The sequence below is a fragment of the Myxococcus sp. XM-1-1-1 genome (assembly GCF_020037095.1).
In the GTDB taxonomy this organism is placed as follows: domain Bacteria; phylum Myxococcota; class Myxococcia; order Myxococcales; family Myxococcaceae; genus Myxococcus; species Myxococcus fulvus.
Window position 1 is genome coordinate 57,672 of sequence record NZ_JAIQDH010000003.1, and the last position, 113,552, is coordinate 171,223.

General features: G+C 70.2%; 96 protein-coding genes and 1 pseudogene (2 of these 97 cut by a window edge). 49 read left to right on the forward strand and 48 right to left on the reverse strand.

Annotated features, from left to right (window positions below; genetic code table 11):
• Positions 1-995: the start of a M4 family metallopeptidase gene (locus K8640_RS07895; RefSeq protein WP_223746513.1), read on the reverse strand. 1,186 nt of this gene lie to the left of the window's left edge; 995 of the gene's 2,181 nt are visible here — the first part of the coding sequence; the start codon lies at positions 993-995; its stop codon lies off the left edge, out of view.
• Positions 996-1,381: 386 nt separating this feature from the next.
• Here K8640_RS07895 and K8640_RS07900 point away from each other — a divergent pair, with 386 nt between their 5' ends.
• A complete protein-coding gene (locus K8640_RS07900; RefSeq protein ID WP_141327096.1) occupies positions 1,382-1,972 on the forward strand; it encodes a DUF4291 domain-containing protein in 591 nt (196 codons plus the stop codon).
• 79 nt (positions 1,973-2,051) lie between these two features.
• Entirely contained in the window at positions 2,052-2,807 is a 756-nt protein-coding gene (locus tag K8640_RS07905) for a bifunctional 2-polyprenyl-6-hydroxyphenol methylase/3-demethylubiquinol 3-O-methyltransferase UbiG (protein ID WP_223746514.1), read from the forward strand.
• A gap of 1 nt (position 2,808) precedes the next feature.
• On the opposite strand, the gene K8640_RS07910 is transcribed toward K8640_RS07905, so the two are convergent.
• From K8640_RS07910 to K8640_RS07935, 6 genes are all read right to left on the reverse strand, one after another.
• Positions 2,809-3,405 (reverse strand): tRNA-uridine aminocarboxypropyltransferase, encoded by a 597-nt coding sequence (locus K8640_RS07910; RefSeq protein ID WP_141327100.1) that lies wholly within the window; start codon positions 3,403-3,405, stop codon positions 2,809-2,811.
• A 108-nt stretch (positions 3,406-3,513) separates the two neighbouring features.
• Positions 3,514-3,672, reverse strand: coding sequence for a XapX domain-containing protein (locus K8640_RS07915; protein ID WP_046712630.1), 159 nt, complete (start codon positions 3,670-3,672; stop codon positions 3,514-3,516).
• Complete coding sequence (locus K8640_RS07920) at positions 3,669-3,896, reverse strand: DUF1427 family protein (protein WP_046712631.1); 228 nt, start codon at positions 3,894-3,896, stop codon at positions 3,669-3,671. Before K8640_RS07920 ends, K8640_RS07915 begins: the two co-directional genes overlap by 4 nt.
• On the reverse strand, positions 3,893-5,548 hold the full coding sequence (locus tag K8640_RS07925) for an MFS transporter (RefSeq protein ID WP_223746515.1): 1,656 nt from the start codon (positions 5,546-5,548) through the stop codon (positions 3,893-3,895). Before K8640_RS07925 ends, K8640_RS07920 begins: the two co-directional genes overlap by 4 nt.
• A complete protein-coding gene (locus K8640_RS07930; RefSeq protein WP_223746516.1) occupies positions 5,538-7,394 on the reverse strand; it encodes an amidohydrolase in 1,857 nt (618 codons plus the stop codon). Before K8640_RS07930 ends, K8640_RS07925 begins: the two co-directional genes overlap by 11 nt.
• A 103-nt stretch (positions 7,395-7,497) precedes the next feature.
• The gene (locus K8640_RS07935; RefSeq protein ID WP_223746517.1) at positions 7,498-8,157 is read right to left on the reverse strand and encodes a hydrolase; all 660 of its coding nucleotides are present in this window, start codon (positions 8,155-8,157) and stop codon (positions 7,498-7,500) included.
• Positions 8,158-8,327: 170 nt separating this feature from the next.
• On the opposite strand from K8640_RS07935, the gene K8640_RS07940 reads away from it, so the two are divergent.
• The gene (locus tag K8640_RS07940; protein ID WP_223746518.1) at positions 8,328-8,960 is read left to right on the forward strand and encodes a response regulator transcription factor; all 633 of its coding nucleotides are present in this window, start codon (positions 8,328-8,330) and stop codon (positions 8,958-8,960) included.
• Positions 8,961-8,972: 12 nt separating this feature from the next.
• Here the strand turns inward: K8640_RS07940 and K8640_RS07945 are convergent, their stop codons facing one another.
• Positions 8,973-9,455: a GNAT family N-acetyltransferase gene (locus tag K8640_RS07945; protein ID WP_223746519.1), complete on the reverse strand. Its 483-nt coding sequence runs from the start codon at positions 9,453-9,455 to the stop codon at positions 8,973-8,975.
• 328 nt (positions 9,456-9,783) lie between these two features.
• On the opposite strand from K8640_RS07945, the gene K8640_RS07950 reads away from it, so the two are divergent.
• From K8640_RS07950 to K8640_RS07970, 5 genes are all read left to right on the forward strand, one after another.
• Positions 9,784-10,347 (forward strand): hypothetical protein, encoded by a 564-nt coding sequence (locus tag K8640_RS07950; RefSeq protein ID WP_223746520.1) that lies wholly within the window; start codon positions 9,784-9,786, stop codon positions 10,345-10,347.
• Positions 10,348-10,564: 217 nt separating this feature from the next.
• On the forward strand, positions 10,565-11,131 hold the full coding sequence (locus K8640_RS07955) for a hypothetical protein (RefSeq protein WP_223746521.1): 567 nt from the start codon (positions 10,565-10,567) through the stop codon (positions 11,129-11,131).
• Between the two features lie 427 nt (positions 11,132-11,558).
• The gene (locus tag K8640_RS07960; RefSeq protein ID WP_223746522.1) at positions 11,559-12,104 is read left to right on the forward strand and encodes a hypothetical protein; all 546 of its coding nucleotides are present in this window, start codon (positions 11,559-11,561) and stop codon (positions 12,102-12,104) included.
• 45 nt (positions 12,105-12,149) lie between these two features.
• A complete protein-coding gene (locus tag K8640_RS07965) occupies positions 12,150-12,713 on the forward strand; it encodes a hypothetical protein (RefSeq protein WP_223746523.1) in 564 nt (187 codons plus the stop codon).
• Positions 12,714-12,929: 216 nt separating this feature from the next.
• Positions 12,930-13,496: a hypothetical protein gene (locus tag K8640_RS07970; RefSeq protein WP_223746524.1), complete on the forward strand. Its 567-nt coding sequence runs from the start codon at positions 12,930-12,932 to the stop codon at positions 13,494-13,496.
• Positions 13,497-13,559: 63 nt separating this feature from the next.
• On the opposite strand, the gene K8640_RS07975 is transcribed toward K8640_RS07970, so the two are convergent.
• The gene (locus tag K8640_RS07975; protein WP_223746525.1) at positions 13,560-14,057 is read right to left on the reverse strand and encodes a DUF3592 domain-containing protein; all 498 of its coding nucleotides are present in this window, start codon (positions 14,055-14,057) and stop codon (positions 13,560-13,562) included.
• Positions 14,058-14,256: 199 nt separating this feature from the next.
• Between K8640_RS07975 and K8640_RS07980 the strand changes: the two genes are divergently transcribed.
• Positions 14,257-15,090, forward strand: coding sequence for a 3'(2'),5'-bisphosphate nucleotidase CysQ (locus K8640_RS07980; RefSeq protein ID WP_223746526.1), 834 nt, complete (start codon positions 14,257-14,259; stop codon positions 15,088-15,090).
• Between the two features lie 44 nt (positions 15,091-15,134).
• Here K8640_RS07980 and K8640_RS07985 read toward each other — a convergent pair whose 3' ends face one another.
• The 3 genes and pseudogenes from K8640_RS07985 to mug form a co-directional block, all read right to left on the reverse strand.
• Complete coding sequence (locus tag K8640_RS07985) at positions 15,135-15,857, reverse strand: double-CXXCG motif protein (RefSeq protein ID WP_223746527.1); 723 nt, start codon at positions 15,855-15,857, stop codon at positions 15,135-15,137.
• 6 nt (positions 15,858-15,863) lie between these two features.
• Positions 15,864-16,549, reverse strand: a pseudogene (locus K8640_RS07990) (TIGR02269 family lipoprotein).
• A gap of 81 nt (positions 16,550-16,630) precedes the next feature.
• Positions 16,631-17,188: a G/U mismatch-specific DNA glycosylase gene (gene mug, locus K8640_RS07995; RefSeq protein ID WP_305070643.1), complete on the reverse strand. Its 558-nt coding sequence runs from the start codon at positions 17,186-17,188 to the stop codon at positions 16,631-16,633.
• Between the two features lie 127 nt (positions 17,189-17,315).
• Between mug and K8640_RS08000 the strand changes: the two genes are divergently transcribed.
• Together K8640_RS08000 and K8640_RS08005 are read left to right on the forward strand one after the other, a co-directional pair.
• Positions 17,316-18,263: a 1-phosphofructokinase family hexose kinase gene (locus K8640_RS08000; RefSeq protein ID WP_223746528.1), complete on the forward strand. Its 948-nt coding sequence runs from the start codon at positions 17,316-17,318 to the stop codon at positions 18,261-18,263.
• Between the two features lie 91 nt (positions 18,264-18,354).
• The gene (locus K8640_RS08005) at positions 18,355-19,671 is read left to right on the forward strand and encodes a glycosyltransferase 87 family protein (protein ID WP_223746529.1); all 1,317 of its coding nucleotides are present in this window, start codon (positions 18,355-18,357) and stop codon (positions 19,669-19,671) included.
• On the opposite strand, the gene K8640_RS08010 is transcribed toward K8640_RS08005, so the two are convergent.
• Entirely contained in the window at positions 19,659-20,936 is a 1,278-nt protein-coding gene (locus K8640_RS08010; protein ID WP_223746530.1) for an amidohydrolase family protein, read from the reverse strand. The genes K8640_RS08005 and K8640_RS08010 overlap by 13 nt on opposite strands.
• A 165-nt stretch (positions 20,937-21,101) precedes the next feature.
• Between K8640_RS08010 and K8640_RS08015 the strand changes: the two genes are divergently transcribed.
• Positions 21,102-21,410 (forward strand): hypothetical protein, encoded by a 309-nt coding sequence (locus K8640_RS08015; protein ID WP_141326453.1) that lies wholly within the window; start codon positions 21,102-21,104, stop codon positions 21,408-21,410.
• A gap of 10 nt (positions 21,411-21,420) precedes the next feature.
• Here K8640_RS08015 and K8640_RS08020 read toward each other — a convergent pair whose 3' ends face one another.
• Positions 21,421-21,795, reverse strand: coding sequence for a DUF423 domain-containing protein (locus K8640_RS08020; RefSeq protein WP_141326455.1), 375 nt, complete (start codon positions 21,793-21,795; stop codon positions 21,421-21,423).
• 96 nt (positions 21,796-21,891) lie between these two features.
• Between K8640_RS08020 and K8640_RS08025 the strand changes: the two genes are divergently transcribed.
• A complete protein-coding gene (locus K8640_RS08025) occupies positions 21,892-22,539 on the forward strand; it encodes an SET domain-containing protein (protein ID WP_223746531.1) in 648 nt (215 codons plus the stop codon).
• An 88-nt stretch (positions 22,540-22,627) separates the two neighbouring features.
• Here K8640_RS08025 and K8640_RS08030 read toward each other — a convergent pair whose 3' ends face one another.
• Positions 22,628-24,106 (reverse strand): S1C family serine protease, encoded by a 1,479-nt coding sequence (locus tag K8640_RS08030; RefSeq protein WP_223746532.1) that lies wholly within the window; start codon positions 24,104-24,106, stop codon positions 22,628-22,630.
• A gap of 326 nt (positions 24,107-24,432) precedes the next feature.
• Between K8640_RS08030 and K8640_RS08035 the strand changes: the two genes are divergently transcribed.
• The gene (locus K8640_RS08035; protein ID WP_223746533.1) at positions 24,433-25,374 is read left to right on the forward strand and encodes an acyl-CoA dehydrogenase family protein; all 942 of its coding nucleotides are present in this window, start codon (positions 24,433-24,435) and stop codon (positions 25,372-25,374) included.
• Positions 25,375-25,487: 113 nt separating this feature from the next.
• On the opposite strand, the gene K8640_RS08040 is transcribed toward K8640_RS08035, so the two are convergent.
• Together K8640_RS08040 and K8640_RS08045 are read right to left on the reverse strand one after the other, a co-directional pair.
• A complete protein-coding gene (locus K8640_RS08040; protein WP_223746534.1) occupies positions 25,488-27,236 on the reverse strand; it encodes a hypothetical protein in 1,749 nt (582 codons plus the stop codon).
• Between the two features lie 298 nt (positions 27,237-27,534).
• The gene (locus K8640_RS08045) at positions 27,535-28,260 is read right to left on the reverse strand and encodes a hypothetical protein (protein WP_223746535.1); all 726 of its coding nucleotides are present in this window, start codon (positions 28,258-28,260) and stop codon (positions 27,535-27,537) included.
• A 197-nt stretch (positions 28,261-28,457) separates the two neighbouring features.
• Between K8640_RS08045 and K8640_RS08050 the strand changes: the two genes are divergently transcribed.
• The 4 genes from K8640_RS08050 to K8640_RS08065 all read left to right on the forward strand — a co-directional run bounded on the left by K8640_RS08050 (position 28,458) and on the right by K8640_RS08065 (position 32,309).
• Complete coding sequence (locus tag K8640_RS08050) at positions 28,458-29,264, forward strand: hypothetical protein (RefSeq protein WP_141326464.1); 807 nt, start codon at positions 28,458-28,460, stop codon at positions 29,262-29,264.
• Between the two features lie 45 nt (positions 29,265-29,309).
• Positions 29,310-30,620: a M18 family aminopeptidase gene (locus K8640_RS08055; RefSeq protein ID WP_223746536.1), complete on the forward strand. Its 1,311-nt coding sequence runs from the start codon at positions 29,310-29,312 to the stop codon at positions 30,618-30,620.
• A gap of 48 nt (positions 30,621-30,668) precedes the next feature.
• Complete coding sequence (locus K8640_RS08060) at positions 30,669-31,646, forward strand: spermidine synthase (RefSeq protein WP_223746537.1); 978 nt, start codon at positions 30,669-30,671, stop codon at positions 31,644-31,646.
• A gap of 378 nt (positions 31,647-32,024) precedes the next feature.
• Entirely contained in the window at positions 32,025-32,309 is a 285-nt protein-coding gene (locus K8640_RS08065; RefSeq protein WP_223746538.1) for a hypothetical protein, read from the forward strand.
• A gap of 52 nt (positions 32,310-32,361) precedes the next feature.
• Here the strand turns inward: K8640_RS08065 and mdoH are convergent, their stop codons facing one another.
• From mdoH to K8640_RS08085, 4 genes are all read right to left on the reverse strand, one after another.
• Positions 32,362-34,386 carry a glucans biosynthesis glucosyltransferase MdoH gene (mdoH, locus tag K8640_RS08070; protein WP_223746539.1) on the reverse strand — a complete coding sequence of 675 codons (2,025 nt, stop codon included), beginning with the start codon at positions 34,384-34,386 and terminating at the stop codon, positions 32,362-32,364.
• 22 nt (positions 34,387-34,408) lie between these two features.
• The gene (locus tag K8640_RS08075; protein ID WP_223746540.1) at positions 34,409-34,903 is read right to left on the reverse strand and encodes a hypothetical protein; all 495 of its coding nucleotides are present in this window, start codon (positions 34,901-34,903) and stop codon (positions 34,409-34,411) included.
• On the reverse strand, positions 34,900-36,456 hold the full coding sequence (locus K8640_RS08080) for a glucan biosynthesis protein (protein ID WP_223746906.1): 1,557 nt from the start codon (positions 36,454-36,456) through the stop codon (positions 34,900-34,902). Before K8640_RS08080 ends, K8640_RS08075 begins: the two co-directional genes overlap by 4 nt.
• A gap of 360 nt (positions 36,457-36,816) precedes the next feature.
• Positions 36,817-39,033 (reverse strand): PAS domain S-box protein, encoded by a 2,217-nt coding sequence (locus tag K8640_RS08085; protein WP_223746541.1) that lies wholly within the window; start codon positions 39,031-39,033, stop codon positions 36,817-36,819.
• Between the two features lie 227 nt (positions 39,034-39,260).
• Between K8640_RS08085 and K8640_RS08090 the strand changes: the two genes are divergently transcribed.
• Positions 39,261-39,857: a DUF2378 family protein gene (locus K8640_RS08090; protein WP_223746542.1), complete on the forward strand. Its 597-nt coding sequence runs from the start codon at positions 39,261-39,263 to the stop codon at positions 39,855-39,857.
• Here the strand turns inward: K8640_RS08090 and K8640_RS08095 are convergent.
• Positions 39,850-40,887 (reverse strand): serine protease, encoded by a 1,038-nt coding sequence (locus K8640_RS08095; protein ID WP_223746543.1) that lies wholly within the window; start codon positions 40,885-40,887, stop codon positions 39,850-39,852. The genes K8640_RS08090 and K8640_RS08095 overlap by 8 nt on opposite strands.
• 182 nt (positions 40,888-41,069) lie before the next feature.
• Here K8640_RS08095 and uvrA point away from each other — a divergent pair, with 182 nt between their 5' ends.
• The 3 genes from uvrA (at position 41,070) to K8640_RS08110 (ending at position 48,237) form a co-directional block, all read left to right on the forward strand.
• Positions 41,070-46,379, forward strand: coding sequence for an excinuclease ABC subunit UvrA (gene uvrA, locus K8640_RS08100; RefSeq protein ID WP_223746544.1), 5,310 nt, complete (start codon positions 41,070-41,072; stop codon positions 46,377-46,379).
• A gap of 62 nt (positions 46,380-46,441) precedes the next feature.
• On the forward strand, positions 46,442-47,038 hold the full coding sequence (locus K8640_RS08105; protein WP_223746545.1) for a glutathione peroxidase: 597 nt from the start codon (positions 46,442-46,444) through the stop codon (positions 47,036-47,038).
• A gap of 197 nt (positions 47,039-47,235) precedes the next feature.
• Complete coding sequence (locus tag K8640_RS08110; protein WP_223746546.1) at positions 47,236-48,237, forward strand: DUF5996 family protein; 1,002 nt, start codon at positions 47,236-47,238, stop codon at positions 48,235-48,237.
• A 149-nt stretch (positions 48,238-48,386) separates the two neighbouring features.
• On the opposite strand, the gene K8640_RS08115 is transcribed toward K8640_RS08110, so the two are convergent.
• The 5 genes from K8640_RS08115 to K8640_RS08135 all read right to left on the reverse strand — a co-directional run bounded on the left by K8640_RS08115 (position 48,387) and on the right by K8640_RS08135 (position 52,014).
• A complete protein-coding gene (locus tag K8640_RS08115) occupies positions 48,387-49,529 on the reverse strand; it encodes a chemotaxis protein (protein WP_223746547.1) in 1,143 nt (380 codons plus the stop codon).
• A gap of 105 nt (positions 49,530-49,634) precedes the next feature.
• Positions 49,635-50,216, reverse strand: coding sequence for a DUF4136 domain-containing protein (locus K8640_RS08120; RefSeq protein ID WP_223746548.1), 582 nt, complete (start codon positions 50,214-50,216; stop codon positions 49,635-49,637).
• A 117-nt stretch (positions 50,217-50,333) separates the two neighbouring features.
• Positions 50,334-50,843, reverse strand: coding sequence for a hypothetical protein (locus K8640_RS08125; RefSeq protein WP_255652834.1), 510 nt, complete (start codon positions 50,841-50,843; stop codon positions 50,334-50,336).
• A 5-nt stretch (positions 50,844-50,848) separates the two neighbouring features.
• Positions 50,849-51,379 (reverse strand): zf-HC2 domain-containing protein, encoded by a 531-nt coding sequence (locus K8640_RS08130; protein WP_223746549.1) that lies wholly within the window; start codon positions 51,377-51,379, stop codon positions 50,849-50,851.
• Positions 51,379-52,014 (reverse strand): RNA polymerase sigma factor, encoded by a 636-nt coding sequence (locus tag K8640_RS08135; protein WP_223746550.1) that lies wholly within the window; start codon positions 52,012-52,014, stop codon positions 51,379-51,381. Before K8640_RS08135 ends, K8640_RS08130 begins: the two co-directional genes overlap by 1 nt.
• 175 nt (positions 52,015-52,189) lie before the next feature.
• Between K8640_RS08135 and K8640_RS08140 the strand changes: the two genes are divergently transcribed.
• Positions 52,190-52,768, forward strand: a complete 579-nt coding sequence (locus K8640_RS08140) for a TIGR02265 family protein (protein ID WP_223746551.1) — start codon at positions 52,190-52,192, stop codon at positions 52,766-52,768.
• Between the two features lies 1 nt (position 52,769).
• Here K8640_RS08140 and K8640_RS08145 read toward each other — a convergent pair whose 3' ends face one another.
• Positions 52,770-53,246: a peroxiredoxin gene (locus tag K8640_RS08145; protein ID WP_141333400.1), complete on the reverse strand. Its 477-nt coding sequence runs from the start codon at positions 53,244-53,246 to the stop codon at positions 52,770-52,772.
• A gap of 255 nt (positions 53,247-53,501) precedes the next feature.
• Between K8640_RS08145 and K8640_RS08150 the strand changes: the two genes are divergently transcribed.
• From K8640_RS08150 to K8640_RS08170, 5 genes are all read left to right on the forward strand, one after another.
• Positions 53,502-54,611: a YcaO-like family protein gene (locus K8640_RS08150; protein WP_223746907.1), complete on the forward strand. Its 1,110-nt coding sequence runs from the start codon at positions 53,502-53,504 to the stop codon at positions 54,609-54,611.
• Positions 54,608-55,765, forward strand: coding sequence for a TfuA-like protein (locus K8640_RS08155; RefSeq protein ID WP_223746552.1), 1,158 nt, complete (start codon positions 54,608-54,610; stop codon positions 55,763-55,765). Before K8640_RS08150 ends, K8640_RS08155 begins: the two co-directional genes overlap by 4 nt.
• 513 nt (positions 55,766-56,278) lie before the next feature.
• Positions 56,279-58,276, forward strand: coding sequence for a serine/threonine-protein kinase (locus tag K8640_RS08160; protein ID WP_223746553.1), 1,998 nt, complete (start codon positions 56,279-56,281; stop codon positions 58,274-58,276).
• A gap of 10 nt (positions 58,277-58,286) precedes the next feature.
• Complete coding sequence (locus K8640_RS08165; protein WP_223746908.1) at positions 58,287-59,192, forward strand: DUF2381 family protein; 906 nt, start codon at positions 58,287-58,289, stop codon at positions 59,190-59,192.
• Between the two features lie 55 nt (positions 59,193-59,247).
• On the forward strand, positions 59,248-60,030 hold the full coding sequence (locus tag K8640_RS08170; RefSeq protein ID WP_223746554.1) for a DNA methyltransferase: 783 nt from the start codon (positions 59,248-59,250) through the stop codon (positions 60,028-60,030).
• A 191-nt stretch (positions 60,031-60,221) separates the two neighbouring features.
• On the opposite strand, the gene K8640_RS08175 is transcribed toward K8640_RS08170, so the two are convergent.
• Positions 60,222-60,860 carry a hypothetical protein gene (locus tag K8640_RS08175; RefSeq protein ID WP_223746555.1) on the reverse strand — a complete coding sequence of 213 codons (639 nt, stop codon included), beginning with the start codon at positions 60,858-60,860 and terminating at the stop codon, positions 60,222-60,224.
• Between the two features lie 105 nt (positions 60,861-60,965).
• Here K8640_RS08175 and K8640_RS08180 point away from each other — a divergent pair, with 105 nt between their 5' ends.
• The 3 genes from K8640_RS08180 (at position 60,966) to K8640_RS08190 (ending at position 64,824) form a co-directional block, all read left to right on the forward strand.
• Positions 60,966-62,243: a dicarboxylate/amino acid:cation symporter gene (locus tag K8640_RS08180; protein ID WP_223746556.1), complete on the forward strand. Its 1,278-nt coding sequence runs from the start codon at positions 60,966-60,968 to the stop codon at positions 62,241-62,243.
• A 67-nt stretch (positions 62,244-62,310) separates the two neighbouring features.
• Entirely contained in the window at positions 62,311-62,796 is a 486-nt protein-coding gene (locus K8640_RS08185) for a peptidylprolyl isomerase (RefSeq protein WP_223746557.1), read from the forward strand.
• A gap of 126 nt (positions 62,797-62,922) precedes the next feature.
• Entirely contained in the window at positions 62,923-64,824 is a 1,902-nt protein-coding gene (locus tag K8640_RS08190; protein ID WP_223746558.1) for an OPT family oligopeptide transporter, read from the forward strand.
• A gap of 3 nt (positions 64,825-64,827) precedes the next feature.
• Here K8640_RS08190 and K8640_RS08195 read toward each other — a convergent pair whose 3' ends face one another.
• The gene (locus K8640_RS08195) at positions 64,828-65,739 is read right to left on the reverse strand and encodes a flagellar motor protein MotB (protein WP_223746559.1); all 912 of its coding nucleotides are present in this window, start codon (positions 65,737-65,739) and stop codon (positions 64,828-64,830) included.
• Positions 65,740-66,036: 297 nt separating this feature from the next.
• Here K8640_RS08195 and K8640_RS08200 point away from each other — a divergent pair, with 297 nt between their 5' ends.
• On the forward strand, positions 66,037-68,493 hold the full coding sequence (locus K8640_RS08200; protein ID WP_223746560.1) for an ABC transporter permease: 2,457 nt from the start codon (positions 66,037-66,039) through the stop codon (positions 68,491-68,493).
• Positions 68,494-68,681: 188 nt separating this feature from the next.
• On the opposite strand, the gene K8640_RS08205 is transcribed toward K8640_RS08200, so the two are convergent.
• A complete protein-coding gene (locus K8640_RS08205) occupies positions 68,682-70,613 on the reverse strand; it encodes an ABC-F family ATP-binding cassette domain-containing protein (protein WP_223746561.1) in 1,932 nt (643 codons plus the stop codon).
• 83 nt (positions 70,614-70,696) lie between these two features.
• Positions 70,697-72,811, reverse strand: coding sequence for an elongation factor G (fusA, locus tag K8640_RS08210; RefSeq protein ID WP_223746562.1), 2,115 nt, complete (start codon positions 72,809-72,811; stop codon positions 70,697-70,699).
• A 213-nt stretch (positions 72,812-73,024) separates the two neighbouring features.
• Between fusA and K8640_RS08215 the strand changes: the two genes are divergently transcribed.
• Together K8640_RS08215 and K8640_RS08220 are read left to right on the forward strand one after the other, a co-directional pair.
• On the forward strand, positions 73,025-73,387 hold the full coding sequence (locus K8640_RS08215) for a nuclear transport factor 2 family protein (RefSeq protein ID WP_223746563.1): 363 nt from the start codon (positions 73,025-73,027) through the stop codon (positions 73,385-73,387).
• A 21-nt stretch (positions 73,388-73,408) separates the two neighbouring features.
• On the forward strand, positions 73,409-73,747 hold the full coding sequence (locus K8640_RS08220) for a hypothetical protein (RefSeq protein ID WP_223746564.1): 339 nt from the start codon (positions 73,409-73,411) through the stop codon (positions 73,745-73,747).
• Positions 73,748-73,753: 6 nt separating this feature from the next.
• On the opposite strand, the gene sthA is transcribed toward K8640_RS08220, so the two are convergent.
• From sthA to K8640_RS08240, 4 genes are all read right to left on the reverse strand, one after another.
• Positions 73,754-75,160, reverse strand: coding sequence for a Si-specific NAD(P)(+) transhydrogenase (gene sthA, locus K8640_RS08225; protein ID WP_223746565.1), 1,407 nt, complete (start codon positions 75,158-75,160; stop codon positions 73,754-73,756).
• A gap of 43 nt (positions 75,161-75,203) precedes the next feature.
• On the reverse strand, positions 75,204-77,000 hold the full coding sequence (locus K8640_RS08230; RefSeq protein WP_223746566.1) for a dienelactone hydrolase family protein: 1,797 nt from the start codon (positions 76,998-77,000) through the stop codon (positions 75,204-75,206).
• Positions 77,001-77,080: 80 nt separating this feature from the next.
• Positions 77,081-78,910 carry a right-handed parallel beta-helix repeat-containing protein gene (locus K8640_RS08235; protein ID WP_223746567.1) on the reverse strand — a complete coding sequence of 610 codons (1,830 nt, stop codon included), beginning with the start codon at positions 78,908-78,910 and terminating at the stop codon, positions 77,081-77,083.
• A 48-nt stretch (positions 78,911-78,958) separates the two neighbouring features.
• Positions 78,959-79,759, reverse strand: a complete 801-nt coding sequence (locus tag K8640_RS08240; RefSeq protein ID WP_223746568.1) for a pseudouridine synthase — start codon at positions 79,757-79,759, stop codon at positions 78,959-78,961.
• 98 nt (positions 79,760-79,857) lie between these two features.
• On the opposite strand from K8640_RS08240, the gene K8640_RS08245 reads away from it, so the two are divergent.
• Complete coding sequence (locus K8640_RS08245) at positions 79,858-80,862, forward strand: alpha/beta fold hydrolase (RefSeq protein WP_223746569.1); 1,005 nt, start codon at positions 79,858-79,860, stop codon at positions 80,860-80,862.
• 322 nt (positions 80,863-81,184) lie between these two features.
• Complete coding sequence (locus K8640_RS08250; protein WP_223746570.1) at positions 81,185-81,514, forward strand: YnfA family protein; 330 nt, start codon at positions 81,185-81,187, stop codon at positions 81,512-81,514.
• Positions 81,515-81,541: 27 nt separating this feature from the next.
• Here K8640_RS08250 and K8640_RS08255 read toward each other — a convergent pair whose 3' ends face one another.
• Positions 81,542-81,757, reverse strand: a complete 216-nt coding sequence (locus K8640_RS08255) for a hypothetical protein (RefSeq protein WP_223746571.1) — start codon at positions 81,755-81,757, stop codon at positions 81,542-81,544.
• Positions 81,758-81,888: 131 nt separating this feature from the next.
• Between K8640_RS08255 and K8640_RS08260 the strand changes: the two genes are divergently transcribed.
• Complete coding sequence (locus K8640_RS08260) at positions 81,889-82,872, forward strand: DUF1028 domain-containing protein (RefSeq protein WP_223746572.1); 984 nt, start codon at positions 81,889-81,891, stop codon at positions 82,870-82,872.
• 116 nt (positions 82,873-82,988) lie between these two features.
• Complete coding sequence (locus K8640_RS08265; protein ID WP_223746573.1) at positions 82,989-83,231, forward strand: hypothetical protein; 243 nt, start codon at positions 82,989-82,991, stop codon at positions 83,229-83,231.
• Here the strand turns inward: K8640_RS08265 and K8640_RS08270 are convergent.
• Complete coding sequence (locus K8640_RS08270; RefSeq protein ID WP_223746574.1) at positions 83,228-83,941, reverse strand: RNA methyltransferase; 714 nt, start codon at positions 83,939-83,941, stop codon at positions 83,228-83,230. The genes K8640_RS08265 and K8640_RS08270 overlap by 4 nt on opposite strands.
• 251 nt (positions 83,942-84,192) lie before the next feature.
• Between K8640_RS08270 and K8640_RS08275 the strand changes: the two genes are divergently transcribed.
• Together K8640_RS08275 and pbpC are read left to right on the forward strand one after the other, a co-directional pair.
• The gene (locus K8640_RS08275; RefSeq protein WP_223746575.1) at positions 84,193-89,946 is read left to right on the forward strand and encodes an alpha-2-macroglobulin; all 5,754 of its coding nucleotides are present in this window, start codon (positions 84,193-84,195) and stop codon (positions 89,944-89,946) included.
• 1 nt (position 89,947) lies between these two features.
• Complete coding sequence (gene pbpC, locus K8640_RS08280; RefSeq protein WP_223746576.1) at positions 89,948-92,320, forward strand: penicillin-binding protein 1C; 2,373 nt, start codon at positions 89,948-89,950, stop codon at positions 92,318-92,320.
• A gap of 24 nt (positions 92,321-92,344) precedes the next feature.
• On the opposite strand, the gene K8640_RS08285 is transcribed toward pbpC, so the two are convergent.
• On the reverse strand, positions 92,345-94,135 hold the full coding sequence (locus K8640_RS08285) for a CotH kinase family protein (RefSeq protein ID WP_223746577.1): 1,791 nt from the start codon (positions 94,133-94,135) through the stop codon (positions 92,345-92,347).
• Between the two features lie 341 nt (positions 94,136-94,476).
• Here K8640_RS08285 and K8640_RS08290 point away from each other — a divergent pair, with 341 nt between their 5' ends.
• On the forward strand, positions 94,477-94,944 hold the full coding sequence (locus tag K8640_RS08290; protein WP_223746578.1) for a DUF2892 domain-containing protein: 468 nt from the start codon (positions 94,477-94,479) through the stop codon (positions 94,942-94,944).
• 49 nt (positions 94,945-94,993) lie between these two features.
• Here K8640_RS08290 and K8640_RS08295 read toward each other — a convergent pair whose 3' ends face one another.
• Positions 94,994-98,545 carry a tolB protein precursor protein gene (locus K8640_RS08295; protein ID WP_223746579.1) on the reverse strand — a complete coding sequence of 1,184 codons (3,552 nt, stop codon included), beginning with the start codon at positions 98,543-98,545 and terminating at the stop codon, positions 94,994-94,996.
• A 188-nt stretch (positions 98,546-98,733) separates the two neighbouring features.
• On the opposite strand from K8640_RS08295, the gene K8640_RS08300 reads away from it, so the two are divergent.
• The gene (locus K8640_RS08300; RefSeq protein ID WP_223746580.1) at positions 98,734-100,185 is read left to right on the forward strand and encodes an LVIVD repeat-containing protein; all 1,452 of its coding nucleotides are present in this window, start codon (positions 98,734-98,736) and stop codon (positions 100,183-100,185) included.
• Positions 100,186-100,256: 71 nt separating this feature from the next.
• Here K8640_RS08300 and K8640_RS08305 read toward each other — a convergent pair whose 3' ends face one another.
• The 8 genes from K8640_RS08305 to K8640_RS08340 form a co-directional block, all read right to left on the reverse strand.
• Positions 100,257-101,675, reverse strand: a complete 1,419-nt coding sequence (locus K8640_RS08305; protein WP_223746581.1) for a hypothetical protein — start codon at positions 101,673-101,675, stop codon at positions 100,257-100,259.
• Positions 101,676-101,840: 165 nt separating this feature from the next.
• Positions 101,841-103,484 carry a hypothetical protein gene (locus K8640_RS08310; protein WP_223746582.1) on the reverse strand — a complete coding sequence of 548 codons (1,644 nt, stop codon included), beginning with the start codon at positions 103,482-103,484 and terminating at the stop codon, positions 101,841-101,843.
• A complete protein-coding gene (locus tag K8640_RS08315) occupies positions 103,481-104,263 on the reverse strand; it encodes an outer membrane lipoprotein-sorting protein (protein ID WP_141330679.1) in 783 nt (260 codons plus the stop codon). Before K8640_RS08315 ends, K8640_RS08310 begins: the two co-directional genes overlap by 4 nt.
• Positions 104,264-104,268: 5 nt before the next feature.
• Complete coding sequence (locus tag K8640_RS08320) at positions 104,269-105,570, reverse strand: FtsX-like permease family protein (RefSeq protein WP_223746583.1); 1,302 nt, start codon at positions 105,568-105,570, stop codon at positions 104,269-104,271.
• 3 nt (positions 105,571-105,573) lie between these two features.
• Positions 105,574-107,682, reverse strand: a complete 2,109-nt coding sequence (locus K8640_RS08325) for an ABC transporter permease (RefSeq protein ID WP_223746584.1) — start codon at positions 107,680-107,682, stop codon at positions 105,574-105,576.
• 1 nt (position 107,683) lies between these two features.
• Positions 107,684-108,433, reverse strand: coding sequence for an ABC transporter ATP-binding protein (locus K8640_RS08330; RefSeq protein ID WP_141330673.1), 750 nt, complete (start codon positions 108,431-108,433; stop codon positions 107,684-107,686).
• Positions 108,430-108,930 (reverse strand): GbsR/MarR family transcriptional regulator, encoded by a 501-nt coding sequence (locus tag K8640_RS08335; protein ID WP_223746585.1) that lies wholly within the window; start codon positions 108,928-108,930, stop codon positions 108,430-108,432. Before K8640_RS08335 ends, K8640_RS08330 begins: the two co-directional genes overlap by 4 nt.
• Before the next feature lie 234 nt (positions 108,931-109,164).
• On the reverse strand, positions 109,165-109,797 hold the full coding sequence (locus tag K8640_RS08340; RefSeq protein WP_223746586.1) for a hypothetical protein: 633 nt from the start codon (positions 109,795-109,797) through the stop codon (positions 109,165-109,167).
• A 274-nt stretch (positions 109,798-110,071) separates the two neighbouring features.
• On the opposite strand from K8640_RS08340, the gene K8640_RS08345 reads away from it, so the two are divergent.
• The 7 genes from K8640_RS08345 to K8640_RS08375 all read left to right on the forward strand — a co-directional run.
• Complete coding sequence (locus tag K8640_RS08345) at positions 110,072-110,353, forward strand: hypothetical protein (protein ID WP_046712697.1); 282 nt, start codon at positions 110,072-110,074, stop codon at positions 110,351-110,353.
• Positions 110,354-110,488: 135 nt separating this feature from the next.
• Positions 110,489-111,058, forward strand: coding sequence for a hypothetical protein (locus K8640_RS08350; protein WP_223746587.1), 570 nt, complete (start codon positions 110,489-110,491; stop codon positions 111,056-111,058).
• Between the two features lie 92 nt (positions 111,059-111,150).
• Positions 111,151-111,585, forward strand: coding sequence for a tetratricopeptide repeat protein (locus K8640_RS08355; protein WP_046712699.1), 435 nt, complete (start codon positions 111,151-111,153; stop codon positions 111,583-111,585).
• Positions 111,586-111,604: 19 nt separating this feature from the next.
• On the forward strand, positions 111,605-111,997 hold the full coding sequence (locus tag K8640_RS08360) for a hypothetical protein (protein ID WP_223746588.1): 393 nt from the start codon (positions 111,605-111,607) through the stop codon (positions 111,995-111,997).
• A 7-nt stretch (positions 111,998-112,004) separates the two neighbouring features.
• Positions 112,005-112,841, forward strand: a complete 837-nt coding sequence (locus K8640_RS08365) for a sigma-70 family RNA polymerase sigma factor (RefSeq protein WP_223746589.1) — start codon at positions 112,005-112,007, stop codon at positions 112,839-112,841.
• Entirely contained in the window at positions 112,723-113,274 is a 552-nt protein-coding gene (locus K8640_RS08370; RefSeq protein ID WP_223746590.1) for an ATP-dependent helicase HrpB, read from the forward strand. The genes K8640_RS08365 and K8640_RS08370 overlap by 119 nt, the downstream gene beginning before the upstream one ends.
• A gap of 103 nt (positions 113,275-113,377) precedes the next feature.
• On the forward strand, positions 113,378-113,552 hold the beginning of the coding sequence (locus K8640_RS08375; RefSeq protein WP_141333049.1) for a type III secretion protein. The gene runs 641 nt beyond the window's last position; the window shows 175 of its 816 coding nt (coding positions 1-175); its start codon is at positions 113,378-113,380; the stop codon falls past the right edge of the window.

Genomic DNA, 113,552 nt, shown 5'->3' on the forward strand with positions numbered 1-113,552 from the left:
GCGTGCGTCAGCTCGTGGGCGATGACGTCCAGGCCGTAGGCCAGGTTGATGGCGGTGGTGCCGTCACCGTCGCCGAAGACCATCTGCTCGCCGTCCCAGTACGCGTTCACGTAGTTGACGCGGTGGTGGACGGTGGAGTGGAGCGTCGCGCCGAGGTCGTCGTAGGAGTCCCGGTCGAACAGCTCCTTGTAGCAGCGCCAGACGGCGCCCGTGTTGTCGTACGCCGCGTTGACGACGGGGTCCGCGTGCGGCGCTTCTCCCTCCCGGCGCGCCACCGTCCCCGGCAGGTCGTTGGTGTTCTGGCCGTCGTAGACGATGCGGTCGAGCGCGGAGTGGATGTGGTTGAAGCGCTCGAACACCTCGCCGGAGCGGGCGTTGACGAGCACCGACTCCTTCACGGGCGTGCCGTCCTGCTTCGCGCCCGTCACCAGCACCCGCCAGGAGAGGATGAGCTGGTCCTGGTCCCTCCAGTAGACGAGCGCGGGCGCCTTGCGGACGACGAGGCCCGGCACCGAACCCTTGTCCGCCAGGGCGTTGGCCTTCGCCAGGTCCACGCCGATGGGGTCGCTCTGGAGGGCGGCAAGGCCTCCTCGCGCGTTGCCGTTGATGGCGAAGACCTGGCCGTCGCGCGCGTGCAGCCGCAGCTCCGCGCCCAGCACCTCCACGCCGTGGTAGCGCACGCCGAAGCGGTAGTGCGTGTCCCCGTCGGAGCCGACGTAGGCCTTCTTCAAGAAGAGCTGCTCGGTGTCGAGCTTGAAGAGCGGCGCCACCCGGGCGAGCACCGGCGCGAGGGAGTGGGTCTGAAGTCCCTTGAGGGCGAGCTTGCCGGTGGGGACCTCACCGAACCTGCCTCGGAGGAAGGTGGGGACCTGGTCCGGGTCCGCGGAGAGGACTTCATGGCCCTGGGCGAGGGCCGCTGCTGCCTGGGTGGCGGCGTCGTCGTGTAGGTCCTTCGGTGTGTCGGCATCGGTGCAGGCGCTCAGTGTCAGGCTCAACAGCGTGGCACCCAGGACACCGCGTCCCCGTTTCACAAACATGCACTACCCCCCAGCGAGAGATGAAGTCGCCAGCCTGTGCAATCACAACCCGAAGGAGAATTCGGTACTGGCAACCCCATCGCAATCTATCGCGAGGCCCCGGCAGTGCCCTCTCCCTCCCCGTCGGAGTTTGCTTGTCCTGAACACCTCCCTCCGCGACAGCGTCCGTTGCCTGATGTTGGTCGCTCGCGGTGTCCGGAGGACCTGGGGACGCGTGTTCCATCACCCGCTCGTCTGGGACTCCAGGACAGGGTCCGCCATGTCTGGGATTCTCAGGGAATGAAAGGACGCGAAGCTGCTACGGTGCGCGTCATGCGACGAGGATGTGGGTGGAGGCTGGTGTCATGAGCGCGCGGCGGGAGGTTCGCGCGGACTTCGACCGGGGCTCCATCGTGATGTATCAGGCCTATCCGGACGCCATCGCGGACGTGGCGGTGGCGACGCAGCGCTTCGGGCCGCCGTTCTCCGTGGGGCGGATGACCTGGGTGAAGCCCAGCTTCCTGTGGCTGATGCACCGCTCCAACTGGGGGCGCAAGAGCGGGCAGGAGCGGACCCTGGCGGTGCGCATCCACCGCGCGGGGTGGGAGGCGGCGCTGGCGGTGGGCGTGCTCACCGCGTACGAGCCCGGCGCCCACGGCTCACCGGAGGCCTGGAGGAAGGCCTTCGAGGTGGCGCCCGTCCACGTCCAGTGGGACCCGGAGCGCTCGTTGCGTGGCGCGGGGCTGCCGCACGACAGCATCCAGGTGGGGCTGGGGCGCGCCATCATCCAGCGCTATGTGGAGGATTGGGTGGTCTGCATCACGGACGTGACGCCGCTGGTGCACAAGCTGCGCAAGCACCTGGACGAGGGGCGCGCGGAGCAGGCCACCCGGCTGTTGCCCCGCGAGGCCGTCTATCCGGTGCCGCGGGAGCTGGTGCGCCGACTGGGGATGTGAACGGCCGGCAGCGTCCGCAGTACGCTCGGGGCACCTTCCCTGGGGGAGGGGCCGTTCAACTGGAGCTGGGGGTCTGACGATGGGAATCACGCTGTCCCCGCGGGAGTACGCCACCGCGTTCCGTCTGCTCGCATCCACCGCGCGCCATCCGGAGAACATCGCGCGGCTCGTCGAGGAGCGCTTGTCTGCGCGCATGTCCCAGGCGCCGTCGCTCCTGGACGTGGGCGCGGGCTCCGGCAAGGTGGCCCAGGCGCTGGCGCCGCGCTTCGGCTCGCTCACGTTGCTCGAACCCAACCCGGAGCAGGTGGCGGGGCTGCGGCTGGAGAAGGCGAAGGTGCTCATCGAGCCCTTCGAGCGGTTCGATTCGTCCGAGCGCTTCGACCTGGTCCTGTGCTCCCACGTCCTGTACCACGTGCCGCCCTCGGACTGGCCGGGCTTCATCGACCGGCTCCTGTCGTTCGTGCGTCCCGGAGGCCACGCCCTCATCATCATGGCGGCGGGGCGCGGGCCCACGTTCGAGCTGTGCCGCGACTTCGCCGACACGCTGAACTTCGGGCAGCTGCTCCTGGACACCCTGGGGCGCATGTCGCTCTCGCACGAGGTCCTCCCGGCGATGAGCGGCTTCACCGCGCGCACCTTCGAGGAGATGTTCACCCTCTGCCGCTTCTTCGTGCTGGAGGGGTGCTTCACGGCCGAGCAGCTCGCGGCGATGGGGCCGGAGGCGTCGCGGGAGATGGACCGGAAGCTGCGCCTGCACGCGGAGGCCTGCCTGCGTCCGGACGGCACCTACCAGCTGGAGCAGGACGAGGACATGGTGCTCATCCCGAGGCCGTGACTCAGCGGCTGGGGCCCATCGCCTCGCGGTTGAGCGAGCCGCACTCGGCGATGCGCTGGACGCGCAGCTGGGCGAGGCGCGCCAGGGGGGCCGCCGTCTGGGGCCCCTCCAGCAGCTCCACCGCGCGGGCTATCGCGTCCAGGGTGGACATGCCCGCAGGGTGGCTCGGCTCGCGCAGGTGGAGCATTCCCGGGGGCGGCGGTGGCAGCACGAGCCGGGGGAGCAGGCGCAGCGTGGGGAGCCGCTGGCTCATCCGCCGCGCCTGGGACCAGCTGCCATCCAGCACCACCACCTGCCGGGGCGGCGGGGTGTCCTCGGGGAGCTCGGGCCCGTCCGGGAAGAGCAGCCACGTGCCGGGCTCGGCGAACAGGGAGCTGTCCAGGACATCGGCGGGCGAGCCGTGGGTGAGCAGGGTGGCGTTGGTGAGGGCGAGCGCGGCCACCCGGCCGGTGTTGCTCTTCTTGCGGATCTCCAGCGCGTGCTGCACCAGGAGGAACCGCGTGCGCGTCTGCACGCGGGGAATCTCCGCGCACAGACACAGGTGCGACGGGAGATAGCAGCGGTCACATCGGGGGCGGAGGGCAACGCGCGAAGACATCCTCCGACATCCTGTTCCGTGGCCCCCCGGAAGAGAAGCGTTGTTTCGCCCCGCCGGGAGGTGGGGCCCGGCACGCTCCCCCGGTGTGATTGATACAGGCCGGAGGGCTCAGCCCAGCAGCCGCTCCCCCAGGAGGAACCCCACCGTCATGGCCACCACGAGCAGGGCGCCCTGGAGCTTCGGGGGGGCGGGCAGGGGGATGTCGAGCAGCCGGCATCCCGCGCCGATGAGCAGCGCCAGGGCGACGCCGACGAGGGCCAGGGTCATGACCTGCTCTCCTGGGTCTCCCCGGTGGGCCCACCGCAGTGGATGTGATTGCGCGACGGGCGCGAGGCGAGCAGCCGGTCCGTGAGCGTGTAGCCCGTCGTCATGGTGACGACGAGCAGCGCGCCGACGAGCGCCGGCGGCGCGGGCACGGGCACCCCCAGCCAGCGACAGCCGAAGCCGATGCCCAGGCCCAGCAGCAGTCCCACACACAGTTTCCAGTTCACGCGTCGTTCTCCAAGGGGGTGCGGCGGGGGACCATCGGCGCGGCGCCGACGTAGTGATGGACCACGGGGGGATGCGCGTCCTGGTGCAGCGCGCGCAGCTGCTCCTGCAGCGCCTTCTCCTCGCGGGTGACGCGCTCGTGCTGGCGCAGGTGCTCCATCCAGGAGCCGAGCACGAAGTACTCGAGGAACCGCCCGGGCTCCGCCGTGTCCTCCATGACGCCCCACTGCACCGCGCCGTCGCGCCGTCGCGTGTCGCCCAGCTGGTGCACCAGGGGGAGGAACGCCGCGCGACCCGTGGGGGCGACGCGGTACTCCACCGTCACGAGGACCGGGCCCTGGTCCTTCTCGACGTCCTCGGAGACCTGGGGCGTGGGCCAGTGGGCGGACGGCGCGGTGTCGCGAGCCATGGCCTGGCCCAGGCGGAAGCGCAGCGAGAAGAAGCCCGCGAGCACCGCCGCGCCCGCCGCCACCGTCAGCGACACGGGCACGCCGAAGCGCTGGGCCACCGAGCCCCACACCAGGCCGCCGCCGGCCATTCCCGCGGAGAACACCACGATGTAGAGCGACAGCGCGCGGGCGCGAACCCAGGTGGGCACCGACAGGTGCGTGGCTGTCTGGAGCGAGGACAGCACGCTGATCCACGCCAGCCCGTTGGCCACCATGGCCACGCCCAAGACCGGCAGGCTGCGCACGAAGGCCACCGTCACCATGGTGAGCGCGTAGAGCAGCGTCGCCCCCAGCACCCACCGGTCCACGCCCCACCGCGCCCGCATGCGGGGCAGCACGACGGCGCCCGCCACCGCGCCCGCGCCGATGCACGTGAGCAAGAGCCCGTACGTGCCCGCGCCCGCGCCCAGCTCCTTGCGCACGACGATGGCGAGCTGCGCGGGCAGCGCGCTGGCGAAGGCGTAGAAGCAGGCCGACTTGAGCAGCACCGAGCGCAGGTCTCCCGAGCGCGCCGCATACCGCAGCCCTCCGCGCAGCGCGGTGCCGAAGGGCTCCGACGGGAGCGTGGACTCCGCCTTCGCCCGCCGCCAGGACACGAGCGCCAGCAGCACGCCCAGATAGGAGACGGCGTCGATGGAGAAGGCCCACCCCACGCCGAAGCGCGCGACGATGAGCCCACCGAGCGCGGGGCCCACCGAGCGCGCGATGTTCATCCCGATGGAGCTCAGCGCCACGGCGGGCGCGAGCAGGGGCCTGGGGACCAGCTCCGCGGTGGTGGCCGCCTGCGCCGGCATGGCCATGGCCGCGCCCATGCCCAGGGCGAACGTCAGCCCCAGCAGCGTCCACTCCGTCATCTCCCCCACCATGGAGGCCCACGCGAGCAGCGTGGCCATGACCAGCATCCACACCTGGATGGTGATGAGGTAGCGCCGCCGGTCGACGATGTCCGCCAGCGTGCCCGCCACCAGCGCGAACACGACGACGGGCATCGTGGTGGCCGACTGCACCGCGGCCACCATCAGCGGCGAGCCGGTGCGCTCCGACATGAACCACGCCGCGGCCACGTCGTGCACCCAGGTGCCGATGTGGCTGGCCAGCACCGCGAGCCACAGCGTGCGGAACGTGGCGTGACGCAGGGGCGCCAGGGCCCCCACCTCCTGGGCCACGGGGGCGGGGCTCACCGCGACGTTCGCTTCAGAAGGCATAGCAGAGGCACCCCAGCGCTCCCCAGAAGCCCGTCGCGTCGGAGGTGGGCACCTCGTGGCGCGACGCGTGTGTCCTCCCGTGGCCGTGCACGGCGCAGGCGTCGCCGTGGGCGTGTGACGCGTTGGCGAGGGCCTCGCGGGCCTGGGCCAGCGTGCCGCCCTGGTAGCCGCCGAAGCGATTCACCGGGGACCAGTCCGGCATGGGCCGGGGCAGCTCGGGCGCCAGCGGCTCGAAGTCTCCCGTGCCGTGCACCACCCGGCCGCCCACCACCGTCAGCACGCTGGTGATGTGCTGGATGGACTCCTCGGGCACCTGGAAGTAGTCCGAGGACAGCACGGTGAAGTCCGCGAGGTAGCCCCGCTTGAGCAGTCCCTTCTTCTCCTGCTCGTGGGAGAACCACGCGCTGCCGTGCGTCCACAGGCGCAGGGCCTCCTCGCGCTCGAGCAGGTTGTCCTCGCCGTACATGGACAGGCCGCCCAGCGTGCGGCCCGTGACGAGCCAGTACAGCGCCACCCAGGGGTTGTAGCTGGCCACGCGCGTGGCGTCCGTGCCCGCGCCCACCGGCACGCCCGATTCCAGCATCTTCCGGACGGGCGGCGTGCGGCGCAGGGCGTCCTGGCCGTAGCGCTCCTGGAAGTACTCGCCCTGGTAGACCATGCGGTGCTGCACGGCGATGCCGCCGCTGAGCGCGCGCACCCGCTCGAGGTTGCGCTCGGAGATGGTCTCCGCGTGGTCGATGAACCAGTGCAGGCCGTCCAGCGGCACCTCGCGGTTCACCTTCTCGTAGACGTCCAGCACCCGGCTGATGCTCTCGTCGTAGGTGGCGTGGATGCGGAAGGGCCAGCGCTTGCTGGCGAGCAGGTGGACGACGGACTCCAGCTCACCCTCCATGCCCGCGGGCAGCTCCGGGCGGGGCACGCGGAAGTCCTCGAAGTCCGCCGCGGAGAACACCAGCATCTCGCCCGCGCCGTTGTGGCGCATCATGTCGTCGCCCTGCCGGGGCGAGAGCATGCGGGTCCAGCGCTCGAAGTCCGCCTGCTCGGAGCCCTTCTTCTGGGTGAAGAGGTTGTACGCGATGCGCACCGTCAGCTCGCCGTCGGCGTGCAGCTTCTGGATGATGTCGTAGTCCTCCGGGTAGTTCTGGAAGCCGCCGCCCGCGTCGATGACGGAGGTGACGCCCAGCCGGTTGAGCTCGCGCATGAAGTGGCGCGTGGAGTTGAGCTGGTACTCCGGCGGCAGCTTGGGGCCCAGCGCGAGCGTGGCATAGAGGATGAGGGCGTTGGGGCTGGCCAGCAGCAGGCCGGTGGGGTTGCCGCGCGCGTCGCGCTCGATGCGGCCCCCGGACGGCTCGGGCGTGTCCTTGCCGTAGCCCACCGCGCGCAGGGCGGCGCCGTTGAGCAGGGCCCGGTCATACAGGTGGAGGATGAAGACCGGTGTCTCGGGCGCCGCGGCGTTGAGCTCGGCGAGCGTGGGCAGGCGCTTCTCGACGAACTGGTGCTCGCTGAAGCCGCCCACCACGCGGACCCACTGGGGCGCGGGCGTGCGGGCCGCCTGCTCGCGCAGCATCGCCATGGCGTCCGCCAGCGAGCGCACGCCGTCCCACCGCAGCTCCAGGTTGTAGTTGAGTCCGCCGCGAATCAGGTGGATGTGGCTGTCATTGAGGCCGGGGATGAGCCTGCGCCCGCCCGCGTCGATGACCCGGGTGGAGGCTGTCGCGAGCGCCATGATGTCTCGCTCGTCTCCCACGGCCTCCACGACGCCGTCGGTGACGGCCAGGGCTTGGGCCTGGGGGAGGTCCCGGTCCAGGGTGGTGACGCGGGCGTTGCGGACAATCAGGTCGGCCATGAGGGGAGCTCGTGCTGAGGGGGAGGCGGGACGACGGCCCGGCGGAGCGCTCGAGAGGGGGCTTCGAGTCCGCCGCCGGGCTACGAAGGGGGCACGGCGGACGTCAGTGACCGCCGCCCTCGGAGGCGTTGAACATGCTCTTGGCGTACTGCACGCCCAGGCCGTAGCCGCCGCCGTGGGCGACCGCGACGCCCGTGGTCATGGCGTAGGTGGCGCCGCGCGCCCAGTCGCGCTGGAGCTCCAGCAGGTACTGGAGGCTGGTCATGGGGATGGCGCCGGCCTGCACCATGCGCTGCACGGCGCGCTCGTGGGCCTCCTGGGACACGTCACCGCTGGCGTCGGTGATGACATACACCTGGAAGCCCTGGTCGATGGCGGACAGCACCGGGCCGACGATGCACACGCCCGTCCAGAGGCCGGCGAACACGACGCGCGCCTTGTCGAAGCGGTTGACCTGTTCGGTGACGTTCGGGTCCTCCCAGCAGTTCATCGTGGTGCGGTCGATGACCTTCGCCTCGGGGAAGACCTCCTTGATTTCGGGGAAAAGGGGGCCGGAGAAGCTCTTCTCCGCGACGGTGGTGAGCAGCGTGGGGACGCGGAAGCCCGCGGCGGCCTTGCAGACGAGCGCGGTGTTGTTGCGCAGCAGCGGCAGCTCGATGCTGTGGGTGGCGAAGGCCATCTGGGACTGGTGGTCCACCAGGATGAGCGCGTGGTTGTCCGGGGTGAGCAGGCTCTTGCCGGGCGTGGGGGAGGCGTTGGGCATGGGGCGTCTCGCGGGGCTTCGGGGGTGTCAGGGAATTGATTCCAGTCATTGTCATGAAACACGGGGAGGCCCGTGTCGGCATCACCCGAATGGGGGATGCGCCGTTTCGATGGGCAGCCTCGCGGATGTGAGTCTTTTCACGGGGCGACGACGGGGGTACCTTGCGACGCATGACTTCGAAGGACGCGAACATCCGCATCCTGGTGGTCGACGACCATCCGATGTTGCGTGAAGGGCTCTGCGGGATGATTGCCGGTCAGCCGGACATGACGCTCGTGGCGGAGGCGGAGACGGGCGAGCAGGCGCTGCGGGCGTACCGGGCGCACACGCCGGACATCACGCTGATGGACGTGCAGATGCCGGGGATGAACGGCATCGATGCCATCACGGCCATCCGCGCGGAGTTCCCCGCGGCGCGCATCATCGTGCTGACGACGTACAAGGGAGATGCGCAGGCGCTGCGCGCCATCAAGGCGGGGGCGTCCGGCTACCTGCTCAAGAGCATGCTGCGCAAGGAGCTGGTGGAGACCATCCGCAGCGTGCATGCCGGCCGTCGCCGCATCGCCGCGGACATCGCGTCGGAGCTGGCGGAGCACGTGGCGGATGACGAGCTGACGGCGCGCGAGCGGGAGGTGCTGATCCGCGTGGCCGCGGGCAACGCGAACAAGGAGGTCGCCGCGCAGATGGGCATCTCCGAGGAGACCGTGAAGACGCACATGAAGAACGTGCTGACGAAGCTCTCCGCGCGGGACCGGACGCACGCCGTGGTGGTGGCGATGCGCCGGGGCATCATCGACCTGTGAGGTGAGCCGGGCTCAGGGCTTGGTGGCCTCGCGGGTCATCTCCACCATGGTGGGGCGCCAGCCCAGGCGGGCGAACATGCGCTGGGCGGCCTCGTTCTTCGCGGCCGTGTGCAGCACGACGCGCGGCACGCCCAGGGCGGTGAGCCGACGCATCAGCTCCTCGGCGAGCTGGGCGCCCACGCCCGCCTTGCGCGCCTTGGCGTCCACCCAGAGGTCATGGAAGCCTCCGGAGCGGTCCAGCAGGGCGTTCCAGTCCACGGGCTCGACGCGGCCGTAGGCGTAGCCCACGACCTCGCCATCCATCTCCGCGACGATGACGACGGCGTCCGGCTTCTTCGCTTCGCGTCCCAGCCACCAGCGGTAACCGGCCTCGACGTCGTCGGGCATCATGAAGCGCTGGTTGTCGAAGTCGTGGTGGAGCTGGGCGAGCGCCGCGCCCATGCGGCCCAGGGCGGGTTCATCCGAGGGCTGTGCGGGACGGAGGGTGATGGTCATGCGGGGCTCCTCTGCGGGCCGCGCAAGAGGCGCGGGGCGGCGAGCCTCACACAGGCCCGAGGCGCGTGCACCCCTCGCGTCATCTCTGTGGGGTGGTGGACGGGGGCGATGTCCACCGCGTCCATTGTCTGGAAGGACAATGACAGATGCTGCCCTGACGCGGTTGGTGCGTCCATTGTCGGAAGGGACAAGGCTGTTGTCTGGTTTGTGGGGTGGGGATTCGTCGGGATTCGCTTGTTCTTGGGAGTTGGTGTTAGTGATTGTTCCGGTGTGGATGCCGCGTCGGCGCTGGGGAGGTCGACGATATTCGACGCCGGAGGTGGGTGACATGCGCGGAATGGCTTCGTGTCTGCTGGGGCTCATGATGCTCCTGGGGAGTCCGTCGTGGGCCGAGCCGCGAGGCGAGGTGGACCGCGCCCAGGAGGAGCTCCTGCCCCTGGCGGTGGTGACCTGTCCCGTGGGGGCCTTTCGGACCACGTTCACGCCGCCGCTGCGGGAGACCCCTCAAGATGTACGCATCCAGGGGGAGGGAGGATTCAGCAACTGTTACACGCTCCTGGGTGAGCGGGTGACATCGTCGGTGAGTGCCACGGACTTCGTCAGGCCGAACTACGACTGTTTTGACCTGCTGGAGATCCTCCCGGTGACGATTCAGCTCACCTGGAACACGGGAGAGGTCTCGACGTTCCGTCTGACGCAGGTGACGGCGCGGGCGGATGGGCCCCTGCTGGTGCTGGTTCAGACGGGGACGGTGCTGTCGGGGAAGTTCGAGGGAGCCACGGTGGTCATGAACGTCACCTTCACCTCCACGGACCTCGATGCGTGCCGCAGTCCCGAGGGGCTCCGTGGCATGAGCGCCACCCAGACGCTCGTGATGACCCGGGTGCTCTGAGTCGCCGGGCGGAGGCAGCACGTCCATCGTTCGAAGGGACGATGCTGTCTGTCGGGATTGCCGCCGGCGATGGCCTGGTGGAGCAATGGCTGTCTGTTCGTAGCGCGGTGAGATGAGTGTGTCTTGTGTGTCCTGTTGTTAGGCGCTGTTCCTGATTGCGTCGATGCGGATGGAACCGGAGAGCCCTGGGACCTCTGTCATCGGAGGGGTGTGTGACATGCGTGAGATTGCTTCGTGCCTGATGGGTTTGCTGTTGCTCGTGAGTGGCCAGGTGTCCGCGGAGCCGAGCGTTGAGGGAGGGGCTTCGTCGCGTGAGGTCTTGACGCTGGCGGTGGTGACGTGTCCGGTGGGCGGCGTCCAGATTCGCTACAACCCGCCGTTGCGGGACACCCCGCAGGATGTCCGTATCCAGGGTGAGGGGGTGTTCAGCAACTGCGTCACGGTGCTGGGAGAGCGCGTGACGTCCGGGACGACTGGGACGGACGGCGTCCGGCAGGGCTACAGCTGCGCGGATCTGCTGGGCATCGTGCCGGTGCCGGCGGGGCAGCTCGTCTGGAACACGGGCGAGGTCTCGACGTTCCGGCTGACGCAGATTTCGGCGCGCGTGGACGGACCGTTGCTCGTGGTGGTGCAGTCGGGGACGGTGCTGTCGGGGAAGTTCGAGGGCGCGCAGGCCGTCAACACCATCGCCTTCGCCGCCACGGACCTGGATGCGTGCCGTTCCCCCGAGGGGCTTCCCAGGATGAGCGGCAACCAGACCCTGGTGCTCACGAAGCTGCTGTAAAGCACTCCGTTTCACGCACCTGGACCTGGGGTGGAGCTGGGCGAACGCCGCGCCCATGAGGCCAGGGCGGGATCGTCGGAGGGCCATGTGGGGACGGAGGGGGCCGGTCACGCGAGGCTCCTCCGCAGGCCGCGCGAGGGTGCGGGGCGGCGAGCCTCACACGGGCGCGAGGTGCGTGCACGGCGCTCGTCACCACTGCGGAGCGGCGGACTGGGACGCGGGCCTTGTCCTGGGTTCGTCGGTGCGTCGTCATGATGAGGACGGGATGTCCCGACACCGTCCATTGTCTGTCGGGACACGCGCGATGTCTGTTTTGTGCGCGCGAGCGTGGGCGGCGTCGCGCGTGCTTGATGTCTGGTGTCATGGGCGTCTGGCGCGAAAGGCCTTGACCCGAAGAGAGCGCAACTGGCGCTATGAGGTGGGGGACATGCGTGGACTTGCTTCATGGCTGTGGGTGCTGGCGATGCTTGGCAGTGGTCCGGCGTTCGGCGCGTCGGGCGAAGGAGTCCTTCCCGCGTTGACGTTGTTGACGTGTCCGTTGGGGACGACGGTCAGCGAGTACTCTCCGTCCTTGAAAAACGAACCCCAAGACGTGACGGTCCGTGGGGCGGGGGAACTCAGAGGATGCATCGGATTGCTGGGGGCCCAGGTTTCTTCGGCGAGCAACCGGACGGAGACGTTCCGTCCTGGGTACAGCTGTCTGGATTTGCTGGCCATTGTCCCGGTCCTCGCGCGCCTGACCTGGAACACAGGGGAGATCTCCGAAATCGCGCAGACCCAGGTGATAGTGCGCACCGAGGGGCTCTCGCTCGTCTTCGTGCAGATGGGGACGGTCCGGTCCGGGAAGTTCGAAGGGGCGACGGTCGTCCGGACGTTCTCCTATCTCTCGACGGACTTGGAGGCCTGTTCGTCCGCCGAAGGGTTGGCTCGACTGGAGGGAACCCAGACGCTCGTCCTGACGGGGCTGCTGTGAGCGCCGTCGGCAAGTTGGCTCACGATGCTGAGAAGGAGACGTGACATGCGCGGGATGGCCTCATGTCTGATGGGATGGATGATGCTCGCGGGCAGTCCTTCGTCGGCGGAGCCGCGAGGCGAGGTGGACCGCGACCGGGAGGAACTGCTGCCCCTGGCGGTGGTGACCTGTCCCGTGGGAGCGTTCCAGACCACGTATACCCCGCCGCTGCGGGACACTCCTCAGGACGTACGCATCCAGGGGGCGGGAGGGTTCAGCAACTGCTACACGCTGCTGGGTGAGGACGTCAGGTCGACGTCGAGCGCGGCGGACTTCGTCAAGAGGGGCGCCTCTTGTTCGGATCTGTTGGAGATCGTCCCTGTGACGAATCAGCTCACCTGGAACACGGGAGAGGTCTCGACGTTCCGACTGACGCAGGGGGCGGTGCGAGCCGATGGGCCTCTGTTCGTGTTGGTTCAGACGGGGACGGTGCTGTCGGGGAAGTTCGAGGGGGCCACGGTGGTCATGAACGTCACCTTCACCTCCACCGACCTCGATGCGTGCCGCAGTCCCGAAGGGCTCCGTGGCATGAGCGCTACCCAGACGCTCGTGCTGACCCGGGTGCTCTGAGTCGCCGGGCGGAGGCAGCACGTCCATCGTTCGAAGGGACGATGCTGTCTGTCAAGAACACCGCGGCCTGTCGCCTGGTGAAGCAATGGCTGTCTGTTCGTGGCGCGGTGAGATGAGTGTGTCTTGTGTCCTGTTGTTAGGCGCTGTTCCTGATTGCGTCGATGCGGATGGGACCGGGAAGCCCTGAGACCTCTGTCATCGGAAGGGGTGTGTGATATGCGTGAGATTGCTTCGTGCCTGATGATGTCGCTGTTGCTCGTGAGTGGCCAGGTGTCCGCGGAGCCGAGCGTTGAGGGAGGGGCCTCGCCGCGTGAGGTCCTGACGCTGGCGGTGGTGACGTGTCCGGTGGGCGGTATCCAGATCCGCTACACCCCGCCGCTGCGGGACTTCCCTCAGGATGTCCGTACCAATGGTGAGAGTGTGTTCAGCAACTGCGTCACGGTGCTGGGAGAGCGCGTGACGTCCGGGACGTCCGGGACGGACGGCATCCGGCAGGGCTATAGCTGCGCGGACCTGCTGGGCATCCTACCGGTGCCGGCGGGGCAGGTCGTCTGGAACACGGGCGAGGTCTCGACGTTCCGACTGACGCAGATTTCGGCGCGCGTGGACGGACCGTTGCTCGTGGTGGTGCAGTCGGGGACGGTGCTGTCGGGGAAGTTCGAGGGCGCGCAGGCCGTCAACACCGTCACCTTCGCCTCCACGGACCTGGATGCGTGTCGTTCCCCTGAGGGCCTTCCCAGGATGAGCGGCAACCAGACCCTGGTGCTTACGAAGGTGCTGTAGGTCTCTTGGGGGACGAAGCGCCGGTGGCCCCGCGTCCCGCCCTGTGACCAAAAGGTCCGTGAGTCAGGCGGAGAGCTGCCTGCCCTTGTTGCGCCGACGCTCGCGGGCGTCGGCGCTGATCATGTCCACCATGCTCGTCCCCGCGACGCCGGCGACGGCGAGGCCGCCGAACATCACGACGTAGCTGGACACGCCCGCGCCACCGCATTCGACGCACGCGATGGCCGGGTCGTCCGGCGCGTAGTGGACAGCCATCTTCGTGCCGGAGGCATACCGGCGCGTCAGCCGCTGCGCGTCCGGCAGCGCGCCCGTGTCGTTGCCGCCGAAGGAGACGGTGTCGGACGTGTAGTGGCTGCCGCCCACCGTGTACTCGTAGCGCACCTCGGGGTGGAAGCGGGTGTTGCGCCGGTCGTGCATCGTCTGCACGGACGAGGAGACGACGGTGCCCTCGGTGGTGGGCCACTGCTCGCTCGCATGCGCGCGGTACAGCAGGCGCCCGCCTCCGTAGGCCAGCATCACGCCGAACAGCAGCATCAACCCCGTCATCAATCCCTTCATCATCTCGGCCTGTCCTCGCGCTGGCCCGGGGAGGCCCCAGGGCTCACGGTTCGCTTCCTGCAGTGCAGAAGCCGCGCCAGCATCTCTCCTCGGGGGCCATCATCCGGCGATGGGGCAATTCGCCCCGCGTGGGGCGGTTCGCCCCATGCCCGTTCGCTTGGGGCTCCCCGGAACGCGTCAACGGGGGCAGACTGTGAGGACCATGCCCTCCCTCGACACCGAGCTGGAAACCGCCCGTCGAATCGCCCGTGAAGCAGGCGCCGTGCTGCTCCAGGTCTACGCCACACCCTTCGCGGTGGAGGACAAGGCGGGCGGGCAGGGGCCCGTCACCGAGGCGGACACCCGCGCCAACGCGCTCATCGTGGACGCGCTGCACCGGGCCTTCCCGAAGGACGGCGTGGTGGCGGAGGAGTCGGAGAACGACGCGGTGGCGACCCGCTTCGAGCGGTGCTGGTTCGTGGACCCGCTCGATGGCACCCAGGAGTTCGTCCATCGCAACGGTGAGTTCGCCATCCACATCGGTCTGGCCATCGGCGGCGAGGCGCGGCTGGGCGTCGTCTACCGGCCGGTGGGCGACAAGCTCTACTCGGGCGTGGTGGGGGAGGGCGGCTTCGTGGAGGAGGCGGGCGCGCGCCGGGCCCTGCGGGTGTCGGACGTGGCGGAGCCCTCGGCGCTGCGCCTGGTGGTGTCACGCTCGCATCGCTCGAAGCTGACGAACCAGGTGGTGGCGCGGCTGGGAATCACCCGCGAGCAGGAGTCCGGCTCGGTGGGCATCAAGTGCGGCCTGCTCGCGGAGTCCGTCGCGGACCTCTACCTGCACGTCAGCTCCAAGAGCTACCGCTGGGACAACTGCGCGCCGGAGGCGGTGCTGCGCTCCGCGGGCGGAATCCTCACGGACCTGGGCGGCACGCCGTATCGCTACAACACAGCGGAGCTCCAGAACGTGCGCGGCCTGTTGGCCTGCAACGCCGCGGCCTTTCCTCACGTGCAGCCGGTGGTCACCCGCTTCGCTCGCGAGGCGGGCCTGCTCGACTGAGCAGGCGGACCTGTTCGAGGGGACATCCTCGGGCGGACAGCCCTTCACCGTGTCGGCACCTCGCGGAACGTGAGCCCCTCGAGCCCGAGGTGACTCACGGCGTCCTTGAATCGTTCGGTGCCGATGACCATCGTCGCGAGGTTGCCGAGCCGGAACAGGTCCACCTCGGTCGGCAATGAGGCTGCGTCCAGAATCGGGTCATCGGGGCGCTTCAGTCCCATTCGACCGCAGGTCTTGCACGGCCCCGGATGGTCTGGCGGCATGCAGTCTCGATGCAGATGCCCCTGGAGTGGGATTTCAAGCTCCAGAAGCGCTGGGGCCTGCTTCTGACGGAACCGCAGCTCGGTAGGGAATCCACGAAGGCCGTTCACCGCCTGCTCCTGAAGGCGTTGAAAGGGCTCGTTCTGAATCATCAGGGCGGTTGCCGACCACGCGAAGTCCGGGACCTTCCCAGTCACCCGACCGACGAGTGGTCCGAACTCAGTCCCTGGGGGGAGCTGTGTCTCGGGCGGCACGAGCGGGCGGACGAGGTCGCGCAGCCGCATGAACTCTTCGTAGGGCTCGGGTCGAGCCTCCTCGAAGGACTCGCTCTCCGCCAGTCGCGACAAGTCGACACTGGGCAGGTGGTGCCCCGCGCTACTCCAGGTGACCGCGCAGGCGGGGCATGTCCGCAGGCCCGGCAGTCCCCACTTGTGGGACGCGTCCACCAGCCCACCTCGCTGGGCCGCCGCGACGCGGTCTTCGTCCACCCAGAAAAATCGCCGCATTCACCCTCACGTCCCTGGCCGCGAATAGTACGATTGGATGGGGCCACCCAGTAGCTGGAAGCGATAGATGAGCTCACCCGCGTGCCTGAAAATCGCCTCCGGCGACGCTTCGCCATTGTCCCGTTGGAACTGTCGCCAGGCTTCGTTCCACTCTCCGCCGCGATTGCCTCCACTGTGGATCCTCCGATGAACCTCATAGGGAATCGGCAGCGTGTAGCTGTGGATCTTGACGCCCTGGCGCCTGAACCATCTCGCGAGCCCTTCCTCCTGGGGAAGATGTGGTGCTTCTCCCATCGCCCAGGCGGGAGTCGGTGCGATGGCGGAACGACCTGCTCCGCGCCATTCCAGTTGGGGAACGTCATGATGGGTTCGCCCGGCAGCCTCTGGGCATCTCCCCAATTCCGACGAGGCCCACTTCCCGGAGCTGCTGCCGCGGCGGGTGGACGGGACGGTGGGAACCGCGCCGGCTCAATCACTCCCTCGAAGCGGTCCTCGCAGCGATAGAAGCCGCAGCGATCGCCGAGACACAACAGCGTGACGCACTGGTCCTCGTGCGGCGCTTCGCACTCGAGCTCCGCGGACTCCCATGCCTCCTGCATGGGAGGTGGCGGTGTCGCGGCACAGGCCATCCACGCCAATGCGAGAATCGATAGACACCAAGAGCGCCAGTTCCGACAGACAACTGTTTGCATGAAGACCCCCGCGCCAGCATTGGCCAATCAGGGAATATCCATCAAGAACCTGATGCGTCGAGGACCCGGCGGACCTTGCCGTCAGGCTTCCTCCGCCGCGTGGCGGAGCTGCGCGAAGAGTCTGGCCAGGTCTGGAAGCTGGTAGTGGGCGTTGAGCCCGCTGGGATTCGGCAACACCCACAGGCGCGTGGCGCCGAGCGTCTCCGGCTGGAGCCCGAGCTTCGCCTTGGGCCTCGCGAAGGCCGTGCGGTACGCCCCCACGCCCAGCACCGCGAGGACCCGCGGCCGATGGCGACGGACCTTGGCCTCCAGGGACCTCGCGCCTGCCCTCAGCTCCGAGTCGTCGAGCTGGTCCGCCGTCGCCGTGGCCCGGTCGACCACGTTGGTGATGCCCAACCCGAACCCCAACAGCGCCCCCTGCTCCGAGGGCGACAACTGCCGGGGCGTGAAGCCCGACTGGTGCATCGTCGGCCAGAAGCGATTACCCGGGCGCGCGAAGTGGTACCCCACCACCACCGAGTACAGGCTGGGATTGATGCCGCAGAACAGCACGCGCAACCCCGGGCCGATGAGGTCCGGCATGGTGTGGCCCATGGCGGCATCGAGCTCCTCGCGCGTGGGTCGCCGTGATGCGGGCATGGGGCGCTTCTCGCACCCCTCGCACGCCGTGACAACGCTTCGCTGGCGCCCGACGCGTCCGCTGGGGCACTCTGTCGCGATGCGTCCCCGTGGGGACGTCCCCTTCTGATTGCTGGAGACCCCGCACATGGCTCACATCGTGACGCTGACGCTCAACCCCGCCATCGACGTCGCGACGTCCGTGCCGGAAGTCACGCCGGAGCACAAGCTGCGCTGCGGCTCGGTGCGCAGGGACCCGGGCGGCGGCGGCATCAACGTGGCCCGCGTGGTGCGCGAGCTCGGCGGTGAGTCCATCGCCGTCTACACCCGCGGCGGCGCCACGGGGCTGCTGCTCGAGGAGCTGCTGGAGGAGAAGGGCCTCCTTCGTCGCTCCATCCCCGTGGAGGGCTCCACCCGCGAGAGCTTCACCGTCGCCGAGGGCAACAGCGCCCGCGAGTACCGCTTCATCCTCCCTGGCCCCGTTCTCACCGAGCGCGAATGGCAGCGCTGCCTGGACGCGGTGGGTGAGGTGTCCCAGGGCGCCGCCTTCATCGTCGCCAGCGGCAGCCTGCCCCAGGGCGTCCCCGAGGACTTCTACGCGCGCGTCGCGCGACTCGCCAAGAAGCTGGGCGTGCGCTGCGTGGTGGACACCAGCGGCAAGGCGCTCGCCGCCGCCCTGGAGGAGGGCGTGTTCCTCGCCAAACCCAACCGCCGCGAGCTGCGGGAGCTGACGGGCATGCAGGTGGAGGACCTGGACGCCCAGGCCTCGGCCGCCCGGGAGCTGGTCGCCCGGGGCCGCGCGGAGGTGCTCGCCGTGTCCATGGGCGCCGATGGCGCGCTGCTCACCACCCGCGACGTCCAGCTCCGCGCCTCGCCGCCTCCGGTGGAGACCCACAGCTCCGTCGGAGCCGGGGACAGCTTCGTGGCCGGGGTGACCCTGGCGCTCGCCCGGGGACAGTCCCTGGAGGAGGCCCTGCGCTGGGGCATCGCCTCCGGCACCGCGGCGCTCCTGTCCCAGGGGACCGACCTGTGCGCCCGGGCCGACGTCGAGCGTTTGTTCACGCTGGTGAAGGCGCTGCCCGTGGCGCGTTCGTAACCCGGGTGGGCCTTGCCTCCTCGCACGCCCGCCGGGCGGGGCGGCGGCATGTCTCGACAAGGATGGCCGGGATTGGACAGAGTGCGCTCGCGTGTCCGCCCCCACTCCGCCGCTCCCCGTTGATTCCCGTGTCCGCCTCGGCCCCTGGCATTGGGTCGCGCTCCTCGTCGGCGTGACGCCGCTCGTGGTGTACGCGTTCTCGCCGCGCGTCGGTGACCTGGACCTCTACTTCCGGACGGCGCGCGCGTTCCTCACCGGGGCCACGCCCAACCAGGACTTCCGCTTCGAGTATCCGCCCTACGCGCTGCTCTGGTTCGTGCCGGCCGCGTGGCTGCGCTCCACGCAGTGGGAGTTCGTCCCCGTGTTCGGCCTGCAGCTGGCCATCATGGACGGGCTCATCAAGTGGACGCTCCTGCGCGAGGGCGCGCGGCGCTGGGGCCGCGAGTGGCGCTCCGTCGTCCCGTGCCTGGCGTACTCGGTGACGTCGTGGGCGGCGGCGCTCTACTACCTCAAGCGCTACGACCTCATCCCCGCGGTGCTGACGCTGGGCGCGCTGGTGGCGCTGGCCCGGCGGCGGGACGCGCTCGCGGGCCTGGCGCTCGCGGTGGGCATCGTGACGAAGCTCTACCCCGTGGTGCTGGTGCCGCTCGCGGTGGCGGTGTGCTGGAAGCGCGGCACGCTGGGCAAGCTGGTGATGGGATTGACGCTGGGCGTGGCGCCGCTGGTGCCGCTGAGCTTCGTGTGGCCGTGGTGGGGCTTCGCGTCGTTCCACGTCGACCGGGGCCTGCAGGTGGAGTCGCTGGGTGCGTCCCTCCTGTGGGCGGCGCACCACCTGGGGCTGGTGAAGGGAGTGCTCTGGGTGCACGCGCCGGCGGCGTACGAGCTGCACGGCGCCGTGGCCGAGGGCGTGAGGGCGACGACGCGCTGGCTGTGGGTGGCCGGCTCGCTGGGCATGGCCGCGCTGGGCATGTGGTCGGTACGCCGCAAGATGCCGGAGCGGGTGGAGGACCTGGCCCGGCTGGCGCTGGGGCCGCTGGTGGCCTTCATCATCCTGAACCCGGTGCTCAGTCCCCAGTTCCTCACGTGGCTGATGGGCGCCGCGGCGCTGTCGCTCCTGTCCGGCTCGCGCTCGGTGGCGGTGCTCGTCCTGGTGGCGGCCATCCTGTCGCGAGGCGTCTTCGTGGGCCCCACGTACAAGCATGGGCTGGGCATCCCGCAGACGCTGCTCCTGCTCACGCGCAACGGGCTGTTGATGGCCGCGGCGGTGCTGCTCGTGCGTGATGCGTGGCGCCGGGCCTCGGTGAGCGCCTCCGCGCCGGACGCCTCCGTGCCGTCGGTGGACTTCATCCCCGCGGCGACGGAGCCGGTGGACCCCGCGAGCGTGGGGCTCGCCGCTCAGCGACGGTAGGGCACGCCGCCCTTCATCACCCAGCGCACGCGGCGCACGGCGGAGATGTCCCTGGTGGGCTCTCCGTCCACGGCGACCAGGTCCGCGAAGAGCCCGGGTTTTACCTGCCCGAGCGAGTCCTCGCGGTGCAGCATCCGCGCGTTGCCGGACGTGGCCGCCTGGAGCACCTGCACGGGCGTCATGCCGTACTCCACCATCAGCTCCAGCTCGCGCCCGTTCTCTCCGTGCGCGAACACGCCCGAGTCCCCGCCCACGCACATGGGGACCCCGGCCGCGAGCGCCGCGCGGAAGCTGACCTTCTTGGCCTGGATGGCGGCGGGCTCCGGGTCCACCCCCTTCTTCCAGCCGTGGTAGCGGTAGAGCGCGTCGCCTGCCGCGAGCGTGGGGCAGAAGAAGACGCCCCGCTGGGCCATGAGGCGGAAGACCTCCGTCGTGCCGCCGTCGCCGTGCTCGAGGCTCTCCGCGCCGGCGAGCACCGCGCGGCGCATGCCCTCGGGTGTGCTGGCGTGCACGGAGACGGGGCGGCCGCCGTCGCGCGCGGTGTCGACGATGCGCTTCAGCTCCTCGAGCGAGTACGTGGGGCGCGCCTCGCCACCGGGGCCCCAGCGGTAGTCGCCGTAGACCTTCACCCAGTCCGCGCCCCGGCCCATCTGTTCGCGCACCGCGCGCACCAGCGTGTCCTCGCCGTCGGCCTCCTCGGCGCCCTGGGGGACGTGCCACTCGGGGGCGAAGCCCTTGGGGCCGTAGGTGCCGCTGGCCACCAGCGCGCGCGTGGCCACGAGCAGGCGGGGGCCGGGGATGATGCCCTGCTGGATGGCCTGCTTGAGGCCGACGTCCGCGTCACCCGCGCCCTCGGTGCCCAGGTCGCGCGCGGTGGTGAAGCCCGCGAGCAGCGTCGCCTTCGCGTGCTGGGTGGCGCGGGCCACGCGCAGGGCCAGGGCCTCCTTCAGGACCTGGTCGTTCCAGTTCGCCTCGTTGTACGGGTGGAGGAAGAGGTGGGAGTGGCCCTCGATGAAGCCGGGCAGGAGCGTGGCGCCGGCGAGGTCGACCCCCTCGGCGCCCTCGGGGACCTGGACCTGGCCAGCGGGGCCGGCGGCGGTGATGCGCTCACCGGTGACGACCACCACCCAGCCCGCGTGGGGCTTCGCGGTGACGCCGTCGAAGACGCTCGTGGGGCGGAGCACGTAGCTCTTGGGCGGCGTGGGGCTCGCGGGCTGCTGGGCCGAGGCCGTGGTGACGACGAGGGCGAGGAGGAGGGCGCGCATGGCGGTGCCGGGGAGTGGGTGTGGGGGAGGGGATGATGACGCGCCACCAGGAGAGGGGCCACTTCGCCGCCCGGGGGGTGTGGGGACAAGCGGGGCTGAGAGGCCGCTTCAGCGGGGCTCATCGACGGCGCTGCCGGTGGGCGCGCGGATGGTTAGAGGGAGGGCATGGCCCGAAACGAGAACGTCAACGCGTTGTTGCCGGTCGAGGTCGAGTTCCAGAAGGAGAAGGCGTCCGCGCTCAGGCGCACCGGCGAGAAGCTGGAGAAGGCGCTCGCGGCGCTGGCCCTCGCGGAGCGGGAGCTGCTGAGTTCCCAGGGGACGGCGCGTGCGGCGCGCCATGCGCGCTACCGGGAGGTCCGCAAGGAGGCGGAGGTCCAGCGGTGGAACCTCATGGTGCAGCGCGAGGCGTGCGGCATCCGGAACAACCGGGAGCTGGACCTGATGTACCCGATGCCGCCGCTGGTTCGCGAATGACTCGGGCGGCTCAGGGCGTGGAGCGCCAGGCGGCGACGGCGAGCAGGGCCCAGCCGGCGAGGAATCCCAGGCCGCCCAGGGGGGTGATGGCGCCCAGGGCACGCACGCCGGAGAGCGCGAGCGCGTAGAGGCTTCCGGAGAACAGGAGGATGCCCACGAGCATGGCCCAGCCCGCACCATTGAGCAGGGGCGCGGGGCGCAGGGTGCCCAGCAGGCCGACGGCGACGAGGCCGAGCGCGTGGTACATGTGGTAGCGCGCGCCGGTCTCGAAGATGACGAGCAGGTCCGGGGAGAGCCGGGACTTGAGGCCATGGGCCCCGAAAGCTCCCGCCGCCACGGACAGGAACGCGTTCACAGCACCCAGGACGAGCCACCACCGCATCATCGTGCGCCTTTCATCGAGAGTCCGACTGGTGCACGCTACACCGGCAGTTGATGGAGCGTCCCGGCCGACGTGAACTCCGGGCCGCTCATACTCCGCATGACATCCCCCAATTTCGTTCCTTCCTCCAAGCCTCTCCCCTTCGAGCTGCGTCCGTCGTCCATCCAGGGCACGGGCGCCTTCGCCACGCGCCGCATCCGCAAGGATGAGCGCCTCATCGAGTACGTCGGTGAGCGCATCAACCAGGCGGAGGCCGACCGCCGATACGACGACGAGGCGATGGGCCGCCACCACACCTTCCTGTTCAACCTGGACAGCAAAACGGTGCTCGACGCCGGCACGCTCCACAACGAGTCGCGCTACATCAACCACTCGTGTGATCCGAACTGCGAGGCGCTCATCGACAAGAAGCGCATCTACATCTTCGCCCTGCGCGACATCGCCGTCGGGGAGGAGCTGGTCTACGACTACGCCTACGAGCGCACCCCGGAGATGGATGCGGAGTCCGAGGCGCTGTACGTGTGCCGCTGTGGCTCGCCCAAGTGCCGGGGGACCATCCTCGCCCCGGTGAAGCCCGCTCCCGCGAAGAAGAAGTCCGTGAAGAAGAAGTCTGGTGCGAAGAAGGGGACGAAGTCCGCGTCCAAGTCGCGCTCGGCGAAGAAGCCCGTGAAGGGCAAGACGTCGAAGCCAGCGAAGTCGACGAAGGGCAAGAAGTCCGCGGGTGGTCGCAAGCGCCTGGCGGGGTGATGCGTTGGTTTAGAGGCCCGGCGGTGGGCGCCGGGCTTCGCTTTCTAGCGTGAGACTGTCTGACTGAGGGGTGTCGGGGACCCAGCGGCTACAGCCCACAAGCAGTCTCTCCGATCAATTCCCCGATGCTTCCCGGTGTCCAGGGCAACCAGCGACTTGATGCTCCATCCGAGTCGACCAGTTTGCCGTCTTCATAGTAGGCATCGCTGAGATGATGAGTTGCCCGCTCGGTACAGTCGTATTCTTGTTGCGACTTGTAGTTGTTGTAGCGGCCTAGGTTATGGCTTTCCCAACCACGGTACTCCCACCACACCCATGCCTTGCGGTGGGTCTGTGTGACTTTGCGGAACGAGGTTTTGTCGAGGTAGATGGAGTACTTTGATTCCTTTGTTAGAAGCAGCCAGCGATTGCTGGATATACGCTTGGAAGCGTCAAGGAGGCCGAGTTCTCCCTTGAAGAGGCCAATTTTATAGCTGCCGGTTACGTCGGATGTGACTGTGGATATGAGAAGTCCGAATAGACCTGAACTTCTAAGCCGGATGACGAGTCGGGAGAGGTGCGCACCGGAGCCGTCCATGGTGCCGATGCTTTCGGGCACACCATTACTGTTCGCAATGACCACTGCAATGGATGGGCTGAATGATTCGCTAACTGCGACGACAGTGTAGACGTCTCCCTTCTTGCCTTCCGCAGAGAATATATCAGTCCGTCCTCCCGAAGGGAGCGGGGGGTCGTCGTCATTGATCTCGCCGTAGAGGGGTTGATTGGGGGAGATACGGGGATATGCGAGAAGGGCCCTATTGAAGTCAGGTTTGGGTGGGGGCTCTGGTTCACTTGATGCGAGAGCGGTGTCCTGGGGCTGGCTTTGTGGCCGGGGTACTGTAAAGGTAATGCGACCAGGTGGGCTTCCAATCAAAGCTTTCACGTCTCGGATTGGGACCGCAAAGTTCAAGTTCTGCCCATCACGGAGCACTGCGACGCTGACACCAACGACCTCTCCCGAGTGGTTGAGAACGGGGCCTCCACTAGAGCCTTGTGAGATTGGCGCCGTAATTTGAATCCAGCGTTTTCCTTCGTTTCCGCGAAGGGCGCTGACGATGCCTGTTGAAACGGTGTTGGAGAGACCCTGCGGGGCTCCTATGACGAAGATGTTCTCCCCAACAAGTGGCTCGCTTGTCGCGAGATGCAGTGTTTTCGGAGGGCTGGGCATTGCTGGAAGTACCGCCAGGTCGACGTGCGCGCTGAGGCTCTCGGCATAGTCCGTGACGCCCAAGAGCTGTTCTTCCGAGTCGTAGACTTCGGCGCGCGCAGCGTTCTCGACTACATGTGCATTGGTAACGACTCTGCCACCCTCGACAAGAAATCCGCTTCCCAAACCGAGAGGAGCGCCTTGACTGTCATAGGTCTTGATGGTGACGACGCCAGGAGCAACGAGCTTGATGGTTTGAGGAAGGCTTGTGCTCGGTGCTCCAGCAGGAGTTGTTTCTGTCGGAGGTGGTGTGGCCGCCTCCTCCGTTGGTGGAGTCGACATGCTGGTACACACGAGCAACACGAGTATGGAGACCATGTCCACCCCTCGGTACAATGGTTGCTGAATGGTTGCAGGTTTGGTGGATTTCTTCAAGATGCCGGTCCCTGTGCGCGCCAAGAGTGACAGCCTGGGACAAAGTCGACTCAGGTCCAAGTGACACGACTTCCCCACGCTCATTCAGTCTGGTTTGGACGGATGGCTGTGCTTGAGCTTGAAGATGGCGCCAATGCTCCTGCAGATATTCATAGTTTGTGGGAAGGGCGGCAGGTGTCTCACCTCTCTAGAGGCGGTGCTACTTTAGCCTACGGCCCCTGGGGCCGACTTGACTGGGGCACGAGTCGAGAGTGACGTACGATGCCCCCGTGAATGCCATCCTGAACTTCCTGCTCACTGAGTCGCCCGAGCCTGTCGTGCTCGATTCCATCGAGTCTTGGTGGCGACGGCATGTGGAACTGGTGTCCCGCTTTCCCGAGCCCGCGGACCTGGCGCTCGCGGGTGGGTTTCGCGCGGACCGGCTCGGCTATGCGTTTGCCTCCGGGTACCACGCCGCGCACCGCTTCCTGTTCCCCTCGCTCCCCGCGGACAAGCCCGTCGCGCTCTGCGCCACCGAGCCCATGGGCGGCCATCCCAACGCCATCCAGACGCGCCTCGAGTCCACCGCGTCCGGCTTCTCCCTCACGGGTGAGAAGGCTTTCGTCACGCTGGGCACGCGCGCGGAGGTGCTGCTCGTCGTCGCGACGGAAGGACAGGATGCGCAGGGGCGCAACCGGCTTCGCATGGTGACGGTCGACGCGAAGCGCGCGGGCATCGTCGTCAGCGAGCTGCCCGAGCTCCCCTTCGTGCCCGAGGTGCCACACGCCGAGCTGCGGCTCGAAGGCGTCGCGGTGGCCGACGGCGAGGTGCTCCCGGGCGATGGCTACACGCGCTATCTGAAGCCGTTCCGCACCGTGGAGGACTGTCACGTCCAACTCGCGCTCCTCGGCTGGCTCATCCAACTGGCGCGGCGCTGTGGCTGGCCGGAGGTCGTGCGCGAGGAGTTGCTCTCTCTCTCGTTGATGATGCGGGGCCTCGCTCAGGCGGATCCGACGGCGGCCTCGACGCATGTGGCGCTCGGCGGTGGACTGGCGCTGGTGAATCGGGCGCTGACCTCCATCGAGCCCTTGTGGGCCCAGGTCGATGCTCCCACCCGTGAGCGATGGGAGCGTGACCGGCGTCTGCTCGGCGTCGCGGGGAAGGTCCGCGCCAAGCGCCTGGAGGCCGCTCGCGTGAAGCTCGCCGGTGGTGCGCCGACACCCGACGCCTGACGCCCCGGCGCTTGAAATAGAAAGACCCTCGGAGCTTCCCTGCCGCCGCAAGGTTGCTCCGAGGGCCCCTCTACCGAGCAGATCCCCCGCTCGCGTCACGACTCACTTCAAGCTCACAGCATGCTGGCGATGTCCTTCACCGGCTGCGGCGCGGCCTCCGTGTTGGCCAGCGCGCCCGCCGCGCCACCCAGGATGAGCGAGGCCGGGTTGATGCGGCCCGTGGTGACGGCGCCGAGCACACCCTCGGCCGCGCCCTTCAGCGTGTTGACATAGCCCTTGGCCGCGCCCTCGAACACGCCCTTCACGCCACCCTCCGAGTTGCCGATGCCCGTCAGCACGTTGCTCACTCCCGGCAGGAACCACAGGTGCTTGCCCGCCTCACCCGCGGCCCACTGGAAGTTGTCCTTGTTGCTGCCGTCCGCCTTGACGTGCGTGTCCTTCGTCTCCGGCAGCTTCTGCTCGCCCAGGAACGAGTAGCCCTTCTCCGCGAAGTCCTTCACCATGCCGGCCTCGGTGCCGTGGCGCGCATCACCGTCCTTGGTGATGCCCTCGATGTTGCCGTCGCCCTTGCCGTTCTTCACCTTGTTGTCCCGGTCCCCACCGTTGGCCGCCTTCGCGCTGTCGATGAACTCCAGCACCTTGGCCAGGCGGAACACCGCGTCCGGGTTCTGCTTCGCGTCCTTCAGGTCCAGCTTCGGGTCGATGCCCGTCTGCTTGCAGAGCAGGTCGAACTTGATGTCCTTCTGACGGCCCAGGTTCTTCAGCGCCGGCGAGTCGTCGACGATCTGCGCCGCCGAGCGCTTGTCCCCGGCCGGACGCTTGTCATTGGCGCTCGGGATGCCCGAGGACTCCGGCTCGGCCTGCTGCGTGACGCGCGGCGTGGTCTCACGGGCCGGAATCATGTCCCGCAGCTGCGGGGGCAGCCCGCGCGGCGCGGGGTTGGCGGTCTCGTGGGGGAGCGTCGGAGAGAGGTTCTGGGCCTCCGGGGGCATCCCGCGAGGCCCGAACTCGGCCGGCCCCGGCAGCGACGGCACCCGCAGGCCCTCCAGCATGTTCGGCGTCATCATCGGCGGCGCCATCGGGAGCCCAAGCTCCGGCGGGAGCGCGTCCAGCGAGGGCATCCCCCTCTGCATCGGCGCGTTCATGGGCGCCAGGGTGTCCATCGCCGGCAGCCCCTGCTGCATCGGCGAGAAGCCGCCCATCGCGGGCAGGCCCTGCTGCGTCGGCGCCAGGGTGTCCATCGCCGGCAGGCCCTGCTGCATCGGCGAGAAGCCGCCCATCGCGGGCAGGCCCTGCTGCATCGGCGAGAAGCCGTCCATCGCGGGCAGGCCCTGCTGCATCGGCGCCAGGGTGTCCATCGCGGGCAGTCCGCCGGCCATCATCGGGGAGAGCTGCGCCGCCCCGGGCAGTCCGCCGGCCATCATGGGCGACAGTTGCGCCGCCCCGGGAATCCCGCCGGCCATCATGGGCGAGAGCGCCTGCATCGCCGGCAGGGCCGCCCCCGACACGTTCGCGAGCGTCTCCATCGCGGGCGCGGCGACCCCCGAGATGTTCGACAGCGCATCCATCGCCCGGGTGCCCCGGCCGCCCAAGGGGTTCTTGCCCTCGAACCCGTCCGTCGGCCGCTGCGACTGTCCGGGCGAGTTGGTGGGGTTGCGGAACTTCGGGTCCGACGCCCCGGGCGAGTTCGTGGGGTTGCGGAACTTCGGGTCCGACGCTCCGGGCGAGTTCGTGGGGTTGCGGAACTTCGTGTCCTGCGGCGTGGGGGCCGGGGTGGGCGTCTTCTTCGGCGGGGTGATCGAGTCGGCCGGGTTCTTGTTCAGCTTCGGGGAGGAGAACGACGGGACCTTGAGCTTGACCATGAGAGCACCTGTTTCAGGACAGCGATGGGGGACCGCTGCGGCGAGGAGTTCGTCGTCTCGCCCGTGCTCTCCCTCATTGCAGCGCGGATGCCAGCCCTTCCGGCTTCGCAACCCCGCGACTTCACTGAGCCGATGCCGCCCACTCGGCCCCCCAGCCGATGACTGCAGACATCAGGGGACTGGCTCCAGTCATCAGCACGCGGTGATCCGCGGGACACCTGGACCCCTGGAAACACGAAGGGCCGTGTTCCCTCGAGGAACACGGCCCAGGTGCCAGGATCGGCGCGTGGCCGGTGCTTCAGTACCGCCCGCCGCCCACCGCGGAGACGATGGCGGAGAGGATGCGGCCCTCGACGCCCCAGACGGCCTTGTTCAGGCCCTTGATGCCCGCGCCGCGCAGGTAGTCCGTGAAGTCGTGCAGCGCCGTGGAGCGCTGCAGGCCCGCGCCGTCCGCCGCGAACAGCAGCGGGGTGCCCGGAGCGCCCGTCAGGCCCAGGTCCGGGCAGGCCTCGGACAGCTTCTGCGGATCAATCCCCGTGGCCGCCGACAGCATCGCCACCGTGAACTTGTGCACCGGCAGCTCGCGCGCGTTCGGCACCTTCTTGAGCACCTTCTCGCGGTCCTTCGGATCCGTCGCGAGCTGCTCCAGCGTCACCTTCGACATCGCGATGATCTGCTCGTTCGTGACCTTCTTGCCGTCCAGGATGGCGCGGCCGAGCAGCGACGCGGGCGTGTCACCCTTGATGGTGACGTCCGCGCCCGGCATGGTCTGCATCCGGTCCCAGATGGCCTTCACGGCCTTGCCCACCTCGGTGTCCGGCCCGCCACGCCACGCGCCCGGCGTGGGCTGCGCGGCCTGGGCCTGCGCCGGCGCCACCAGCTTCGTCTCGAAGGAGCTCAGCTGCGTGTGCCCCACCGCGTTGGCCCGCGCGGGAGCGGCCGTCGGACGCGCCTCCGCCTGCGGCTGGAGCGACGTGGAGGGGTTCGAGGTGACGACGCGGGGACGGCTGCGGATGGGGTCCATGCCTGGGGGAGTCTCCGGAGTTCGACGATTGGGAGGTTATCGCAGGAGTCCGGTAAAGGTTTCCGCCCAGCGAAACTTCACCCGGACGCCATGTGTGACGCAGAGCGTCGAGATGTCGTGGGTCCCCGGACACACCGGGCAGGTCGGCTCGCGCATTCCGCACGACAACCGGCGCGTGAAGCCGTATTCGGGGCGGCATGAAGCGATTCCCCAGCCAGTTCGCAGACCTGCTCACCCCCAAGGGCCGCCGCATCCTGGAGGGCAAGGACAAGGCGGTGGCGGGCGCGCTGCTGGACCCCGCGCGGCGCTTCGTGGCGCTGCAGGGCGTGGTGGACGTGGCGAAGGCCACCGCGTGCCGCGACGCGCTCGACGCGGCGCTGCGCGACCTGGTGGTGCCCATGGAGGACCCCATCCCCGTGGACTCCATCTCCGGGATGACGATGAACTACATGGAGCTCTTGCCCAAGACGGTGCGGGTGCGCACCGCGCTCCTGGAGAACCGGCGCTCGCGCTCCTGGAAGGCGGCGGAGGCGGTGGGGCTGACGGGGATGCTGCGCTCCGACACGTTCGCGGGCTTCGCCGCCGCCGTCAGTGGCCGCGTGCTGCGCCGCAACTGGGGCATCCAGGTGCTGTGCTACGGCCCCGGGGACTACTCCGGGCCGCACAATGACCACCACCCCGAGGAGGCCGAGGCCCGCGACGGCTACGTGGACATGCACCTGAGCCTCACCATGCCCGGGGTGGAGCACCAGTACCTGGTCTACGAGAGGGACCATCACCTGTCGGAGATGGCGAAGGTGAGCACCGTGGGAGGGCTGACCGTGTACCGGCTGCCCTTCTGGCACTACACGACGCCGGTGGTGGCGCGGCGCGGCGCGGAAGGGGAGGCGCGGCGCTGGGTGCTGCTGGGCACGTTCCTGGACGCGGCGCCCAAGGCCCGGCCGGCCTCCGTGGTGGTTCCCCCGGGACAGCCCGGGGGCCGCTCCCCCGTCCGGGTGGCGTGATTCGGACGTGGCGCGACGCCCGCCAGGGGTTAGCTTCGGGCCGACATGAGCCCGACCGATACCGATGCCCTGGCCAATGACTTGCTCGCGTACATCGACGCCTCGCCGACGCCGTACCACGCGGTGCGCGAGACGGCCCGCCGCCTGGAGAAGGCCGGCTATCGCGCGCTGGACGAGCGCGAGTCCTGGACGCTGAAGCCGGGCGAGCGCGTCTACGTCACCCGGGGCGACACCAGCATCGCCGCCTTCCAGCTGGGCACGGCGCCGGTGGACCGCTCGGGCTTCCGGCTGGTCGGCTCGCACACGGACTCGCCCAACCTGCGGCTCAAGCCGAACGCGCAGGTGTCGAAGAACGGCTACCAGCAGCTCGGCGTCGAAATCTACGGCGGCGTCCTCCTGCACACGTGGACGGACCGCGACCTGTCGCTCGCCGGCCGCGTCGTGGTGATGGAGGGCGGCAAGCCCAGGGGCCACCTGGTGGACTTCCGCCGGCCGCTGTTGCGCGTGCCCAACCTGGCCATCCACCTCAACCGCACCGTCAACTCGGACGGCCTGAAGCTCAACGCCCAGGAGCACATGGTGCCGGTGCTGGGGCTGGAGAGCGGCGGCGCGGTGGACCTGCGCGGGCTGCTCGTGCACGAGCTGGCGAAGGGTGGGGTGAAGGCCGAGCCCGCGGACATCCTCGGCTACGACCTGTGTCTCTATGACCTGCAGCCGTCCACGCGCTCGGGCGCGCATGACGAGTTCCTCCATGCCGCGCGCCTGGACAACCTCGCCAGCTGCCACTCGAGTCTGACGGCGCTGTTGACGGGCCCGGCGTCGCGCGAGGCCACCAGCGGCGTCATCCTGTTCGACCACGAGGAGGTGGGCAGCCGCAGCGCGCAGGGCGCCGCGTCCCCCTTCCTGCGCACGCTGCTGGAGCGCCTCACCCTGGCGCACTCGGACGGCAAGCCCGACGCGTTCCACCGCGCCATCGCCCAGTCCTTCCTGGTCAGCGCGGACATGGCGCACGCGGTACACCCCAACTACGCCTCGCTGCACGAGCCCAAGCACCAGCCGCAGATGGGCCTGGGCCCGGTCATCAAGTCCAACGTGAATCAGTCGTACGCGACGGATGGCGAGTCGTGGGCGCACTTCGCCGCGCTGTGCCGCGAGGCGGGCGTGACGGCCCAGCACTTCGTGACGCGCACGGACCTGGGCTGCGGCAGCACGATTGGGCCCATCACCGCCGGGCAGCTCGGCATCCGCACGGTGGACGTGGGCAATCCCATGCTGTCCATGCACTCCATCCGGGAGATGGCGTGCGCCAGCGACGTGGCGGCGATGGTGGCCGTGCTGCGCAGGTTCTTCGCCTAGCAGGCCATGTCCGCCAGCCTTGCGCGCGGAGGTGATAGACCTGGGCCCGTGACCTGGCCACGCGCACGAGGTCCCTGGTGGAGACAGGCGCCCTGGACGCGGGTCCTCTCGCGCTCCGGGGCCTCGCTCGGCCTGACGTCGCCGGGGGCCCGCGCCGCGCGCACCCGGCGCACCCTGTCCCGCGTCTTCCGCTGGCTCAACGTCCCGCGCACCGTGCTGTACGTGGGCCAGCCCGGCGCCTACCGCTGCATCGTCAGCCAGGACACGGAGGGCCGGCGCTACCTCCAGTTCGGCTGGGACAGCGCCTATCAGAGCGTCACGGGGCAGGGCTTCCCGCTGCAGTTGGAGCTCGAGTACACGCAAGGCATGGTGGCCGGCGTGGCCTTCGTGGCGCAGCCCCGGCGCATCCTGATGGTGGGCGTGGGCGCGGGCTCGCTGCCGATGTTCCTGCGTGCCGCGCTGCCCCAGGTCCACATCGACGCGGTGGACTGTGACGCGGAGGTGCTCGACGTGGCCCGGCGCTACTTCGGCCTGCGCGAGGACGCCCAGCTGCGGCTGCACCTGGAGGACGGGCGGCGGTTCATCGAGACGCCCGGGCCCGCGTACGACGTCATCCTCCTGGATGCCTTTGGCCCCCGGGGCGTGCCGCGCTCGCTGGCGACGTGGGAGTTCCTCCGGGCCGTGCGCTCGCGCTTGACGCCCGACGGCGCGGTGGTGAGCAACGTGCACCGCTCCCCCAATCCGCTCTATCCCGCCATGCTCCAGACGTGGCGCGCGAGCTTCGAGCAGTTGCATGCCTTCGATGCGCGCACCACGGCGAACCGTGTGTTCGTGGGGTTGACCACCTCACGCAAGGTCTCGCGTGGCACGCTGAAGGCTCGCGCGGGACCGCTGGCGCGGGCGGCGCGCTTCAACCTGCGCGGGCTGATGACTCGCAGGCTCGAGGACCGCGAGGTCCGTCGCACCGCGGAGCAGGGCCTGCCGTGGCCGCTGACGGCGGGCATCCTGCGCGACTCGGACGAGTAGACGGCGAGGCCTGGTCGTCGATAGGCCCGAGGCCCGCGAGTGCGGACTCAGGCCTCGTGTCGCGAGACCGGGTTGGCGGCCCTCCGTGCGCGGTCGCGAGCCGGAGCCGGCGGTCATCCGTCAGCGGGAGCGAGTCGTCTACGGTGTCGCGTTCAATCGAGCGCCCGAGGTCCGCGGGCGAGGACACGTCGTGTCTCGCGGATGACGAGCCGCCTGAAGTGAAACATTGCAGTCGCTCGCCCCTGCGAGATGTCGCGGGTCGGGAAAGACACATCAGGGTCCGAATTGGCCGTCTGGACAGTGCTCAGCCAGTTGGCTGAGTCTCTCACCGCCGTTCGTCGCAGTGCCGTCTCAACCCCCTCACAACTGGAGTGGTCCATGCGAGTCCACGGAGTGTCGGCAGCGCTGATGATGAGTCTCTTCACGGTGGGCTGCGGTGGCGTCGAAGCAGAGGCACCGACGGACGTGGCCGCGGAGAGCCAGCAGCAGGCCCTCTATGACGGCTGCGCCCCCGGGGACACGGGCTATCCCGTCTGGGAGTGCCTGTCGCTCGACGAGTGTGGTGGCCGCTGGGGCAACCAGATGCGCTACTACTGCTACACGCCGGGCGGAGGCATGTACCTGGGCAGCGTCATCACCTCGAACTGCGCCGAGTGTTATTGACACGGCTCCCAGGAGCCCGGGCATCCGCGTGACGCGGGTGCCCGCTCCAGGCTCACGACAGCGTGCGCGTCAGCCGCTGCTCGCGGGCCTCGCTCAACGTGGTGACATCCAGCAGCGCCGCCACCTTCTCCTGCGCGGAGAGGGGCTCTGCATTGTCCCCCAGCAGCTTGCGCCGCGCGGACTCCAGTGCCGCGGGCGTCGTCGTCTCCGCGAGCCCCGGCTGCGACTCCAGCAGCGCCACGTGCAGCGCGTGGGTCTTCGCGTCGGTGAGCACCCGCTCGATGGCGTCCGGCACCGGCTCCACCCCGTGCTCCTCGGTGATGGCCTGCGCGCGCTCCACCACCTCGGGCGGCTCGGTCTCCTCGGGCATCAGGAACAGCCCCCGACGCGCCGCCCACAGCCCCAGCGACGCGCGCGCCGTCAGCACCGTGAGGGGCACCGCGAGCAGGAGCCCCACCACCACCGGCATCAGCCACGCCACCAGCGCCGTGGACACCAGCGCCGCCACCGCCACCATCGCCACGCCCACCGCCATGTGCGCCACGTGCCGCCGCGCCGCCTCGGACCAGGGCAGGTCCGCGTCCTCGCGCTGCTGGCTGGACCAGTTCACCCGGTAGCCCAGCAGCGTGCCGAACACGAAGTGCGACTGGAACAGCATCATCACCGGCGCCAGCAGCGACGCGAGCACGCTCTCCGCGAGCACGCTGAGGATGAGCTTCCACCTTCCGCCCATCCGCGCCGCCTCGCCCTTCTTGAAGAGCGCCAGCGTCAGCCCCAGGAACTTGGGCGCGAACAGCATCCCCATCGACACCGCGAACAGGCGCAGCGCGCCCGGCGCGTCGAACGCGAGCGCGGGGGACTCCAGCGTGGACACGTCCAGGAGGAAGCGGTCGTGCAGCGCGGCCACCAGGCCCGCGGTCAGGAACAACAACCACAAGGGCGAGGCCGCGTACGACATGACGCCCATCAGGAAGTGGCCCCGGCTGAGCGGATGCCAGCCCCCCGCCATCACCAGGCTCAGGTGCTGCAGGTTTCCCTGGCACCAGCGCCGGTCCCGCTGCGCGTACGCGAGCAGGTTCGGCGGGGGCTGCTCGTAGCTGCCGCCCAATTCCGGCACCAGCCACACCGTGTAGCCCGCGCGCCGCATCAGCGCCGCCTCGACGAAGTCGTGGCTGAGGATGTGGCCGCCGAAGGGCTGCTTGCCCGGGAGCACCGGCAGCCCGCAGTGGTTGATGAAGGCCTCCGTGCGGATGATGGCGTTGTGGCCCCAGTAGTTGGACTCGCCCAGCTGCCACGCCGCCGCGCCCGCCGCCACGACGGGGCCGTACACCCGGCCGGCGAACTGCTGCAGCCGGGCGAACAGCGTGGTGCGGCCCACGTTCAAGGGCGGCGCCTGGAGGATGCCCGCGCGCGGGTTGAGCTCCATCAGCCGCGCCATCTTCACCAGCGTGCGGCCATCCATCAGGCTGTCGGCGTCCAGCACCACCGTGAAGTCGTAGCGGCGTCCCCACCGCTCACAGAAGTCACCCAGGTTGCCGGCCTTCTTGCCCGTGTTGTCCGTGCGCCGCCGGTAGAAGATGCGACCCTGTCCGCCCACCCGACGGCACAAGTCCGACCACGCCAGTTCCTCGGCCACCCACGCCTCGGCGCGCGTGGAGTCGCTCAGCACGTAGAAGTCGAACGCGTCCAGGTGCCCCGTCGCCGCCACCGACTCGTACGTGGCCTGCACGTTGGCGAACACCGCCGCGGGGTCCTCGTTGTGGATGGGCATCACCACCGAGGTGCGCGACACCAGCGGCTGCGACTCCTCCTCCGGCGTGGGGTAGCGCAGCCCGGGCATCCGCGAGGCGAGGGCCAGCTGGAGGAAGCCCGCCACCGCCGTGAAGAACGACAGGGCAATCCATCCGAAGCACAGCGCGAAGAGCCCCACCAGCACCACTTCCGGCACCGACGTCCCTTGAGCGCTCAGCAGGCGGTGCATCTCGCACGTCCCCACCACGGTGGTGACGGCCGCCAGTCCCAGCACTCCGGCGCGCCGGTAGCCGGCGCTCTCGGGCGAAAACGAGTGGGCTTGCATCGCGAGGCTCCCCAGGCCCGCCTCAGGGCGAGGTGGACATGCCCGCCGTGGCGCCACGCCACCAGCGGCGCAGCATCTCCCCGAACGGGTTGAGCACCAGCTGCTGCTCGGGCATCACCGAGCTGACCTGCGCGGGTGCCGGCACCGGCACCGCCGCGCGCACCGCCCGGACGAAGTCCTCCGGCGCCGCGGGACGGGTGAGCAGCCGCGCGCCCCGGCTCGCGCCGTCGCACAGCACGAAGGCCGCACGGCCCCGCGACAGCAGCCCCGGACCCGAGTGCTCCAGTCCCAGCACGCCCGACAGCCACGTCTCCATCCGGGCCCGGGCCAGCGCCACCGCCGCCTGGGGCTGGGCCCCGTGCGCGCCGAAGCCGTCCAGCACCCACGCCGCCAGCGCGGAGAGGTCCGCCTCGGCGGTGAAGCCGAAGCCCTTGAAGAAGGTATCGAGCGCCGCGCGAGCGCGCGGGCCGGCCCACACGGTGGTCGGGACGGAAGGGCAGGTGGTCAGTGTCGTCACGGAATCCACAGGTAGCTCCAGGTCTCGGTGAGGGTCTCCGGGCCGCGCTTGAGGAACGCGCGCAGCTCGGTGGGAACGGGGGAGGAGGGATGCAGCTCGAAGGTGGCGCGCCAGCCGCCGGTGGGCGTGTGGCGCGTGGCGATGGGGCGCAGGACCTTGCCCGAGGAGGCGCTGACGACCAGCTCCACCGGGACGTCGTCCTCCGCGAAGTCGGGCAGCGCCGCGAAGTCGATGATGAAGCGGCGCATGGGGCGCGCGTCCTTGAGCCGGGCGCCCTTCCACGAGTCGCCCGCGTCCACGCGCGTGGCGACCACCGTGGAGCCCGTCACCGGCCAGGGCGAGTGCGCGCCCCAGTGCAGCTTGTACGCGACCTTCAGCGAGTCCCCGGGGCCCAGCGTCTTCCTCGGGACCCAGAAGGCGACGATGTTGTCGTTCGTCTCGTCCGGCGTCGGCAGCTCCACCAGCCGCACCACGCCCGGACCCCAGTCGCCCACGGGCTCCACCCACGCGGAGGGCCGGCGCTCGTAGTGCGCCTCCAGGTCCTCATAGTGGGCGAACGTGGTGTCGCGCTGCAGGACGCCGAAGGCGCGCGGGCTCTCCACCTGGAAGCTGGAGACGTTGATGCGCTCGGGGTTCTGCAGGGGCCGCCAGAGCTGCTCGCCCGCGCGCGTCCAGACGAAGAGGCCGTCCGAGTCGTGCACCTCCGGGCGGAAGTCGTCGTAGTCGCCGCGGTCGTTCTCGCCGAACAGGTACATGCTCGTCAGCGGCGCCACGCCCAGCTCCGCCACGGCCTTGCGCGCGAAGACGGTGGCCTCCACCTCCATCACCGTGTTCGCCCCGGGGATGATGGTGAAGCGGTAGGCGCCCGTGACGCTGGGGCTGTCCATCAGCGCGTGCACCACCACGCGGTCCGCGCCGGGCGCGGGCTTCTCCAGCCACAGCTCCCTGAAGTCGGGGAACTCCTCGGGGCGCGACGTCGCGGTGTCGATGGCGAGCCCGCGCGCGGACAGGCCATACAGGCTGCCCCGGCCGAGCGCGCGGAAGTAGCTGGCGCCCTGGAACACCACCAGCTCGTCGAACACGTCCTCGCGATTGAGCGGGTGCGACAGGCGCATGCCCGCGAAGCCATCCGCCTTCTTCAGCGGACCGGGCTTCACCAGCGGGCCGTAGGTGAACAGCTCCGGGGAGAAGGCGAGCGGCCGGGCCTTGCCCTCGGCCACCTCGTGCATCACCACCGGGAACTGGAACGAGCGGCCCGGGTGGAAGAACTGCGCCTGGAAGGGCAGCTTCGCGTCACGCCAGCGCGCCTTCTCCGGGCGGTAGCGGATGTCCCGGTACGCGTCGTAGTCGAGCGATTTGTAGGACTCCGGCAACGTCGACACCGGCGCCTCGTACGGCCGCGCCGCCTTCTGCCGGGCCAGCTCCACCACCGTGTCCGCGGAGAACGTCTGGGCGCCGCGCGTCTGGGCCGCGGAGGCTGGAGTCGCCGCGCACGCCGTGCCCGCCGTGGCCACCATCGCCGCGCCCAGCCACCGCACGCACACCGCGCGCATCCCGCCCTGCCTGTTGCTGTCCGACGTCACGCCTGCTGCCTCCAGGAGACCGAGGGGGCGGGCGAGCCTCAGACTGCTTGGAGCTCACCCGGTTCCGCCGCTCCGAGAGGCCTCCTCGGTGCGGCGCGTCAGTCCTGGAGCAACCCGCGTACCAGCCCGCGTCGGAGGGCCTGGATGCTGGAAATTCTTCAGGAATCCCAAGCGCTTCCTCGGAGGGACTCGTTTGAGCTCAATGAAACTGGGGGCTTGTGATGGCCTTCTTGGACACCGGGTGGGGAGGCCCGGAGAGTCGCTGGGGAATTGAAGGACAGCCGGCGAGTGAGCCTGTCCGATTCTTCCACAGGTGGACAGTGACCCGGATCAGGCGCGGGCCAGTCGTTCCTGCACCAATGACAGCAGTTCGCGTCCCGCGAAGGGCTTTTCGATGTGGGGACTGGTGACGGTTTCGAGGAAGGCGCGGGCCTGGGGGGTCACCGCACCGCCGGTGAGGAAGATGACGCGGCGGGCTTGCTCCGGATGGCGCTTCATGAGGGTGGAGTAGAAGTCCATCCCGCTCATGCCGGGCATCATCAAGTCGCAGAAGACGACGTCGTAGGACTCGCCGGCCTCGATGCGCTCCAGCGCGTCCTGTGCGCGTGTCGCCAGGGTGACATCGTGGTGGGGGCGCAGGGTGCGGCCCAGGGCGGTGCAGACCAGGGGCTCGTCGTCGACGACGAGCAGCCGGCCGCGCTTCTCCACCGGCGCGGCGGGCTCGGGCCGCGGCGCGGGCGGGGCGGGCTCGACGCGCACGGGCTCCGCGGAGGGCAGCAGCACGCGGAAGGTGGAGCCCCGGCCCGGAGCGCTGCGGACCTGGATCTCGCCGCCGAGCGCCGTCACCAGGTTGTGGCAGATGGACAGGCCCAGGCCGGTGCCCACGCCTGGGGCCTTGGTGGTGAAGAACGGGTCGAACAGGCGCGGCAGGTGCTCGGTGGCGATGCCCACGCCCGTGTCCGTCACCTCCACCAGCACGCGGCCGCCCTCGCCCAGGCGCGCGCCCACGCGAATCTCGTGGCGGTCCGGCGCGCCCTCGGGGATGGCCTGCGCGGCGTTGACCAGCAGGTTGAGGAACACCTGGCCCAGCCGCGACTCGTTGGCGCGCACGGGGGGCACGTCCTCGAAGAGCTTCACCAGCCGCGCGCGGTGGCGGATCTCCGTGGTGGCCAGGTTCAGCGTGGACTCCAGCACCGCGCGCACGTCCACGACGGAGTCCTCCACCGAGTCCACCCGGCTGAAGGTCTTCAGGTCGCGGACGATGGTGCGCACGCGCTCGGCGCCCTGCTGGGCCTCGGAGAGCGCGGCCTGCGCGTCCGACAGCGCCTCCGACAACGACGCGTCCACGCCGGGGGCGGGCACGCGCGCGAGCTCCTCGCGCGCGAAGGCGAGGTTGGCGGTGAGGTACGCCAGCGGGTTGTTGATTTCGTGCGCCACGCCCGCGGCGAGCGTGCCCACCGACGCCATGCGCTCGGCGAGCATCAGCCGGGCCTGCATCTGGTGGCGCTCCGTCAAATCATGCGCCACGGAGACGATGGAGTCCTCGCCGTCGAAGTGCAGCGGGAAGGTGGTGGACTCCACGTGGAGGATGCCGCCGTCGCGGCGCACCATGCGCCTTTCCTGCAACGCGTTGCGGCCGGTGCGCAGGGCCTCGTGCATGCGCGCGTCCGCGGAGGCGAAGTCCTCGGGGGGAATCATGTCGGAGATGTGCTTGCCGACCAGCTCCTTCACGTCCGAGTAGCCCAGCGCGCGCGCCACCTTGAGGTTGGCGTAGCGCACGCGCGCGTTGCGGTCGAACACGGCGACCAGGTCCGGCAGGCTCTGGATGAGGGTGCGGAAGCTCACCTCGGAGCGGCGCACCTCCTCCTCCGCCTGTTTTATCGGCGTGATGTCGGGGAAGAACGAGATGACGTGCGGCTCGCCCGCGTAGGGCACCAGGCCCATGAAGAGCAGCGTGTGGCGCACCTCGCCCGTGCGCGTGTGGTACTGGGCGTCCACCCCGCGCACCGAGCCGTGCCGGCGCAGCCGCTCCATCACCTGCGCGCGGTCGATGGGGCGCTCCCACAGGTGCAGGTCCACCGTCGTCTTGCCCAGCATCTCCTCGCGCGTGTATCCGAAGGCGCGGAAGTACGCGTCATTGGCGGCGACGACCTTGCCCTCGCCCAGCGTGGTGATGGAGGTGGGCACGGGGCTGACGGCGAGCATGGTGTCGCGCAGCTCGTCCCCGAAGGGCACCCCCATCCGGGACTCGCGCCGCGCGTACCTGCGCTCGGCCATGTCCAGCCGCACCCGCAGCTCCTCCAGGTCCGGGGGCCAGGCCAGCACCTCGTCGGCGCCGTCCTCCAGCGCCGGCTCCAGGGCCCGCAGCGCGCCGCGGCGTCCCACGAGCAGCACCACGGCGGACGCGCCGCCGGGCAGGCTGCGCAGGGCCCGCACGAGCGGCATGCGCGAGCCACTCTCGCGTGCATCCAGCACCACCAGTGGGCAGGGGCCGGCGCGCCATGCCGCTGGCACATCCACGTCCCTGGAGACGTGGACCACCGTCATGCCCCGCTCTTCCAGCAGGGTTTCCAGTGGCGACAGGTCCGCCCCTCCCTGAGCGACTATCAGGACCCGCATGGGACTCCTCGCATTGCAAACGGCCATCGTTGCACGAGCCCTCCGGTTGTAAAAGTGCGCCGAGGGTCTAGTTTTCCAGGGCAACCAAAGCCTCGCGCCCGGCGGGCTGTTAGACTGCGGGACGACGGGTGGATTCGAAGCACGGGGGGGTGGTCATGGAACGGCGGGGCTCACAGGACGTGGTGACGGTGGGGCGCAGGGCGCAGGTGGCCGTCTGCGTGCCGCGGCGCAACTTCGAGGGGCTGTTCGTGCACGCGCTGAAGCCGTCCGGGGCGTTCGCCCAGTCCCTCAAGGACATCGGCTACGACGAAGAGGACCTGCAGGAGTCCTATCCGCTCACCGTGTGGCGCGCCGCGCTAGGGGTGGCGCGGCGCTTCGTGTGCGCGGGGCAGACGCCGGAGGCGGCGAACCGGGCCCTGGGGCTGTCCTACGTGGAGGGCTTCGCGCAGACGCTGGTGGGGCGCATCTTCGCCACGGCGGCGCCGCTGCTGGGCACGGAGCGGTGCCTGACGCGGCTGCCCACGTACCTGAAGGCGGGCCGCGAGGACATGCGCATGGAGCTTGCGCCCGTGCGCGAGCGCGAGTGGTGCGTGCGGGTGGTGGACGCGGACCCGCTGCCGGACTTCGTGGCGGGCGTGGTGGAGGGCGTGCTCCTGCGCACCCGGGTGACGGCGCGGGTGGAGGTGCTGGAGCGCGCCCCGGCGGGCTACGCGCTGCGGGTCTGGTGGGAGGAGCCGCGCGCGACTAGTTGAGGTAGCGCTTGGTCGCGGGCGCCACCACGAGGCTGGGGGTGCCCGGGCTGGACTTGGGCGAGGGGCGCGGCGACGTGGGCCGGACCTGGAGCCAGCGGCCGATGACGTCCAGCAGCCCGTCGAAGGCGTCGCGCAGGGCCCAGGCGCGGTCGTCGGAGTCCTGCAGGCCGGCGCAGCGTGACAGGCCGTCGCGCAGGGCGCGCTGGGCGCCGGGGAAGGCCTCGCACGTGGCGATGAGCTTCTCGGCGGTTCGCGCATAGAGCCGGTAGCAGCCGTCCACGTCGCCGCGGTTGTACGCGGGCGCGCCGGCGTTGATGGCGTGGCCGAGCGTGGTGGCGATGGACTCGAGCGCGTCGGTGTTGGCGCCTTCCAGCAGGCTCAGCGGGTGGCGTGGCACCTGGCGCACGCGGCTGGCGCGGCGGCGCGGCGTCTCCAGCGCGGACAGGGGCAGGCTTCCGGCGCCCTGCAGGAGCGGCAGCAGGTAGCGGGTGGGGATGACCAGGCCCAGCGAGCGGCCGTTGGCGAGCGCCGCGGTGGCCACGCCCACCACGCCGCCTCGCAGGTCGAGCACCGGACCGCCGGAGAAGTCGTCGGGGAGCGTGCGGGTGAGCTCCAGCAGGGTGAGCCAGTCGCCGAGCACCTGGACGGCCCGGACCTCCTGCGAGCGGACCTCCGGTGCGGGGCTGGCGGTGGCCCGCAGGACATAGACGGTGTCCCCCTCGCCGGGCAGGCAGACGGGAGCCAGGTCGAGCGGCGGGGCGAGCTCGGGGACGGGCAGTCGCAGCACGGCCAGGTCGCGGCGGTCATCCATGGCGACGACCTGGACCACCTCCGTGCGCGTGCCGTCCGCCATCACCGCGTGAATCTCGCGGGCGCCGGCGACGGCGTGGAGGCTGGTGACGAGGTGTCCCTGCCCGGTGGCGACGAAGCCCGAGGCGGGGCGTCCATCGACTTCCAGCAACACCAGGGAGGGCGAGGCGGAGAACAGCGCGTCACGGGGGGGGGATTTGTCGACGACTCCCTCGGCCATAAGGCCTCCTGCGTCGCGAGGCTGGGATGGGCACCGGGCCGGGTGCCGCCCTCGCGCGCTCGATTGTACCCCCGTTGTATCAAGCCGCTCGGCCTCCACCCAACCGGGGAGGGCTCGCATCGGTAAACAGCTTCACTTGTCTGTGGCGTTGGAGTGTCGGGTCGTTAAACCTCCGACCCGAAATGCACAAGACCCACCTCGTAGGCGCGCGCACCCACAACCTCAAGGACCTCTCCGTCGACCTGGCGGAGGGGGAGCTGGTCTGCATCACCGGAGTCTCGGGCGCGGGCAAGTCGAGCCTGGCGCTCGACACGCTGTACGCCGAGGGACAACGGCGCTTCGTGGAGAGCTTCAGCCCGTATGCCCGGCAGTTCCTCGAGCGGCTGGAGCGGCCGCCCATGGAGGCGCTGGAGCCGGTGGCGGCGGGCGTGGCGGTGGACCGTCGGGCGCCGGTGAAGAGCTCGCGCTCCACGGTGGCGACGCTGGCGGACGTGGAGCCGTACCTGTCCGCGCTCTTCACGCGCGAGGCGATGCCCGTGTGTCCCGCATGCGGGGTGGAGGCGGTGCGCACCGACGCGGGCGTGGCGGCCCGCGCGCTGGTGGCCGAGTCCCCGGACGCCGCGGCGCTCATCGCCTTCCCGCTGCGCATCCCCGACACGGCGTCGTTCCTGGACGTGCGCGCGCGCCTGTTGAAGGACGGCTACCACCGGCTGGTGGTGCAGGGCGAGGTGCGGGAGCTGGAGTCGCTCAAGCCCTCGGAGGCCACGGATCCGGCGGGCATCGCCCGCGTGGTGGTGGACCGGGTGAAGCTGTCGTCGTCGCAGGTGGGGCGGGTGACGCAGGCGCTGGAGGACGCGTGGAACCGCGCCGAGGGCGAGGCGGTGGTGCTGTTGCCCGGCGCGGAAGCGAAGCGGGTGCGCCGGGGCCTGGTGTGTCCGAAGTGCGCGCGCGAGTTCGAGGCGGCGCGGCCGGGCCTGTTCAGCTACCAGTCGCCCGTGGGCGCGTGTGCGGCGTGCCGGGGCTTTGGCCGCACCATCGGCATCGACTGGGACAAGGTGATTCCCAACCCGGCGTTGAGCCTGTCGCAGGGCGCCATCCGTCCGTGGTCCGGCGCGTCGACGGAGTGGGAGCGCGGCATGCTCCAGCGCTGGTGCCGCGAGAAGAAGATTCCCCTGGATGCGCCCTGGTCCTCGCTGACGCCGGCGCAGCGTGAGTCGGTGCTGGAGGGCGCGGGGGACTACGACGACGGCCGCGCGTATCCGGGCGTGCGCGCGTGGTTCCGGTGGATGGAGGGGCGCACGTACAAGATGCACGTGCGCGTGCTGCTGGCGCGCTACCGGGCGTATTCGCTGTGCAAGGACTGCGGCGGCGCGCGGCTCAACGAGCAGGCGCGGGCCTACCGCGTGGGCGGGTTGGACCTGCCGGGGTGGCACGGGCTGGAGCTGACGCAGGCGCTGGCGCGGCTGGACGCGCTGGGCACGACGACGGGGCAGGGGGAGCTGGCGCGGCGCGAGCTGGCCGGACGCCTGCGCTACCTGCAGCGCGTGGGGCTGGGCTACCTGACGCTGGACCGGCAGGCGCGCACGCTGTCCGGTGGCGAGGCGCAGCGCGTGTCGCTGACGGCCGCGCTGGGCACCTCGCTCACCGGCTCGCTCTTCGTGCTGGATGAGCCCACCGTGGGGCTGCACCCGGGCGACGTGCCGCCGCTGACGGAGGCCATCGCGGAGCTGGCGGAGCGCGGCAACATCGCGCTCGTCATCGAGCATGACCCGCTGGTCATCCGCTCCGCGCACCGCGTGCTGGAGCTGGGGCCGGGCGCGGGCCGCGAGGGCGGCGAGCTGTGCTTCGACGGTCCTCCCGAGGCGCTGGCGAAGCGCAAGGACCTGCCCACGGGCCGGCTGCTCGCGGGTGGAGCCGAGACGAAGCGGGCGCCGCGCGAGCGGACCGGTGAGCTGGTGGTGAAGGGCGCGCGCGAGCACAACCTCAAGGCGCTGTCGGTGAAGGTGCCGCTGGGCGTGCTGTGCGCGGTGACGGGGCCGAGCGGCTCGGGCAAGAGCACGTTGGTGGACGAGGTGCTCTACCGGCACCTGGCGCGGCGGCTGGGCGTGAAGGACGTGGAGGCCCCGGGCGCGGTGGACGCGCTGGAGGGGGCCGACGCGGTGAATGCCATCACCTTCGTGGACCAGTCTCCGCTGGGGCGCACCTCGCGTGGCAACGCGGCCACGTACACCAAGGCGTGGGACCGGCTGCGCGAGCGCTTCGCCGCGGAGCCGGACGCCGAGGTGCGCGGCCTGACGCCGGCGCACTTCTCCTTCAACGTGGACAAGGGGCGCTGCGAGGCGTGCTCGGGCGAGGGCTACGAGACGGTGGAGATGCAGTTCCTCGCGGACGTGGCCCTGTTGTGCGCGGTGTGCCGGGGCCGGCGCTTCAAGGAGGAGGTGCTCGCCGTCCGACACCAGGGCTTCAGCGTGGCGCAGGTGCTGGAGATGACGGTGGCGGAGGTGCTCCAGCACTTCGGGAGCGACGCGGCCCTGCAGCGCGCGCTGGGGCCGGTGGCGCGGTTGGGCCTGGGCTACCTGCCGTTGGGACAGCCTCTGTCCACGCTGTCGGGCGGCGAGGCGCAGCGGTTGAAGCTGGCGCGGGCGCTGGCCAGCGAGGCGAAGGGCGCGCTGTTCCTCATCGACGAGCCGAGTGCGGGCCTGCACGCGGAGGACGTGCGTCACGTCATCGACGCGCTGCACGCGCTGGTGGACAAGGGCGCGAGCGTCATCGTGGTGGACCATGACGTCGCGGTGATGAAGGCGTCGGACTGGGTCATCGACCTGGGGCCGGTGGGCGGCAAGGACGGCGGGCGGCTGGTGGCCGAGGGCACGCCGGAGTCGGTGGCGCGCGGCGAGGGCGCGACGGCGGTGGCGCTCCGGGGCGAGCGCAAGCCCCTGGGCCGCGTGGTGAAGGCGCGGCGGCCGGGCAAGGACGCGGCGCCCGCCATCGAGGTGGAGCACGCGCGCGAGCACAACCTCCAGGACGTGTCCTGCAAGATTCCCCTGGGGAAGATGACCGTCGTCACGGGGCCGAGCGGCTCGGGCAAGAGCTCGCTCGCGTTCGACGTGGTGTTCGCGGAAGGGCAGCGGCGCTTCCTGGAGACGCTCAGCCCGTACGCGCGCCAGTTCCTGCCCACCATGCCCCGGCCGGACGTGGAGCGCGTCAGCTCCATTCCGCCGAGCGTGGCGCTGGAGCAGCGCACCTCGCGCGCGGGCGGCACCAGCACGGTGGCCACCGTCACCGAGGTGGCCCACTACCTGCGGCTCTTGTTCGCCAAGCTGGGCGAGCCGCACTGCCCCAACGACGACACGCCCATCACCTCCACGTCGCCGGAGGTGTTGTTCGCGCAGCTCTCCCAACTGAAGGGGGATGGGACGGTGCTGGCGCCGGCGGTGCGCTCGCGCAAGGGCACGTACCTGGATGTCTTCGCCGCCGCGGCGCGCGCGGGCATCACCACGGCCATCGTCGACGGACAGCTGTCCTCCACGGACGACCCGCCGCGCCTGGCGAAGACGCGCGAGCACGACATCGACCTGGTGATGCACGAGGGCAAGCTGTCGAAGCTGCCCCGGGACGTGTTCGACAAGGCGCTGGGCTGGGGGCAGGGCGCGCTCAAGGTCCGGACGGCGAAGGGCGAGACGCTCCTGTCCACCGAGCGCACGTGCCCCAAGTGCGGCACGGCGGTGCCGGAGCTGGACCCGCGCTGGTTCTCGTTCAACACCAAGCAGGGCCGCTGCGAGTCGTGCGAGGGCACGGGTGTGAAGGGTGGCCCCGAAGCGCAGGCCGAGGGCGAGACGGCGCCGTGCCGTGAGTGTGGCGGCAGTCGACTGGCGCCGGTGCCTCGGGGCGTGCGCCTGGAAGGAGCGCGCTACCACGAGGTGGTGCAGCAGTCCGTGGCGGCCTCGCTGGCGCGGGTGCGGGGCTGGAAGTTCAAGGGCGACCGGGCGCTGCTCGGCGAGCCGTCGCGGCAGGAGTTGCTGCGGCGCATGGAGTTCCTGGAGCGGGTGGGCCTGGGCTACCTGTCCCTGGACCGCAACGCGGCCACGCTGTCGGGTGGGGAGATGCAGCGCCTGCGGCTGTCGGCGCAGCTGGGCGCGGGGCTCACCGGCGCGATGTACGTGCTCGACGAGCCGACCATCGGCCTGCACCCGCGCGACACGCACCGGCTGCTCGACAACCTGCGCGCGCTGGTGAACACCGGCTCCACGGTGCTGGTGGTGGAGCATGACTCGGACACCATCCGCGCGGCGGACCACCTGCTGGATTTGGGCCCGACGGGCGGACGCGGCGGCGGGCGCATCCTCGCGGAGGGACCTCCGGACGTGGTGCTCCAGGGCGAGTCCCCCACGGCGCTCGCGCTGCGGGCGTCCCAGGTGCGGCCTCCCTCCGGACGTGGGGAGCCGAAGCAGTGGCTGGAGCTGAAGGGCGCGCGGGCCAACAACCTGAAGCGCGTGGACCTGCGGCTGCCGGTCGGCCGGCTCAACGTCGTCAGCGGCGTGTCCGGCTCGGGCAAGAGCACGCTGATTCGACAGGTGCTGTACCCGGCGCTGCGAGAGGCGCTGGAGCTGGTGTCCTCGCGGCCCGGACCGTTCGACTCGCTCAAGGGCGTGGAGGCGGTGAAGCGGGTGATGTCGGTGGACCAGTCGCCCATCGGCCGCACGCCGCGCTCGGTGCCCGCGACGTTCCTGGGCATCTGGGACGAGCTGCGTCGGGCCTTCGCGGCGACCCCCGAGGCGAAGATTCGCGGCTTCTCCGCCGCGCGCTTCTCCTTCAACACTGCCAGCGGTGGGCGGTGCACCGCGTGCGAGGGGCAGGGCTCCATCTCCCACGAGATGTCCTTCCTCCCGGACGTGGTGACGCCGTGCGAGGCCTGCGGGGGCGCGCGCTTCGACGCGGCGACGCTTGAGGTGCGCTACCACGGGCTGTCCATCGGCGACGTGCTGCGGCTGTCCGCGGACGAGGCGAAGGACGTCTTCCAGAACCTGCCCAAGGTGGCGGCGCCGCTGCAGTGCCTCGCGGACCTGGGCGTGGGCTACCTCCAACTGGGCCAGGGCTCCAACACGCTGTCCGGCGGTGAGGCGCAGCGGTTGAAGCTGGCGGCCGAGCTGACGGCGTCCTCGCGGCACGAGCCCACGCTCTACGTGCTGGACGAGCCCACCACGGGCCTGCACGTGGGCGACGTGGAGAAGCTCATCACCTTCATGGGCCGGCTGGTGGACCGCGGCGACACGCTGGTGGTCATCGAGCACCACCCGTCGGTCATCGGCGCGGCGGACCACCTGGTGGAGCTGGGGCCCGAGGGCGGCGAGGAGGGTGGCCACATCGTCGCGGCGGGCACGCCTCGCGAGGTGGCGAAGCTGAAGACGGCGACGGGCCGGGTGCTGCGCTCGCTCTTCACGGGCGAGGAGGCCCCGTCATCGCGACGTGGCGCGTCGGGGGGACGGCGGTGATTGTCACGGACAGGACAGAAGGGCGTGAAACGGGGCCGGGGCTTCGGCATCCTTCCGGCCGCATGCGAACCCTTCAAGTCCTGTGCGTCGCCTCGGCGCTCGTCGTCACCCCGGCCCTGGCCGGTGATGTGGCGACGAAGCCGTCCACTCCCGTGAAGTCCCAGCCCTCCAGCGAGAAGAAGCCCATGTCCCTGCACGCGTTGTCCGCCAACCGCCTCGACGGCAAGCCCGCCAACCTCTCCGACTACCAGGGCAAGGTCCTGGTCATCGTGAACACGGCGTCCGAGTGTGGCTACACGCCGCAGTACGCGGGCCTGGAGAAGCTCTACCAGGACTACAAGGACAAGGGCGTCGTGGTGCTGGGCTTCCCGTCCAACGACTTCGGTGGGCAGGAGCCGGGCAGCTCGGAGCAGATCGCGAAGTTCTGCGAGCTGCGCTTCAAGGTGACGTTCCCCATGTTCGAGAAGGTGAAGACGAAGGGCGAGGGCCAGTCGCCCGTCTACGCCTTCCTGTCGAAGGACCACGACGCGCCGAAGTGGAACTTCCACAAGTACGTGGTGGGCAAGGACGGCCAGGTGCGCGCGGGCTTCCCGAGCAAGGTGACGCCGGAGAGCGACGAGCTGCGCAAGGCCGTGGACACCGCGCTCGCCCAGCCCTGAGCGGGGGCTCGTTCGCCGGCCCGGGTGGAGGCATCCGCCCGGGCGGGTGATGCGCCGTTCGCGAGGGGATGAGTGCCCTCGTGGGCCGGCGCTCCTTCCTCCGTCCTCACGGCATGCGAGCCTGGGGGCTCGTGTGGCGCGGGCGTGTCCCTGGGGTCACCGTCCCAGGTGGACGTGGCCCTTGAGGAGGGAGCCGCATGGCCCTGTCGACATCCGGATTCGGGACGCGGGAGGAGGCGTGGCCCGCGCTGCCCTTCGCGGAGTGGAAGGACACCTATGCCACGCTGCACCGTTACACCCAGGTGCTCGGCAAGGTGCGGTTGGCGCTGACGCCGCCGGAGAACCACTGGTGGAACGTGTCGTTCCGCGTGACGTCTCGCGGGCTCACCACGGGGCTGATTCCCTATGGGAATGGGAGCTTCGAGGTGGACTTCGACTTCCTGGCCAGCGAGCTGCGCTTCCTGACGAGCCGTGGAGACGTGCGCGTCATGGAGCTGACGGCGCGCTCGGTGGCGGAGTTCTATCGGGACGTCATGTCGACGTTGCGCGAGCTGGGCGTGGAGGTGCGCATCTGGGAGCAGCCGGTGGAGATTCCCGATGACACGACGCCCTTCAGCCAGGACACGCACCACGCGACGTATGTGCCCGGGCACGTGCGCAACTGGTGGCGGGCGTTGTTGCAGGCCCACATCGCGATGAAGGCGTTCCGCGCGGGCTTCACGGGCAAGTGCAGCCCCGTGCAGTTCTTCTGGGGGAGCTTCGACCTGGCGGTGACGCGCTTCGGCGGGCGGCCCGCTCCGGCGCGGCCGGGCGCTGACGCGGTGACGGCGGAGGCGTATTGCGAGGAGGTGTGCAGCGTGGGCTTCTGGCCCGGCACGGAGGTGCTCGGTGGCGCGGCGTTCTATTGCTACGCGGCGCCCGAGCCGAAGGGGTTCGCTGAAGCGAGCGTGAAGCCCTCGGGGGCGGGGTACGACGCGAACCTGAAGGAGTTCCTGCTGCCGTACGAGGCCGTGCGGCGCGCGAAGGACCCGAGGGCCTTCCTGCTCGACTTCTTCCAGTCCACGTACGACGCGTGCGCGGACCTGGGGAAGTGGGACCGCGCCCGTTGCGAGCGGCCCCTCATCATCCCCGAGAGCGTGAAGGGCGCGTGGAGGAGCGTCACCCTGCCCGAGCAGCCTCCCGCCGACGCGAGTCCCTGAGTGGAGCTGGTGGCGGTCCGCGTGGCCTCGTGAGGGTTTGTTCGAACGAGGCCGCGTGGCTCCGCGCTCAGCAGGTGGCCGCAAGCGGCGGATGGGGGGCGAGAGCGGACGGGGGCGTGGCTTCCGCGCCCGGCGGGAGGTCGCGCGACTCAACCCGCCTTGCGCCTCCACGCGCGCAGCAGCAGCACCGCGAGGCCCAGCCCCCCCAGCACGCCCACGAGCGTCATCCCGAGCAGCCACAGGAACACCCGGTCGACCAGCAGCGTCGCGCGCTGGAAGGTCAGGTCCACCATCCCGAGCCCGATGCGCTCGCCCTGCTGAAGGGTCTCCACCCGCTCCGTGTGGAGCGCGGAGAGCACGGCCTGTCGCTCGCCCGCCACCTCCACCATCAAGGCCCGTCGCTCCTGCTCGACGAAGCGCTGCAGCGCCTCGCGCTCCGAGGTGAGCGCGGACAGCATCGCGCTCCGCTCCCGCGCCACCAGCGCGGACGTCCCCGCCGCCAGCGCTCCGAACTGCTCCAGCGTGTCCACGGCGCGCCCCAGGTCCGCCAGCACCTCGCGCGTGGGCACCGCCTTCAACGCATCCTGCGCCATCGACTCCGCCTGCCAGCGCGCCTGTCGCGGCAGTGACGCCGCATACAGGTCCACGCGCGCCGTCAGGTCCCGGACATCCTCCACCAGCACTCCGGCCGTTCCCAGGGCCCCCATGCCGGACATCGACGTCACCTCCGCGAGCAACGACACCGTGGACACCCGCGTGACGAGCGGGCCCACTAGCGGGTGCTCCGCGGCCCACTCATGGACCCGCGCCCGCGCGCCCTCCACGTCCTGACGTCCGCAGACGTCCTTCCAGAGCGCCTCCACCTCCGCCTCCTGCTGGCGCAACATCCGCTCCGCCCGGGCCACGAGCTCCGGTGACGCGCCCGCGCCCGTCGCCCGCGGGGGCAGGGCGAGCTCGAGCTGCGCGAGCAGCGCCCACGCATCCACCAGCGCCGCCACGGGGTCCGGCTGGAGCAGGGCCGCCTGCATCGCGGGCACCGCGTTGATCTTGAACCGCGTCATCGCCGCGCGCACCTCCTCGGAGCCGGACTCCGCCGCGATTTCATCCGCGGAGGCCTCCAACAACCCCGAGAAGCGCCGGGCCATGTCCCGCACGCGGACGCGCAGCGCCTCGACGGACAGGTCCGAACGTCCCACCCGCCGCACCAGCTCCGAGCGGGGCGCCGCGACGGAGCAGCCGCTCACCCAGAGGAGCAGCAGGACGCATCCAACGAGTCGGCGCGGAGGGGACATGGAGCCGGCTCAAGCTGCTCACGTCCCCGCCACGTCACGACCGGACCTCCAGGACAGCGGGCGTGTCCGGCGTCCGACGCCCCGGCGCCGGACACGCGCACCTGGCTACTTCCCACCCCGGGGTGGGAAGCGCTCAAGGATCTCCTCCACCGACTTGTTGATGCGCGACTGCTGCTTCTCCGCCTTGGCGCTGTCGTCGATCTCCGACTGGGCCTGGCCGCGCCACACCAGCTTCTTCGACTGGGCGTCGACCACGTCGATGATCAGCGTCCCCTGCTCGTACTCGCGCACCACCGTCTCCGGCGCCGACATGGCCACCGGGCCGCCCCCATAGAACGGATCCCACATCGGGTCGTACGGATAGCCGTAGTACGCGTTGACGGTGTCCGCCTCCAGCTTGTTGTCGATGGCCCCGTGCCAGCCGAGGAGGAAGTCCGGATTGGCCTCCACCTTCTGGTAGCCGTGCGACTGGAGATAGGCGTCCGCCGCCCGCTCCACCTCACCGCCGACGATGGGGTTGTACACGCGCTTGTCGCTGCCCTGGGGCTGCGGCAGCCACGCGTAGGTCTTGTAGCCGTCGAGCTGCTGGACGGCGCTCGGGTCGTAGTTCGTGCTCACGTCGATGCCGGCGCAGGCCGTGAGGGCACACGCCATCAACAGGGGCGCGAGTCGAATCAGCGGACGCATGGAAGCCTCCTCGGTGACGGCGCGACACGCGCCGTCGGCTCCCTGACGGTAGTCATGCCCCCGCGCCGCACTCCGGGCTGGATGCCTGTTTGTCCCGGACCCGGGGCGCACCCGCGCTCAGTCGTCCGCGCCCGCGTCGCCCGGCCCCTCGCCCCTCCAGGGCCGCTTCATCCGGCCACCGTCCCTGGCCAGGGTGAGCGCCAGCTTCGCCCGCTTGTCCGCGGGCAGCTCCTTTGCCAGCGCCTGGTACATCTCCCGGTCCAGCACGGTGATGCGCTCACGGGCCTCGAAGGCGCGCTGCGCGGCCGCGTCCACCTGCGCCAGCGCCGCGCTGTCACCCCGGGCCGCCTGGTGCAGCGTGCGCGCGGCCTCCCGCACCTGCTCGCGCAGGGGCCTGCGCTTCTCGTCGAACTGGCGCAGCGTCTGCTCCATCTTCAGCGCCTGCTGGTTGTCCAGCTCCAGCGCCTCCGACAGCGCCAGCACCTGCCGCAGCCGCAGCCGCTTCTCCAGGCGCTCCATCCGCTCGGTCACGCGCGCGGAGCGCTCCTCGCCCTTGTCACCGGGCTTCGCCAGCGCCAGCCAGGGCACGAGCACCACGGACAGCATCACCCACGACGTGCGCGTCATCGTCTTCACAACGTCTCTCCCAGCAGGTCGTCGTCCCAGCTCTCGAGGTCCTCGAAGGACTCCTCGTCTTCCCACGTCGCCCCGCCCTCCAGCGGCTCCAGCCCCGCCCAGGCCTCGAAGTCCGCGAGCGTCTGCGCCTCCACCGCGCGCTCCTCGGCGCGGACATCGGCGGACTCGGTGGGGGAGGCCCCCTGCGTCGTCCACGGACGCGGCAGGCCCGGCATCAGCACCATCGCCGCGACCACCGCCGCCGCGGCCAGCAGCGAGCCCACCGTGCGCCGTCGCAGCGTCTGGCTCATGCGCTCGCGCCTCCACGTCTCCAGCGCGCGCTGGGGGACGGTGTCCTGCGCGGCCTTCTCCGCGGCCGTCGGCGCGGGCAGCGCCACCAGCGACAGCACCTCCATCGACTGCGCGAGCGCCGCGCGGCACCCCGCGCACGCCTCCACGTGCCGCAACAGCGGCACCGACTCCTCGGGCTCCAGGGCCCCCGCGGCGTGCAGGTCCAGTCGGGCTTCCATGTCCGGGCATGCGGCCATCAGTGCTTCTCCTCCGGCTCACCCACCCGCGCCTTCAGGCGCTTCACCGCATGGTGGAACTGAACCTTCGCATTGTTCTCGGTGATGCCGAGCGTCTGCGCGATATCCTTGAAGGCCAGGCCCGCGTCCACGCGCAGCGTCAGCACCTCGCGCTGACGACGGGGCAGGGTGAGGACCTCCTCGCGAACCTTCCGCGCCCGCTCAGCCCGCTCCAACCCGTCCTGCGCGGATTCCCCGGGCGCCTCGGCCACGTCCTCGCGGGGGGCCTCCACCAGCACCGGCCGCCACCGCTGCCCCTGGCGCGCGTGGTTCTTCGCCAGGTTGAGCGCGATTCGCACCAGCCACGCCCGGAACGGCGCCGGCCCCGTCGGCGTGAAGCGCGAGAACACCCGGCGCGAGGCCTCCAGCGCGCGCAGGAACGCGCCCTGCGTCAGGTCCGCGGCGTCCTCGGGCCGCGTCGTGTAGCGGCGCACCAGCGAGAAGATGAGCGCCCGGTGCCGCAGCACCAGCACCTCGAACGCCGCCGTCTCCCCGTCCAGGAAGGCGCGGCACAGCACCTCGTCCGGTGCCCCCTCCAGGGCCAGCCGGCGAGACGGCATCGCCACCACCTGGCCGCCTGTCTCCCTGATGCTCACGACTGCCTCAACCCCCAGCACCCCCCCAGGTTATTTTTCACGGCCGCGGTGAATCTGAAATCATGTTTCCCTAGAAATAACAGCGTGTTGAGGGACGGCCGGGCAGGGGGATGGTTGCCGCCTCCGCCACCCGGCTGTCACAATGCGTGAGGTTGGTGCAACCCACGGACTTCTCATGGTTCTGGAAGGCTCGGGCTCTCGCATCAAGGGGGGCGTACTCATCGCGCGCCTGAACATGCTGCGCCGAGTGGGCGGGCAGGTTCGGGTGGACGAGGTCCTGGGGCGGCTGCCCCCGGTGGACCAGGCCGTGTTGCGCCAGGCCATCCTCCCGGTGGCCTGGTATCCGCTGGAGCTGAACCTGCGGTTGGACTCGGCCATCGCGGAGGTGCTGTCGCCGGAGGACGAGGGACGGGCCTTCATCGACATGGGCCGCTCGTCCGCGGACGAGGCGCTGCACGGGGAGCAGAGCGCGTTCATCCGGCGCGGAGAGCCGCACTTCCTGTTGAGCCAGGCGTCGCGCATCTACCGCTTCTATTACGCGGTGGGCTCGCGCACGTACGAGTCCACGGGGCCTCGCTCCGCCATCCTTCGCACCTTCAGCGCCGAGAACGTCACGGAGGCGGACTGTCTCACCATCATCGGCTGGCACGAGCGGGCCATCGAGCTGTCGGGCGGGCTGTCGCCGCGCGTCACGCATCCGATGTGCCGGGCGCGGGGCGCGGCCCACTGCGAGTACCACTGCGCCTGGGAGTGACTCAGGCGGCCGAGTCGTACGCGGCCGTCATGGGGTGGGACTCGAGGTAGGCGAGCACGTCGTCCAGATGGCGGTACACGCGCACCTCGTGACGGATGATGTCCTCGATGCGGCCTTCCGGGCCGATGATGAAGGTGACGCGGCGGTCCACGCGGAGCACGGGCCAGAGGACGTCGTAGGCGCGGCTGATGACGCGGTCCGGGTCTCCGAGCAGCGAGAAGTGGATGTCCTCCTTCTCGGCGAACGCGCACTGGGTGGCCTGGGTGTCCACGGAGACGCCGACCAGCTCGGCGCCCAGCTCCTGCAAGTGCAGGTGGTTGTCGCGGAACGCCCGGTTCTCGATGGTGCAGCCGAGCGTGAAGGCCTTGGGGAAGAAGAAGAGGACGACGCGGCGTCCTCGCAGCGCGGACAGGCTCAGGGGCACGCCATGACAGTCGATGGCGACGAAGTCAGGCGCGAGGTCTCCGATGGCGAGCATTCCGGCAGCTCCCTTTCTGGTGGCCGCGACGGTCCACCGGTACCACGTCTTCGGTGCGGGGCTGGGTGACGATTGCTCGCCAGCTCCCGCCGCGTTCGCCCCAGGACGGGGCGACTGTGTCCTTCCCGAGTCCCAGGGAGGGCCGCGTCCTGCATCGCATGGTTGATGTCGCCGGGGTGTTAAGAACTGTTGAGGAGTGCTATCCGCCCGGGCGTGTCGAGCGAGCGAGTGAGTTCGTCCGGGCTGGCCCGGGCCATGGGCGTGACGCGGGTGGCGCGGGTCACCGGGTTGGACCGCACGGGCGTGGAGGTGGCCTGCGCGGTGCGTCCAGGGGGCCATGTGCTCCAGGTGTGCAACGGCAAGGGGCTCACGGCGGACGAGGCGGCCTGGGGCGCGCTGTTCGAGACGGCGGAGCTGTGGGCGGCGGAGACGGTGGCGCCGGGGCGGCTCGCCTGGGGCTCCTTCGCGGAGCTGGAGGGACGGCTGGGGACGTTGTGGGGTGCGCCGGCCCTGGGCTCGGCGGGCGCGCTGGTGGAGCCGAGGTTGTGGGGTGAGGGTGTCCGGTGTGCGTGGCGCGAGGCCACGGAATTGGGTTCGGGGCGGAGCGTCTGGGTGCCCGCGCAGGGGGTGCACGTGACGCCGCCGGGGGGCGTGTCGCTGGGGCCGGTGTCGGTGGCGTGGACCAGCAATGGCTCGGGCGCGCATCCGGAGCCGGCGCGGGCGCTGCTGCATGCGTTGCTGGAGGCCACGGAGCGGGACCAGCTGGCGCGGGTGTTCCCCGAGGGGTGGACGGAGGAGGCGGTGCGGGGGCGGCTGCTGCGTGGCGCGGAGCTGGCGCGCTCGGCGCCGAGGACGGCCGCGTTGGCGGAGCGTCTGCGGGAGCGTGGCTTCGGGGTGTTCCTCTTCGATGCGACGCCGTCCGCGCGGACCGCGGGGGCGGTGGGGCTGCCCGTGGGCGCGGCGGTGTTGGTGGACCTGGAGGAGGGGCCGGTGCCGCTCACGGCGGGCTATGCGTGCGCGCTGGAGCGGGACGTGGCGCTCTTGAAGGCGCTGCTCGAGGCGGCGCAGTCGCGGCTGACGGACATCCATGGGGCCAGGGAGGACGTGGGCTCGACGGACCGGGAGGCGGCGCGGGGGTTCGCGGAGGCGTGCGCGGGGGTGAAGGCGCGGCGGCGGGTGACGGAGCTTCCGGACCTGGGCGCGGTGGCGGAAGAGGACGCGGAGGTCCAGGTGCGACGGGTGCTGGCGCGGCTGAAGCGGGCGGGATTCACGCAGGTGGTGTCGGTGGAACTGGATGCGCCGGTGCCGGGCCTTCATGTGCGGCGGGTGGTGGTGCCCGGCATGCGCGTCTCGGAGCTCCTGTGAAGCGGCGAGCCGAGGACGTGGTGGTCTTCCTGGGCCCGTCGCTGCCGGCCGAAGAGGCAAAGCGGCTGGGACCGTGCGTGGTGCTGCCTCCGGCGCGACAGGGCGACGTGTGGCGAGCGCTGGGGGCGAGGCCCCGGGCCATCGCGTTGGTGGACGGTGTCTTCGAGGCACAGCCCTCGGTGTGGCACCACGAGCTGCTGGCCGCGTTGGAGGCGGGCGTGGCGGTCTTCGGCGGCTCCAGCATGGGAGCGCTGCGCGCGGTGGAGCTGGCTGCGCACGGCATGGTGGGCGTGGGGCGCATCTTCGGCTGGTACCGCGATGGGGTCGTGGCGGACGACGCGGAGGTGGCGCTGCTGCATGCGGATGCCGAGAACGGCTGGCGTCCCCTCACGGTGCCGCTCGTCAACGTCCGGCACGTGGCGGAGCTCGCGCGTGAGGCCGGTGTGCTGAGCGCGCCCCGGGCCCGCGAGCTGGTGTCGGTCGCGGCGGAGATGTTCTACCAGGAGCGCACCTGGGCTCGGATGAGCGAGCGTGTGCGCTGGCCCGAGGACACGCGACGCGGGTGGGCGCAGTGGTTCTCCCGTGGCGTGGAGGACCTGAAGCGCGCCGACGCGGTGGCCTGCATCCGCACGGCACAGGAGTGGGTGGCTTCGGGGGCGCCGTCGAGCCGAGGGGCGCGTCGGGTTCCCTCCTCGCTGGTACGGCGGCGGCGACTCGTGGAGGACGTGACCCGCGTGCCTGATGCGCGAGTTCCCTCGGGGCACGTGCTCGAGGTGTTGAGCCAGGCGCCCGACGCGCGCGAGCTGGCCGAAGCGGGCCTGCGTCGCGCGTTGCTCGCGGGCTGGGCGAGGACGATGGGGTTGTCCGTCACCGAGGACGAGGTGACGCGTGAGCAGGAGGCGTGGTGGCGCGAGCGCCGTGTCCCCGTGCGCAAGCGCGATGCGTTCCTGTCCGCGAGCGGGCTGGACCCGGAGGGACTGCGCGCGCTGTGTGAAGAGCGGGCGCTGGAGCGACTCGTGCTTGCGCATTCGACACGGCTGCTGCCGGATGGCCCGTCCTGGGATGAAGCGCTCGCCGCCGAGGCGAGGTTGCGTGGACGCTGGGCAGAAGCCGCGCTCGACATCGCCGCGAGCGATGAAGAACCCATCGACTGACGTGCCGAGCAGGCCTCGAGCGGCGAATCCTCCAGGCGCCTCTCGCGACGAAGCGCCCATCGCCTGAGGGCGCCATGCGTGCCTCGTGCGGCAACGCGTCTGTCGACTGACGCGCCGAGCGTGCCTCGAGCGGCGAGTCCGCCAGCCCGCGCGCCGTCCCTCACCGGCGCCTGAGGCGGTGGGTCGCGAGCCGGACGCCTCCTCGCCACGGGCCCCCCGGGGCGCCGTGCTCGGTCGGGGCCTCCCGCTCCACGAGACTACGGGGGACGTTGGGTCTCCCGGACCCGATGTTGCCCACCTGGCGGGTGGGGAAAATTCGTGACAGGCCTTGAATCGAGGCTAGGGTCAACCCTGGAGGTTACCCTTGTACGGCCCCGTTTCCTGGGTGGTCACAGCGCCCCTCGCGCCAGACTCACGTGCCCGCATTGGCATTGAGGCCGTCCCATGCCTCCGCGCGGATGCGCTCGTGCTTTGCCGGGAAGGCATGGTCTCGCGACAAGAGGGCTCTCCGCCGTGATATCGGCGCCGTTCCATCCGGACCAGCTCGTTCCCGGCAGCGAAGTGGGCCCGTGGCGCGTGGTGGCGTCGCTGGGCGCGGGAGGTTTCGGCCGCGTCTTCAAGGTCGAGCGGGGAGGGCGCTTCTTCACGATGAAGATGGCGCTGCGTCCCGCCGGTCCCCAGGTCTCCGAGGAGGAGGACGTCAACGGTCGGCTGTCGCACGAGGTGGCCGCGCTGCTCGCCTGCGCGCCGCACCCGAACCTCCCGCGCCTCCACGCCGTGGACCGCTGGCCGGAGCCCCCCGAGGGCTACCTGTTCTTCGTCACCGACTTCATCGACGGAGAGACCTTCCACGAGTGGCGCTGGCGCGTGAAGCCCTCCGCGGCGCACCTGCTGTCCGTCTTCACCGAGGTGGTGCGCGCCGTCTCGGACCTCCACCGCCGAGGCCTGCACCACCGCGACCTGAAGGGCGACAACCTCCTCATCCGCCGCGATGACGAGCGCCCGTTCCTCATCGACCTGGGCACCGTGCGCATGCCGGGCGCGACGACGCTGACGGTGGGCGTGGCTCCAGCCTCTCCGCATCTGTTGCCCCCCGAGTGCGTGGCCTTCCTGCGCGAGGGCCTCTGGGAGCAGGGCGCGCGCTTCGACGCGGGCATCCCCGGAGACCTCTACGCGCTGGGCGCGCTGCTCTACGAAGCGCTCACGGACGGGTACGCCTTCGACCCCAGGCTGCCCTACGACAGGCTGCTGCCCGCCATCGAGACGGTGACGCCGCGCGCGCCCCACCTGGTCAACCCCAAGGTGCCTCCCGCGCTGGGAGACCTCGCGCTGCGGCTGCTCGCCAAGCGCCCCGAGGACCGCTACCCGAACACGGAGGCGCTGCTGCAGGCCCTGTGGGAGGTCGCCAAGGAGAAGCGTCAGCCCGCCTGGAGGCTGTCGCTGGACCTGCCTCCCGAGCCCGAGTCCCCGCGTGACGTGGACTCGAACACGCCCCGGGTGCGCATGGTGCCGGAGCTCGTGCGCATGCCCGAGCCCTCCGCGTCGGACGCGGAGCAGGACTCCGACGCCGAGAACACACCTTCGCATCCCCTCGCACCGGAGGCCGTCGCCGCGCCGGCGGACGCGCTCCCGTCCTCTCCGCCGCCGCCCGCTCCCACGTCGCCGTCCCGCGAGCCTTCCTGGACGCGCGGTGTCGCGGTGGGCGTGCTGGTGCTGTTCGTCCTGGGCGCGGTGGCCCTGGGTGTCTCGCGTCGCGAGTCGCCCGCTTCGAGCTCCACGCAGGCGGTCGTCCCCCTCCCACCTCCTGCAGAGAAAGGAAGTCCTGTCGTGACGAGTCGTCCCCTCGCGCCCCCCGACACAGCCCGTCCCTCTTCACCGTCCGCCGAGCCCGCGGAGGCTCCCACCCGGTGGGCTTCCGCGGCCCCCGCTCCCTCGGACGCGCCAACTCCTGAGTCGCCCCCTTCGCGGAAGCGTGGCTCGGTGAGCGGCACCTTGGGGAAGACGGCGGCGGTGGCGTGCCTGGCCGGAGCCTGCGCGGGCGGCTCACCCCAGACACGCCTGACGTCGCCCGAGGGGGAGTGCCCGGCGGGTTCCATCGAGCGTCTGAATGCGCTGGGCTACTCCCCGAGCTCGCAGCTGTCGCGGACGGACTTCTCACTGCAGGCCCCCGGCGAGCGGTATGTGTCGGTGATTCCGCTTCCTCCCGAAGGTCCCATCTCCATCTACCTCTACCGCAACCTGCCGGATCCAGCCCTCGTCGAAGCGTTCCCGCGCGGGACGAAGTTCCACGGGAGGCTCTTTCACGGACAGAAGAGGTACTACATCTGGGTGTCCGAAGCGGAGACTCCCAATGGCAAGCGCATGGCGGTCTGTCTCCAGGTGTCGGTGGCCAATCTCGGCGAGCGCGTGCAGGTGGGCATGACCTACGACAGTGTCAACAGCACACCTGAGCAGAAGATGATCAGCACGATCGTGGGGCTCACCTCTACCGACTACTTCGGAAGGCCGTGACTTGCTCGCCGTGTTCCCGGTCCTCGCGCTCACCTGGGGCGTTCTGCTGAGCTCGGGTGCGGAGCGCCCTGGGCCCACCCCTTCCTCGAGTCTGCCCCCTGTGCGTCGGCTCGAGGTGGGCGGCGAAGTGGCCGCGCCGTCCCTCGACATCCGCATCTCCCCAGGGCGCGCCACGACCCTCTTCTTCGACGCCCGCATCCGGACCGAAGAGGTCCTGCTGGAGGGGCGTGAGCGTTTCCATCGCGTGGGCCTGGCGGATGACCACCTGGTGCTCGTGCCGTCGACCACGTTCCGCCAGGGGGAGCGGCTGCGCCTCGAGGTCCGCTTCCTCGATGGGGCGGCTCCGGAGCAGCTGGTGGTCTGGTTGGTGGTGGACCCGATGCGCGGTGAACCGCAGGTCGAGGTCTTCCGTCGCGTCCGCACCGCGGAGTCCTATCGGCGGGAGGTCGAGGAGCTCAGGGCGCGGCTGGCGCAGGCTCGCTCCGAACTCGAGCGACTCCAGTCCACGGGGCGCGCCTCGAGCTCGTTGGAGGAATTGGTCGCGATGCTGGGGCGGTCCTCGAGGTCGCTCTACGTCCAGGTGCTCGAGTCCGCCTCCCCACAGGGGCCTGACCTGTACGCCAAGGCGATTCGCCACGTGGCCCTCCATTCACATTGGAGTGCCCTGGTGCTGGGCATCTCCGCTGAGTCGGAGGGCCTGGGGTGGGTGGCGAGCGGCGGCTCGCTCACCAGGGACTCCGGGCAGGTGCTGGAGCTGAAGCCTCCCTGGCAATCAACGCCGCTGCGCGCGGAGGAGGAGCAAGATGTGGTCGTCCTCCTGGCTGACGAGGCCGCCCTGACACCCGGGCGCTACACGCTCAAGCTCTGGGATGTACGGGGCCGGACGTTGACGGTGGACCGACTGGTGGTGAAGTGACGGCGCGAGGGGCCTTGAGCCTCGTGGCCCACCGTGTAGGGTGCCGCCCCGGACGATGACCCCTCCGCTTCCTTCCGATGCCCCGCGCTGCATCCGCGCCGACTCCCGCGAGCCCTCGGGCTACCGCGAAGCCCTGGGCGAGCGCCGCGCCTCGCTGCTGCTCACCGACCCGCCGTACTGTCTGCTCACGCGGCGTCGCAAGGGCGGGGACCTGAGGGACCCGCGCGCGCACAAGAAGATCGACCAGAACCCCATCGTCCGCTTCGAGACGGTGCGCGACTACCGGGCGTTCTCCGAGGCCTGGCTCACGCGCGCCCTGGCACACCTGACGCCCGACGCGCCGCTGGTCATCTGGACGAACCTGCTCGGCAAGGAGCCCATCCTCACCGCCGCGCGCGCGCTGGGCTATCCCCACCTGCGCGGCGAGTTCACCTGGGGCAAGCGCACCACGGACAAGAACGCGAACGAGCAGACCCTGCGCGTCTACGAGGTCGCGCTCGTCATCGCCCGGACGCCCGAGCCGGTGCTCGCGCCCGGGGACCTGCCCACCGTCTGGGCCGTCGTCGGCGGCTATGACGATGACGGCGACGCCGCGCGCTGGGGCAGTCATCCCCACCACAAGCCGTTCTCCGTGGTCGAGCCGCTGGTGCGCACGTACAGCCGACCCGGTGACACCGTGTTGGACCCGTTCGCTGGCAGTGGCTCGCTGCCCGCCGCCGCGCTGCGCCTGGGTCGACAGACGGCGTGCCTCGAAATCGAGCCCGAGTGGGCCGAGCGCGTCACCCACCGCCTGCGTGAGACGGTCGCCGCGTACCCTCAGCCCCCGAGCGGCAGGTAGCGCCGCGACTCGAATCCTCGGGGCCAGGCGCGGCCCATGTTCATCACGCGACTCATCACCCGGTCGCGTCGCGCCTCGAGCCCTCGGGGCATGCCGCGAGGAGCGGCGCGTCCTCCGCATCACGCGCCGCAGCGCCCGGCAGCGTCGCGTCTCGAATCGCCGAGGTCGGCGCGTCCTCTGCTCACGCGCCGTCAGCCCCCGAGTGCCCGGTAGAGCTTCGTCTCCGACCAGCGGGGCACGTCGGTGGGACGGTGTCCCCACCAGTTCATCACCAGCGTGCGCCGCAGCCGCGAGCGCCCCGGCAGCTTCCCGTCCGGCACCTGGTTCCGCGCGTCCAGCACGCCGTGCGTGAGCGAGCCGTCGAACACCACCAGCCGGTTGGGCCTGGGCGTCACCAGGTCCGCGGTGTCCAGCCGCGACGGCGCGAGGGACGGGTTGGACTCGTCCGGCTTCTCGCGCGTCACCACCAGCGCGCCGCCGCGCACGCGGTTGAGGAAGAGCACCGAGCCGATGCGCGGGTGCACCAGCTTCCCCGTGCGCAGCGCGAGCTTCTCGTCCCGGTCCTGATGGAAGTCCACGCGCACGTCCGTCGGGTACATGCGCGACAGCCACCACTCCACGCCCGCGATGCGCCGCCGGCCGGCGATGGCCGGACGCAGCGCGGTGACGATGTCCTCCACGACGTTCGTCGGCGGGCCGAAGTCGTACCAGAACGTCGTCTGGTACGTGTCCTTCAGCCGCTCGCGGCCGAGGACTCCCAGGCGCCGCAGCAGCCGGCGGAAGAGGGCGGGGGGCACGGCGGCTTCGGTGAGCTGGACGAGGGTTTCCACGGCGTGGCGCAGCTTTGTCTCATGCGGAGGGTGGGCGCCACCTTCCTTTGCCAGTAGGCTGCGCGCCCCATTGCCCTCCCGCCGGGAGGACGCGGAGATTGCGCGATGAAGGCTCACCACAAGATGCTCATCGGCATCGTCACCGGCACGGTGGCGGGGCTCGGCGCGAATGCCCTCGCGGGCGGTGCACCCTGGCTGGACTGGGCCGTCAACAACGTGGCCTCCCCCGTGGGGCAGATCTTCATCCGCCTGCTCCTCATGCTCGTGGTGCCGCTGCTGTTCGCGGCCCTCGTCATGGGCGTGGCGGAGCTGGACCTGCGGCAGGTGGGCCGCCTGGGCGCGCGCACGCTGGGCTACACCGTGGTGTTCTCCGCCATCTCCGTGCTCATCGGCCTGGTGCTCGTCAACGTCATCCAGCCCGGCCACGGCCTGAGCGAGGAGGCCCGCGCGCTTGCCCGGGGCGGCACCCAGGTGAAGGCCGCGCCCCCTCCGTCCGAGACGTCCTTCGGCGCCGTGCTCATGTCCATGGTGCCCACCAACCCGCTCAAGGCCGCGGCGGACGGGGACATGATCGGCCTCATCGTCTTCTCGCTCATCTTCGGCCTGGGCGTGGCCCTCACGCCCACCGAGGGCGTGCAGCGCCTGAAGGAGACCCTCCAGGGCCTCTACGACGTGATGATGAAGCTCATCGACGGCGTGCTGCGGCTTGCCCCCTACGGCGTCGGCGCGCTGCTGTTCGCCATGACGGCCAGGCTGGGGCTGGGCATCCTCCAGCAACTGGCGGCCTACGTGGGCACGGTGCTGCTGGCGCTGTCGGTCCACATGTTCATCGTGTACTCGCTGTCGGTGCGCTTCCTGGGAGGGCGCAATCCCATCGAGTTCTTCCGCGACTGCCGGCTGGCCATCGTCACCGCGTTCTCCACGTCCTCCTCCAGCGCCACGCTGCCCACCGCGCTCAAGGTCGCCGAGGAGAACCTCAAGCTGCCCCCCAACGTGTCGCGCTTCGTGCTGACGGCCGGCTCGGCGATGAACCAGAACGGCACCGCGCTGTTCGAGGGCGTCACCGTGCTCTTCCTCGCGCAGGTCTATGAGGTGCCGCTGGATTTGTCGCAGCAGGCGCTCATCATGTTCATCTGCATCCTGGCGGGAATCGGGACGGCGGGCGTGCCCGCGGGCTCCATCCCCGTCATCGCGATGATCCTCACCATGTTCAAGATTCCGGTGGAGGGGCTGGGCCTGGTGCTGGGCGTGGACCGCTTCCTGGACATGTGCCGCACCACGCTCAACGTCACCGGGGACCTGGCCGCCGCCGTGTACGTGGCGCGCGGAGAGCCGCCCGCTCGCACGGACGTGGAGCGGGCAGCGGGGCCTTCTGCCTCCTGACATCGGGATGAACCCATCCCCATCCTTCCTCGCGTAGTCGTCCCACCGTCGCACCCAAGGAGCCCGCATGAGGGTCGCCAAGGATTCAATCGTCTCGCTCGAGTACCGGCTGCACCTCGGTGATGGACAGGTCATCGACCAGAGCGAGCCCGGCCAGCCGCTCGCCTATCTGCACGGGCACCGTCAAATCGTCCCCGGCCTGGAGGGCGCGCTGGAGGGCCTGTCCACCGGCGACAGCAAGCAGGTGGTGGTGCAGCCCGCACAGGGCTACGGCGAGCATGATCCCGAGGGCGTGCGCGTGGTGCCTCGCGCCATGCTCCCCGCGGGCTTCGTGCCCCAGCCCGGCCAGACGCTGATGGCGCAGACGGACCAGGGTGACATCCCCCTGCGCATCTCCGAGGTCCGGGGCGAGGACGTGGTCATCGACCTGAACCACCCGCTCGCCGGCAAGACGCTGCACTTCGACGTCACCGTGAAGGAGGTCCGCCAGGCCTCCAACGAGGAGCTCTCCCACGGCCACGTCCACGGGCCGGGCGGGCACGACCACGGCTGACCCCAGGGCGTGACGCCCTGCGGCGACGAGCGAAGGGGCGGGGCAGGAGTACCCCGCCCCTTTTGCTTGCCTGCTGGAGTCCGTGCTTCGTGACAGCGGGGGCCGTGCACTATCTTTTCGCCCCCAATGAGCCAGTCCCCGTCCCAACAGACACCGAGCCCCACGGGGCTCCGCCTCCAGCCCGCCGACTCCAACGCCAACGAGCCCGGGGCGTCCGCGGAGAAGGACCCGGAGCTGTACTGGCTCAAACATGTCTACCAGGGGGGCTCGCGGCAGCTCACCGTGCGCGCCGTCATCGCGGGCATGTTGATTGGCGCGGTGATGTGTCTGTCCAACCTGTACGTCATCCTCAAGACGGGTTGGAGCCTGGGCGTCACCATCACCGCCTGCATCCTGGCCTTCGCCGTGTTCAGCACGCTGCGCTCGCTGCGCGTGCTGAAGAACGACTTCACGGACCTGGAGAACAACGCCATGGGCTCGGTGGCCTCGGCGGCCGGGTACATGACGGGCGGCGGCAACATGGCCGCGGTGCCCGCGCTGCTGATGCTCACCGGCACGCTGCCGCCCGCGGGCTGGCTGGTGGTGTGGTTCGCGGTCATCTCCGCGCTGGGTGTCTTCGCGGCCATCCCCATCAAGCGCCAGCTCATCAACATCGAGGCGCTGCCGTTCCCCACCGGCACCGCCACCGCGGAGACCATCCGCGCGCTGCACGGCCACGGTGAAGTGGCGCGGCGCAAGTCGCGGCTGCTCACGGGCGCGGGCGTCGTCGGCGCGCTGCTGGTGCTGGTGCGTGACGCGCGCTTCCCGTGGCTGACCAACATCCCGGAGAAGGTGAGCCTGCCCTTCACGATGCTGGGCAAGAAGGCCTCGGCGTGGACGATGTCGCTCGACTTCAGCCTGCTGCTGGTGGGCGCGGGCGCGCTGGTGAGCTTCCGCACCGGCTGGTCCATGTTCCTGGGCGCGGTGCTGTCGTACGGCTTCCTGGCCCCGGCGATGGTGACGCAGGGCTCCATCCCCGAAATCACCTACAAGGCCATCAACAGCTGGATGGTGTGGACGGGCTCGGCGCTGCTGGTGTCGTCGGGCCTGCTGGCGTTCGCCTTCCAGTGGCGCAGCGTGGCGCGCTCGTTCAAGGCGCTGTCGGGGCTGTTCCGGGGCAAGGGCGCGCAGCAGGAGGAGACGGACCCGCTGGCCGGCATCGAGTGTCCGCCGTCGTGGTTCCCGCTGGGCTTCGCGGTGCTGGGGCCCATCGCCATCTTCCTGATGGCGTACCTGTTCCAGATTCCGTGGTGGGCGGGCGTGCTGGCCATGCCGCTGGCGGTGGTGATGGGCGTGGTCGCCAGCCGCGTCACCGGCGAGACGGACACCACGCCCACCAAGGCGCTCGGTCCCGTCACGCAGCTCATCTTCGGAGGCCTTGCGCCGGGGAACATCCCCGCCAACGTGATGAGCGCGAACGCCACCGGCGGCGTGGGTCTGCACTCGGCGGACCTGCTCACGGACCTGAAGTCCGGGTGGCTGTTGGGCGCCAACCCGCGTCAGCAGTTCGTCGCGCAGCTGTTCGGCGTGGTGGCGGGCGCGGCGGTGGTGGTGCCGGTGTTCAACCTGCTGATTCCCAACGCGGAGGCGCTGGGCACCGAGGAGTTCCCCGCGCCGGCCACCATGGTGTGGGCGGGCGTGTCCAAGCTCCTGGCCACGGGCGTCTCCGCGATGCCCGTCACCGCGCGCTGGGGGGCGCTGTGCGGCGCGACGCTGGGCATCTGCCTGGTGCTGCTGGAGCGCTGGGCGCCCGCGAAGCTGAAGGGCTACATCCCCTCGCCGGCGGGCTTCGGGTTGGCCATCGTCATCCCGGCCTCCAGCTCCATCGCCTTCTTCCTGGGCTCGGCCATCGCCGAGGTGCTGCGCCGCAAGAAGCCCAAGCTGGCCGAGGACATGGTGCTCCCCGTCTCCTCGGGCTTCATCGCGGGTGAGAGCCTGCTGGGCATCGCCATCGCCATGGCGAAGGCCTTCGGCGTGATGCCCAAGTAGTCGTCAGTCCACGCGGCCGGTGGCGAACGACGCGCCGGCCACGAAGCGGAAGGTGGGCGTGTCCAGGCCCGCGCCCACGCCCGGGCCGCCCATCACGAACAGGTCCATCCAGGACGTGGTGTGGCGGCGGATGGCCACCAGCAGCTCCGCGCCCGCCTGACCGCCCTGCAGCGGCACGCCGACGAGCATGCTGATCTCCCCGCGCGTGAGGTCTCCGGCGCGCGACGTCACGGTGCCGCCCAGCCGCAGCTCGTTGCCCACCACGTCCACGCTGGTGCCCGACAGCGGGCCCAGGTCCTGCTTGTCTCGCAGCAGGACGCCGGTCTCCAGGCCCAGCTGCCACGTCTCCGCCAGGAAGCCGAGCTGGAGGCTGGGGTGCACCGCGTACCGGTCCCTGGCGAGCAGCGCCTTGCTGCCCACCGGAATCGCCGCGGACACATCCAGCGCCACCTGGAAGCCGAAGTCCGGCCGCAGGAGCGCCGTGCGCGCGCCCACCCACGGCGAGCCCAGCCCCTGGCCCTCGGGGGCGTTCACGTTCAGGTGCTTCGAGCCGCCCTGCGTGACGATGAAGGGCACCTCCGCGTCCACCTGGAGCCAGTCCGTCACGCCGATGGCCGCGGTGAGGTCCATGGTGAACTTGTTCTCCACCAGGCCCATGCCACCGCCCGGCTCCCAGCGCGTCTGGAAGTGGAGGGGCAATTGCTCGTAGTGACCCTGGACGCCCACGCGCACCAGGCCCGCGGGCAGCGTGCGACCGGTGCTCACCACCAGCGAGCCGAGCCCCGCCGGGTCCAGCTCCATCCGCTGCAGATTGAAGGTCGGCAGCGTCTTCGCCTGGGCGGAGGCGGCGGAGGGGAGCACCAGGGCGAGGGTGAACAGCGCCGACAGCAACGCGAACGCGGGCCGGAACGACACGACGACTCCTTGAAGGATGGAATGACAGCTCACACGTGAGCCGTGAGCTCCAAAGACGAACGAGTCGCATGGCGCCGAGGGGATGCGCAAGCTCACGCCCAGGTGCCTCATCCCGGGAAAGTATCCCTGAGCCTCCGCGTGGAACGACTTGACGCGCGATTCGTCCCGATTCTCCGGGGCTTGCCGTGAAGTCCCAATCCCGCGCACGCGTATCCCAATCATGGGAAAGCAAAACACCGTGCAATCGCAGGCGCCGGCCGGGCGTAGGATTTCTCATTCCCGCCCAAGGAGTCATCCGTGGCCGTCCTTCTCGAGGATCTCCGCTACGCCGTCCGGTTGCTCTTCAAGAATCGGGGGTTCACCGCCGTCTCGCTGCTGACTCTCGCGCTGGCCATCGGCGCGAACACGGCCATCTTCAGCGTCGTGCACGGGGTGCTGCTGCGGCCGCTGCCCTATCCCCGCTCCGAGCAGCTGGTGCGGGTGGACGCGCGGGACGCGGACGGGCCCAACACGACGTTGGCGATCGCCCACTACGCCTGGCTGACGTCGGAGGGCTCGCCCTTCTCCCAGGTCTCCGCGTCGGAGATGTTGCCCTCGGGCTTCAACCTCGTGGGGGACGGGCTGCCGGAGCGGCTGGCGGGGGTCCGGGTGACGGGGAACTTCTTCGAGACGTTCGGCGTGAGGCCTCAGCTGGGGCGCGGCTTCCTGCCGGAGGAGGACGTCCCGGGGGGGCCGCGCGTGGTGGTGCTCGGCCAGGGGCTGTGGAAGCGCCGCTTCGGTGGGGCGCCGGACGTGGTGGGGCGCACGCTCACGCTCAACGACGAGCCCTACACCGTGGTGGGCGTGGCGGCGGAGTCGTTCCGCTTCCCGGCGGAGGCGCAGCTGTGGACGCCGCTGCAGCTGGACATGACGAACAACGAGGCCTCCAACTTCCTGTTCGTCACCGGGCGGGTGCGTGACGGGCTGTCGCCCCAGGGCGTGGAGGCCGCGTTGAAGACGCTGAGCGCGCGCCTGACGGCGCAGAAGCCGCACCTGATGCGCGCCCACGAGTTCTTCGGCGCGGTGGACCTGCGGGCGGCGCTCGCGGGGGATTTGCGCCTGGCGCTCTGGGTGCTGCTGGGCGCGGTGGGGCTGGTGCTGCTCATCGCGTGTGTCAACCTGGCCAACCTCCAGCTCGCGCGCTCCGCGGCGAGGCAGCGGGAGCTGGTGGTGCGCGCGGCGCTCGGCGCGGCGCCCCGGCGGCTGGTGCGGCAGTTGCTGACGGAGAGCCTGCTCTTGTCGCTGGTGGGCGGCGGGTTGGGGGTGCTCCTGGCGTCGAGCGCGCTGCCCGCGCTCCTGTCGCTGGCGCCGCCGGAGCTGCTCACGCCGGGGACGCAGGTGGAGCTGGAGGGCACGGTGCTGCTGTTCTCCCTGGGGCTGTCGGTGGTGACGGGGCTGCTCTTCGGGCTGCTCCCGGCGTGGCAGGCCTCTCGGCCCAGGCTCCAGGACGCGCTGCGCGAGGGGGCCCAGCGGGCGACGGCGGGGGCGGGGGCGGGGCGCACGCGCAAGGTGCTGGTGGTGGGGCAGGTGGCGCTCGCGGTGGTGCTGCTGGTGGGGGCGGGGCTGCTCATCCGGAGCTTCGGTGCGCTGCAGGAGGTCAAGCCCGGCTTCGACGCGACGGACGTGCACGTGCTGCGGCTGTCCTTGCCGGAGGGCCGCTACGGCGAGCCGGAGGCGGTGGAGCGCTTCCTGCGCCAGGTGGAGGAGCGGGTGCGCGCGCTGCCCGGCGTGGTGGAGGTGGGCTCCACGCCCACGCTGCCGATGGAGATGGGCTCCAGCATGGGCTTCGCCATCGAGGGCAAGTACGAGGGCCGCGAGGACGGCCCCGGGGTGGGCTTCGGCCAGTACCGGCCGGTGTCGCCGGGCTACGCGCGCACGCTGGGGCTGGGGCTGGTGGGAGGGCGGTGGCTGGAGGAGACGGACACGTCGCGCTCGGCGCCGGTGGTGGTCATCAACGAGGCGGCCGCGCGCAAGTACTGGCCGGGCGAGGACCCCGTGGGCAAGTCCATCCGGGTGGCGCACTCGGTGCCGTCGCTCCGGGACGACACGCCGCGCCGGGTGGTGGGCGTGGTGCGCGACGTGCGTGAGCGGGGGTTGGACCAGGAGGCGCCCGCGGTGCTGTACGTGCCGACGGGGCAGGTGACGCGCAGGCTCAACGAGCTGCTCGTGCGGATGTTGCCGCGCAACCTGGTGGTGAAGTCGCCCGGGAGTCACGCGGCGGTGGTGGCGTCCGTGCAGAAGGAGCTGTGGGCGGTGGACCCGCGGCAGCCCGTGTCGGAGACGCTGATGCTGGACGCGCACGTGGCGCGCACGCTGGGCTCCGAGCGCTTCAACATGGTGCTGCTGGGGTTGATGGCGGCGCTGGCGCTGGGGCTGGCGGCCGTGGGCATCTACGGCGTGCTGTCGTACCTGGTGAGCCAGCGCACGCGGGAGATGGGCGTGCGCCTGGCGCTGGGGGCCACGCGCGGCGAGGTGGTGCGGCTGGTGTTCCTCCAGGGCCTGGGCTCGGTGGGCGCGGGCGTGGGCCTGGGCTTCGTGGGCGCGCTGGCGCTGACGCGGGTGGTGTCCGGGCTGGTGCACGGGGTGAGCGCGTTGGACCCGTGGGCCTTCCTCCTCGCGCCCCTGGCGCTGCTCGCCGTGGGCCTCGTCGCCACGTGGCTGCCCGCGCGCAGGGCCTCGCGCGTGGACCCCATCATCGCGCTCCGGTACGACTGAGCCGGCAGGGCCCTCCTCCGGACGACAGCCCCACGCCAACAGCAGACACAACGGTGACAACACCCGGCACACCGGGCGGCACGAAATGAATGAATGACATGTCAGGGACTCCCTGGGAGGGAAGGAATGGCTCCGCACGGGAGCCCCTGGATTCAAGGGCGGACTTCGCGCGCCGGCAAATGGGGTGACTAGGCCCCAGTGCCCGCGAGGTCCTGGAGGACCTGCCACCGGGTGTAGAGCCGGTCGACCTCGGCGACGGCGGCGTCCAGCTCCTTCTGGACCTCCGCCACCTTGCCGCTCTTGCTGTAGATGGTCGGGTCGGCCAGCTGTGCCTCCAGCTCCGCCTTGCGCGTCTCGGCCGCTTCAATCGCGGCCTCCATGCCGTCCAGCTCGCGCTGGTCCTTGTAGGAGAGCTTGCCCGGCTTCTTCGCGGCCTTCGGCGCGGGGGCGGGGGCGACGGGCTCGACCTTCTTCGGCGCGGCCTTGGCGGCCTCCGCGGCGGCCATGGCGTCCGACTGCTCCTTGAGCCGCCGGTACATCGTGTAGTTGCCCTCGTAGCGCGTGACGCGGCCGTTGCCGTCGAACGTCACGATGCTCGTGGCCACCTTGTCGAGGAAGTACCGGTCGTGCGTCACGAGCAGCGTGCTGCCCCCGAAGTCCAGCAGCAGCCGCTCCAGGACGTTGAGCGTGACGATGTCCAGATCGTTCGTCGGCTCGTCCAGCACCAGCACGTTGGCGCCCTCCAGGAACAGCCGCGCCAGCAGCAACCGGTTGCGCTCGCCGCCCGACAGCGCCTTCACCCGCATCCGCTGCATGGGCACCGGGAAGAGCAGGTCGTCCAGATAGTCGCGCAGCGCGACCTTCTGGTCTCCCAGGTCCACCCAGTCCTCGCCCTGCGAGGCCGCGTCGTACACCGTCATCTCGGGGTCCAGCTGCGCCCGGTTCTGGTCGTAGTACGCCACCTTCGTGTTCTTCCCGATGACGAGCTTGCCGCCGTCCGGGGGCAGCTCGCCCAACAGCACGCGCAGGAAGGTCGTCTTGCCCACGCCGTTGGGGCCGACCAGGCCCACGCGCTCACCGCGCTGCAGCCGGAAGTCCACGCCGTCGAGCACCTTGCGCGCGCCGAAGGCCTTCGTCAGCCCCTCGGACTCGATGACGGTGTGGCCCAGCCGGGGCGCGGCGATGACCCGCAGGTCCGCCACCTTGGGGCGCTGGAAGCCCTTCTCCGCCATCAGCTTCTGCGCCCGCTCGATGCGCGCCTTGCTCTTGGTTCGCCGCGCCTCGGGCCCGCGGCGCAGCCACGCCACTTCCTGCGCAATCCACCGCTCGCGCTTGTGCTGGGCGACCTCGGCGTTCTCCTGCGCCACCAGCTTCTGCTCCAGGTACGCCTGGTAGTTGCCCGGGTACGACGTGACGCCCGCGCCCGGCTGGATCTCGACGATGCGGTCCACCAGCCCGTCCAGGAAGTAGCGGTCGTGCGTGACGAGCAGCAGCGCCCCGGGCAGCTTGTCCAGCTCCTCCTCCAGCCAGTCCACCGTGTCCGCGTCCAGGTGGTTGGTGGGCTCGTCGAGCAGCAGCATGTCCGGCCGCGTGAGCAGCGCCCGGGCGATGGCCACGCGCTTGCGAAGACCGCCCGATAGCTGCGCCACGGGCCGGTCCCAGTCCTTCACGCCCAGCCGGTCCAGCAGCGTCTTCGCGTGGTGCTCGGTGTCCCAGCCGCCCAGCTGCTCGATGCGGTCCGACAGCGCCGCCAGCTGCTCCATCAGCTTCTCGTGGGCCTCCGGGGGCGAGGACTCCAGCTTCTTCGCCAGCTCCGCCTGGGCCGCCAGCGCCTCGCGCAGCGGCCCCTGGGCCACGGACAGCTCGGAGGCCACCGTGGCGCCCTCCGCGAACTCCGGCTCCTGGGGCAGGTAGGTGACCCGGGCTCCACGGCGCAGCTGCAGCTCCCCCGTGTCCGGCCTGGCCGCGCCCGCCAATATCTTCATCAGCGACGTCTTGCCCGAGCCGTTGACGCCGACCAGGCCCACCCGCTCACCCTCTTCGATGGTGACGGTGAGCCCTTCGAACACGGTGCGGCTGCCGAAGCTGAGCTGGACGTTGGCGGCACGGAGCAGCGTCACGGTGAGTCTCCCGAAAAGGCGAAAGGCGCCCCTCACTGAAGAGGAGCGCCTTCCTTACAACCTGGACGCCTGGGAGGCGCGGACTACTTGCGCGCCGCCTGCTCGGCCGCGAGCTTCTCCTTGTACGCGGCCATCAGGGCCTCGGACTCGTTGCGCGGCACCGGCGTGTACTTGGCGAACTCCATCGTGAACTCGCCCTTGCCCTGCGTCGCGGAGCGAAGGTCCGTGGAGTAGCCGAACATCGTGTTCAGCGGAACCTCGGCCACCGCCGTCACGTAGCCCTCGGCAGTCTCCGTGGAGAGGATGGTGCCGCGGCGCTGGTTGAGCTGGCCGACGACGGAGCCCTGGAAGTCCTCGGGCGCCGTGACCTCCACCTTCATCATCGGCTCGAGGATGATGGGCTTGGCGGCGGCGTAGCCCTCGCGGAAGCCCATGATGGCGGCCGTCTTGAACGCCATTTCGGACGAGTCGACCGCGTGGAACGCGCCGTCGTTGATGACCACGCGCACACCGACGACGGGGAAGCCGATGAGGCTGCCCTTCTTGACGGCCTCGGCGAAGCCCTTGTCGCACGCGGGGATGAACTCGCGCGGAATCGAGCCACCGACGATGTCATCCACGAACTCGTACTGCTGCACCGCGTCCGAGGGCAGGGGCTCGATGTAGCCGCACACGCGCGCGAACTGACCGGAACCACCGGTCTGCTTCTTGTGCGTGTAGGCGAACTCGCCCTTCTGGCTGATGGTCTCGCGGTACGCCACCTGCGGCTTGCCGGCCTTCACCTCGCACTGGTACTCGCGCTTCATGCGCTCGATGTAGATCTCCAGGTGCAGCTCACCCATGCCGCGGATGATGGTCTGCCCGGACTCCTCATCGCGGTGCACGCGGAAGGTGGGGTCTTCCTTCGTGAAGCGGTTGAGCGCCTTGGAGAAGTTCTGCAGCGCCGAGCGGTCCTTGGGCTCCACGGCGAGCGAAATCACCGCGTCCGGGACGTGCATGGACGTCATCGTGTAGTTCACCGAGCCGTCGGTGAACGTGTCGCCGGAGGCGCACTCGATGCCGAACAGCGCGACGATGTCGCCGGCCGTCGCGTCGTTGATGTCGTTCATCTGGCTGGAGTGCATGCGCACGATGCGCGGCACCTTGACCTTCTTCTGGTTCACCTGGTTGACGATGAAGTCGCCCTTGGTGACGCGGCCCTGGTAGACGCGCATGTACGTCAGCTGCCCGTAGCGGCCGTCCTCCAGCTTGAACGCCAGACCGACGAAGGGCTTCTCCGGGTCCGACTCGAGGATGACCTCCGCCTCGTTGTTCTTCTGGTCCAGCGCCTTGTTGGTCGCCTCCTTGGGGTTCGGGAGGAAGTTACACACGGCGTTGAGCAGCAGCTGCACGCCCTTGTTCTTGTAGGCGGAGCCACACATCACGGGCGTCATCTTCAGGCCGATGGTGGCCCGGCGGACGGCGGCGATGATGGCGTCGTTCGGGATGGCGGCGTCCGACAGGAACAGCTCGCCCAGCTGGTCGTCGACCTCGGCCACGCCCTCGATCATCTGCTGGCGGCGCTCCTTCGCGTCCTCCAGCATGTTCGCGGGGATCTCCTCCTCGCGGATCTTCTCGCCGTTCTCACCGTCGAAGTAGAACGCCTTCATCTGGATGAGGTCGATCAGACCCTCGAAGCGGTCCTCGCCGCCGATGGGCATCTGCAGCTTGACGGGGTGGTGCGACAGCTTCTCCTTCAGCTGCGCGGCCACGCGGTCATAGTTCGCGCCGGCGCGGTCCATCTTGTTGACGAACGCGATGCGCGGAACGCGGTAGCGCTTCATCTGCCGGTCGACCGTGATCGACTGCGACTGCACGCCGGACACCGAGCAGAGCACCAGGATGGCGCCGTCCAGCACGCGCAGGGAGCGCTCCACCTCGATGGTGAAGTCCACGTGTCCCGGCGTGTCGATGAGGTTGATGTTGAAGTCGCCCCACATCGCGTACGTCGCGGCCGACTGGATGGTGATGCCCTTCTCACGCTCCAGGTCCATCGAGTCCATGATCGCGCCCACGCCGTCCTTGCCGCGGACCTCGTGGATCTCATGGATCTTGCCCGTATAGAACAGGATGCGCTCGGAGAGCGTCGTCTTGCCCGAGTCGATGTGGGCGGAGATACCGATGTTACGAATCTTCTCGATGGGTGCGTTGGCGGCCACGATCCGGTCCTTCTTTTCTTGAATGTGCCTGACGGAACAGAGCAGGCGGGGCCCTTACTTCCCACGGGACTTGGTTTCCAGCCAAATCCGCATGACGGTGGAGTCCAATACTCCCACCTTGTCCTACAATCTGGGCCCTACCTTATATAAGAGGCGGCTTGGACTCTCGCTGTCGAGAGACTGTCACCGAATTCTTCCGAGGGTTTCTGAACCATGAGCGCGAGCGAAAACTTCTCCGTGGCCCGGGCCTGGCTGGCCGCCTTCAATGCGCATGACGTGGAGGGGCTGGTGGCGCTGTACGCCGAGGACTGCACGCACACCTCGCCCAAGATCAGGGTCCTGCACCCGGAGACGGGCGGCAAGCTGGTGGGCCGGCCGGCCCTGGCGAAGTGGTGGCGGGAGGCCATCGCCCGACTGCCTGGCCTGCGCTACGAGGAGACGGCGCTGACGGCGGACGGCGAGCGCGTCTTCATGGAGTACCTGCGGCACGCGCCCGGCGAGGAGCCCATGCCGGTGGCGGAGGTGCTGGAGGTGCGTGGCGGGCGGATTGTCGCCTCGCGCGTGTACCACGGCTGACGGCCGGGATAGGGTGCCCCCATGGCGACGAACCCCAGCGCCTTCGACAAGGACTTCGGCTACCTGCTCCCGTTCCTGGACAAGGTGGCCGCCGCGGCGGCGGGCCTCGAGGACCCCCAGGCCCGCGAGGAGCTGACGCGACTGATGGCGGAGGAGAAGGTCCGCTGGGAGCGCGCGCGGGAGCTGTTGCGCGGCGCCAGCGGCAAGGGCGGCGGGCGCTCCGCCGCGGGCGAGTCCCCCGAGTCCTCGCTGGCCCGGGCCTCGGCGGATGACGTCCACCGCGCGGCGCCGGGCCCGTCGGGGCTCACCGTGGGCAGCCTGAAGGGGGCTGGCGCGGCGCCGAAGTCCCAGCGCCGCTGAGCGCGCTCAGACGAGGCCGCGCTTGAGGCGGTCCATCGCGTCGAAGGTGGCCGACTTGTAGGCCTCCGACAGCGTCGGGTAGTTGAAGCACGTCTCCAGGAAGAGCCGCGCGGTGGAGCCGGTGAGCATGGCCACCAGGCCGATGTGCACCAGCTCCGAGGCCTGCTCGCCGAGCACGTGCACGCCCAGCAGCTTGAGGCTCTCGCGGTGGAAGAGCAGCTTCAGGAGGCCGTGCGTCTCGCCGATGATCTGCCCGCGCGGGTTGGTGGCGAAGCGCGCGCGGCCGGCCACGTAGGGGATGCCCTTGGCGCGCAGGCCCTCCTCCGTCTCGCCCGCCGTGGAGACCTCGGGGATGGTGTAGATGCCGTAGGGCAGCACGGTGGCGATGGCCAGGGGGCCCCCCAGGCAGAAGGCGTGCTCCACCGCGACGCGCGCCTGGTCCATGGAGGTGGAGGCCAGGGCGGGGAAGCCGATGACGTCTCCCACCGCGTAGATGTGCGGCACCGCGGTCTGGAAGCCCGGGCCCACCTCCACCTGTCCCCGGGAGCCCAGCTTCACGCCCAGCTCGGAGAGCCCCAGGCCGTCCGTGTTCGCCGAGCGGCCCGAGGCCACCAGCACCTGGTCCGCGGAGACCTCTTCACCCGAGGACAGCGTCAGGCGGATGGGGACCTCGCACGCGGCGGGCACGTCCACCTTCTCCACCGTCTGGCCGAAGCGCAGGCGGATGCCGAGCGCCTCCATGCGCTGGGCGAGCAGCGCGGAGAACTCGTCGTCGAGGAAGGACAACAGCTCCTGCTTCACCTCCACCAGCGTCACGGGGATGCCGAGCGCGGCGAACATGCACGCGTACTCACAGCCGATGACGCCGCCGCCCACCACGACGAGGGATTTGGGCAGCTGGCCGATCTCCAGCACCTCGTCCGAGTCGTGCACGCGCACGTCGCCGAAGGGGTACAGCGGAGGCCGGTAGGGCTTGGAGCCGGTGGCGACGAGGATGAAGGCGCCCGTGAGGCGCACGTCGTCGGCGCCCGCGCGGCGCACCACGACGGTGTGCTCGTCCAGGAGCGTGCCGTTGCCCTGGAACACCTGGATGCCGTGGCGCTCCAGGTTGTGGGCGATGCGCTCGCGCTCCATGCCCTTCACGCGGCGCTCGCGGTAGAGGAAGTCGGAGACGGTGGCCTCGTGGCGCAGCGTCGTCTCCACGCTGTAGAGGCCTCGCGCCTTGAGGCCGGACAGGTGCAGCGACGTCTCGCGCAGCGTCTTGGACGGCAGCGTCCCGGTGTTGGCCGCGGTTCCACCCAGCACGGGCTCACGCTCCACCACCGCCACGCGCTTGCCCGCCAGCGCCGCCTGCACCGCCCCCCACTCACCGGCCGGGCCGGAGCCAATCACCACCAGGTCGAAGTCCCTCATAGGACCCCAAACTACGCGACCCCACGCACCCTTTGAAGCGAACTCACCGTGTCAGGTGCTCCTCGAGGAAGAGAGCGGTCTGCCGCATCAGCTCCCGAGCGCTCTCGACGTCGTCCGTGAGCTCGAAGCCGTGGTGGCCCTCGGGCAGCTCCAGCAGTGTGAGGGGCGCACCTCGCGTCCGGGCCTCCTTCACGAAGTCATCGAGCGCGGCGTTGAGCGCCGGCGCATCCTGGCCCGCGCGCAGCACGAGCAGGGGCGGCACCTTCTTCGCGTGGGTGGCCTTCAGGGCAGAGAGCGGCGAGGGGCTCACGCCCGGAGCGTCGAGCAAGGGGTACCACGCCACCGCGCAGCGCAGCCAGGCGGGAGGCTCCTTGCGCAGCGCGGGCGACAGGCCCCAGAGCCCGCCCGCGGACATTGTCATCAGGCAGACGCGGCTCGCGTCGAGCTTCTCGGTGGCGGCCTGCTTGCGCACGAAGGCCAGCGCCGAGTCGAGGCGCTTCTGGAGGTCCGCGACGCGCGTGTACCACTGGGCGGGCTCCGCGCCGGTGGCCGGTGAGCCGAGCTCCACCAGCGCCACCGCGTAGCCGTGCGCGGCCACCCAGCGCGCCTGTCCGGCGAAGGCGGGCAGGTCCCTCACGAAGGGCGTGAGGCCCGGGTGCATCATCCCGTGGGCCAGCACGATCACGGGGACGGGGCCCTGGGAGATGGCATCCGGGATGTAGAGGTCCAGCTTGTAGTCGCGGTTGCCCATGCGCGTGTACGTCAGTCCCCGGCGCACCTGGACCTCCTCCATGCCGGGGATGGTGAGGACGGGGCGGGCCTTGGCCCACTCGGGCACCGGCGTGTCCAGGGACGCGGGCAGCGCGGGCGCAAAGAACATGGGCGGGCCGTAGGAGGGCACCTCGCCGAAGCCCAGGTGCATGCGCAGCCACTGGGCGCGGTCCCTTCGCGCGGCGTCACCCAGCTCATGCGCGCCTTCGTAGAACCGGGCGAGCTTGGGCTCGGTGCCCGCGTCGATGAAGGCGCGGACCTGCTCGGGCGTGACCCACGGGTCCGAGCGGCCGTACTGGAAGAGCAGGGCGCGGGGACTCGCGGCGCCGACACCGACCACGCCGTCGAGGGCCGCCATCTTCCGGGCGAACACGGCGAAGTCCGGCTCGGACATCGCGTCGGCGAGCTTCTTCTCGTTCTCGCGCTCCAGCGTGAGGATGCTCTTGGAGTAGTCACCCACGCCGTTCATCAGCACGAAGGCGCGCACGCGGGCTTCGACGCCGGCCAGCGCTCCACCCACCATGGCGCCCATGCTGTGGCCCACGAAGCCGAGCCGGTTCGCGTCGACCTCGGGACGGCTGACGAGCAGGTCCACGCCGCGCCGCATGTCGAGCAGCGTCTGGAGGTGCGTGGGGTACAGCGCCGCGCCCCGGAGCGAGCCGCGCCAGGGCTCGGGCCTCACGTGCGGCGCATCGACGAGCAGCGACACCACGCCGGAGCGCGCGAGGGAGAGCGCCTCGTCGAGGAACTCGTTCTTCGAGCCCTGACCCCAGTGCAGGAACACGAGCCCCGCGAAGGGACCTGGGCCCGGTGGGGTGACGAGGAAGGCGGGGACGCGTCCGCCCTTGGGGCTGGCATAGGTCAGCTCCGTCACCGTGACGTCTCCGCGCTTCTGCTCGCGGACCTTCTTCACGTCGAGCGGCGCGGTGGCGTCATGCTTCGTCACCTCGTGCAGCTCGGCGAGCAGCGTGGCCGGCTCCGGCGCGGGCGCGGCCGCGACGGGGAGCGTGATGAAGAGGGCCAGCAGGAGGACGCGCTGACACCACGACGAGGGGCGAGACCCGGACATGGAACGCCTCGACTGTGAGAGGGCCCCGTGAAGGGTGGGGCCCTCGCGAGTCTGAGCGCTCCTGGCGCGAGCGCAAGTCCTCAGGGGCGTGGGCCGTAGGTGGGGATGGGGGCGCCGACCTCGAGGGCGCCGAGGTCCGGGGCCGAGCCGGAGTAGCCGTCCGTGATGTTCTCGAGCGGCGTGCCGGCGTTCTCCACGGTGGAGCCCGCGCGAGGACGCAGGTCGGGCGCGGCATAAAGCGTCATGGGGGACGCGGGGTAGGCGACCGTCGCCGCGAAGACCCCGAGGTCCACCTGGACGGCGTGCTTCTCGGTGGTTTTGGCGCGCAGGTCGTTCAGGGAGGTGATGCGCGTGCCGCCCCAGTTGGCGTTGAAGGTGCCGGAGGTGGAGCCATAGCCATCGTGGTCCAGGTCGGCGTTCGCCGTGGTGAGCGAGGGGAGGTGGAGGACGCTGCCCTGGGCGCTGCCGCTGCTGTAGCCGTTGAAAGTTCCTCCGGGCCCGCCGATGAACAGGTTGTTGCGAGCGTGGAGCCGGGCCACGGGTGTGGTCGCGGTGATGCCGAAGCCGTCACCGTGCTTCACCACGGTGTTGTGCAGGAGCACGTCGCCCGAGCTGCCCCGGTAGAGTTTGAAGGCGATGTGCACCGCGTTGTAGACGGCGTTGCGGACGAAGTACGTCGGCCCGCCCAGGCTCGGCTGGGACGACAGCGCGATGAAGTTGTTGGTGAGGCGGTTGCCGACGATGCGGCAGTTGTGGGCGCAGAAGTCCGCCTCGACGCCGTCGTCCGCGTTGCCGATGAGGTCGTTGTCGAGCACGTCGATGCTGTACTGGTCCACCGCGGCGTCGTCCTCCATGAAGGAGATGCCGTCGCGGAAGCCGGTGACGCGGTTGTTCTGGATGACGTGTCCAGGCCCCGTGACGCAGATGCCCTCGCCCTGGTTGTTGCCATTGACGCCGAGCGAGGACTCCGCCCACGGGGTGATGCCCGTCACGACGTTGTCGGCGATGTACGCGTTCTCCGCGCGCAGGAAGGTGACGACCGCATCGCCGCCGTTCGCGGAGGTGGCGTTGATGGTGGAGCGGGTGAGGGCGAAGTTCTTCGTCCCGTTGAAGCGCAGGCGGCCGTTGATGGTGAGCCGGTCGAAGTGCACGTGGTTCTGGTTGAACAGGTTGACGGGGCCGTTGATGACGGTGCCCGACGTGCCTCGCAGGACGATGGGCTTGCCCTCCGTGCCGCTGCGCGACCAGTCGAAGCCGGTGTACGTCCCGCTGCCGAGCTCGAGCAGGTCTCCGGGCTGGGCGCTCGCGGCGACGCTGGCGAAGGTGGCGGGCGTCACGGCCTTGACGGGTGCGTTCGCCATGGGCGCCGGGACCGCGCGCGTGGTGGCTGTCGCCGTGCGCACGGCGCCGCCGCCGTCCGGGTCGGCGAGTGTGAGCTCCAACTCGTACTGCGTCGCGGGCTGGAGCCCGAAGATGCTGCCGGAGTGTCGCTGGGCCCAGGAGAAGCCCTCGTTGCTCCCGGCGGGGATTCGGCGCAGGGGCAGGGCCTTGCGCCAGGTGCTGGAGCCCGCGGGGCGGAAGCGCACGGCGACGGTGCCGTTGGCGTTGGCGTCGCCGGTGAAGGCCCACTCCACCGTCAGGTGTTGCAGCGTCGGGAAGGGGAGGGTGACGGCGCCGGGGACGGTGGCGTCGGGGCCTCCGCTCGGGCCTCCATCCGGGGAGGTATTCGTGCCGCCGTCCTCTTCGGGTGTGCCGCTGTCGGGTGCGCCAGCGTCCGGGGTGGGCACGGAGCCGTCGGGGGGATGCGTCCCCGCGTCGGCTCGGGTGTCGTCGTGACCGCTGTCACCGCAGGCCACGCTGAGCAGCAGCGCGGCGGCACCACACCACGTCCGGAGGATGCGAGGGCTCATGCGCGGATTGTGCGCCGAGGGGCAGACATCCCGCGAGCTCGGGCGTGTCTATTCTGGTGACTCGGTACGTCCCGTGTAGCGCAGGCCCTCGCGGACCTCGTCATCGGTGAGGAGCCGGAAGGTGCCCTCGGGGATGTCGAGCTCGATGCCGCCCACGGCTTCCCGGTGGAGGGCGCGCACGGGGAGGCCGACGACGCCGAGCATCCGCTTCACCTGGTGGTGACGGCCCTCGGTGAGGGTGACCTCCACGGTCTTCTCGTCGCGCACGCGGACGGTGGCGGGGCGGGCGGGGCCGTCGTCGAGGACCATGCCCTTGCGCAGCGGCTCCACGCGCTCGTCATCCGCGGTGCTGAAGACGGTGGCCACGTAGCGCTTGGGCAGGTGCGTGTCCGGTGACGTGGCGTGGGCGACGAGCTTGTCGTCATTGGTGAAGAGCAGCAGGCCCGTGGAGTCCACGTCGAGCCGGCCCACCGCGTGCCACGTGTAGCCGGCGAGCTCGGGAGGGAGCTGTCGGAGGAGGATTTCGAACACGGTGCCGGTGCGGTGCTGCGACACGGTGGAGGACAGCACGCCCGCGGGCTTGTGGAACGCGAGCACCCGGGTGGCGGGGGCGGACAGCGGGACGACTCTTCCGTCGACGCGCACGGTGGCGCCGGGGGGGACGGGGGTGAGGGCCATCTTGGCGACGCGGCCGTTGATGGTGACGCGTCCGGCGGTGATGGCGTCCTCGGCCTCCTTCTGGGGGAACACGCCCGCGCGTGCGAGGGCGCGAGACAGCCAGTCCGGCTTCTCCTTGCCCTCCCATCGTTGGTGCTGCGGGGGCTTGGTCTTGTCGGGCTTGCGCGGCATGGGCTTCCAGAGGGGACGATGGAGTCGGGCGTCATATCATCGTCACCTGGAGCGCGTGGCGCCTCCGTGACGCCGTTGGCCCGCGTAGAGTCGGGGACATGACCGCTCGTGCCGGGAATCCGTCTGTCGGGGATGAATCACGGATGCATCCGTTGGATGCGTTCATGGCCGCCCTGGCCAGTCGTCGGCTGTTCTGTGATGGCTGGGGGGATGAGGAGACCTTCGCGGGGGCTCCGTTGTCGGGGCGGCTCGCGGCGACGGTGTTGCCGCTGGAGGTCCGCTGGGGCGCGGAGCAGGCGGCGGGGCGTCGAAGGTTCCGGGATGGGGCGTTCGATTCGCCGTGGGTGGCGTTGCCGTCGGAGGTGCGGTTGGGCTCGGTGCGATGGATGACGTCCGAGCGAGGGCGGGGGCGCGACGCGTGTGTGGTGCTCGCGGCGTCGCGGGACGAGGGGTTCCGGCTGCGGAGTTGGTTGTTCGCGCCGTTGGTGGAGGAGGGGGTGGATTTGTTCCTGCTGGAGAACCCCTATTACGGGACGCGGCGGGCGCTGGGGCAGAAGGGGCCGCACATCCGCACGGTGAGCGAGCAGCTCCAGATGAACATCGCGTCCATCGAGGAGGCGAGGGCGCTGGTGGCTCATGCGCGGCGCGAGGGCTACGAGCGCGTCGCGGTCGCGGGCTACAGCATGGGTGGGTACATGGCGGCGTTGACGGCGGCGACGATTCCGGAGCCGGTGGGCGTCGCGGCGCTCGCGGCGGGGGCCTCGCCGGCGCCGGTGTTCACGAAGGGCGTGCACTCGCGCTCCATCGACTTCAGGAGGCTGGCGGGCTCGCCGGACGAGACGGAGGCGAGGACGCGGCTCGCGACCATCCTGGACGCGGCGAGCGCGCGCCTGTTGCCGCCGCCCGTGAAGCCGAGCGCCGCCGTCATCCTGGCGTGCGCGAGGGATGCCTTCGTTCCCTTGGCGGAAGCACGCGCGCTCCATGCGCACTGGCCTGGAAGCGAGCTGCGCATCGTGGACGCGGGACACATCTCCGCGGTGATTACGTCGGGTGCCGCGCTCCGGGGCGCCATCCGGGACGCGGTGCATCGCTCGGGGACGTGAACGAGGCAGGAGCGTCACGGGAGGCCTCGAACAGCCGAGGGCCAGGCTGTCCCGCACCTCGCTCGTGCGGCGATTCGCGGAACCTCGAGGACGACGCGATGCGAGGCTCGGCACCGCGAGGAGACAGCCCGGGCCGCCCGGAAGCAATCAGTGCCCGGGCGAGGAGCGCAATCGCCTCACGCATGGGTCGAGTCGCGAGGCTTCGACGGGGCTCGGCGCGAAGCTCCGGCACTGCAATGAGTGTCGAGGCAGTCCGGGCGCAAGCGGTTCGGGGCCGTGGTACGAGTCCTCGCGCAATCGAACTCCGTCGGGACCCCTCCTCATGTCGTTTGCGCGCGCTCTCGGACTCTTCATCCTCACGGCCCTGGCTGAGATCATCGGCTGCTATCTGCCGTATCTCTGGCTGCGACAGGGGCGCTCGGTGTGGTGGCTGGTCCCCGCGGCCGCGAGCCTCGCGCTCTTCGCGTGGCTGCTGACGCTGCATCCGACAGGCGCCGCGCGGACCTACGCCGCCTACGGAGGCGTCTACATCGCCGTGGCGCTCGCGTGGCTCTGGCTCGTCGAGGGAGAGCGGCCCACCCCATGGGATGTGGTGGGCGCGCTCGTCGCCATTGCTGGCATGGCCATCATCATCCTGGCCCCCCGACGTTAGCGGCCATGTCCACGTGAACGTGGAGTCTCACGACCTCCGCGGAGCTGGATCCTCGCCCTCGGCGCTCCCAGGTGTCTTCCCGGGCTCCTCCTGAGGCATCCGGCGCTCCTCCTCGAGCCCACCTGCCTCCGCCGACTTGGGCGTACGCCCCGGGGCCTCCTCCTCGGGAGAACTCCGCCGCCGGCCGTTCTGTCCCGGCTCCTCGTCACCGACCTCCATCGACTCATAGGGCATGTGGTCCATGCTGCGTCCTCCTCACGTGGGTTCAGGACTTCCTCGAAGGTAAGGCCGCCGTCGCGCCCCATGCCGCGTCGGGCCTTGCGGTCGCACGCCCCCTCGCTCAGCCTGCGCCCCTCCTCCGTGGGAGTCCCCGCATGTCCCGACTCGCCCTCTGCCTCGTGCTCCTGTCCCTCCACGCCGTGGCCGCCGAGCCCTCCACCGTGCCGCGCCGCCCCGTGAACACCTACTCCATCGTCGCCAGGGATCCGGCGACAGGGGACCTGGGTGTCGCCGTGCAATCCCACTGGTTCTCCGTGGGCGCCACCGTCCCCTGGGCCGAGGCCGGCGTGGGCGCCGTCGCCACCCAGTCCTTCGTCGATCCGTCCTACGGCCGTCTCGGCCTGGACCTCATGCGCGCGGGCCGACCAGCCCCGGATGCCCTCAAGGGCCTGCTCGCCGCCGACTCCGCCAGCCAGGTGCGCCAGGTCGCCATGGTGGATGCCCAGGGCCGCGTCTCCGCGCACACGGGCTCGAACTGCATCGCCGCCGCCGGACACCTCGTGGGCGAGGGCTTCTCCGTCCAGGCCAACATGATGCAGAAGGACACCGTCTGGCCCGCCATGGCCAAGGCCTATCGCGCCTCCAAGGGAGACCTCGCCGAGCGCATGCTCACCGCGCTCGAGGCCGCCGAAAGCCAGGGCGGAGACCTCCGCGGCAAGCAGTCCGCAGCCCTCATCATCGTCTCCGCGAAGCCCTCGGGCCGCCCCTGGATGGACCGCCGCTTCGACCTGCGCGTCGATGACCACCCCGAGCCCCTCAAGGAGCTCCGCCGCCTCGTCACCCTCCAGCGCGCCTACAACTTCATGAACGAAGGCGACCTCGCCCTGGAACACAAGGACACCGACGCCGCCCTCGCCGCGTACTCCTCCGCGGAGAAGCTCGCGCCGGGCAACGCGGAGATGATCTTCTGGCACGCCATCTCCCTCGTGGGCGTGGACCGCGTCGACCAGGCCCTGCCGCTCCTCCAGCGCGCCTACGCCGCCGACCCCCGCTGGCGCGAGCTCCTCACCCGTTTGCCCGCCGCGGGCCTGCTCCCCGATGACCCCAAGCTCCTCGCGCGCTTGAAGAGCGCGAAGTAGCCCCGCGCCCACCGAGCAGGGACCCGAGCGCTGGGCACGCCACCTCGCGGACCCGGCGAGCCCCATGGCTTGTAGTGGCCCGCGAGGATGGAGAGGTTACCTGGACGAGGATGCCCATGAGTGACGCCCAGGCTCCACTTGCCGCATTGACCGTCCCGCTCTTCGCGCTGGCGCAGGTGCCCCAGGAGGTGTCCGTCTCTCCCGAGGGCGCCACGGGACACAGCTACTGGTACTGGGTGGCGCTGCTCGTGCTGGCCGCGGCCGTCTTCGCGTGGGTCGCCGTGGCGCTGGCCCGCAAGCGCAAGGCCCCGCCTCCCAGGTCCACGCGCGCCACCCCCCGCTATCGCCGCCCCGTCTAACCTCGCTTGCGCAGCGTGTGCAGCGCGGCCAGCCACAGCCGCGCCTCCTTGCGCGTCAGCCGTGAGCGCCGCAGCGGCGCGAACAAGTCCCGCAAGCCCGTACGCCCCGGCTGCTCGTCGATGAGGAACCCTCCCGCCGTCAGCACGCCCTCCAGCGTCGACTCCACCTGCGCCAGCTCCGTGTCCGTCGCCGCCACCGGCAGGGGGCCGGGCGGCGGGGCGTGCGCCTCCAGCGTGGCCACGCGGACCTCATAGGCGTACAGCAGCACCGCCTGCGCCAGGTTGATGGAGGGCTGCTCCGGCGCGGTGGGCACCGCGGACAGGTCATGGCACCGCTCCACCTCCGCGTTGGTGAGCCCGCTGCGCTCATCCCCGAAGACCACGGCCACCGTGCCCTGCGTCGAGCGCGACACCCACTCCTCCGCCACCGCGCGCGGGGCCAGGCGCCGCTTGCCCTCCACCTTGCGGGAGCTCGTCCCCACCACCCACACGCAGTCGGAGATGGCCTCCTCCAGCGTGTCCGCGCGACGCGCGCCGTCGAGAACGTCCTCGGCATGGACCGCCAGCCGGCGCGCGGGCGTCAAATCCTCCACCTCGGGCGTCACCCAGACCCAATCCGACAGGCCGCAGTTCTTCAGCGCCCGAGCAGCGGCACCCAGGTTCTCCGCGTTGCGCGGACGCATCAGGACGAAACGGACGGGCAGCACCATGCCGGACCACCATACCCGCTTCCCTGGGGGCGTTGACCCCGATGCGTGGCCCTCCTATAGCGTGGCGCCATCGACCGCTGGGCGCGTGCTCGGAGGCCACCGGGAGTGTGGCTCCGCGTACACCCTGTGGGCCCGAGGACGCGTGGGGGACGCGTGCGGGCCGTGGGCGTTCGACCGCACTCCCCAAGCTTCCTGGCGTGTGCGCCGTCGGCACGTCGCATGAAGAACAGCAGGCACCTTCCGGAGGAAACATGGGTCCGCAGTCCGTCGTCTCCAATCCGCCACCGCGCGCCAGACGCGCCAGCTGGCTCGTCGCCGCGCTGCTCCTGGGCATCTCCATCTCCGGCTGCAAGAAGGACGAGCAGCAGCCCGCCACCTCCTCGCCGAGCACCCCGGACACCACCACGGCGTCACCCGCGGTCTCCGGCGGTGACGCGGGGACGACCGCCGCCGTCGTGAAGGTGCCGCCCAAGCCGGAGGCCGTCACCCCCATCATCCGCCCCCAGGGCGCGGTGGGCGTGCTGCCCCAGTCCATCGTCATCGAGCTGGCGCGGCCGCTGCGCCCCGATGACCACGAGGTGAAGCCGGGCACCGTCGTCTCCATCTCGCCGCAGGTGGCCGGGAACCTGACCTGGAGCGGGCCCTCCACGCTGACGTTCAACACCTCGTCCGGTCAGGCCTTCTCCTTCGGCACCGAGTACACCGTCAAGGTCGTCTCGCTGGAGACCGACGCGGGCGTGGTGAAGGCGCCCTCCGACGACGCCTGGAAGCACGTCTTCAAGACGCCCACCTTCCAGTTCCTCCGCATCCAGCCCAAGCAGCTGGACCTGGCCAAGAGCCGCATCGAGGTGGACGTCGTCTTCTCCGGTCCGGTGTCCCCCAGCGCCATGCGCGGCAAGGGCACGTTCCTGGTGGGCACCCAGCCCATCTCCGACGTGAAGTGGCGCTCGGTCGCCGGCATGTCGAACGCCGTCACCGCGGAGCTCGCGAGCCCCGGCCTCAAGCCCTCCGCCGCGCTGCGCTTCACCCTCAAGCAGGGCCTCGCCGCCGCGTCCGACGCGAAGGCGCTCGCCCCCTCGGCCGAGGCCACCTTCGTCCTGCACGGCGGCCAGCGCATGGACATCACCGGCGTCAACCGGAAGGAGGGCAGCAGCGGGCACTACCTCGAGGTGGCCTGCCGTGACGTGGCCGCGGAGGCGCCGGCCAGCCCCCGCTACTACCAGGAGTACGACTCGTACTACTGGGAGTCGGGCAACAAGGGCTGCGTGCTGGACGACGCCACGGCGGAGGCCTCCATCCACGTGACGCCCCCGGTGAAGGTCTCCGTGGCGCCCACGCGGCAGGGCTTCCGCATCTTCGGCGACTTCAAGCGCGGCACGTACACGCTGCGCATCGACGCGGGCACCACGTCCGTGGGCGGCGGCACGCTGCTGGCGGACTTCGAGCAGGAGCTGTCCATCCCCGCGCGCCAGTCGCAGCTCTCCTTCACCTCCGCGGGGCGCTACCTGCCGCGCGGCGCGTGGCGCAACCTGCCCCTGCAGCACCTCAACCTGGACGCCGTGGAGCTCACCATCCGCAACGTCCCGCCGGAGAACCTCATCTTCTGGATGAGCGATGACCAGCGCGAGACGGCGGACGAGCGCACGTCCAACCTCGTGGTGAAGAAGACGCTGCCGCTCCAGTCGGCCTCGGACACGCTCACCACCACGTACCTGGACGTCGCGAGCCTGGTGCCCGCGTCGACGCGGGGCCTGGTGGAGGTCTCCGTCCGTCGCAACGACTTGTCGGCCGCCACGCGCGTGCTGCTCACCGACCTGAGCCTCGTGGCCAAGCGGGGCGGACCGGCGCCGGGCTCGAAGGACGCGGGGGAGGTGTGGGTCTGGGCGCTCGGCATCGAGAGCACGGACCCGGTGTCCGGCGTGGAGGTGTCGCTGGTGAAGAAGAGCGGCCAGGCCGTCAGCCGCTGCGTCACCAAGGGCGCGGACGGGTGCGTGCTCAACGTGCCCCCGGGCGGCGTGGATGACAGCCAGCCCTTCGCGCTCATCGCGCGCCAGGGCGACGAGATGACGTACCTCAAGTACAACGAGCTCAAGACGGAGATCGCCAACTCCGACGTGCAGGGCGAGCCGTACCGCTCCGAGAAGGCCTACCGCGCCTCGCTCTGGTCCGACCGCGGCGTGTACCGCCCCGGCGACACCGCGCACATCGCGGGCGTGCTGCGCGGCCAGGATGACCTGGCGCCGCCCACGGGCATGCCGGTGGAGCTGGTGGTGGTGGACCCGCGCGAGCGTGAGCTCAAGAAGGTGCCGCTCAAGACGAACGACGCGGGCCTGGTCTCGCTCGACGTGCCCTTCGAGGCGTTCCAGGACACGGGCCACTACCGCGTCACGCTGAAGGTCGCCGACCGCGAGGTGGCCTCCTACGGCCTCAACGTGGAGGAGTTCGTCCCCGAGCGCATGAAGGTGACGGCCACCGCGGAGGCCCCCGGCTACGTGCAGGGCGTGGAGATTCCCGTCGCCGTGGAGGCCGCGTACCTGTTCGGCGGCTCGGCCGAGGGCAGCCCCGTGGAGCTCAACTGCCGGCTGGTGCCGTCCGACTTCAAGCCGAAGCAGAACGCGCAGTTCACCTACGGCCTGTGGCGCCAGGACGGCAAGGAGCCGCGCCCCGTGACGCTGGGCCAGGCGAAGGGCGCGCTGGACGCGAAGGGCCAGGCGCTCATCCACTGCCCGGCGCTGGCGGCCATGGGCGGGCTGCGCGGGGCCGCGCGACTGAGCGCGCTCGCGAGCGTGTTCGAGTCCGGCAGCGGCCGCTCCACGGTGAACGAGGCCAGCGTGCCCGTGCACCCGGAGCGCTACTACGTGGGTCTGCAGGCCAGCGTGGGCAAGGTGAAGGCGGGCAAGCCCTTCACGGTGAACGGCGTGGTGGTGGACTGGGACGGGAAGCTCGTCGCGTCCTCGTCGCTGGCGCCGGCCACCGTGCAGGTGGAGTACGTGCGGCTGGAGGAGGAGTACGGCTACTACTACGACGAGGGCGAGGGCTATGACCGCTACCAGCGCTACCTGAGGCCGCTGCGCGAGGGCAGCGCCACGGTGAAGGTGGTGGACGGCCGCTTCAACCTCACCGTCACGCCGGGCGCGGACGCCGCGGGCTACCTGGTGCGCGTGCGCTCCGGCAACGCGCAGACGGACCTGGAGCTGGAGGGAGAGGGCCGCTACTACTGGTGGGGCGAGGGCTCGCGCGTCGACCAGACGCCGCGTCCGCTCAAGCCCACGTCGCTGGACGTGGCCGTGCCCGCGAAGGCCGTCGTCGGCAAGCCCATCAACGTGAAGCTCAAGGCGCCGTACAAGGGCCGCATCCTCTTCACCGCGGAGACCGACCGCGTCCTCGCCACCGAGTGGAAGGCCGTGGAGCCGGGCGAGGTGACGTGGAGCTTCACGCCCAAGCAGTTCGCGCCCAACGTCTACGTGAGCACCTTCCTGGTGAAGGACCCGCACCTCGAGTCCGCCGAGGCCTTCATGCCCGACCGCGCCTTCGGCGTGGCCAGCGTCGTGCTGGAGCCGGTGGACTACACGCAGCAAGTCGCGCTGAACGTGCCCAAGGAGGTCCGCTCCAACGACACGCTCACCGTGGACCTGGACCTGGGCGCGCTCGAGGGCGCCACCTTCGCCACCGTGGCCGTGGTGGACGAGGGCATCCTCTCCCTCACGCGCTTCCAGAGCCCGGACCCGCTCAAGGACATCTTCACCAAGCGCGCCCTGGGCGTGGACACCTTCGAGACCATCGGCTGGACGTTGCTGGTGCCCCCGGGCGGCAGCTCGCGCTCCACCGGTGGTGACGCGGAAGGGGACGCCGCGGGCCGCGTGCAGCCCGTCAAGCCCGTGGCCCTGTGGAGCGGCGTGGTGCCGGTGCCGGCCAACGGCAAGCTGCGCCTGCCGTTCCAGCTCCCGCAGTACCGGGGCGCGGTGCGGGTGATGGCGGTGACGGCGGGGCCCAAGCGCATGGGCCGCGCCAGCGCGCAGGTGCTGGTCAGGGACCCGCTGGTGCTCCAGACGACGCTGCCGCGCTTCCTCACGCAGAACGACGAAATCCAGGTGCCCGTCTTCGTCACCAACCTGTCCGGCAAGGCGCAGGACGTGAAGGTGACGCTGGCCGCGGAGTCACTGCCGGTGCCCGGGCTCGCCCTGCCCGCGGACACGGCGTCGCCGCTGCAACTGCTTGGCAAGAGCGAGGGCCGCGCGCGCGTGGCGGACGGCAAGTCCACCACGTTCGTCTTCCAGGCCCGCGCGGTGCAGTCGGTGGGCGCCGCGCGGCTGAGCGTGGTGGTGGAGGGCGGCGGCTACACGTCCAAGGAGACGCTGGACGTGCCGCTGTCGCCGTCCGGTCCTCGCGAGCGCCGCGTGCAGCGCATCGAGCTGGCGCAGGGCGTGACGGATGTCTCCAAGCACCTGCAGGGGTGGGTGCCCACCACGGAGCGCTCGACGCTGTGGGTGACGGCCAATCCCTATGCGCAGTCGCTCCAGCACCTGTCGTACCTGGTGCAGTACCCGTACGGCTGCATCGAGCAGACGACGTCCTCCACGCGGCCGCTGCTGTTCGTGTCGGAGCTGGTGGACCAGGTGGACCCCACGCTGAAGAAGCACGGGGACGTGGGGGACATGGTGCTCGCGGGCATCAACCGCGTGCTGTCCATGCAGACGCCGTCGGGAGGCTTCGGCTACTGGCCGGGCGCGATGGAGCCGCAGCTGTGGGGCACCGCGTACGCGACGCACATGCTCCTGGACGCGCAGAAGCAGAAATTCCCCGTCCCGCAGGACCGGCTGGACGACGCGCTCCTGTGGATGGGCAACACGCTCAACTCCCTGGAGGGCAACGCGACCGCCCGGGACTACCACGGCAGCTCGGAGGCCTACATGCACTACGTGCTGGCGCTGTCCGGCAAGGGCCGCAAGGCGCGTGTGCAGAAGCTGGTGGACGCCCTCGCGGAGAGCGCGAAGAAGGCCCCGCTCAAGGGCGAACAGCGGGAGGAGGACTACATGCTCAAGGCGGCGCTGTGGCTCGCCGGAGACCGCCGCTATGAGAAGGAGCTGCGCAGCCCGGACCTGTCGCCCGTCACCGAGGAGCGGAGCAACAGCTGGTCCTTCTACTCGGACCGACGCCGGCGCGGCTTCATGCTGAGCACCTACCAGGACCTCTTCGGCACCGACGCCGCGGGTGAGCCCCTGGCCGCCATGGTCGCCAGCGCGCTGAGCTCGAGCCCCAGCTCCTGGTACACGACGCAGGAGCTGGTCTGGGGCATCACCGGCCTGGGCAAGCGCCTCAAGGGCGCGGCCACGAGCTTCACCCCGCCGACGCTGACGGTGGATGGCAAGGAGGTGGCGGCGAAGCAGGCCAAGGACGCGCGCGCCTCGGACCGCACCTGGGCGCTGGCCCGCGCGAGCGAGCGCAAGAGCCTCCAGCTCGACCTGAAGGAGAAGTCCGCGGGCACGCTGTTCCTCGTGCTGAGCAGCGAGGGCGTGCGCTCGGAGGGCCCGCCGCGCGTGGGCGGCGAGGGGCTGAAGCTCAGCCGCAAGTACCGCGGCCAGGATGGCTCGGAGGTGGACCTGAAGAGCGCGCCGGTGGCGCTCGCGCAGCTGGTCTACGTGGAGCTGGAGCTGACCAACACCACGGCCGAGCGGGTGCAGAACATCGCGCTGGTCGACCGGCTGCCCGCGGGCTGGGAGATCGAGAACGCGCGGCTGGGCCGGGGCGGCTCGGTGGACTGGGTGCAGGCGGACGCGCTGTGGACCCCGGACTACGTCAACATCCGGGATGACCGCATGGAGGTCTTCGGCGCGCTGGGGGCTCGCGAGTCGAAGAAGATTGTCTACGCGGTGCGCGCGGTGACGGCGGGTGCCTTCACGCTGCCCACGGCGGAGGCCGAGGCGATGTACGACCCTCGCCTGTGGGCCCGCGAGGCGGGTGGCACGGTGCAGGTGTCCGGCCCGTGGAAGGACAACCTCCTCTGACATGCGCCGCGTCCGTCCACTCCTGAAGAAGCTCCTCTGGACCGCCGCGGGGCTCTTGCTCCTCGCGGCGGTGGGAGTGGCGGCGGCGTGGTCCGTGCCGCTGCCGTCGCGGCTCTCCGCACCACCCTCGGTGGTGATGGAGTACCGCGACGGCACCCCGGCCCACGTCTTCCTCGCGCCCGACGAGCGCTGGCGCATCGCCGCGCCCGTCGAGCGCATCGACCCGGCCTACCTCCGGGCGTTGTTCGCGCTGGAGGACAAGCGCTTCTCCTCACACCCCGGCGTGGACCCGCTCGCCGTGGTGCGCGCCGCCGCGCTCAACGTGGCGCGGGGGCGCCGGGTGTCGGGAGCCTCCACGCTGACGATGCAGCTGGTGCGCATGCTGGAGCCCCGGCCGCGCACCTTCACCTCGAAGCTCGTGGAGTCCCTGCGCGCGGTGCAGCTGGAGCTGCGCCTGACGAAGCAGGAGGTGCTCGCGGCCTATCTCCAGTTCGTCCCCTACGGGCGCAACGTGGAGGGCGTGGAGGCCGCGGCCCTGGCGTACTTCGGCCACACCGCGGCGCACCTGAGCCCGGCCGAAATCGCCACGCTGCTGGCGGTGCCGCAGAACCCCAACCGCCGCTTCCCCACGCCGGAGAACCGCGAGCGGCTGCGCGCGGCGCGCGACGACGTGGCCCGCAGGCTGCTGGAGGCGGAGGCCCTTCCGCGTGGACCGGAGGAGGCGAGGGTGCCCGCCGAGCAGGTGCTCGCCGACGTGCGCGCCTCGGACGTGCCGGGCGGGCTCAAGGCCTTCCCGCGCGAGGCACCCCACGTGGCCGTGTGGCTCAGGGCCCAGCGCCCCGGCCAGACGCGGCTGTCCACCACGCTGGATGGGGGCACGCAGCGCCTGGTGGAGCGGGTGATGCGCGACGCGGCCCGGGAGCTGAAGGCCAAGGGCATCCACAACGGCACGGCGGTGGTGGTGGAGCGGGAGCAGGGCGCGGTGCTCGCGCTGGTGGGCAACTTCGACTTCTTCGACGCGGAGCACGGCGGGCAGATTGTCGGCTTCGCCACGCCGCGCTCGCCGGGCTCGGCGCTCAAGCCGCTGCTGTACGCCATGGGCATCGACCAGGGCCTCACCGGCCCCGAGCAGCTCGTGGCGGACATCCCCACGACGTACGGCGGCTATGCGCCGCGCAACTTCGACGGCCGCTTCCTGGGGCTCGTGCGGCTGGAGTACGCGCTGTCCCAGTCCCTCAACATGCCCTTCGTGCGGCTGCTCGAGCGCGTGGGCGTGGAGCGCTTCCTGGCCGCGCTGAGGACCTCGGGTGTCACCAGCCTGGTGCCGGACCCGGGCCACTATGGCCTGTCCGCGGCCGTGGGCGGCATCGAGCTGACGCCCCTGGAGGTCGCCGGGCTCTACGTGGCCATCGCGGGAGATGGCCGCGCCCGTCCGCTGCGTCTCCTGGACGAGGGCCAGCCGCCGGAGGCTCCGGTGGAGGTCATGTCCCCGGGCGCCGCGTGGCTGACGCGCAAGGCACTGGCGCTCAGGGACCGGCCGGACTTCCCGGAGCGGCGCCGGCTGACGGGCCTGCCCGCGCGGGTGCACTGGAAGACGGGCACGAGCTTCGGCCACCGCGACGCTTGGGCCGCGGGCTCCGGCCCCCGGCACACCGCCGTCGTGTGGCTGGGCAACTTCAACCACGCGCCGAGCGTGCACCTGGTGGGCGCGGACGCGGCGGGCCCGGTGCTGTTCGACATCCTCGAGGGCGTGGGGCCCCGGGGCCGCTCGCTGCCCGAGGACGAGACGGTGGTGCCGGAGGACCTGATGCGGGTGGAGGTCTGCGCGTACTCGGGGCACCTGCCGACGGAGGCGTGCACCCAGCGCAAGCACGTCCACGCGCGCCGCTCGGCCGTGCCCACCGCGGTGTGTCCGTATCACCAGCGCGTGGAGGTGGACGTGGCCACGGGCCTGTCCGTGGGCCCCACGTGCAGCGCGGGGCGCAAGACGGAGTCGCGTGTCTTCGTCACGTGGCCGGCGACGATTCGCCGCTGGCTGGAGGAGCAGCACCGCCGGCTGCCCGAGCCCCCCGCGCCCGCTCCGGGGTGTGAGCCCGGCGGCGCCCGGGCGGCGCCCTCCATCGTCTCACCGGCCCCCGGCCACGTCGCGCTGCTGATTCCGGGGGTGCCCGCCAACCAGCAGGAGGTGCCGCTGGAGGCGGAGGCCTCGCACGAGCGCGCGCTCACCTGGTTCGTGGACGGCGCGCTGCTCGGCTCGGCGCGCGCGGACGAGCGGGTCTGGTGGACGCCGTCAGTGGGCTCGCACGAAATCCTCGTCACCGATGACCGGGGCCTCACCGCCCGCCGCACGCTCGTCGTCCGCGAGCGGCGGTAGGCCCCGGCCGCGAGGGCGCTGCTCTCAGCGGGCCTCCCAGCCCGCCTCGCCGCGCTGGTACTGCTGGCCCGAGGGCAGCGCGCCGTAGAAGAGGAAGTCCTTCACGCCCACTACGGACTTGCCGTCGAACAGGCCCAGCTCGCCCTTGGGGGGCAGTTGGATGCCCAGCTCGGACGCCTTCAGCCGCACCTTCGCGCCCGGGGCCACGGTGAGCGCCGGGAGCACCGCGCCCATGGGCGCGCGCACCTGCGTGGGCGCATGGTCGCTCTGCGCCAGGCTCACCCGCAGGTTGGTGGTCAGCACCATGCCCTGGAGCGACACGGCCGTGGTGCCGTGGTTGGCCACGTCCACCCAGCCCTCCACCGGGTCGAACGCGTCGAACACCAGCGTCGAGCGCTGCGCCTTGAGCCGCGCCCAGTCCTTCTCCACGAAGGCCCGGCGCTCCCGGACGTAGCGCTTCATGTAGTCGCGGCTGGCGTGGAAGCGCGCGTAGTCGATGTACGGGGCCGTCCGCATGTGCGAGTCGATGAGCGCGTGCACCGCGTCGATGTACGGGTTGAGCACCTCGGGCTTGAACAGCTCGTCCAGCGCCTTCTCCAGCCGCTCGTCCAGCCGCCCGCGCAGCTCCGGGTTCATCAGCACGCGCGTGGCCAGGTTGGAGAACACGGGCAGGTAGCCCGGGTAGGACTGCGACTCATTCTTGCGCTGCAGGTACATCTTCTCCGTCCACGCGTCGGACAGCGTGAAGTTGAACAGCGGGTGGCGCATGCTGTTGGTGCTCGTGGCCATGTCGGGCACCGGGTTCAGGTACCACCAGCGCGCGTCCACGTTGTTGAGGTCCCACGGCACATAGGACCACTTCGCCACGGCCCGGTCGTAGATGAAGTAGCTCTCCGAGTCCTCGACGAAGTTGTTGGACATCAGCGCGTCCATCACCATGGAGCGCAGGTAGTGCTCCAGCTGGAGATGCTTGCCCAGCCTCTCGGCGAACTCGGGCTCCGGCGAGTGGTTGATGACGTCCATCATCGCGACGAGCGCGTCGTCGGGCTGCCGCTCGTTCGTCTTCTTCGTCCAGTTGCCCTGGTAGGGCACCTTCCACGTCTTCATCTCGCAGTCCTTCCACCCGCATCGGTAGATGGTCGCGTCGTCATCCGCGAAGGCGTGGGCCTTGAGGAAGGCCTTGTTCACCTGCTCGATCTCCAGGAACACGCCCTCGTTCTTGCCGTTGACCGTCAGGAGCACGTACGTCGCCTTGGACGCGGGCACGCGCATCGCCTCCAGCAGGTCGAAGGCCATCTTCTCCGCCAGCAGGGACGCGTCGGCGAACTCGGCCACCAGGTTGAGCGACGTGCGACCCTCGAAGCGGGTGCCGTCCGCGAAGCTCACGTTCCAGCTCTTCTTGTCGAAGAACCGCGCGGACGCGCCGCGCAGCCGCACCTTCACCGGGTACGTCATCCCCTTGGCCTTGAAGACGGCGTCCTGCTCGGGCGTCCACACGTCCTCGGCGAACTTCTTCATCGCCTCCGGAGGGATGATGAGCTCGTACTCGGGCACGCTCGTCTGCAGCTTCGGCATGACGTAGGGCCGCTGGGCCTCGGGCGTCGGAGGTGGCGGTGGTGGAGGAGGAGGCGGCGGCGGGTCCACCGGCCCCGGGTCCTCGGGCGTCGGATTCGGCGTCGGGTCCACGGGCGTCGGATTCGACGGTGTCGGGTCCTCGATGACGGGTGGCGCCTGCGTCGGCGGAGACGGGGCCTCGGAACCACAAGCCCACATCCACATCAATGGAAGACAGAGCAAGAGTCGTGAGCGAGTCATCGACTGGGGTTGAGCAAGGCGCGTGCCTCATGGAGGCCAAGGTGCGCTGCCCGGTAGTGGACGAATCCACTGCGCCTTGGGGCCATGGGGTGGGAAGTCGATGAAAGGGATTTCCCATCCTGGTCCGGTCAATCGCCCCACCCTGGAGGGCAGAGGACCCGTCGCGCCGCGCGTCGCCTCCTGGGTCGGAGCTGGAGCGGCCCCCCCCGGAAGCGGGCCCTCTGGCGGGGCAGGCAGGCAGTCAGGGAAGCCACTTCTCTTCCCACCCGTCGCTGTTCCCGACGCGCCGTTGCGCCCCTAGCTTCATCGAGAAGAGGGGAGCGCCGCGACAGGGAGACGCGATGGAGACCTGGAACCAGTCGTCTGATTCCGCCCGCAGCCACACGCCGCTGATGGTGAACCGTCGTATCGACGAGCACGTGGAGGCGTGCGTGCGGCACATGGCGACCCACGCCGACCGCCCGGAGATGAGCCGCTACCTCCAGACGCTGGAGCGCGAGTGGGACCTCAACCGCGCCGTCATGGTGGGCACCGCCGTGGCCGGCGCGCTGGGCCTCCTGCTGGGCAGGCGGGACGGCGGCGGCTGGCGGTGGCTCAGCGCGGTGGCCGCCGGCGTGCTCCTCCAGCATGGCGTCCTGGGCTTCGGCCCCCTGTCCGCTCCCTTGCGCGCGCTGGGTATCCGCACGCGCCGGGAGATCGATCTGGAGAAGTTCGCCATCAAGGCGCTGCGCGGTGACTTCGAGCGCATCCCCAATGACGGCGGCCCCATGGCCCGCGCCAACGCGGCGCTGGTGGCCGCGCAGTCCTGAGCTGTCCTGCCCCCGCTCACGACAGCGCGAGCGGGGGCCCGGACGATTCTCAGTGCCGGGGCGAGGTGTAGCCGCCACCCAGCGCCGGCATCAGCGCGGGCGAGGACGGCTGCGGCGCGCCGTTCTTGGCGCCCGTGTCGGCCGTGTCGAAGAAGCCGTTGAGGCCGGCGATGCCCAGCGAGAAGTTCGTCACCCAGCCCGAGTCCGGCTTGCCCGCGGCCGCGTTGATGTCGAGCGGCCGGGCGAAGTGCAGGCGCATCAGCAGCGGCCCCAGCGACACGTTGAAGCCGATGGCGGCGTTCAGCACGCGGTGGTCCCACAGGTCCCGTGAGCTGTTGCCCACGCCGCCCACGTCGACGCCAGCCACCGCCTCCAGGTCGTTGAGGAAGGCCACCCGGATGATGTCGTTGAGCGGCAGCTGCAGCTCCAGCGTGGAGTAGACGAAGTTGCGGCCCAACAGCCACCGCTCGTCGCCGAAGTTCACGCCGCGCAGGGTGTCGAACGAGGACAGGAAGTAGGAGCGCGCGTAGCGTCCGCCCAGCGTGGTGCCCGCGCCGCCGCGCAGGAACAGGTGCGTGCGGCCGTAGATGGGGAAGTAGCGCTCGGCGTCGACGCGCACGTTGCCGTAGGCCTCGGAGTTGAACGGCTGCACACCCACCGTCGTCTCGAGCAGCGCGGAGCTGCCCGACAGCGGGCCCGTGGCGTAGTGGTACTTCAGGCTGTCGTAGCCGATCTGCCCGCTCAGCTCCGTCTGGAAGCGGATGGAGCCGTTCTTCTGGTTCCACAGCGACAAGAGCTCCCGGTTGGCCTCGTTGCGGTCCGGGAAGAAGAGGCGGAACTCCGTGTCGTCGTCGAGGAAGTACTTGGTGCCACCCACGCTCAGGTCACCCTGGATGAACAGGAAGGTGCTCAGCGGGTAGCGCAGGCTGCCGAGCGCGCCGAAGTAGCGCTCCGCCGACGTGAAGAAGACGGGCAGGTCGTCGAACGTCTGGTCCACGCGGAAGCGCAGCGACTGGAAGAGGCCGCCGCCCCACGTCGTGCGGCGCTCGTCGTTGATGTAGAGCATGTAGCCGTCGGTGAGGTCGAAGCTGCCGTACACCGCCAGCGTCAGGATGAACTGGTGGTCGCGCATGCGGTCGCTCGCCGCGGCGAAGAGCTGACCGACGAAGCCGCCGCCGCCCGCGCCCGCGAAGCCGAAGATGGGGCCGAACTCCAGGTTCTGTCGGGCGAAGGGCCGGTAGGGCGTGGCGTCCGTGAGCGGGCGCACCGCGAGCGGGTTGGGCGGCTCGGGCGGCGGCTCGGGCGGCACGTCGAGCGCGAGCATGCGCGGCGGCCGGAGCACCGCGGGCTTGCGCTCACCGGAGACGTGGAAGAGCATCCACAGGCTGCCCTCGGGGCCGGGGCCTGGCTCGAACACGCCCGTGGTCAGGTCCGTGCGCCGCACGATGCGGCCGTCCGCCATCAGCTCGTGCAGGTCGGAGCTGCTGTTGTTGAAGGCGGTGAAGAACACGCGCCCGTCCGCCAGCGCCACCGGGTCCGCGTGGTCGCGGTCCTCGCTCGTCAGCCGCTCCACCTGGCGGGGCGCGTCCACCTTCACGCGGAAGAGGTTGAACTTGCGGTGCGACGTCGCATCCGACGTGAAGACGATGCCCGAGGGGCCCCACGTCACCTGGCGCTCGGAGAACACGTCGTCGGTGAGCCGCAGCGGCTTGGCGTCGGGGCTGGCGTTCAGGTCGATGACGTACACGTCGCGCAGGCCCTCGTCCTGGATGCCGATGAAGGCCACCCAGCGGCCGTCCGGGGAGATGGCCGGCGAGTACGCGGCGAGCAGCCCGTGCTTGTCGATGCGGTACGTCTTGCGGTCCCCCAGCTCCAGGTTCACCGACGTGCCCACCTCCCGGTCGATGCCGGTGCGGATGGGGTTGCGGCGCACCAGCACGTCCTGGGAGCGCTTCTCCACGGTGTGCTTGTAGTCCTGCACGTAGATGACGTCGCGCCCGGTGATCTCCGCGACGAACGCCAGCTTGTCCTTCGACAGCGCGAAGTTGCGGCCTGAGATGGGGTGCAGGGACTCCACGCCCGGCATGCCGTCGCTGGCCACCCGCACGTTCTTGTCCGGCGCGCGCGGGTCCATCATGTACAGCCGGCTCTCGCCCGTCTCCGGGACGATGGTGCGCATGGCCAGCACCGAGCCGTCCGGGGAGCTGGTGAACGCGGTGATGTAGCCGGGCGCCTTGTCGAGCAGGTCCAACGCGGGCGCGGACTGCTCCGAGCCCAGGTACGTCTTGTACGCGCGCCGCTTCAGCCAGTTCTCGAACCGCGCCGACAGCCGCTTCGGGTCATCGCCCGTCAGCCGCTCCAGCAGCTCCTCGAACTTCAGCGACGGCGTGTCCTTGGCGCCGCCCACCAGCCGGGGCGACTCCTCCAGCACGCGCTGGATGAAGCCCTTGCCGTACTCCTCCTCCAGGAAGGCCACGCGCACCTGGCCGACCTTGTAGATCCACAGGTAGCCGTAGGGCCCGGGGGAGAAGAAGTCGAGGAACGCGTAGCCCTTGTAGAGGTCCGGGTTCACGAGCAGGTCCCGGACCAGCATCTCCGCCTCGGGGTCCATGCCCCGCTTGGCGTAGAACTCCGCGAGGCCTTCGATGAACCACAGGGGGATGGCCTGGAGCGGCTCGCCGAACACCTTCGCCTGCTCCGTCACGGTGCGCACCTTCTGGATGGTGAACTGGTGCGCGAGCTCGTGCGTGCTGACCTCCTCGAAGAGCCGGTGGTCACCCAGGTACGGCAGGGTGAGCTTCAGGTCACCCTCGGTGCTGGTGACACCCAGGGTACCCTCGGACAGCGGGAAGAGGTTGGTCTGCAGGAACTCCTGGTAGCTGCTGTAGAGGATGTACGGGAAGGTCTCCGTGGGGACGTACTGGAACGTGTCCACCAGGTAGCGGTAGGCCTCCTCGATGAGCGGCGCGGCGCGCTCGGCGACGATGCGCTCACGCTCGTAGAAGTAGAAGCGCACCCCGCCGGCCTTCGCCCCCAGCGACCTGGCGTAGGTGTAGTTGAAGCCGCCATCCGGTGAGCCGCCCAGCGCGGGGCCTCCCAACGCGGGCGCGCCCAGCGCGGTGCCTCCGTCGGGGTCGCCCAGCGCGATGCCTCCGTCGGGGGCGCCGAGCGCGGCGGTGCTCAGGGGCGTGCCGCCGTCCTCGTTGGAGGCGACGGAGCCCGGAGGGGGCGGGGGGCCGGCATCCTCGGTCTGGACGAGCTCGGGTGCGGGGCTGGGCGACAGCGTGGTGGACGGCTCGGTGGGCGCGGCCGCGCCGGAGGGCGGGGATTTCGTGTCTCCGGCCTCCGCGTTGGCGGTGGGGGCGTCCGGGTTGGCGCCACCCTGGACGCCGGGGGGCTGGTCATGCGCCGTCCTGTCCGGAGGCCTGGCCTCTTCGCCCGTGGCCTGGGGGCCGACGAGGATGTCGACGTGCCGCCACTCGAACTCGTAGCTGTTCACCGGCGTCTTGCCCGGGCGGCGAGGCACGACGAAGACCTGGGCCAGCGCCAGCTCCGGCAGGAGCAGGGCCAGCGCGGCGGCAGCGAGGAGACGGGGGTTCACGAACACCTCATGGGTGGGGTACTGGCGAGACAGGGCTTCCTGGGAGGCTCGCTCTCAGGAGTGAGCCTATACAAGGGCCTCGTTTATTTCTTTCCGTTTACTTGCCCGACGGTGGGCGTCCCGCATCCCTTGGGGAGAGTGAGGGAGGGGCTTTCGTTGTGTGGCATGGCCCGGTATGCATACGGGTCATGAGACGCCTCTTCGTACTGAGCAGCACGCTGGTCCTTGCCCTGGGTTGCGGCAAGGACGGGGACTCCAAGAACAAGGCGGAGTGTCACCTTGCCGCCATCAACCTGTCGTCCTGTCAGCGTTCAAGCCTCGCGGCCCTGCAACCCGCGGGCGTGTGGAACGTCAATGTCGAACTGAACGATGGCTCGGGTTCGGCGGGCGCGCTGCGTCTGTCGGGTGCGGACGGCGCGAAGGTGCTGGGCTTCACCGTGACGGAGCAGCAGCACACGGAGGACTCGTACTACCTGGCCGCGGACGTGGTCGACCCGTTCGAGCGCACGGTGCGCTACGCCTTCGCCGGCTGCGAGGCGAGCTCGCCCAGCCGCATGAAGGGCACCTTCCGTCGTTGCGTGGACGGAGAGCTGGACCTGCAGGGCACGTTCGAGGCGGCGCGCCTGCAGCGCAAGGCGGACGAGGTCGAGGGCTCCGGGGTGGAGCTGGTGCGCGAGATCCACCTGGGAGAGGAACTGGTCCCCAAGGAGCTGACGGTGGTGGGCGGCCGCGCCTACGTCACGCTCGGCAAGGATGGCTTCGCCATCTACGACGTGAGCGTCCCGTCGGAGACCCGGAAGCTGTCGGGCCCCAAGCCGTCGAGTGATGTCTACAACGACCTGGTGGTGCACGGCACGCTGGCGTACGTGGCCAGCCAGAAGAGCGGCCTGGTCATCTACGACGTGGCGGACCCGGAGAAGCCGGTGGTGCTGCGCTCGTTGACGGACCCGTCGGTGGAGGTGGGCTCCCTGGCGCTGAACGGCAACCTGCTGTTCGCCGCGTCGCCGGCGCCCAACGGCGAGGTGTTGGTCTTCGACGTGACGACGCCGCTGCAGCCGAAGCTGCTGAAGCGCTACTTCATCGAGGGCGCCGAGCCTTTGAGCGGGGAGGTGCCTTTCGACGTGGTATCGGTGGGGAACCGGCTCTACGTGAGCAACTGGACGTTCGGCGTCACGGTGTCGGACATCACGACGCCTTCGGCGCCGAAGCTGCTGGGCCGGTTCGGAGGCATCTCGTCCCGTTCGTTGGCGGTGGGCTCGGTGAATGAGCGTCCGTTGGTGTTCTCGGGTGGCGAGGACTGGGGGGCGTTCGTCAGCGTGCTGGACGTGTCCAATCCGGCGAGCACGCTCCAGGTGGGGGAGTTCCGGGTCCGCCCGGAGGTCTCCGTGCGCGCGATGGCGCTGTCGGGGACGAAGCTCTACGTCGCGCACTACCAGGACGGTCTGCGGGTGGTGGACGTGAGCAACCCCGGCGTTCCTCGGCAGGTGGCGTACTTCAACACCTACCGCGAGACGGACGCGGGCCGTGGCCTGTCGTTCTTCGAGGGGCTCAACGCCATCGCGGTCCCGGGTGACGGGTACATCTACACGACGGAGTCGTCGCGGGGTCTGCTCATCTTCCGCGAGACGCCGGCGCCCTGAGTCTGGTGTGACTTCCGGTGAGGCGCCTCATGCTGGAGGCGCCTCACGCGGTCGTGGTGCTGTGTCGGAGTCTAGGGCGACAGCAGCGAGTTGCCCGTTCCGCTCCTGCCGAGGCTGGCGCCGCGTGCGAGGTTGAGCTCGATGCCGGCCTCCTGGAGCGCGAGCCGCGCGGCGTATCCGTCGCTGCGTCCCGCCGCGTCACGAGCGAGGTTGAGCAGCGCTCGGGCACGGTCCGCATGGACGATGACGTTGCCCTGACCGAACGCAGCCGCGCTCTGGCGAATCTCCACGAAGGCGCTGTCGGCGATGTCCAGGGCATCGTCGACGTCATCCGCGCCCTGCTGGATGGCGGCGTCGGCGGCCATCATCCATTCGCCGGCGCTCTGGAGCGCGGAGAGCCGCTGCTGGCGTGATTGCTCGGTCTCGACGGCGCGCTCGCCGAACGTGTCGACCTGCTGCTGGGTGGCGACGGCGTTCTGTTCAATCTGGTCGTCGCGAGCCCGGAGCTCTTCCTCGAGCTCGTCGAGTCGGGCGCGCAGCTGCGCGACCTCCGTGTCGTTCGAAGCGGGGGGATTCGAGGTCGCGGAGGTCTGCTGTTGTCCGGAGGGGGCGTTGTTGTTCTGCGGCACGGAGGTGCCCTGCGTGTCGGTGGATTGAGGCACGGTGTTCGAGCCCGAGCCACCGGTGCCGTTCGGAGAGACGGGCGACGTGCCCGTGGTGCCCTGGCCACCGCCTTGCTCGGCCTCGGTGGGACCGAAGCCGCCCAGCGAGTCTTGAGGCTCGGGCTGCGCGCCTGAGCCGCCCGTGCCCGATTGCGTCGAGGGCTGAGTCGTCGTGCCAGTCCCGACGCCACTCGAGTCGTTCGGAACAGAGGTCTGAGGCGTCGTACCCGAGCCACCCGTACCGTCGACCTGTCCACTCACATCCGAGCCTTGCGGAGCCTCGGCGCCGTAGTTCCCCGAGGCGCCAGTCACATCCTGTCCGCCCAGCGGAGCGGGGGCGGGCTGTGAGAGCGCGGACGTATTCGAGCCTCCGGGTTGATTCACCCGAGCATCGCCCCCTTCATCGCCCACATCACCCGAACCGCCAACGCCCAGGTCCGTATCGGACACGGTCGAAGCGGCGCTCTCCGTCTGCTCCGCACCGCTCCCGCCCGTGCCCTCCTGCACCTGCGCGGGGATGGGCATATAGGTCTGATAGGTCTCGTCGACGGCGATCTCGCTCGGCGTCGCCGGAGCCGTCCCATCGGGGAGGGCGGGCGTCACCACATAGCCGCTGTACGGCGTCGTCCCGTCCGCGGTGGGCTGCTGGATGACGTAGTTCGGGGGGAGCCACGCGCCATCCGCCTCCTCGGCGGCCTGCTCGTTCGCGTCGCGCAGGGCCTCCGCGGCCGGGTCGCGGACGTTCGGGTCCATGGGAGAGGGGTAGGGCGTCTGGCTCTGTCCCTGAGCGACGCTCAACCCCGCGGCGAGGGCGATCCACAGGTTCATGTCGCCAGAGTGTTCACTGCTCGAATTCTCCGGCACCTCGGCGGCCCGCTTTCCCCTCGCTCGCATGCCCGACGTGCGACCACCCCGCCGCCCGCTGGGAGAAGTCGAAGGGCCGTGTCCCCACTCGGGAACACGGCCCCTCGAATCCCTCCGCTGACCACCGCCTCAGATGCTGATGCGCAGGCCCGCGCCCAGCTCGAAGGTGGGGTAGTTGATGGTGATCGGCGGATTGGGCGGCTCGCCTTCGCCCGCCGGCGCACCAGGAAGCGTGAACCCGCCGAAGCGGAACTCGCCACCCTTGTGGCCGTAGTGGACCGCGCCGTACGCCTCCACCGTCAGATAGCTCAGCGCGCGGTGGGTGACGTTGAGCCGGCTGATGTACGACTTGTCCGAGAGGTTGCTCAACGTGAACAGGTTGAACGACGTCCGCTCGAGCGAGCCGGGGCGGTCCAGGAAGAGGTACGCGGAGCCGTAGTGGCGCCCCGTGTACAGCGGCTGGAAGGCCTGCTTGAAGAGCAGGAACGGATAGCCGAACGAGCTCGTGTAGCCCGTCGAGTTGTAGAAGTACTCCACGCCCAACACGGCGATGTCGTTCTCACCGTACGCGAAGCTGTAGTTCGCGCCAGTCGTCACCTGGGGCGTGAGACCCGAGGGGAAGTAGGCCTCGACGATGTCGGGATTGGCGAGCACATCCTCCGCCGTGGTCCCCGGAGGAACGCGGTACAGCGGCTGCTCCGTGCTCTTCTTCAGCGCCACCTCGCCATACACATCGATGGGCCCCAGCGCGGAGGACACATCCAGTCCGAAGCGGGGCTTGCGCCCCCGCTGGGCCACCGTGCTCAAGCCCACCTCCGCGGGCCCCAGCACCACCTCGGCGCGCAGCGCGCCACCGATGCGGCTCAGGCTGTTGACGGGCTCGGACACCCCCGCGCGAGGCACGCCGCCGGTGTTGTCCGTGAGCACGCCCGTATCGGTGCCCAGGTCATCCATCACCGCGAGCGCATAGAAGTTCCAGCCCCGAGCCTCCCAGGGGACATGGACCTTCAGCATCGACACACCGGTGCGCAGGTCGACGAAGGCCAGCGGGTTGCGCCGCTGCGGGGACAGGAAGTCGGTGGGGTTCCAGATCTGCCCCGTGCCCCACTTCACGTGCTGCTTGCCGACGGTGAGGAACACCGTCCGCTCGATGTCGAAGCGCAGCCAGGCCTGGTCCAGGAGGACGCGAGGATTCGCCAGGGCGCCCGCGGTCCCCGACTGCGTGGACACGGTGGGGTCGTAGCTCAACCGGCCCACCACGAAGCCGCGCAGGCGGTCCATGGGCCGCGCGTCGAAGTACCCGTCCACCAGCGTGGGCGCGGAGAACGCCGTGTCGCCGAAGGACGTGCCCTGCGTCGCGGCCGCGAAGCCGCGCAGGTAGAACTGTCCGCCAATCTTCAGCGGATCATCCACCGCCTCCTCGGAGTCGAACGCGCTGCGCGTCGCCGGCCCCGAAAGCGAGCGTGAGTCCCGGTCTCCAGGCTCCGGCGGCGCCTCCGTCAGCGGCCGCTGTCGCTCCGTCGCGTCGCCCGTGTTGCTGGCATCCGCGTCCGCCGAGGGCTCCGAGTCCCCGCCGAACAGGGCATCCTCGCTCGGACGCTCCGATGACGGAGCCTCCGAGGGAGGCGTCGAGGACGGGTCCGCTCGCGCGGGCGGGTCGTCCCCTCCGCCGAACAAGGCATCGTCGTCCCGCTGCGCCGACTGGCCCAGCGCGGCGGGAGCAACGAGGGCCACGGACAGCGCCGTGGCCAGGGTGAGGGCGCGGGGGCTCATCGGCTCTTGCTCTCGAGCCAGGCCTTGGTGAAGAGGTTGGCCTCCAGCGAGCGCAGGTCCACCGACTTGATGAGGATGATGGTGGAGTTGGCCTTCTCCACCTCGTCGTAGATGCGGATCTCCTCGGGGAACCAGACGTCGGCGCCCTTGGACTCGCTGAAGATCTTCTTCCAGCGCGGGTAGAGCGCGGTGCGCATCAGCCGGCCGGACAGCGCGTACTCCTCGCGCTTGAGGATGTTGGTGGAGTCCTTGTCCACCCACAGCTTCACGACGGGGTAGGCCACGTCGACGTTGGGCTTCACCTTGAGCGACAGCTTGTGCGCGGTGTACTTGCCCAGCTTGGCCTCGCCCTCGTACGTCGGGTCGAACTCCTCGGCCAGGCGGGACTCGTCGAAGTCGGCGCGGCGGCTGTCGGTGCCGGCGATGCGTTCGCGCTCCGTGCGACGCTCCCACTTGCCCACGTTGGGGTCGTAGCTCCAGAGGTTCTTGTCCATGCGGAGGTAGCCCTTGCCGGCCTCCGTCTTGGGCTTGCTGAAGAGGATCATCAGCTTGTCGTCCGCGTCGCGTCGGTACACGAACGCCTCGCGCACGTTGTCCGTCTTGTCCTTCTCCTTCTGCTCCAGATAGATGAGCGCCTTGTAGTCGCCACCATTGCGCTGGCGATCATCGATGGTCGCCAGCATCTGCGTCATGACGGCCGGCTCCAGGGCCAGGGCCACGGGCGCGGACAGCAGGGCCGCGGTGACGACCGCGGCGGACAGCAGGCTCTTGAGGCTCATGGAAATCACCCGATGTGGTGCATCGCCGTCACCGGCTTGAGCCGCGCGGCGAGGAAGGAGGGAATCAACGAGATGAGCGTGGTGCAGGTCGTGATGAACACCATGGCGCCCACCACCGCGCCCGCGTCCACCACCAGGTTCAGCCGCTCGGACATGATGAACATCGCCACCACCTCGGGGACGCTCACGTTCGCGGCCGTCACGCCCAGGCACACCGCCAGGCCCAGCAGCGCCCCCACCAGCGTGCCCAGCGCCCCGAGCGTCATCGCCTCGAAGAGGAACATCGCCACCACGCGCGTCCTCTGCATGCCAATCGCGCGCAGCGTGCCAATCTCGCGGGTGCGCTCGCGGATGGCGATCCACAGCGTGTTCATGATGCCCACGCCGATGATGACCAGCAGCACGAAGATGAGCACGCCCGTCAGCCCGTTGAGCGCCGTGAGCGTCCAGGTGATGAAGGACAGCTCGTCCTCCCAGTTGGTGATGTCCAGCTTCTGGCCCGTCCACGCCTCGCGGTTGACGACGTCGAACTTGAACCAGAACGCGCGCGGGTCGTTGTCCATCACGGTGAAGCCGGCCTTGGCCAGCACCTCGCGCAGCCGCGCCTGGACCTGCGGCACCTGCGAGACGTCCTTCAGGTACAGGTAGAGCGCGCCGGTGGTGTCCTCGCGCAGTTGGTAGAGCGAGCGCAGGGTGGAGGCTTCGACGTAGATGTTGAAGTCGCTCATCATGCCCATGTCACCGGCGATGGCCGCCACGCGCACGTCCACCGTGTTGTTGGTGCCGCGCATGGTGGGCGCGGAGATGGTGATGGTGTCGCCCACCTTCACCTCCAGCCGCTTGGCCTGCTTCTCGAACAGCAGCGCCGTGCCGGACTCCGACAGCCCGTCGAGCGAGCCCTCGCGAATCTGGAGGACCTTGTGGAGGCCCGGCTCGTTCTTCACGTCGACGCCGCCGATGCCCACCTGCATGGAGCTCTTCTCGCTGACGATCTTCGCCCAGCCGCGCCCGCGCTGGACGGCGTAGTCGAGCTCCGGAATCTCCTTCCGGACCAGCTCCATGACCTTCGGGTAGGACGTCACCACGGGCGCGGCCTGGCCGGCGGTGACCTTGTAGAAGCCGCCCACGTTGACGTGGCCGGTGGACAGGATGGTGGCCGAGCGCAGCAGCGTCTCCTTCATGCCCGTGGACAGGCCCATGAGGATGACGAGCAGCGCGGTGACACCCGCGATGGCCCCGCCGAGCAGCAGCGTGCGCCGCCGGTGGGTGCCGAGGTTTCGGAATGCGATGAGGAAGAGCTGGAACATGGGTCACTCGTCCGTCTGCATCGCCTGGAGGGGCGAGACGCGCGTCGCGAGGAACGCGGGGTAGAGGGTGGAGATGGCGGAGACCAACAGGACGATGACGAACGCCGCGACGAGGTTGCCGGCGCTCAACGTCGGGTAGAGGCGGGGACCGGAGAAGAAGAAGTACAGCGCCTCGTTGCCGGCGGGGATGCCCGCGCTGCCCAGCGCGCTCATGATGCCGCTGCCCACCAGCGCCCCGCCCAGGCCGAACACCGCCCCGAGCAGCACCGTCTCGATGAGCACCATGCTCAAGACGAAGGAGCGCTGCGCGCCGATGGCCCGCATCGTCCCCACCTCGCGCACCCGCTGCAGCGTCGCCATCATCATCGCGTTGTTGATGATGACCAGCGCCACCACGAAGATGATGAACACCGCGAAGTACAGCACCAGCTTCGCCATCAGCACGAACTGGCCGATGATGCCCGCGGCCTGCTGCCAGGACACCACGCGCAGCTTGAGCCCCGCGGCCTGGGTCGACTCGCGCAGCTCCTCCATCGTCCGGTCCAGCTGCTCCGGGTCCTTCAGGATGACCGCCGCGCTGAGCGCCTCGCCCTGTTCGATCTCCTGCTGCGAGTAGACGCGCGCCACCAGGTCCTCTCGGGCCAGCGCGCCCAGCCCGCCCTCGAACACCTTGGACTCCTCGATGAGCCCGGGCGTGGCGTCCGCCACCAGCGTGTTGCCGCTGTCCTCGCCGAAGAGCGCCTCCTCCGCGCTGCCCCGGTCCAGCTCCTTCAGGCCGCTGCCCTTCTGCAGCTCGGTGATCTCCGCCTTGCGCTCCGGGCTCAGGTAGCCGTAGAGGTCGCGGAAGGTCATCAGGTCCATCAGGTTGATGGCGCCCGCCATGAAGGACTTCTCCAGGCCCTTGAACTGGTAGGTGCCGTAGACCTTCACGTTGATGCTCTGCACGTAGCCGGTGCGCGTGAAGGCGGTGATGGTGAGCGAGTCCCCCATGCGCAGCCGGTACAAATCCAGCAGCGGCGCCAGCTCCGCGTAGAACTGCTGGTAGCGCGTGTCGAAGTTGTCGTCGGTGGTGGTGAAGAACTCCGACAGGAGCTTCTCCAGCGACGGCTCCTGGCTGCCGAGCACCTTCTGCAGCCGCTCCACCGCCTGGCGCGTCTTCACCGGGTCCAGCTGGAAGAGGATTTCCCGCGTCTGGGTCTGGTTCTCCTTCACCCAGCGCTGAAGGGTCGGGTCGGTGTCGATGCGCTTCTGGTTGACGTCCCGCTCCTGCTTGATGTTGTCCAGGCGCAGCGCGGACTTCAGCTTGAGGAAGTTCTCGTAATAGAACTTGGACATCAGCATGCCGCGCTTGCCCGCGGGCACCGCCTGGCCGTCCACGACCTCCATGCGGTCGAACGACTTCTGGAACGCGTCCAGGTCCGTTCCCACGTAGCGGAAGTCCAGCAGGTCGCCGTCCGGCAGCTGCGGGGCGATGCGGTTCTCCAGGAACTCGAGCGAGCCGAACGGGTCCTCCTCGAAGGCGCTCCAGAACGCGTCGGTGCGGGCGCGCGCCAGCGCCTCCACCTCCACGGGGTCCTGGGCGGCCTCTGTGAGCAGCTCGCGGCTCTTGGCCCGCTGCTCCTCCATCAGCGCCACCATCTGCCGCACGTGGCCCTTCACGCTGTCGATGTTCTCGCGAAGGGCAGGGGACTCACCCTCCGTCTGGCGCTTCTTGTACAGGTCGCGCAGCCGCGCGAGCGTCAGGTCCACCGTGTTGCCGGAGGTGATGAGCGCGCCGCTGGTGCCCATGGGCACCACCGTCTTCACGTTGGGGTGCTTCTCCAGCACGGGCTTGATGCGGCTGAAGTCGTCCACCACCGCCAGGTCCGGCTCGCCGCTCATGCCGCCGTACAGGCTCAGCTCGTCCTTGGAGTCATCCGAGTAGACCTGGATGTGGCCCGCGACGCTGCCGATGATGCTGCGGCTCATCGCGCTGTCCATGCTGTCGAGCAGCGCGCCGCCCACGACCACCAGCAGGGTGCCGAAGAAGATGATGCCGCCGATGAGGATGTTGATCTTGCTGGTGAACAGGTTGCGCAACGCCACCTGCAACAGCAACCGGAGCTGCCCCATGTCAGTGCCCCTCCGCGCCCGCGGCCATGGCCCGCTTCGCCTCGGCGGGGGTGAGCCGGTCGAGGATCTTCCCGTCCGCCAGGCGCACCACCGCGTTCGCGTGATTCATCACCTTGGCGTCGTGCGTGGAGAAGATGAAGGTGGTGCCCTCCTTCTGGTTGAGCTCCTTCATCAGGTCGATGATGTGCTGGCCCGTCACCGAGTCCAGGTTCGCCGTGGGCTCGTCGGCGAGCACCAGCTGCGGCCGGGTGACGAGCGCGCGCGCCACCGCCACGCGCTGACGCTGGCCGCCGGACAGCTCGTTGGGGCGGTGCTTCGCATGGTCGGCCAGGCCCACCTGCTCGAGCAGCTGCATCACCCGCTCCTTGCGCTGGTTCTTGTCCAGCTTGCGCTGCAGGAGCAGCGGGAACTCCACGTTCTGGAAGACGCTGAGCACCGACACCAGGTTGAAGGACTGGAAGATGAAGCCGATGGTGTGCAGGCGCAGGTGCGTGAGCTGACGCTCACTCAACTGCTTGGTGTCCTGACCCGCGACGCTCACCACGCCCGAGGTCGCGGTGTCCACGCAGCCGATGAGGTTGAGCAGCGTCGTCTTGCCGCTGCCGGACGGGCCGGCGATGGAGATGAACTCCCCGGGGTGCACCAGCAGGTCCACGCCCCTCAACGCGGGGACCACCACCTTGCCCAGGGTGTAGTCCTTGGTCACCTGGGTGATGGAGACGATGGGAGACTGCGCGACAGCGCCATTCATGCGGTGCGTCCTTTCGAAGCCTTGGAAGTGCGGGGTGTGGGGCGGGCGGCGCGCGAGGCTCGCCACCGCTCGGCGATACCGGCCATCTCGGCCAGGTAGAAGTCACAGAAGTCCGCCGCCTCGCGCAGGTGGTGCTTGTTCGCGAGCTGCGGCACGGAGAGGGCCTCCTGGCACACGCGGACGAACGCCTTGACGCTGTCCTCGGCGGTGCGAAGCCGGCTCTCCCAGCCATTGCTGTTGACGACGTAGTAGTGCTGCCGGTCTCCCGGCACGCTGACGGGCTCCACCAGTCCAATCGCCATGCTGGCGCGGATGTTGGTGGACACGGAGGCCGCGCTCACCTTGAGCACGCGCGCGAGCTGCTGCAGCGACAAAGGTTCGTCCGTCAGCATCAGCAGCGCGTGGATGCGCCCGCCGATGCGCGTGCCGCCCTGTCGCTCGAAGTACAGCCCCATCGATTCGATGAAGCGCTGCTCCGCGACGCCCAGCTCCTTCATGCACGGCCTCCGTCCCACCCGCGTGGGGGCCGCGCGCGACGCGCTTCCGCCGGGGCCCAGGGTGGCGCCCGGCATCTAGTTCGTTCAGGCCATTCAGTCAATACTGAATGAAGTGAATGGACCGCCCCGAGGCGTCAGGTGGGACGGGTGAAGCGAAGGCCCACGGCCAGGTGGGGCCGTGGGCCTGGGATTCCCTCTGGGAAGAGGGCGTCATGCGGGCGTGTGCCCGGGGCGCTAGTACGTGTCGGGGCTGGTGCTCTTGTCACCGCTGGTGTCGCCACCCATGTCCCGGTTCTTGCTGGAGTCCATGCCGGAGCCGCCGGTGCCGGGCTCATCCAGGGTGCCGCCGGGGTCCAGGGTGCCGTTGTCCTGCGGCGGCGTGCCCTGGTTGATGGAGGAGTCCGGCGTCATGACGTCCGTGCCCGCGCCGCCGGTGCCCGACAGCGAGATGCTCTTGGCCATGTTCTTGGTCTCCTTCACCTCGAAGCTGGCGCGGATCTCCTGGCCCTCCTTGAGGTCCTTGGCCTTCTTCAGGGTCGGGTCGGTGAACATGGTGCTCTTGTCGATGTCGAGCGGCACCACCGCGCCCTGCGCGTCCTGCACGAAGACCTTGCTGCTCTCGGTCTTCACCACCTTGCCGCTCAGCTCCTTCTGGCCCATGGCGCTGGAGCCCATGGTGGAGCCCGAGCCGCCCACGGGGCTGCCGGGCTGCATCGTGCTGTCCTGGGGCATGCTGGTGCTACCTGAGGTGCCCGAGCCGCCCTGCGCCGAGGTGTCCGTCTGGGGCTTGTTCTTGTCGTCGCCCGCCAGGGCCGTTCCGGAACCGACCAGCGCCAGCGCCGCGAAAATCCCGATCAGCTTCTTCATGGGAGAGTCTCCTGTGTGAGTGCGACGGGGGGCGTTGTGTGGTGCGTCATCCCCCGCTGTTCCAAAAGCTAGGTGCGGATGTGGAAGGGGACAGGGCTGGGGGGGCAAGGCTGCGCGTGCCCGGTTCCTCCCCTGCCGGTGGGCCTGGGGCCAGCCAATCCCACGGGGCAGGATGGGAGGCGGCTTGAAGCAGGGGCCGCTTTTCCCCTACCGTCCAGCCAGCAAGCGTCCCGCGGCCCTGGTGCCGTGGGCCCGACAGGAGACCCCCTCCGCGATGCCCCCGTCCGCCAAGCCGTCGTCCGCCCCCCCGCCGCAGGAGCTGCCGGCGCCGTCGTACCCCGCAATCGAGTCGCTGCTCGAGGCGACCCCCGCGGAGGACGTCCGGGCGCTGTTCGCCCCGGTGAAGGAGGGCCTGGCCGGCCTCAAGGGCCCCAAGGTGGAGGTGGGCAAGAAGGCCCAGGTCGCGCTGGCCCACGCCGAGCAGCTGCTGGAGCTGCTGGTGGACACCCGCGAGCGGCTGATCGCCGAGGCCAAGGGGGCCAAGGGTCGGAAATGACGGGCTTTTACCCGTTCGTCACGGTTTTTGGCTCCGGGCAGGCAACTGGCGGAGCGCCGGGACGATAATGGGAGAAAGAGCACTGGATCATCCGGGAGCTCTGTCTTCTTCTTCTCGCAGCGCCTGGAGGATGAAATGGCGAACATCAACAGCATGCAGGGCCCCAGCATCCGGCTCTCCACCCACGTCACGACGGCGCGCCAGACCCCTGAGACGGGCTTCGGCGCTCGGCTCCACAACGGGCTGAACAGCGCGGCGGGCGCGGTGGGCACGGGCGTCGGCGCGGTGGCCGGCATGATTCCTGGCGGGCAGATCGTCTCCGCGGCGGTCTCCTCCGTGCACACGCTGTCCAACACGAGCGGCTCGGGCGCTGGCCCCTACGCCGGTGTGATGAGCACCGCGGTGGGCGCGGGCGGCGGCGGTGTCGTCGGCGGCGCCTCCGTGGGCGGCGCGGCGGTGGGCATCAGCGGCGTGGCCGGTGGCATCGGCGGCGGCGTGGCCGGTCCGGGCACGGGCGCGCTGGGCACCAGCACGTCGGACACCGTGGGCGGCAACTTCTCCCTGAACCAGATGGCGGCGGAGAACTCCAAGCTGCTCAACCTGCAGGCGGCCATCCAGCAGGAGTCGCAGACGTTCACGGCGATTTCCAACGTGATGAAGTCGCGGCACGATTGCATCAAGAACTCCATCAGCAACGTCCGCTAGGCCCGTAGGGCCTGGGTCGGGCCGAAGCACGGCGGGGAGGGGAGCGGCGCCGCTTCCCTCCTGGCCGCGCGCGGAAAGGAAGAGCGAAGTCCATGGCGGAGAGCGTCTCGGAGATCTCGAACAGCCTGGTCCCCCTGGGGCGCCAGCAGGCCATGGTGTTGCTGGAGGCCGGCTACCTGTGGCTGGACATGGGGCAGTTCGACAAGGCGAAGGAGATCTTCGCCGGGGCCGCGGCGCTGATGCCCAAGAGCGAGGTGCCGCAGCTGGGGCTGGGCGCCGTGGAGTTCGCGCAGGGCCGTCACGACAAGGCGCTCCAGGCCTACCGCTCCGCGCAGCGGCTGGCCCCGCAGGCGTCGCTGCCGCGCGCGCATGTGGGCGAGGCGCTCCTGTTCCTGGGCAAGGTGCCAGAGGCGCTCAAGGAGCTCAAGGCGGCCATCGACCTGGAGCCGGAAGGTGACGGGGCGCGTCTTGCGCAGGCGCTCCTCCAGGCGAAGGATGCGGGAGTCCTGCCTCCCGCGAAGAAGTAGGGGCAGGGGAGGTTCACCCATGGCTGTCGGTGGCGTTGGACGCGGTGGAGGGAAGGGGCGCGCCGGTGGCGCGAAGGGGCCGTCGTCCGCGGCGCCCGCGGGTGGGGCTTTCGGCGCCCGGGTGGACAAGGCCGAGTCTCTCGTCGGAGTCTCCGGTCTGGTAGGCTCCAGCAACGTCCAGGGCCCCCAGGCCGCGGACCCGGTCGCCGCGCAGGCGATGGCGATTGCCCGCGGGCTGAAGAACGGGGGCTTCAAGAGCAAGGAAGAGGCGACCCGGGCGTTGGTCGCCGAGGTCCTGAAGGAGAAGCTGCGCATGAAGTCCTCCTCCCTCACCACGAAGATTGCGGACGCACTGCAGGATGACCCGCGGCTGAACCAGGTTCTCGAGCGGCTGTGGTCCAAGGCCGAGTGAGCAGCGCTTGCCACTGGGCGACGACAGACAGGCCATCCTCACGAAGTACGGCCCCTACGTTCGGTCCCTCGCGGCGACCGTGCGCAAGCAGTTCAACGCCCAGCTGGAGCTGGACGAGCTGGTGGCGTACGGACAGATAGGCCTGCTGGAGGCCGCCGAGCGCTTCGACCCGAAGGTGGGCGCCAACTTCCTCACCTTCGCCCACTACCGCATCAAGGGCGCCATCTTCGACGGTCTTCGGAAGATGGGCGTCCTGCGGGGCTCGGACGCCCGGACGGCGTATGTCGGGGAGCGGGCGGCGGCCTATTTGGGGAATTTGTCGGACCGCGAGTCGGGCTCAAGCAACCGCGGCAGCTCATTCGACGATGATGTCAGTGACATCTCGGATGCTGTGCAGGGGCTGGCGATGGTGTTCGCCTCCAGCCTCGAGGGTGCGGACAGCGCGGGCTACACCGACGAGTCCCTGCCGGTGGACATCCGGCTGGAGCAGGAGCAGCTGAAGACGCGGGTGCGGGCGGCGATCGAGAAGCTCCCGGAGAAGGAGCGAAAGCTCCTTCAGGGGTACTACTTCCAGGGCAGGACGCTGGAAGAGGCGGGGGCGGAAATCGGGCAGTCGAAGAGTTGGGCGTCTCGGCTTCATGCGCGCGCCATCGACCGGCTCAAGGAACTCTTGAACGAGGAGGAGGAACTTCCTCCGACCTCGACGGATGCAAGGAGGCTGTCACATGGCGGGTCCGATGGCGGGCATCTCCGCGGCGCAGGTGGCGCAGCAAAAGCTGCAGGATCAGGGCGCTCAGCAGACGACGAAGCAGGGCGCGTCGAAGTTCGACGGAGTTCTCGCTGACAAGGCGCAGGGCGCCGGTCAGGTGGACGCCGCGCAGGGCGTGAACAAGGCCCAGGCGACGCAGAAGACGGACATGGTCCGTCAGGTGGAGACGGTCAACAAGACGGAGAAGGCGGGCCTGAACAAGGTCAACGCCAACGCCGCCCAGCCCGTGTCCGCGAAGGCGGCCGAGCCCGTCGCCGCGAAGACGGAGACCGGCAAGACGGCCAAGGCCACCGACATGATGGAGCAGGTGCTCGGCGACCTGGAGAAGGGCCAGGGCAACCTGGAGAAGATCATCTCCCAGGCCGCCAGCGGCAAGCAGTTCTCCAACGCGGAGCTGCTCTCCCTGCAGGCGTCCATGTATCAGTACACCCAGCAGCTGGACCTGACGAGCAAGGTGGTGGAGAAGGCGACCACCGGTCTCAAGGACGTCGTCAAGACGCAGGTCTGAGTCCGTCCACCGTCCTTGGTGGCGCTTGACGAAGGGCGGCTCCTCCTGGTTGGAGGGGGCGCCCTTCCGCGTTTTCCGAGGCCCTAGTAAGCTCCCCGTGCCCATGATTCGCCGACCGCAAGCGTTTGTCGCCCCGCTCCTCGCCCTCGTGCTCGTGACGGGCTGTCACATTGAGCTCCAGCACGAGCTGAGTGAGGCGGACGCCAACGAAATCTACGTCCTGCTCAGCAAGAACGGCATCAACGCGAAGAAGGAGAAGGAGGAGGGCGGCAACGAGG

Bases quoted from the DNA above. Each gene is read 5' to 3' on its own strand.
- K8640_RS08260 (WP_223746572.1), top strand. From the start codon at position 81,889: ATGTCCCGACTCGCCCTCTGCCTCGTGCTCCTGTCCCTCCACGCCGTG.
- mdoH (WP_223746539.1), bottom strand. From the start codon at position 34,386: ATGCAAGCCCACTCGTTTTCGCCCGAGAGCGCCGGCTACCGGCGCGCC.
- K8640_RS08215 (WP_223746563.1), top strand. From the start codon at position 73,025: ATGAGCGCGAGCGAAAACTTCTCCGTGGCCCGGGCCTGGCTGGCCGCC.
- K8640_RS08340 (WP_223746586.1), bottom strand. From the start codon at position 109,797: ATGAAGAAGCTGATCGGGATTTTCGCGGCGCTGGCGCTGGTCGGTTCC.
- K8640_RS08085 (WP_223746541.1), bottom strand. From the start codon at position 39,033: ATGACGGTGGTCCACGTCTCCAGGGACGTGGATGTGCCAGCGGCATGG.
- K8640_RS07900 (WP_141327096.1), top strand. From the start codon at position 1,382: ATGAGCGCGCGGCGGGAGGTTCGCGCGGACTTCGACCGGGGCTCCATC.
- K8640_RS08030 (WP_223746532.1), bottom strand. From the start codon at position 24,106: ATGGTCTCCATACTCGTGTTGCTCGTGTGTACCAGCATGTCGACTCCA.
- K8640_RS07935 (WP_223746517.1), bottom strand. From the start codon at position 8,157: ATGCCCAACGCCTCCCCCACGCCCGGCAAGAGCCTGCTCACCCCGGAC.
- K8640_RS08055 (WP_223746536.1), top strand. From the start codon at position 29,310: ATGAGCCCGACCGATACCGATGCCCTGGCCAATGACTTGCTCGCGTAC.
- K8640_RS08320 (WP_223746583.1), bottom strand. From the start codon at position 105,570: ATGTTCCAGCTCTTCCTCATCGCATTCCGAAACCTCGGCACCCACCGG.
- K8640_RS07940 (WP_223746518.1), top strand. From the start codon at position 8,328: ATGACTTCGAAGGACGCGAACATCCGCATCCTGGTGGTCGACGACCAT.
- mug (WP_305070643.1), bottom strand. From the start codon at position 17,188: ATGCCCGCATCACGGCGACCCACGCGCGAGGAGCTCGATGCCGCCATG.
- K8640_RS08025 (WP_223746531.1), top strand. From the start codon at position 21,892: ATGACATCCCCCAATTTCGTTCCTTCCTCCAAGCCTCTCCCCTTCGAG.
- K8640_RS08150 (WP_223746907.1), top strand. From the start codon at position 53,502: ATGGGCGTGACGCGGGTGGCGCGGGTCACCGGGTTGGACCGCACGGGC.
- K8640_RS07950 (WP_223746520.1), top strand. From the start codon at position 9,784: ATGCGCGGAATGGCTTCGTGTCTGCTGGGGCTCATGATGCTCCTGGGG.
- K8640_RS08015 (WP_141326453.1), top strand. From the start codon at position 21,102: ATGGCCCGAAACGAGAACGTCAACGCGTTGTTGCCGGTCGAGGTCGAG.
- K8640_RS08090 (WP_223746542.1), top strand. From the start codon at position 39,261: ATGGAACGGCGGGGCTCACAGGACGTGGTGACGGTGGGGCGCAGGGCG.
- K8640_RS08120 (WP_223746548.1), bottom strand. From the start codon at position 50,216: ATGCGTCCGCTGATTCGACTCGCGCCCCTGTTGATGGCGTGTGCCCTC.
- K8640_RS08335 (WP_223746585.1), bottom strand. From the start codon at position 108,930: ATGAAGGAGCTGGGCGTCGCGGAGCAGCGCTTCATCGAATCGATGGGG.
- K8640_RS08305 (WP_223746581.1), bottom strand. From the start codon at position 101,675: ATGAACCTGTGGATCGCCCTCGCCGCGGGGTTGAGCGTCGCTCAGGGA.
- K8640_RS08080 (WP_223746906.1), bottom strand. From the start codon at position 36,456: ATGCGCGCGGTGTGCGTGCGGTGGCTGGGCGCGGCGATGGTGGCCACG.
- K8640_RS08275 (WP_223746575.1), top strand. From the start codon at position 84,193: ATGGGTCCGCAGTCCGTCGTCTCCAATCCGCCACCGCGCGCCAGACGC.
- K8640_RS08220 (WP_223746564.1), top strand. From the start codon at position 73,409: ATGGCGACGAACCCCAGCGCCTTCGACAAGGACTTCGGCTACCTGCTC.
- K8640_RS08040 (WP_223746534.1), bottom strand. From the start codon at position 27,236: ATGGTCAAGCTCAAGGTCCCGTCGTTCTCCTCCCCGAAGCTGAACAAG.
- K8640_RS07980 (WP_223746526.1), top strand. From the start codon at position 14,257: ATGCCCTCCCTCGACACCGAGCTGGAAACCGCCCGTCGAATCGCCCGT.
- K8640_RS07965 (WP_223746523.1), top strand. From the start codon at position 12,150: ATGCGCGGGATGGCCTCATGTCTGATGGGATGGATGATGCTCGCGGGC.
- uvrA (WP_223746544.1), top strand. From the start codon at position 41,070: ATGCACAAGACCCACCTCGTAGGCGCGCGCACCCACAACCTCAAGGAC.
- K8640_RS07970 (WP_223746524.1), top strand. From the start codon at position 12,930: ATGCGTGAGATTGCTTCGTGCCTGATGATGTCGCTGTTGCTCGTGAGT.
- K8640_RS08235 (WP_223746567.1), bottom strand. From the start codon at position 78,910: ATGAGCCCTCGCATCCTCCGGACGTGGTGTGGTGCCGCCGCGCTGCTG.
- K8640_RS08285 (WP_223746577.1), bottom strand. From the start codon at position 94,135: ATGACTCGCTCACGACTCTTGCTCTGTCTTCCATTGATGTGGATGTGG.
- K8640_RS08190 (WP_223746558.1), top strand. From the start codon at position 62,923: ATGAGCCAGTCCCCGTCCCAACAGACACCGAGCCCCACGGGGCTCCGC.
- K8640_RS07915 (WP_046712630.1), bottom strand. From the start codon at position 3,672: ATGACCCTGGCCCTCGTCGGCGTCGCCCTGGCGCTGCTCATCGGCGCG.
- K8640_RS07975 (WP_223746525.1), bottom strand. From the start codon at position 14,057: ATGATGAAGGGATTGATGACGGGGTTGATGCTGCTGTTCGGCGTGATG.
- K8640_RS08300 (WP_223746580.1), top strand. From the start codon at position 98,734: ATGAGACGCCTCTTCGTACTGAGCAGCACGCTGGTCCTTGCCCTGGGT.
- K8640_RS08360 (WP_223746588.1), top strand. From the start codon at position 111,605: ATGGCTGTCGGTGGCGTTGGACGCGGTGGAGGGAAGGGGCGCGCCGGT.
- K8640_RS08140 (WP_223746551.1), top strand. From the start codon at position 52,190: ATGGTTCTGGAAGGCTCGGGCTCTCGCATCAAGGGGGGCGTACTCATC.
- K8640_RS08250 (WP_223746570.1), top strand. From the start codon at position 81,185: ATGTCGTTTGCGCGCGCTCTCGGACTCTTCATCCTCACGGCCCTGGCT.
- K8640_RS08355 (WP_046712699.1), top strand. From the start codon at position 111,151: ATGGCGGAGAGCGTCTCGGAGATCTCGAACAGCCTGGTCCCCCTGGGG.
- K8640_RS08095 (WP_223746543.1), bottom strand. From the start codon at position 40,887: ATGGCCGAGGGAGTCGTCGACAAATCCCCCCCCCGTGACGCGCTGTTC.
- K8640_RS08370 (WP_223746590.1), top strand. From the start codon at position 112,723: ATGGCGGGTCCGATGGCGGGCATCTCCGCGGCGCAGGTGGCGCAGCAA.
- K8640_RS08270 (WP_223746574.1), bottom strand. From the start codon at position 83,941: ATGGTGCTGCCCGTCCGTTTCGTCCTGATGCGTCCGCGCAACGCGGAG.
- K8640_RS08170 (WP_223746554.1), top strand. From the start codon at position 59,248: ATGACCCCTCCGCTTCCTTCCGATGCCCCGCGCTGCATCCGCGCCGAC.
- K8640_RS08065 (WP_223746538.1), top strand. From the start codon at position 32,025: ATGCGAGTCCACGGAGTGTCGGCAGCGCTGATGATGAGTCTCTTCACG.
- K8640_RS08125 (WP_255652834.1), bottom strand. From the start codon at position 50,843: ATGACGCGCACGTCGTGGGTGATGCTGTCCGTGGTGCTCGTGCCCTGG.
- K8640_RS07960 (WP_223746522.1), top strand. From the start codon at position 11,559: ATGCGTGGACTTGCTTCATGGCTGTGGGTGCTGGCGATGCTTGGCAGT.
- pbpC (WP_223746576.1), top strand. From the start codon at position 89,948: ATGCGCCGCGTCCGTCCACTCCTGAAGAAGCTCCTCTGGACCGCCGCG.
- sthA (WP_223746565.1), bottom strand. From the start codon at position 75,160: ATGAGGGACTTCGACCTGGTGGTGATTGGCTCCGGCCCGGCCGGTGAG.
- K8640_RS08255 (WP_223746571.1), bottom strand. From the start codon at position 81,757: ATGGACCACATGCCCTATGAGTCGATGGAGGTCGGTGACGAGGAGCCG.
- K8640_RS08240 (WP_223746568.1), bottom strand. From the start codon at position 79,759: ATGCCGCGCAAGCCCGACAAGACCAAGCCCCCGCAGCACCAACGATGG.
- K8640_RS07905 (WP_223746514.1), top strand. From the start codon at position 2,052: ATGGGAATCACGCTGTCCCCGCGGGAGTACGCCACCGCGTTCCGTCTG.
- K8640_RS08230 (WP_223746566.1), bottom strand. From the start codon at position 77,000: ATGTCCGGGTCTCGCCCCTCGTCGTGGTGTCAGCGCGTCCTCCTGCTG.
- K8640_RS07945 (WP_223746519.1), bottom strand. From the start codon at position 9,455: ATGACCATCACCCTCCGTCCCGCACAGCCCTCGGATGAACCCGCCCTG.
- K8640_RS08000 (WP_223746528.1), top strand. From the start codon at position 17,316: ATGGCTCACATCGTGACGCTGACGCTCAACCCCGCCATCGACGTCGCG.
- K8640_RS08245 (WP_223746569.1), top strand. From the start codon at position 79,858: ATGACCGCTCGTGCCGGGAATCCGTCTGTCGGGGATGAATCACGGATG.
- K8640_RS08130 (WP_223746549.1), bottom strand. From the start codon at position 51,379: ATGGCCGCATGCCCGGACATGGAAGCCCGACTGGACCTGCACGCCGCG.
- K8640_RS08110 (WP_223746546.1), top strand. From the start codon at position 47,236: ATGGCCCTGTCGACATCCGGATTCGGGACGCGGGAGGAGGCGTGGCCC.
- K8640_RS08045 (WP_223746535.1), bottom strand. From the start codon at position 28,260: ATGGACCCCATCCGCAGCCGTCCCCGCGTCGTCACCTCGAACCCCTCC.
- K8640_RS07925 (WP_223746515.1), bottom strand. From the start codon at position 5,548: ATGCCTTCTGAAGCGAACGTCGCGGTGAGCCCCGCCCCCGTGGCCCAG.
- K8640_RS08265 (WP_223746573.1), top strand. From the start codon at position 82,989: ATGAGTGACGCCCAGGCTCCACTTGCCGCATTGACCGTCCCGCTCTTC.
- K8640_RS08180 (WP_223746556.1), top strand. From the start codon at position 60,966: ATGAAGGCTCACCACAAGATGCTCATCGGCATCGTCACCGGCACGGTG.
- K8640_RS08010 (WP_223746530.1), bottom strand. From the start codon at position 20,936: ATGCGCGCCCTCCTCCTCGCCCTCGTCGTCACCACGGCCTCGGCCCAG.
- K8640_RS08345 (WP_046712697.1), top strand. From the start codon at position 110,072: ATGCCCCCGTCCGCCAAGCCGTCGTCCGCCCCCCCGCCGCAGGAGCTG.
- K8640_RS08310 (WP_223746582.1), bottom strand. From the start codon at position 103,484: ATGAGCCCCCGCGCCCTCACCCTGGCCACGGCGCTGTCCGTGGCCCTC.
- K8640_RS07930 (WP_223746516.1), bottom strand. From the start codon at position 7,394: ATGGCCGACCTGATTGTCCGCAACGCCCGCGTCACCACCCTGGACCGG.
- K8640_RS08185 (WP_223746557.1), top strand. From the start codon at position 62,311: ATGAGGGTCGCCAAGGATTCAATCGTCTCGCTCGAGTACCGGCTGCAC.
- K8640_RS08350 (WP_223746587.1), top strand. From the start codon at position 110,489: ATGGCGAACATCAACAGCATGCAGGGCCCCAGCATCCGGCTCTCCACC.
- K8640_RS08020 (WP_141326455.1), bottom strand. From the start codon at position 21,795: ATGATGCGGTGGTGGCTCGTCCTGGGTGCTGTGAACGCGTTCCTGTCC.
- K8640_RS08290 (WP_223746578.1), top strand. From the start codon at position 94,477: ATGGAGACCTGGAACCAGTCGTCTGATTCCGCCCGCAGCCACACGCCG.
- K8640_RS08330 (WP_141330673.1), bottom strand. From the start codon at position 108,433: ATGAATGGCGCTGTCGCGCAGTCTCCCATCGTCTCCATCACCCAGGTG.
- K8640_RS08050 (WP_141326464.1), top strand. From the start codon at position 28,458: ATGAAGCGATTCCCCAGCCAGTTCGCAGACCTGCTCACCCCCAAGGGC.
- K8640_RS08115 (WP_223746547.1), bottom strand. From the start codon at position 49,529: ATGTCCCCTCCGCGCCGACTCGTTGGATGCGTCCTGCTGCTCCTCTGG.
- K8640_RS08315 (WP_141330679.1), bottom strand. From the start codon at position 104,263: ATGAGCCTCAAGAGCCTGCTGTCCGCCGCGGTCGTCACCGCGGCCCTG.
- K8640_RS08105 (WP_223746545.1), top strand. From the start codon at position 46,442: ATGCGAACCCTTCAAGTCCTGTGCGTCGCCTCGGCGCTCGTCGTCACC.
- K8640_RS07985 (WP_223746527.1), bottom strand. From the start codon at position 15,857: ATGCGGCGATTTTTCTGGGTGGACGAAGACCGCGTCGCGGCGGCCCAG.
- K8640_RS08145 (WP_141333400.1), bottom strand. From the start codon at position 53,246: ATGCTCGCCATCGGAGACCTCGCGCCTGACTTCGTCGCCATCGACTGT.
- K8640_RS07910 (WP_141327100.1), bottom strand. From the start codon at position 3,405: ATGTCTTCGCGCGTTGCCCTCCGCCCCCGATGTGACCGCTGCTATCTC.
- K8640_RS08325 (WP_223746584.1), bottom strand. From the start codon at position 107,682: ATGGGGCAGCTCCGGTTGCTGTTGCAGGTGGCGTTGCGCAACCTGTTC.
- K8640_RS07955 (WP_223746521.1), top strand. From the start codon at position 10,565: ATGCGTGAGATTGCTTCGTGCCTGATGGGTTTGCTGTTGCTCGTGAGT.